The organism is Curtobacterium sp. BH-2-1-1 (assembly GCF_001806325.1).
GTDB lineage: Bacteria > Actinomycetota > Actinomycetes > Actinomycetales > Microbacteriaceae > Curtobacterium.
Genome location: NZ_CP017580.1, coordinates 3,224,253 through 3,339,595 on the forward strand (window position 1 = coordinate 3,224,253; position 115,343 = coordinate 3,339,595).

The 115,343-nt window shown below is 71.7% G+C and carries 104 protein-coding genes, 1 pseudogene and 1 riboswitch (2 of these 106 cut by a window edge); of the genes and pseudogenes, 78 read left to right on the forward strand and 27 right to left on the reverse strand.

Annotated features, from left to right (window positions below; translation table 11 throughout):
- The 3 genes from BJK06_RS15295 to BJK06_RS15305 form a co-directional block, all read right to left on the reverse strand.
- Nucleotides 1-598, reverse strand: the beginning of a protein-coding gene (locus BJK06_RS15295) for an alpha/beta fold hydrolase (protein ID WP_070418607.1). The gene continues 1,514 nt to the left of window position 1, outside the view; only the first 598 of its 2,112 coding nucleotides appear in the window; its start codon is at nt 596-598; its stop codon lies beyond the left edge, outside the window.
- Nucleotides 599-658: 60 nt separating this feature from the next.
- On the reverse strand, nt 659-1,531 hold the full coding sequence (locus tag BJK06_RS15300) for a patatin-like phospholipase family protein (protein ID WP_070418608.1): 873 nt from the start codon (nt 1,529-1,531) through the stop codon (nt 659-661).
- A gap of 152 nt (nt 1,532-1,683) precedes the next feature.
- The gene (locus BJK06_RS15305; protein ID WP_070418609.1) at nt 1,684-2,433 is read right to left on the reverse strand and encodes a S1 family peptidase; all 750 of its coding nucleotides are present in this window, start codon (nt 2,431-2,433) and stop codon (nt 1,684-1,686) included.
- Nucleotides 2,434-2,546: 113 nt separating this feature from the next.
- Between BJK06_RS15305 and BJK06_RS15310 the strand changes: the two genes are divergently transcribed.
- Both BJK06_RS15310 and BJK06_RS15315 read left to right on the forward strand, forming a co-directional pair.
- Nucleotides 2,547-3,374, forward strand: coding sequence for a GAF domain-containing protein (locus BJK06_RS15310; RefSeq protein ID WP_070418610.1), 828 nt, complete (start codon nt 2,547-2,549; stop codon nt 3,372-3,374).
- Nucleotides 3,375-3,415: 41 nt separating this feature from the next.
- Nucleotides 3,416-3,601, forward strand: a complete 186-nt coding sequence (locus BJK06_RS15315) for a hypothetical protein (RefSeq protein ID WP_022907754.1) — start codon at nt 3,416-3,418, stop codon at nt 3,599-3,601.
- 66 nt (nt 3,602-3,667) lie between these two features.
- Here BJK06_RS15315 and BJK06_RS15320 read toward each other — a convergent pair whose 3' ends face one another.
- Together BJK06_RS15320 and BJK06_RS15325 are read right to left on the reverse strand one after the other, a co-directional pair.
- Nucleotides 3,668-4,696: an NADPH:quinone reductase gene (locus tag BJK06_RS15320; RefSeq protein ID WP_070418611.1), complete on the reverse strand. Its 1,029-nt coding sequence runs from the start codon at nt 4,694-4,696 to the stop codon at nt 3,668-3,670.
- Nucleotides 4,697-4,740: 44 nt separating this feature from the next.
- A complete protein-coding gene (locus BJK06_RS15325) occupies nt 4,741-5,109 on the reverse strand; it encodes a helix-turn-helix domain-containing protein (protein WP_070418612.1) in 369 nt (122 codons plus the stop codon).
- A 93-nt stretch (nt 5,110-5,202) separates the two neighbouring features.
- Between BJK06_RS15325 and BJK06_RS15330 the strand changes: the two genes are divergently transcribed.
- Entirely contained in the window at nt 5,203-5,850 is a 648-nt protein-coding gene (locus BJK06_RS15330) for an NAD(P)-dependent oxidoreductase (RefSeq protein ID WP_070418613.1), read from the forward strand.
- Between the two features lie 360 nt (nt 5,851-6,210).
- On the opposite strand, the gene BJK06_RS15335 is transcribed toward BJK06_RS15330, so the two are convergent.
- On the reverse strand, nt 6,211-7,536 hold the full coding sequence (locus tag BJK06_RS15335; RefSeq protein WP_083403507.1) for an MFS transporter: 1,326 nt from the start codon (nt 7,534-7,536) through the stop codon (nt 6,211-6,213).
- A gap of 143 nt (nt 7,537-7,679) precedes the next feature.
- Between BJK06_RS15335 and BJK06_RS15340 the strand changes: the two genes are divergently transcribed.
- On the forward strand, nt 7,680-8,537 hold the full coding sequence (locus BJK06_RS15340) for a LysR substrate-binding domain-containing protein (RefSeq protein WP_070418614.1): 858 nt from the start codon (nt 7,680-7,682) through the stop codon (nt 8,535-8,537).
- A 105-nt stretch (nt 8,538-8,642) separates the two neighbouring features.
- Here the strand turns inward: BJK06_RS15340 and BJK06_RS15345 are convergent, their stop codons facing one another.
- Nucleotides 8,643-9,911 carry a hypothetical protein gene (locus BJK06_RS15345; protein WP_156794884.1) on the reverse strand — a complete coding sequence of 423 codons (1,269 nt, stop codon included), beginning with the start codon at nt 9,909-9,911 and terminating at the stop codon, nt 8,643-8,645.
- Nucleotides 9,912-10,009: 98 nt separating this feature from the next.
- On the opposite strand from BJK06_RS15345, the gene BJK06_RS15350 reads away from it, so the two are divergent.
- The gene (locus tag BJK06_RS15350) at nt 10,010-10,978 is read left to right on the forward strand and encodes an aldo/keto reductase (protein ID WP_070418616.1); all 969 of its coding nucleotides are present in this window, start codon (nt 10,010-10,012) and stop codon (nt 10,976-10,978) included.
- Nucleotides 10,979-11,163: 185 nt separating this feature from the next.
- On the opposite strand, the gene BJK06_RS15355 is transcribed toward BJK06_RS15350, so the two are convergent.
- Nucleotides 11,164-11,811, reverse strand: coding sequence for an NADPH-dependent F420 reductase (locus tag BJK06_RS15355; protein WP_070418617.1), 648 nt, complete (start codon nt 11,809-11,811; stop codon nt 11,164-11,166).
- A gap of 92 nt (nt 11,812-11,903) precedes the next feature.
- On the opposite strand from BJK06_RS15355, the gene BJK06_RS15360 reads away from it, so the two are divergent.
- From BJK06_RS15360 to BJK06_RS15375, 4 genes are all read left to right on the forward strand, one after another.
- Nucleotides 11,904-12,200 carry a GNAT family N-acetyltransferase gene (locus BJK06_RS15360; protein ID WP_070418618.1) on the forward strand — a complete coding sequence of 99 codons (297 nt, stop codon included), beginning with the start codon at nt 11,904-11,906 and terminating at the stop codon, nt 12,198-12,200.
- A 22-nt stretch (nt 12,201-12,222) separates the two neighbouring features.
- On the forward strand, nt 12,223-12,684 hold the full coding sequence (locus tag BJK06_RS15365; RefSeq protein WP_070418619.1) for a VOC family protein: 462 nt from the start codon (nt 12,223-12,225) through the stop codon (nt 12,682-12,684).
- 85 nt (nt 12,685-12,769) lie between these two features.
- Nucleotides 12,770-13,240: a MarR family winged helix-turn-helix transcriptional regulator gene (locus BJK06_RS15370; RefSeq protein WP_070418620.1), complete on the forward strand. Its 471-nt coding sequence runs from the start codon at nt 12,770-12,772 to the stop codon at nt 13,238-13,240.
- Nucleotides 13,237-13,746 (forward strand): metallophosphoesterase, encoded by a 510-nt coding sequence (locus BJK06_RS15375; protein ID WP_070418621.1) that lies wholly within the window; start codon nt 13,237-13,239, stop codon nt 13,744-13,746. The genes BJK06_RS15370 and BJK06_RS15375 overlap by 4 nt, the downstream gene beginning before the upstream one ends.
- Nucleotides 13,747-13,975: 229 nt before the next feature.
- Here the strand turns inward: BJK06_RS15375 and thiD are convergent, their stop codons facing one another.
- The 3 genes from thiD to thiM form a co-directional block, all read right to left on the reverse strand.
- A complete protein-coding gene (thiD, locus tag BJK06_RS15380; protein WP_070418622.1) occupies nt 13,976-15,481 on the reverse strand; it encodes a bifunctional hydroxymethylpyrimidine kinase/phosphomethylpyrimidine kinase in 1,506 nt (501 codons plus the stop codon).
- The gene (gene thiE / locus BJK06_RS15385) at nt 15,478-16,218 is read right to left on the reverse strand and encodes a thiamine phosphate synthase (protein ID WP_070418623.1); all 741 of its coding nucleotides are present in this window, start codon (nt 16,216-16,218) and stop codon (nt 15,478-15,480) included. Before thiE ends, thiD begins: the two co-directional genes overlap by 4 nt.
- A complete protein-coding gene (thiM, locus tag BJK06_RS15390) occupies nt 16,215-17,063 on the reverse strand; it encodes a hydroxyethylthiazole kinase (protein ID WP_070419529.1) in 849 nt (282 codons plus the stop codon). Before thiM ends, thiE begins: the two co-directional genes overlap by 4 nt.
- Nucleotides 17,052-17,147: riboswitch (TPP riboswitch) on the reverse strand. Its footprint overlaps the gene before it by 12 nt.
- A gap of 67 nt (nt 17,148-17,214) precedes the next feature.
- On the opposite strand from thiM, the gene BJK06_RS15395 reads away from it, so the two are divergent.
- Complete coding sequence (locus BJK06_RS15395; RefSeq protein ID WP_070418624.1) at nt 17,215-18,105, forward strand: NUDIX domain-containing protein; 891 nt, start codon at nt 17,215-17,217, stop codon at nt 18,103-18,105.
- A gap of 13 nt (nt 18,106-18,118) precedes the next feature.
- Here the strand turns inward: BJK06_RS15395 and BJK06_RS15400 are convergent, their stop codons facing one another.
- Together BJK06_RS15400 and BJK06_RS15405 are read right to left on the reverse strand one after the other, a co-directional pair.
- Nucleotides 18,119-19,363, reverse strand: a complete 1,245-nt coding sequence (locus tag BJK06_RS15400) for an MFS transporter (protein WP_070418625.1) — start codon at nt 19,361-19,363, stop codon at nt 18,119-18,121.
- The gene (locus tag BJK06_RS15405; RefSeq protein WP_217637344.1) at nt 19,360-20,010 is read right to left on the reverse strand and encodes a GntR family transcriptional regulator; all 651 of its coding nucleotides are present in this window, start codon (nt 20,008-20,010) and stop codon (nt 19,360-19,362) included. The genes BJK06_RS15400 and BJK06_RS15405 overlap by 4 nt, the downstream gene beginning before the upstream one ends.
- A gap of 139 nt (nt 20,011-20,149) precedes the next feature.
- Between BJK06_RS15405 and BJK06_RS15410 the strand changes: the two genes are divergently transcribed.
- The 3 genes from BJK06_RS15410 to BJK06_RS15420 all read left to right on the forward strand — a co-directional run bounded on the left by BJK06_RS15410 (nt 20,150) and on the right by BJK06_RS15420 (nt 23,165).
- On the forward strand, nt 20,150-20,896 hold the full coding sequence (locus BJK06_RS15410; RefSeq protein WP_070418627.1) for a phosphotransferase enzyme family protein: 747 nt from the start codon (nt 20,150-20,152) through the stop codon (nt 20,894-20,896).
- 22 nt (nt 20,897-20,918) lie between these two features.
- The gene (locus BJK06_RS15415; protein WP_070418628.1) at nt 20,919-21,995 is read left to right on the forward strand and encodes a winged helix DNA-binding domain-containing protein; all 1,077 of its coding nucleotides are present in this window, start codon (nt 20,919-20,921) and stop codon (nt 21,993-21,995) included.
- Nucleotides 21,996-22,217: 222 nt separating this feature from the next.
- Nucleotides 22,218-23,165 (forward strand): DnaJ domain-containing protein, encoded by a 948-nt coding sequence (locus tag BJK06_RS15420; protein ID WP_070418629.1) that lies wholly within the window; start codon nt 22,218-22,220, stop codon nt 23,163-23,165.
- A gap of 16 nt (nt 23,166-23,181) precedes the next feature.
- Here BJK06_RS15420 and BJK06_RS15425 read toward each other — a convergent pair whose 3' ends face one another.
- Complete coding sequence (locus BJK06_RS15425; RefSeq protein WP_070418630.1) at nt 23,182-23,544, reverse strand: RNA-binding S4 domain-containing protein; 363 nt, start codon at nt 23,542-23,544, stop codon at nt 23,182-23,184.
- 33 nt (nt 23,545-23,577) lie between these two features.
- Between BJK06_RS15425 and BJK06_RS15430 the strand changes: the two genes are divergently transcribed.
- Both BJK06_RS15430 and BJK06_RS15435 read left to right on the forward strand, forming a co-directional pair.
- Nucleotides 23,578-23,835 carry a ferrous iron transport protein A gene (locus BJK06_RS15430; RefSeq protein WP_156794885.1) on the forward strand — a complete coding sequence of 86 codons (258 nt, stop codon included), beginning with the start codon at nt 23,578-23,580 and terminating at the stop codon, nt 23,833-23,835.
- 90 nt (nt 23,836-23,925) lie between these two features.
- The gene (locus BJK06_RS15435) at nt 23,926-25,083 is read left to right on the forward strand and encodes a hypothetical protein (protein WP_070418631.1); all 1,158 of its coding nucleotides are present in this window, start codon (nt 23,926-23,928) and stop codon (nt 25,081-25,083) included.
- A gap of 11 nt (nt 25,084-25,094) precedes the next feature.
- On the opposite strand, the gene BJK06_RS15440 is transcribed toward BJK06_RS15435, so the two are convergent.
- Nucleotides 25,095-26,561, reverse strand: a complete 1,467-nt coding sequence (locus BJK06_RS15440) for a S1C family serine protease (protein ID WP_258027647.1) — start codon at nt 26,559-26,561, stop codon at nt 25,095-25,097.
- Between the two features lie 198 nt (nt 26,562-26,759).
- On the opposite strand from BJK06_RS15440, the gene BJK06_RS15445 reads away from it, so the two are divergent.
- The 5 genes from BJK06_RS15445 to BJK06_RS15465 all read left to right on the forward strand — a co-directional run bounded on the left by BJK06_RS15445 (nt 26,760) and on the right by BJK06_RS15465 (nt 30,793).
- Nucleotides 26,760-27,755 (forward strand): iron ABC transporter permease, encoded by a 996-nt coding sequence (locus BJK06_RS15445; RefSeq protein ID WP_258027648.1) that lies wholly within the window; start codon nt 26,760-26,762, stop codon nt 27,753-27,755.
- Nucleotides 27,752-28,732 carry an iron chelate uptake ABC transporter family permease subunit gene (locus BJK06_RS15450; RefSeq protein WP_070418632.1) on the forward strand — a complete coding sequence of 327 codons (981 nt, stop codon included), beginning with the start codon at nt 27,752-27,754 and terminating at the stop codon, nt 28,730-28,732. Before BJK06_RS15445 ends, BJK06_RS15450 begins: the two co-directional genes overlap by 4 nt.
- Before the next feature lie 123 nt (nt 28,733-28,855).
- The gene (locus BJK06_RS15455; protein WP_070418633.1) at nt 28,856-29,335 is read left to right on the forward strand and encodes an FHA domain-containing protein; all 480 of its coding nucleotides are present in this window, start codon (nt 28,856-28,858) and stop codon (nt 29,333-29,335) included.
- Nucleotides 29,335-30,039 carry a MerR family transcriptional regulator gene (locus BJK06_RS15460; protein ID WP_070418634.1) on the forward strand — a complete coding sequence of 235 codons (705 nt, stop codon included), beginning with the start codon at nt 29,335-29,337 and terminating at the stop codon, nt 30,037-30,039. Before BJK06_RS15455 ends, BJK06_RS15460 begins: the two co-directional genes overlap by 1 nt.
- 193 nt (nt 30,040-30,232) lie before the next feature.
- A complete protein-coding gene (locus tag BJK06_RS15465; protein WP_070418635.1) occupies nt 30,233-30,793 on the forward strand; it encodes a MerR family transcriptional regulator in 561 nt (186 codons plus the stop codon).
- A 522-nt stretch (nt 30,794-31,315) separates the two neighbouring features.
- Here BJK06_RS15465 and BJK06_RS15470 read toward each other — a convergent pair.
- A complete protein-coding gene (locus tag BJK06_RS15470) occupies nt 31,316-32,128 on the reverse strand; it encodes a ParA family protein (RefSeq protein WP_070418636.1) in 813 nt (270 codons plus the stop codon).
- Between the two features lie 60 nt (nt 32,129-32,188).
- On the opposite strand from BJK06_RS15470, the gene BJK06_RS15475 reads away from it, so the two are divergent.
- The 4 genes from BJK06_RS15475 (at nt 32,189) to BJK06_RS19095 (ending at nt 38,324) form a co-directional block, all read left to right on the forward strand.
- Entirely contained in the window at nt 32,189-35,599 is a 3,411-nt protein-coding gene (locus BJK06_RS15475) for a pyruvate carboxylase (protein ID WP_070418637.1), read from the forward strand.
- Between the two features lies 1 nt (nt 35,600).
- A complete protein-coding gene (locus tag BJK06_RS15480) occupies nt 35,601-36,104 on the forward strand; it encodes a peptide deformylase (protein ID WP_070418638.1) in 504 nt (167 codons plus the stop codon).
- Nucleotides 36,105-36,204: 100 nt separating this feature from the next.
- Complete coding sequence (locus tag BJK06_RS15485; RefSeq protein WP_070418639.1) at nt 36,205-38,082, forward strand: hypothetical protein; 1,878 nt, start codon at nt 36,205-36,207, stop codon at nt 38,080-38,082.
- 110 nt (nt 38,083-38,192) lie between these two features.
- A complete protein-coding gene (locus tag BJK06_RS19095) occupies nt 38,193-38,324 on the forward strand; it encodes a hypothetical protein (RefSeq protein ID WP_258027649.1) in 132 nt (43 codons plus the stop codon).
- A 111-nt stretch (nt 38,325-38,435) separates the two neighbouring features.
- On the opposite strand, the gene BJK06_RS15490 is transcribed toward BJK06_RS19095, so the two are convergent.
- Nucleotides 38,436-40,280 (reverse strand): long-chain fatty acid--CoA ligase, encoded by a 1,845-nt coding sequence (locus BJK06_RS15490; protein ID WP_070418640.1) that lies wholly within the window; start codon nt 40,278-40,280, stop codon nt 38,436-38,438.
- Between the two features lie 121 nt (nt 40,281-40,401).
- Here BJK06_RS15490 and BJK06_RS15495 point away from each other — a divergent pair, with 121 nt between their 5' ends.
- The 3 genes from BJK06_RS15495 to BJK06_RS15505 all read left to right on the forward strand — a co-directional run bounded on the left by BJK06_RS15495 (nt 40,402) and on the right by BJK06_RS15505 (nt 43,569).
- Nucleotides 40,402-41,355, forward strand: coding sequence for an ROK family glucokinase (locus BJK06_RS15495; RefSeq protein WP_070418641.1), 954 nt, complete (start codon nt 40,402-40,404; stop codon nt 41,353-41,355).
- 32 nt (nt 41,356-41,387) lie between these two features.
- Nucleotides 41,388-42,128, forward strand: coding sequence for a 1-acyl-sn-glycerol-3-phosphate acyltransferase (locus tag BJK06_RS15500; protein ID WP_070418642.1), 741 nt, complete (start codon nt 41,388-41,390; stop codon nt 42,126-42,128).
- A 97-nt stretch (nt 42,129-42,225) separates the two neighbouring features.
- On the forward strand, nt 42,226-43,569 hold the full coding sequence (locus BJK06_RS15505; RefSeq protein ID WP_092387865.1) for a class II 3-deoxy-7-phosphoheptulonate synthase: 1,344 nt from the start codon (nt 42,226-42,228) through the stop codon (nt 43,567-43,569).
- A 142-nt stretch (nt 43,570-43,711) separates the two neighbouring features.
- On the opposite strand, the gene pknB is transcribed toward BJK06_RS15505, so the two are convergent.
- Entirely contained in the window at nt 43,712-45,736 is a 2,025-nt protein-coding gene (gene pknB, locus BJK06_RS15510; RefSeq protein WP_070419533.1) for a Stk1 family PASTA domain-containing Ser/Thr kinase, read from the reverse strand.
- A gap of 136 nt (nt 45,737-45,872) precedes the next feature.
- Nucleotides 45,873-47,105 carry a LysM peptidoglycan-binding domain-containing protein gene (locus tag BJK06_RS15515; RefSeq protein WP_258027650.1) on the reverse strand — a complete coding sequence of 411 codons (1,233 nt, stop codon included), beginning with the start codon at nt 47,103-47,105 and terminating at the stop codon, nt 45,873-45,875.
- Nucleotides 47,106-47,268: 163 nt separating this feature from the next.
- On the opposite strand from BJK06_RS15515, the gene BJK06_RS15520 reads away from it, so the two are divergent.
- On the forward strand, nt 47,269-47,634 hold the full coding sequence (locus BJK06_RS15520) for an Rv2175c family DNA-binding protein (RefSeq protein ID WP_070418644.1): 366 nt from the start codon (nt 47,269-47,271) through the stop codon (nt 47,632-47,634).
- A gap of 72 nt (nt 47,635-47,706) precedes the next feature.
- On the opposite strand, the gene BJK06_RS15525 is transcribed toward BJK06_RS15520, so the two are convergent.
- On the reverse strand, nt 47,707-48,825 hold the full coding sequence (locus BJK06_RS15525) for a polyprenyl synthetase family protein (protein WP_070418645.1): 1,119 nt from the start codon (nt 48,823-48,825) through the stop codon (nt 47,707-47,709).
- Between the two features lie 83 nt (nt 48,826-48,908).
- Here BJK06_RS15525 and BJK06_RS15530 point away from each other — a divergent pair, with 83 nt between their 5' ends.
- The 26 genes from BJK06_RS15530 (at nt 48,909) to BJK06_RS15655 (ending at nt 78,600) form a co-directional block, all read left to right on the forward strand.
- On the forward strand, nt 48,909-49,304 hold the full coding sequence (locus BJK06_RS15530; RefSeq protein ID WP_070418646.1) for a DUF3040 domain-containing protein: 396 nt from the start codon (nt 48,909-48,911) through the stop codon (nt 49,302-49,304).
- A 782-nt stretch (nt 49,305-50,086) separates the two neighbouring features.
- Nucleotides 50,087-50,518, forward strand: a complete 432-nt coding sequence (gene mraZ, locus BJK06_RS15535; RefSeq protein ID WP_022906684.1) for a division/cell wall cluster transcriptional repressor MraZ — start codon at nt 50,087-50,089, stop codon at nt 50,516-50,518.
- Nucleotides 50,519-50,624: 106 nt separating this feature from the next.
- A complete protein-coding gene (gene rsmH / locus BJK06_RS15540; RefSeq protein WP_175473627.1) occupies nt 50,625-51,590 on the forward strand; it encodes a 16S rRNA (cytosine(1402)-N(4))-methyltransferase RsmH in 966 nt (321 codons plus the stop codon).
- Between the two features lies 1 nt (nt 51,591).
- Complete coding sequence (locus BJK06_RS15545) at nt 51,592-52,245, forward strand: hypothetical protein (protein ID WP_070418648.1); 654 nt, start codon at nt 51,592-51,594, stop codon at nt 52,243-52,245.
- A gap of 57 nt (nt 52,246-52,302) precedes the next feature.
- The gene (locus BJK06_RS15550; protein WP_083295312.1) at nt 52,303-54,072 is read left to right on the forward strand and encodes a penicillin-binding protein 2; all 1,770 of its coding nucleotides are present in this window, start codon (nt 52,303-52,305) and stop codon (nt 54,070-54,072) included.
- A gap of 14 nt (nt 54,073-54,086) precedes the next feature.
- Nucleotides 54,087-55,724 carry a Mur ligase family protein gene (locus BJK06_RS15555; RefSeq protein WP_070419536.1) on the forward strand — a complete coding sequence of 546 codons (1,638 nt, stop codon included), beginning with the start codon at nt 54,087-54,089 and terminating at the stop codon, nt 55,722-55,724.
- Nucleotides 55,721-57,226, forward strand: a complete 1,506-nt coding sequence (murF, locus tag BJK06_RS15560) for a UDP-N-acetylmuramoyl-tripeptide--D-alanyl-D-alanine ligase (RefSeq protein ID WP_070418649.1) — start codon at nt 55,721-55,723, stop codon at nt 57,224-57,226. The genes BJK06_RS15555 and murF overlap by 4 nt, the downstream gene beginning before the upstream one ends.
- Nucleotides 57,223-58,326, forward strand: coding sequence for a phospho-N-acetylmuramoyl-pentapeptide-transferase (mraY, locus tag BJK06_RS15565; protein ID WP_070418650.1), 1,104 nt, complete (start codon nt 57,223-57,225; stop codon nt 58,324-58,326). Before murF ends, mraY begins: the two co-directional genes overlap by 4 nt.
- A 4-nt stretch (nt 58,327-58,330) precedes the next feature.
- Nucleotides 58,331-59,857 carry a UDP-N-acetylmuramoyl-L-alanine--D-glutamate ligase gene (murD, locus tag BJK06_RS15570; RefSeq protein ID WP_181015105.1) on the forward strand — a complete coding sequence of 509 codons (1,527 nt, stop codon included), beginning with the start codon at nt 58,331-58,333 and terminating at the stop codon, nt 59,855-59,857.
- On the forward strand, nt 59,826-61,100 hold the full coding sequence (gene ftsW, locus BJK06_RS15575; protein ID WP_070418652.1) for a putative lipid II flippase FtsW: 1,275 nt from the start codon (nt 59,826-59,828) through the stop codon (nt 61,098-61,100). The genes murD and ftsW overlap by 32 nt, the downstream gene beginning before the upstream one ends.
- On the forward strand, nt 61,097-62,218 hold the full coding sequence (gene murG / locus BJK06_RS15580) for an undecaprenyldiphospho-muramoylpentapeptide beta-N-acetylglucosaminyltransferase (RefSeq protein WP_070418653.1): 1,122 nt from the start codon (nt 61,097-61,099) through the stop codon (nt 62,216-62,218). The genes ftsW and murG overlap by 4 nt, the downstream gene beginning before the upstream one ends.
- Nucleotides 62,215-63,636, forward strand: coding sequence for a UDP-N-acetylmuramate--L-alanine ligase (gene murC, locus BJK06_RS15585; protein ID WP_070418654.1), 1,422 nt, complete (start codon nt 62,215-62,217; stop codon nt 63,634-63,636). The genes murG and murC overlap by 4 nt, the downstream gene beginning before the upstream one ends.
- On the forward strand, nt 63,633-64,880 hold the full coding sequence (locus tag BJK06_RS18345) for an FtsQ-type POTRA domain-containing protein (RefSeq protein WP_083295313.1): 1,248 nt from the start codon (nt 63,633-63,635) through the stop codon (nt 64,878-64,880). The genes murC and BJK06_RS18345 overlap by 4 nt, the downstream gene beginning before the upstream one ends.
- Before the next feature lie 150 nt (nt 64,881-65,030).
- Complete coding sequence (ftsZ, locus tag BJK06_RS15595; RefSeq protein WP_070418655.1) at nt 65,031-66,200, forward strand: cell division protein FtsZ; 1,170 nt, start codon at nt 65,031-65,033, stop codon at nt 66,198-66,200.
- Between the two features lie 6 nt (nt 66,201-66,206).
- Nucleotides 66,207-66,929, forward strand: coding sequence for a YggS family pyridoxal phosphate-dependent enzyme (locus tag BJK06_RS15600; protein WP_083295314.1), 723 nt, complete (start codon nt 66,207-66,209; stop codon nt 66,927-66,929).
- A 44-nt stretch (nt 66,930-66,973) separates the two neighbouring features.
- Nucleotides 66,974-67,540 (forward strand): cell division protein SepF, encoded by a 567-nt coding sequence (locus BJK06_RS15605; RefSeq protein WP_070418656.1) that lies wholly within the window; start codon nt 66,974-66,976, stop codon nt 67,538-67,540.
- A gap of 71 nt (nt 67,541-67,611) precedes the next feature.
- Entirely contained in the window at nt 67,612-67,914 is a 303-nt protein-coding gene (locus tag BJK06_RS15610) for a YggT family protein (protein WP_083295315.1), read from the forward strand.
- A 178-nt stretch (nt 67,915-68,092) separates the two neighbouring features.
- Nucleotides 68,093-68,776 (forward strand): DivIVA domain-containing protein, encoded by a 684-nt coding sequence (locus BJK06_RS15615; protein WP_070418658.1) that lies wholly within the window; start codon nt 68,093-68,095, stop codon nt 68,774-68,776.
- 2 nt (nt 68,777-68,778) lie between these two features.
- A complete protein-coding gene (lspA, locus tag BJK06_RS15620) occupies nt 68,779-69,441 on the forward strand; it encodes a signal peptidase II (protein WP_258027651.1) in 663 nt (220 codons plus the stop codon).
- Nucleotides 69,438-70,361: an RluA family pseudouridine synthase gene (locus tag BJK06_RS15625; protein WP_070418659.1), complete on the forward strand. Its 924-nt coding sequence runs from the start codon at nt 69,438-69,440 to the stop codon at nt 70,359-70,361. Before lspA ends, BJK06_RS15625 begins: the two co-directional genes overlap by 4 nt.
- A 611-nt stretch (nt 70,362-70,972) precedes the next feature.
- Nucleotides 70,973-74,455, forward strand: coding sequence for a DNA polymerase III subunit alpha (gene dnaE / locus BJK06_RS15630; protein WP_070419540.1), 3,483 nt, complete (start codon nt 70,973-70,975; stop codon nt 74,453-74,455).
- Nucleotides 74,456-74,457: 2 nt separating this feature from the next.
- Nucleotides 74,458-74,808: a DUF2200 domain-containing protein gene (locus BJK06_RS15635; RefSeq protein WP_070418660.1), complete on the forward strand. Its 351-nt coding sequence runs from the start codon at nt 74,458-74,460 to the stop codon at nt 74,806-74,808.
- Nucleotides 74,805-75,614: a phosphotransferase gene (locus tag BJK06_RS15640; protein ID WP_156794887.1), complete on the forward strand. Its 810-nt coding sequence runs from the start codon at nt 74,805-74,807 to the stop codon at nt 75,612-75,614. Before BJK06_RS15635 ends, BJK06_RS15640 begins: the two co-directional genes overlap by 4 nt.
- Before the next feature lie 95 nt (nt 75,615-75,709).
- Complete coding sequence (gene hisD / locus BJK06_RS15645) at nt 75,710-77,017, forward strand: histidinol dehydrogenase (protein WP_083295318.1); 1,308 nt, start codon at nt 75,710-75,712, stop codon at nt 77,015-77,017.
- A 12-nt stretch (nt 77,018-77,029) separates the two neighbouring features.
- Entirely contained in the window at nt 77,030-77,527 is a 498-nt protein-coding gene (gene nrdR / locus BJK06_RS15650; protein WP_070418661.1) for a transcriptional regulator NrdR, read from the forward strand.
- Nucleotides 77,524-78,600 carry a quinone-dependent dihydroorotate dehydrogenase gene (locus BJK06_RS15655; RefSeq protein ID WP_083295319.1) on the forward strand — a complete coding sequence of 359 codons (1,077 nt, stop codon included), beginning with the start codon at nt 77,524-77,526 and terminating at the stop codon, nt 78,598-78,600. The genes nrdR and BJK06_RS15655 overlap by 4 nt, the downstream gene beginning before the upstream one ends.
- Nucleotides 78,601-79,166: 566 nt before the next feature.
- Here the strand turns inward: BJK06_RS15655 and BJK06_RS15660 are convergent.
- A complete protein-coding gene (locus tag BJK06_RS15660; protein ID WP_070418662.1) occupies nt 79,167-79,742 on the reverse strand; it encodes a DUF3043 domain-containing protein in 576 nt (191 codons plus the stop codon).
- Between the two features lie 53 nt (nt 79,743-79,795).
- On the opposite strand from BJK06_RS15660, the gene BJK06_RS15665 reads away from it, so the two are divergent.
- The 6 genes from BJK06_RS15665 (at nt 79,796) to BJK06_RS15690 (ending at nt 86,568) form a co-directional block, all read left to right on the forward strand.
- Nucleotides 79,796-81,223 carry a dipeptidase gene (locus BJK06_RS15665; protein WP_070418663.1) on the forward strand — a complete coding sequence of 476 codons (1,428 nt, stop codon included), beginning with the start codon at nt 79,796-79,798 and terminating at the stop codon, nt 81,221-81,223.
- A 58-nt stretch (nt 81,224-81,281) separates the two neighbouring features.
- On the forward strand, nt 81,282-81,656 hold the full coding sequence (locus BJK06_RS15670) for an iron-sulfur cluster assembly accessory protein (RefSeq protein WP_156794889.1): 375 nt from the start codon (nt 81,282-81,284) through the stop codon (nt 81,654-81,656).
- Between the two features lie 257 nt (nt 81,657-81,913).
- The gene (coxB, locus tag BJK06_RS15675; protein ID WP_070418664.1) at nt 81,914-82,816 is read left to right on the forward strand and encodes a cytochrome c oxidase subunit II; all 903 of its coding nucleotides are present in this window, start codon (nt 81,914-81,916) and stop codon (nt 82,814-82,816) included.
- Nucleotides 82,817-82,828: 12 nt separating this feature from the next.
- Nucleotides 82,829-84,568, forward strand: a complete 1,740-nt coding sequence (gene ctaD / locus BJK06_RS15680; protein ID WP_070418665.1) for a cytochrome c oxidase subunit I — start codon at nt 82,829-82,831, stop codon at nt 84,566-84,568.
- A 4-nt stretch (nt 84,569-84,572) separates the two neighbouring features.
- The gene (locus tag BJK06_RS15685) at nt 84,573-84,989 is read left to right on the forward strand and encodes a cytochrome c oxidase subunit 4 (RefSeq protein WP_070418666.1); all 417 of its coding nucleotides are present in this window, start codon (nt 84,573-84,575) and stop codon (nt 84,987-84,989) included.
- Nucleotides 84,990-85,188: 199 nt separating this feature from the next.
- Nucleotides 85,189-86,568 (forward strand): glucose-6-phosphate dehydrogenase, encoded by a 1,380-nt coding sequence (locus tag BJK06_RS15690; protein WP_070418667.1) that lies wholly within the window; start codon nt 85,189-85,191, stop codon nt 86,566-86,568.
- Nucleotides 86,569-86,670: 102 nt separating this feature from the next.
- Here the strand turns inward: BJK06_RS15690 and BJK06_RS15695 are convergent, their stop codons facing one another.
- Nucleotides 86,671-88,560, reverse strand: a complete 1,890-nt coding sequence (locus BJK06_RS15695; RefSeq protein WP_070418668.1) for a glycoside hydrolase family 15 protein — start codon at nt 88,558-88,560, stop codon at nt 86,671-86,673.
- A 55-nt stretch (nt 88,561-88,615) separates the two neighbouring features.
- Nucleotides 88,616-89,680, reverse strand: coding sequence for an App1 family protein (locus BJK06_RS15700; protein WP_070418669.1), 1,065 nt, complete (start codon nt 89,678-89,680; stop codon nt 88,616-88,618).
- Nucleotides 89,681-89,792: 112 nt separating this feature from the next.
- Between BJK06_RS15700 and BJK06_RS18720 the strand changes: the two genes are divergently transcribed.
- The 13 genes and pseudogenes from BJK06_RS18720 (at nt 89,793) to holA (ending at nt 106,961) form a co-directional block, all read left to right on the forward strand.
- On the forward strand, nt 89,793-90,473 hold the full coding sequence (locus BJK06_RS18720; RefSeq protein ID WP_070418670.1) for a TetR/AcrR family transcriptional regulator: 681 nt from the start codon (nt 89,793-89,795) through the stop codon (nt 90,471-90,473).
- Nucleotides 90,474-90,652: 179 nt separating this feature from the next.
- Nucleotides 90,653-91,522 (forward strand): ABC transporter ATP-binding protein, encoded by an 870-nt coding sequence (locus tag BJK06_RS15710; RefSeq protein WP_070418671.1) that lies wholly within the window; start codon nt 90,653-90,655, stop codon nt 91,520-91,522.
- The gene (locus BJK06_RS15715) at nt 91,519-92,241 is read left to right on the forward strand and encodes an ABC transporter permease (RefSeq protein WP_070418672.1); all 723 of its coding nucleotides are present in this window, start codon (nt 91,519-91,521) and stop codon (nt 92,239-92,241) included. The genes BJK06_RS15710 and BJK06_RS15715 overlap by 4 nt, the downstream gene beginning before the upstream one ends.
- On the forward strand, nt 92,238-92,978 hold the full coding sequence (locus tag BJK06_RS15720; protein ID WP_070418673.1) for an ABC transporter permease: 741 nt from the start codon (nt 92,238-92,240) through the stop codon (nt 92,976-92,978). Before BJK06_RS15715 ends, BJK06_RS15720 begins: the two co-directional genes overlap by 4 nt.
- Nucleotides 92,975-93,910 (forward strand): ABC transporter substrate-binding protein, encoded by a 936-nt coding sequence (locus BJK06_RS15725; protein ID WP_070418674.1) that lies wholly within the window; start codon nt 92,975-92,977, stop codon nt 93,908-93,910. Before BJK06_RS15720 ends, BJK06_RS15725 begins: the two co-directional genes overlap by 4 nt.
- A 268-nt stretch (nt 93,911-94,178) precedes the next feature.
- Nucleotides 94,179-95,591, forward strand: coding sequence for a cytochrome ubiquinol oxidase subunit I (locus BJK06_RS15730; RefSeq protein WP_070418675.1), 1,413 nt, complete (start codon nt 94,179-94,181; stop codon nt 95,589-95,591).
- On the forward strand, nt 95,591-96,595 hold the full coding sequence (cydB, locus tag BJK06_RS15735) for a cytochrome d ubiquinol oxidase subunit II (protein WP_070418676.1): 1,005 nt from the start codon (nt 95,591-95,593) through the stop codon (nt 96,593-96,595). Before BJK06_RS15730 ends, cydB begins: the two co-directional genes overlap by 1 nt.
- A gap of 9 nt (nt 96,596-96,604) precedes the next feature.
- Nucleotides 96,605-98,293 (forward strand): thiol reductant ABC exporter subunit CydD, encoded by a 1,689-nt coding sequence (cydD, locus tag BJK06_RS15740; protein WP_070418677.1) that lies wholly within the window; start codon nt 96,605-96,607, stop codon nt 98,291-98,293.
- Nucleotides 98,290-100,038, forward strand: a complete 1,749-nt coding sequence (gene cydC, locus BJK06_RS15745; protein ID WP_083295322.1) for a thiol reductant ABC exporter subunit CydC — start codon at nt 98,290-98,292, stop codon at nt 100,036-100,038. The genes cydD and cydC overlap by 4 nt, the downstream gene beginning before the upstream one ends.
- 67 nt (nt 100,039-100,105) lie before the next feature.
- Complete coding sequence (leuS, locus tag BJK06_RS15750; RefSeq protein ID WP_374930684.1) at nt 100,106-102,718, forward strand: leucine--tRNA ligase; 2,613 nt, start codon at nt 100,106-100,108, stop codon at nt 102,716-102,718.
- A gap of 98 nt (nt 102,719-102,816) precedes the next feature.
- Nucleotides 102,817-103,572 (forward strand): ComEA family DNA-binding protein, encoded by a 756-nt coding sequence (locus BJK06_RS15755; RefSeq protein WP_083295323.1) that lies wholly within the window; start codon nt 102,817-102,819, stop codon nt 103,570-103,572.
- A gap of 702 nt (nt 103,573-104,274) precedes the next feature.
- A pseudogene (locus tag BJK06_RS19175) lies at nt 104,275-105,510 on the forward strand (ComEC/Rec2 family competence protein); the annotation flags it as partial.
- Between the two features lie 431 nt (nt 105,511-105,941).
- The gene (gene holA / locus BJK06_RS15770) at nt 105,942-106,961 is read left to right on the forward strand and encodes a DNA polymerase III subunit delta (RefSeq protein ID WP_070418681.1); all 1,020 of its coding nucleotides are present in this window, start codon (nt 105,942-105,944) and stop codon (nt 106,959-106,961) included.
- A 219-nt stretch (nt 106,962-107,180) separates the two neighbouring features.
- On the opposite strand, the gene rpsT is transcribed toward holA, so the two are convergent.
- A complete protein-coding gene (rpsT, locus tag BJK06_RS15775) occupies nt 107,181-107,441 on the reverse strand; it encodes a 30S ribosomal protein S20 (RefSeq protein WP_070418682.1) in 261 nt (86 codons plus the stop codon).
- Between the two features lie 191 nt (nt 107,442-107,632).
- Here rpsT and BJK06_RS15780 point away from each other — a divergent pair, with 191 nt between their 5' ends.
- Nucleotides 107,633-108,817, forward strand: a complete 1,185-nt coding sequence (locus tag BJK06_RS15780) for a pyridoxal phosphate-dependent aminotransferase (RefSeq protein WP_070419547.1) — start codon at nt 107,633-107,635, stop codon at nt 108,815-108,817.
- Between the two features lie 70 nt (nt 108,818-108,887).
- Entirely contained in the window at nt 108,888-110,735 is a 1,848-nt protein-coding gene (gene lepA, locus BJK06_RS15785) for a translation elongation factor 4 (protein ID WP_070418683.1), read from the forward strand.
- A 9-nt stretch (nt 110,736-110,744) separates the two neighbouring features.
- Here lepA and BJK06_RS15790 read toward each other — a convergent pair whose 3' ends face one another.
- Nucleotides 110,745-111,233 (reverse strand): hypothetical protein, encoded by a 489-nt coding sequence (locus BJK06_RS15790; protein ID WP_070418684.1) that lies wholly within the window; start codon nt 111,231-111,233, stop codon nt 110,745-110,747.
- 132 nt (nt 111,234-111,365) lie between these two features.
- Here BJK06_RS15790 and BJK06_RS15795 point away from each other — a divergent pair, with 132 nt between their 5' ends.
- Nucleotides 111,366-112,013, forward strand: a complete 648-nt coding sequence (locus BJK06_RS15795; RefSeq protein ID WP_070418685.1) for a DUF1990 family protein — start codon at nt 111,366-111,368, stop codon at nt 112,011-112,013.
- Between the two features lie 10 nt (nt 112,014-112,023).
- On the opposite strand, the gene BJK06_RS15800 is transcribed toward BJK06_RS15795, so the two are convergent.
- Complete coding sequence (locus BJK06_RS15800; RefSeq protein WP_070418686.1) at nt 112,024-112,734, reverse strand: HAD family hydrolase; 711 nt, start codon at nt 112,732-112,734, stop codon at nt 112,024-112,026.
- A gap of 28 nt (nt 112,735-112,762) precedes the next feature.
- Between BJK06_RS15800 and hemW the strand changes: the two genes are divergently transcribed.
- The gene (gene hemW / locus BJK06_RS15805; RefSeq protein WP_070419548.1) at nt 112,763-113,980 is read left to right on the forward strand and encodes a radical SAM family heme chaperone HemW; all 1,218 of its coding nucleotides are present in this window, start codon (nt 112,763-112,765) and stop codon (nt 113,978-113,980) included.
- A gap of 1 nt (nt 113,981) precedes the next feature.
- Here the strand turns inward: hemW and BJK06_RS15810 are convergent, their stop codons facing one another.
- Complete coding sequence (locus tag BJK06_RS15810; protein ID WP_070418687.1) at nt 113,982-114,371, reverse strand: DUF4870 domain-containing protein; 390 nt, start codon at nt 114,369-114,371, stop codon at nt 113,982-113,984.
- A 108-nt stretch (nt 114,372-114,479) separates the two neighbouring features.
- Between BJK06_RS15810 and hrcA the strand changes: the two genes are divergently transcribed.
- Nucleotides 114,480-115,343, forward strand: the 5' portion of a protein-coding gene (gene hrcA, locus BJK06_RS15815) for a heat-inducible transcriptional repressor HrcA (protein ID WP_070418688.1). Its footprint extends 153 nt past the window's final position; only the first 864 of its 1,017 coding nucleotides appear in the window; its start codon is at nt 114,480-114,482; the stop codon falls past the right edge of the window.

Below are 115,343 nucleotides of genomic sequence, written 5' to 3' on the forward strand. Positions count from 1 at the left end.
GCAGCGTCCCGAGGTCGAGCGTCAGCACGTGCGTCTCGTCGGGGCCGAGGTCGTGGTCCCAGAACCGGACCGGGTACGTCTCGTGCAGGATCGCCTGCACCTTCCGGTCCTTCCGGCGTCCGCGCAGCTCAGCGTCGGCGGCGACCACGCCGGTCCGGTCCGTGCCGGCACCCGGCAGCAGCCCGGCCGTGACCGCGACCGTGTCCGTGTGCGATGCGGCGCCGAGGACCCCACCGACCCCGCCCGCGAGCTTCGTGACCGGACGTGCCTCACCACCGGCGGCGGGCAGGACCCAGAGCTGCGCGGCGTCGCTGTCCTTGTCGCCGTCGCCGTCTGGGCGGCCGGAGACGAACAGCAGGTCACCGGTGCGCGTGAACGAGACGCCGCCTTCGCCCTTGGCCGAGCGCGTCAAGCGCACCGGAGCGGCCGCAGCGTCGGAGGTTCCGGGGACCGCCCAGACCGACCGCCGGTAGCCCGTGCCGTCGGCGTCGAGCACGCTGACGGTCAGCGCGACCCGGGAGCCGTCCGGACTCACCGCGATCCCGTCCACGCGGGGGAGGGCTGTGTACTGGTCGAGGTCCGAGAACGGCGTCGTCATGCATCCACGGTAGCGGCGCTCCCGGGACCCGACACGGTCACTCGGCGGTCTGTGGAGAACTCACGCCCAGAACGCGGCGATGCCCTCGGCCACGGCAGCGCCCTGCGTCCGTCCGGCATCGGCGGCGGGTGCCTGAGTCGACAGCGAGAGCGAGTTCGTGCCGAAGGCCTGCTGCGAGGTGCTGTCCGCGACGACGACCTCGACCGAGCTGCCGGCCGCCCGGAGCCCCTCGACCGCGACGTCGAGCCACGGCCCGAGCGGCGACGGCCCCTCGGGACCGCACGCGATCACGAGGACGCGTTCGTACCCGGCGGCGACGTCGGCGTTCGTGGCGGAGCGCATGCCCCCGTCGACGTAGGGACGGCCCTCGATCCCGACCGGCGACCAGACGAGCGGCACCGAGCAGCTCGCGGCGACGGCGCGGGGGAGCGGCACGGCGTCGGTCGCGGTGAGCACGCGGAAGGTGCCGTCGGTCGCGTCGATCGCGGTGAGGGCGAGCGGCTTCGCCGGCCACTCCGTCGACGGGAGGGTCTCGGTGAAGGTGGCCGTGCGCTCGTCGTCGGTCTGCCCGTCCGTGGTGCGCTGGGCGAGGAGGCCCAGCCGGGCGCGGGCGTCCTGGTCGGACGAGGCTCCCTCGAGCACGGCGCCGATGCGCTGCTGGAAGTCCTCGCCGTCGATGGGGACGGGCTCCTCGTAGGTCGTCGGGACGGCTGCGTGCTGCTGGTCGTACGCCTGCTGCACCGCGCCGTACCGGACGAAGGTGCCGACGACGCTGCCGGCGCTGGACCCGACGACGAGGTCCGCGGCGTCGAGGTCCACCCCGGCGTCCTGCAGGGCGGACAGCACCCCGAGTTCCCAGGCGATGCCGGCGACGCCACCACCGCCGAGGACGAGTGCTCTGGTTCCGGGCGCAGGCGTGGAGACGTCGGTCATGCGCCTTGCTTACCAGGTGCAGACGACGCGCAGGGGCGCGCAACGCGACCTGTGGAGAGCGACCGGGCGCGGCACCGGTCGTGCGCACGGGAGGACGGGAGGCGCGGTGCGGGCCCGCACCGCGCCTCCCGACCCGTGGTGGGTGCGCTGGGTCAGACGCCCGCGGTCGAGCGGATCCAGCTGGCGGACTGGGTGAGGACGGCGTAGTTCGAACCGGCGTGGATGTCCGACCCGGGGTCGGCGACGTCGCCGGTCGAGCAGACGCCGACGACCTTGCCGTTCACGACGAGCGCGCCGCCGGAGTCGCCGTGGTTCGACGCGCCGGTCACACCCGTGACGTGCTGCGCGCGGCCGCCGTACGCGTCCGTCGAGCTCCCCGTGAGGTTGACGGTCGCCTGGTAGAGCCCCGTCGTCGGCACGCTGTTGGCGCGGTTGCCGTAGCCGAGCACGGTGCCGGTCCCGGAGCTCTTCGTGGTGTACGCGAGGTCGAGCGGGGCGTACGAGGAGAGGGCCTTCGGCGTGCTGAGGTGCACGAGCGCGATGTCCCCGGACGGCGCGGAGTAGAGCCGGTCCGCCGCGGTCGCCGCGCCCCGGTTCGTCGTGCTGTTCGAGTGGTAGACGTTCATCGCGGTGGTGCCGTCGACGCAGTGCTCGGCGGTGAGCACCCACGAGGCGTTGAGCTGTTCGCCGGTGCACCCGTACGTGCCGGTGCCGCCCTGCTGGAAGACGAGCTGCACCTCCCACGGGGTGCTCGGTGCCTGCTCGCCGCCGATGACCTGCGGTGAGACGGTGGCGGCGCTCGCTGCGGTCGCGCCGAGGCCACCGCCGAGCAGGGTCATGGCCGCGGCTGCTGCGGCGGCTCCGGTGAGGGCGAGGCCTCTGAGGTTCGTTCGCTGCTTCATGGCCCGATCGTGCTCGCCCCCCGTTCGGGGGTCAAGTCCGCGTTGCAGGGGACAACAACGTCACCCTGTGGACAACTCCGTCAGCGTCGGTGGGGTGTCCTAGCGTCGTCGACATGACAGGGGACCAGGCCACGACGGGTCGTGGGCGACGCCGGGCCGGAGCGGTCGTCTGGCCGATCGTGGTCGCGACGGCGCCGACCGCTGCCTTCCAGCTGCCGAACCTCGTCGTGGCTCCGGGGGTGAAGGTCTCGCTCGTCGTGTTCGGGCTGGTCGTGCTGGCCGCCGCGGTGGTCGTGCAGGTCGTCCGCGCCCGACGGGCCGAGGCGTCGGTCACGGCTGCGGCGGCGGTGGCGCGGTCGACCGAGCTCGAGCAGGGGACGGCCGTCCGGTACGCGTTCGGGCAGCTCGCCACGCGGCTCGCCCGGTTCGCCGAGCTGCGTCGGCGGGACCGCCGGCAGGAGTTGCCGGCGTTCGCGGACCGGGTCGCCGTGGCCCTCGCGTTCTACCTGCTCCCCGGTGTGCCCGACGTCCGTGCGAACGTCTACCAGCTGTCGGAGGACCTGCGGGGCCTCGAACCGATCGGGCACGGCGGTGCCGAGGACACCGCCGGTGTGTTCCGGGCGGGAACCCCGTACGGCGACCGGAACCTCGACTGGGTGTTGGTCGGCGGCGGCCCGCGGGTGGTCGGCGACCGTGCCACGGACGTCGACGCCGACGAGGACCTGCCCGGGTTCGAACCCCGCTACCGCTCGTACGTCTCGGTCGTGATCCGGTCGGAGGAGTACTCGTTCGGCATGCTCACCGTGGACTCGCCGGTGCCGGACGCGTTCACCGACCTCGACGCCAAGTACGTCGCGCTGATGGCCTCGTTCATGGCCATCGCGTTCTCGCTCGCGACCCCGTTCCCGGACCGCGACCGCAACCGCAGGAAAGGCCCGTGATGCGCACACGATTTGTCGGACGCTCGACGTACCATCCCCACATGACCATCGTGACCCCCGAACCGAAGCCCTTCGGTCGGTCCCGGGTGTACACCCCGAACTGGACCGACGACACGACCGACGCCGACTACGAAGACCTCGAGGTCATCGCCGCGAACATCGAGCGAGAGCGGGTCGCTGCCCGCCGCCGCTTCGAGGCACGCCTCGCCGCTGCGCTCGCCCGCTGAACCAGCCCCGCGGCGCCGACGACCGGAGCGCTGCGTCCACCCGACCCGGGCGGACGCAGCGCTTCGTCACTCCGCGCTGACGTCGATCAGCACCTTGCCGACGGTGTCCTGCTCGACGGCGTCGTGCGCTGCCGCGGTGTCCTCCAGGGCGAACCGCACGAGCGGCAGGCCCGCGTCCTCGCCGACGGGGAGCACACCGTCGCGCAGCGCCGCGGTGACGTCCTCGGCCGCTGCCGCGAGGGCCTCGTCGCCGATCGTGTACAGCAGCAGGAACTGGTAGCGGGCGTTGACGCTCATGTTCGGGCGGATCGGCAGGGTGGCTTCGTCGCCGCCGTTGTTCGCGTAGATCGACACGACGCCGTGGTTCGCCAGGACCTCGGCGACGAGCCCGGCGTTCTGCGGGATCGAGACCTCGACGACGATGTCGACACCGTCGGGGGCGATCTCGCGGATCCGCGCGCCGGCGTCCTCGTCGCGGTAGTTCACCGTGTGGTGCGCACCGGCGGCGGTGGCGAGCGCGGCCTTCGCGTCCGAGCTGATGGTGGTGAGCACGGTCGCGCCGGCCCAGCGTGCGAGCTGGATCGCCGCGTGTCCGACGGCTCCCGCGCCGCCGGCGACGAGCACCGTCTTGCCGTCGAGGGCTCCCGGAGCGAGCCGGTCCGGACCGTGCTCGTGCGTCGTGAGGGCACGGTGCGCGGTCATCGCCGGGACCCCGAGCGAGGCGCCGACGTCGAAGCTCGTGCCCTCCGGCAGCGGGACGGCACGGGCGGCGGGCAAGACGGTGTACTCCTGGGCGGTGCCGGTCGGGCGACTCGCAGCCGCCATGTACAGCCAGACGTGGTCACCGACGGACAGTCCGTCGACACCCTCGCCGACCGCGTCCACGACTCCGGCGCCGTCCTGGTTCGGCGTGATCTCGGGGAACGGCAGGCCGTCGCCGTAGGTGCCGCCGGCGCGGGCCTTCCAGTCGGTGGGGTTGACACCAGAGACGACGACACGGACACGGACCTCGCCAGGACCGGGATCCGGGATCGGACGCTCCTCGAGGGTCAGGACGGACGAGTCACCGGGCTTCGAGTAGACGACTGATCGCATGTCCCCAGGCAACCACGGCGGTCGCGCGGGGATTCCGGGGGCGCTCAGCGAGGCCGGGTGTCGTACTGCTCGCGGGAGACCGCGACGTCGTCCATGTGCGAGGTCGCCCAGTCCTCGAGCGGCTTCAGCACCTCGCGCAGGGACCGGCCGCGATCGGTCAGCTCGTACTCGACGTGCGGCGGGATCTCCGGGAAGACCGTGCGGGTGACGAGTCCGTCGCGCTCGAGCGCCCGGAGCGTCTGCGTGAGCATCTTCTGCGAGACGCCCTGCACGCGGGTGGCGATCGCCGAGTAGCGTGCCGGACCGTCGGCGAGGGTGCCGATCGTCAGGACGCTCCACCGGTCGCCGATGCGGTCGAGCAGCTGTCGCGAGGGACACTCGGCGGCGTAGGGGCTGTACTCGAGTGCTGACACGACGACCTCCGTTACGCACCGTGAGGTGCCTACTTACTCAAAGAGAGTAACGCTTGTACGGTGAGTGTCAACGTTCCACGAAAGGACTGCTCCATGACCAGCATCGTCGTCTTCGGTGGCACCGGCTACGCCGGCTCCGCCATCACCCGCGAGGCCCTCTCCCGCGGCATCGCCGTCACCGCCGTCGCCCGCGACACCTCGAAGCTCGAGCCGGCCGAGGGGCTCACCCTCGCGCAGGGTGACGCCTTCGACACCGACTTCGTCGCCGAGGTCACGAAGGGTGCGGACGTCATCGTCGTCGCGCTCCACGCGGTGCAGGCGGACGGCAGCGAGCTGAAGGACGCGTTCCAGCCGTTCGTCGACGCAGCCGCTGCTGCCGGTGCGCGCCTCGGCATCGTCGGCGGAGCCGGTTCGCTGCTCGTCGCCGAGGGCGGCCCGGCGCTGTACGACACGGCCGAGTTCCCCGACGCGTTCAAGGGCGAGGCGAAGAGCCACGGTCAGGTCCTCGAGGCCCTCCGCGCGTCGGACACCGACGTCGACTGGTTCTACGTGAGCCCGGCGGCTGCGTTCGGCGGCTACAACCCCGGCGAGCGTCGTGGCACCTACCGCACCACCGACGACGTCCTGCTCACCGACGCCGACGGCAACTCGGACATCTCCGGCGAGGACTTCGCGATCGCCTTCGTCGACGAGATCGCTTCGCCGGCACACCACCAGGCGCGCTTCGGGGTCGCCTACTAGGCGGTTCGGTTCGCCTCCGCACAACGGAAGTCACCCGGAACTGCGCCATCGCGCGGTTCCGGGTGACTTTGCTTGTGCGGGGCGGCGCGGCGCGGGGCGGCGCGGGGCGGTGTGCGTGCGGGCGCGCAGCGCGCGCTCGGTGCGGAACCACGAAACCGACATGGAACCAGGCGGTGCGCCTGGTTCCACGTCGGTTTCGTGGTTCGACGCCACGCGGCAGTGCAGCCACGCGGCGGCGCGAAGGCGCGGCGGGGGCGCGGCGGCGCCGACGACGGGAGCAGCGAGCGCGCGCGCCCAGCGCGACCACGCGTCGGACGGGAGGCGCGGCGCCCGCCCGCACCGCTCCTCCCGTCCGACGCGTCAGCGGTGCCCGACGATCGACGGCACCGGCATGTGGTGCCGCATCCGCACCGCCAGGTGGAGCCCGCCGCGGCGGGCGAGCACGAGCCCGACGACGGCTGCGGCCGCGGCCGGCACGCCTCCGGCGACGACCATCCCGACGTGGGCCCCGAAGTGGTCGACCACCTGACCCATGAGCGGGCCGCCGATCGCCTGCCCTCCGAGCAGCACGAGGACGTAGAGCGACATCACGCGGCCGCGGATCGCCACGTTCGAGGACAGCTGCACGAGCGAGTTCGACGCGGTCTGGAAGAGCAGCTGCGACATCCCGACGGCGACGAGCGCGACGGTGAACGGCGCGATGACGGGGATCGAGCCGGAGACCACGAGCAGGATCCCCGTCCAGAACACCCCGCCGACGATGGTGCGGAGCCGGACGGTGGCGCGCCGCGTCGAGAGCAGTGCGCCGGCCAGCGCGCCGATCGCGACGGCGGAGTTGAACACGCCGTAGCCACCGGCGCCGACGTCGTACACCTCGGACGCGAAGGCCGACAGCAGCACCGGCATCGTCAGCGCGAAGACCGAGAAGAACGCCACGAGGATGACCGGCACGATGATGGTCGGCTTCCGGACGGCGTAGCGGAGGCCCTCGACGAGCTGCCCCTTCCCGCGTGGCGCCGGGGGTGTGCGGTGGAGCTCCGAGACCTTCAGGAACCCGAGCGTCACGACCACGGCGACGCAGGCGATCGCGTTGACGCCGAACGACCAGCCGGCGCCGACCGCGACGAGCAGCGCTCCGGAGAGGGCCGGGCCGATCATGCCGCCGAGCTGGAAGACCGACGAGTTCACGCTGATCGCGTTGCGCAGGTGCTCGTGGCCGACGATCTCGGTGACGAACACCTGGCGCGCGGGGTTGTCGATGACGGTGACCATGCCGACGACGAACGCGATCGCCCAGATGTGCCACGCCTGCACCACCCCGGACAGCGTCAGGACGGCGAGCAGGGCCGACAGCACGGCGAACGAGCCCTGCGTGATCATCATCAGCGCGCGCTTGGAGAACCGGTCGACGAGCACTCCGCCGAGGAGCCCGAACAGCAGCATCGGCGCGAACTGGCACGCGACCGTGATGCCGACCTGCGCGACCGACCCGGTGAGCTGCAGGACGAGCCAGTCCTGCGCGATGCGCTGCATCCAGCCGGCGGTCATCGCGACGAGGTTCGTGGCGGTGAAGAGCCGGAAGTTCGGCACCGACAGGGCGATGAGGGTGTGGCGCCACGGCGGTCTGGTGGCCTGGATCGGCAGCGGTTCGGTGGGCGGGGGGAGGGTCGTCGATGACGCACTCACGAGTGGGGGTCTCCGAAGGTCGAGGTGGAGCAGGCGGGACTGTACCCACTCGAAACTAACTGCGCGCGGCCCATTCGATACCCCTATGGTGGCTATCACTCCATTGCGAAGTCGAATGGGGTCGTCACGACGAAGGGTGTCCGGTGCTGGATCCGGTTCTGCTGCAGACATTCCTCGCGGTCGCCGAGACCGGGAGCTTCACCCAGGCAGGCGCCCGACTCGGGATCAGCCAGCCCACGGTGTCGCAGCACGTGCGGCGGCTCGAGACGGCCGTCTCCCGGACCCTCGTCGCGCGGGACACCCGGGGCGTGGCGCTCACCGACAACGGGGACGCGATGGCCGGGTTCGCGCGGACGATCCTCGCGGCGCACGCCACCGCCGACGCGTACTTCTCGGGAGCCGCGACCCGCGGGCGGCTCCGGTTCGGGGCGGCCGACGACCTGGCGATCACGCAGTTGCCCCGGATCCTGCGGGACTTCCGACGGCTGCACCCGCAGGTGAACCTCGAGCTGACGGTGAACCAGTCGTCACCACTGCTCCGCCGGGTGCACGCGGGGCAGCTCGACCTCGTGTTCATCAAGCAGACCGCGGGGGAGTCCGCCGAGGGCACCCGCGTCGCGACCGACCAGATGGTCTGGATGGCGCAGGACGGCATCGCGCTGGAGCCGGGGGAGCCCGTGCCGCTCATCGCGTACCAGGCGCCGAGCATCAGTCGACAGATGGCGATCGACGCGCTCGAATCCGCCGGACGCACGTGGCGGATCACCTGCAACACGCGCGACGTGAACGGGGTGCTCGCGGCCGTCCGGGCGGGGATCGGGGTCGCGGTTTTCCCGCACTCGCTCATCCCCGCGGACCTCGTGAAGGTGTCGCAGCGGTTGGCGTTGCCGGACCTCCCGGCGGTCGACTACGTGCTCATCGCGAACCCGACGGTGCAGCGGGAACCGATCGACGCCCTGACGAACGCGATCCTGTCGCGCGGGGTGGTCCGCGCGGTGTGAGCGGGGCGGCCGTGGTCGTTTCGTGAGCAGGAATGGTCGGGTCGGTGGCGCGCACCCGACCATTTCTGCTCACGAAGTGCGCCGGGCGCGGGGCGCGGGGGCGCGCTACGGCGCGAGCGTCGGGACCGTCCCCGTCCCGGTGAGGTCCGGCAGCGTCACCCCGACGAGCGGCAGCACCGCCGAGGCCACGGCCCACAGCAGCACGAGCGTCCCGACCCCGCCGAGCACGGCACCGAGGAGCGCGAGCGGCCGCTGCCACGTCGCCTCGGGCCGCCGCACCGTCACGATCGAGAGCAGGAGCGCGAGCACGCCGAGCACCAGCCCGACACCGTGCACCGTCGCGGGGGCGGTGAACCACCACGCGCCGAGTCCGAGGGTGGCGAGTCCGGCGAGGGCGCCGAGGACGGCCCCGGGAGTCGTCCCCACCCGCTGCGTGGTCCCGGCGGCCTGGAGGCGCGGCCCGCCCCCGCCACGCACCGTCGCGGCAGCCGGGGTGGTCGCGTCCACCGCCGGGGTCGGGTCGGTCGCGGTCCTCGCGGTCGGCTTCCTCGTGCGCGCCGGCCGGGCGGGCCTCGCGGCCTTCGAGGGCTTCGTGCCCTTCGGCGTTCGTGGGCTCGTCGACCGGCCGCGTCCCGTGTCCGAGCCGCGGGCCGGCAGGTCGATCAGGGGAAGTGCTTCGGTCGGCGGCAGCGCCTCCGCACGCGGAGCCGGTGTCGATCCCGGGCCCCCGGGCGCCGGCGGAGCGATGACGGCGTCGAAGGCCGGCGCCGTAGCCGGAGCGGCGGTCGCCGGAGCCGCGGCGGCCGGAGCGGCGGGGCGCTGGTGGGCGAACCGGGCGGGGGTGCGGTAGCCGATCGGTCCCGAGGGAGCCGGTTCCGACCCCTCGACGACGACGTGCTCGAGGCCCGGCACGGAGAACCGGGGCTGACCGACGACCGGGACGCTGGGGCCCGCCGGGACGACCGGCGCGGCGGGAGCGGGTGCGGCCCCCGGAGTGACGGACGCGGCACCGACGGCACCGACGGCACCGACGGCACCGACGGCACCGACGGCGTCGATCGGCGAGACCGGGGCGGGGCCGATCGAGGCCGTGTCGAACGGGACCGTGTGCACCGCGGGCGAGGTCGGAGCCGGGGGCAGGAGGTGCTCCTCCGGCGGGAAGTCGGGCACCACGATGTCGTCGTCGACGAGTGCCGGTGTGGCGGGCGGTGCGGGGAGCGTGCTGCCGGGGCCGGTCGTCTCCGGAGCGGGGGCGGGTGCGACGGGGGCGGGGCGCGCCTCCAGGCCGTCTGCCGCGCCCTCGGGGGGAGCCGTGACCCAGTCGGGGACGGCGCGACGCGGCCGGTCCTCGTCCGGCATGCGATGCGATGCCACTGCGGTGCTCCCTCCGTAGGCTGATCCATCGTCAGTTCTAACGGCAACCCGTACGGCTGGCGCAGCCCCAGTTCCGGGGTCGCCGGTACGGTCGGGGCATGACCGGAATCGAACACCGTCCACTCGGGCCGTCGGGGCTCGTCGTCTCCACCGTCGGCATCGGCTGCAACAACTTCGGCCGACCCGGCACGCTGACCGAGACGCAGGAGGGCACGGACGCCGTCGTCCACGCGGCCCTCGACGCCGGCGTCACCCTGTTCGACACCGCGGACGTCTACGGCGGCCGGCGCGGGCTGTCCGAGGAGCTCCTCGGCAGGTCCATCGCGGGACGTCGCGACGAGATCGTCCTCGCCACGAAGTTCGGCATGGACATGCAGGGGGTGAACGGGCCGGACTGGGGCGTGCGCGGCTCCCGGCGGTACGTGCGGCTGGCGGTCGAGTCGTCGCTCAAGCGCCTCGGGACGGACTGGATCGACCTCTACCAGATGCACGGCCCGGACGACGTGACCTCGATCGAGGAGACGCTGTCCGTGCTCGACGACCTCGTCCGCGAGGGCAAGATCCGATACATCGGCCACTCGAACTTCGCGGGGTGGCAGATCGCCGAGGCCGAGCTCACCGCCTCCATCGCCGGCACCACGGCGTTCGTGTCCGCGCAGAACGAGTACAGCCCGCTCGCCCGGGGCGTCGAGGACGAGGTGCTGCCGGCCGTCCGTGCGTACGCGCTCGGGTTCCTGCCGTACTTCCCGCTGTACAACGGCCTGCTGACGGGCAAGTACACGAAGGCCGGCGGGCCCTCGGACGGGCGGCTCACCACGGCGAAGCCGCAGCTGTTGCAGGACGCGCCGTGGGAGATCCTCGAGGAGTTCCAGCGGTTCTGCGACGAGCGCGGCGTCACGATGCTGCAGGCGACCTTCGCGTGGTTGCTGGCGCAGCCCGGGCTGTCGAGCGTCATCGCGGGGGCGACGAAGCCGGAGCAGATCCGGCAGAACGCCGAGGCCGGGACGGCGTGGGAGCCGTCCGAGGACGACCTCGCCGAGATGACGCTCGTCTTCGACGGCGCCTGAGCCAGCACCGCCGGCGCGCCGCGGACGCCGAGTCTCGGCTCGGCGGACAGTTTCGTGGCCGATCGGCCGCGGAACTGTCCGTGGGGCCGAGTCTCGCCTCGCAGCTGCGGGCGGGCGGGCGCCTGCGGGACGGGAGGCGCGGTGCCAGACCGACCCGCGCCTCCCGTCCCGCAGGGGGTCGCGACCTACATGTCGCGGTACCGCTCCGCGGACGCGAGCGCCTCGCGCAGCTCCGCCGCGGTCAGCCGCGGGCCGTACCCGGGGGTGTCGCGCTGGATGCGCCAGCCCTCGGCGAGGGGCCCGGCGTCCACGACGTCGAACCCGAACTGGTCGATGAGGTCCGACACGACCCGCTTGGCCTCGGCGTCGTCCCCGGCCACCACGAGCGCGCGACGGTCCGGGGTGCCCGCAGCGGAGGCGTGGCCGGTGAGGTCCGCGGCGCCGATGTGGTTGAACGCCTTCACGACCCGGGCGCCGGGCAGGTGGTCCTGCAGGAGCTCCGCGGTCGTGGTGGTCTCGGAGTCGAGCGCCTCGACGTGGCCGTCGCGCTGCGGGTAGTAGTTGTTCGTGTCGATCACGACCTTGCCCTCGAGGGGGCCGGCCGGGATGGTCTCGATCGCGGCGAGCGGGGTCGTGACGACGACGATCTCGCCAGCGGCGGCCGCCTCGTCGCGGGTCGCGGCCCGGGCACCCGCGCCGAGCTCCGTGACCAGGTCCGTGAGGGTCTCGGGGCCGCGGGAGTTCGCGATCACCACCTCGTGTCCGTTCCGCACCGCCAGCCGTGCGAGCTGGGATCCGATGTTGCCTGCGCCGATGATGCCGATTGTCGTCATGGTGTCCGAGCAACGCCCGACCCCGACCCGCCCATTCCCGACGGCCTGACCGCCTGCCGCCCTCGATGCCGCCGAGGGTGCATGATGGCGGCATGGACCACGAGTTCCGCGACGAAGCCGACCAGGACCGCTACGCGATGTACGTCGGCGGCGAACTCGTGAGCGTCCTCGACTACCGCGAGAACGGCGACGCGATCGCGTTCCCGCACACGTACACGGTGCCGAAGCACCGCGGGCACGGGTACGCCGCCGAGCTCGTCGACTTCGCGGTCGCCGACGTCGAGGCGAACTCCACCCGGCGCATCGTCCCGATGTGCTGGTTCGTCGGCAAGTGGTTCGACGAGCACCCCGAGAAGGCAGACCTGCTCAGCCGCGGCGCTGCGGACTGAGCCGAACCGGAAGGCCCCGCCCATGCCGACGATCACCCCGTTCCTCTGGTACGACGACCAGGCCGAGCAGGCGGCGGAGCACTACGTGTCGCTCTTCCCCGACAGCAGCATCGACAGCGTGAGCAAGACCCCGGACGGGCAGACCCTCGTCGTCGAGTTCACGCTCCTCGGCAAGCCCTACCGTGCGATGAACGGCGGTCCGGGGCACGAGCACACCGACGCGGTCTCGTTCCAGGTCGACGTCGACGACCAGGAGGAACTCGACCGCATCTGGGACGCCCTGCTCGCCGACGGTGGCCGTCCGAGCCGGTGCGGATGGCTCTTCGACCGCTGGGGTGTGGCGTGGCAGGTCACCCCGTCGATGATGGGCGACCTGATGACCGGCTCGGGCGACCCCGAGGCCAACGCCCGCGTCTTCGAGGCCATGATGCAGATGGTCAAGCTCGACATCCCCGCCCTGCGGGCCGCCGCGGCGGGTCACTGAGCCGGCGCGATCCGTACCCGCCGGTATGGTGGCGGGACCGAACACCGCCGGCAGGTCCCGGCGCAGACAGGCTGGAGTCCGTCCGATGAGCGAACCGAGGCCCGATGTCCGCAACAGCGACATCGGACGCGCGTACACGGAACTCGCCCGCATCACCCGCCGCGCGAGCATCCGGGCACGCGGCTCGGAGGCGATCCTCAGCGTCGTCGACCAGTCCCTCGTCGACTTCGTCGTCCAGCACGAGGGCTGCATGGCGATCGACATCGCCCGGTACCTGCGGCTGAACCGCTCCACGATCTCGCGGCAGCTGTCCGGGCTGCTGGCGGCCGGGCTCATCCGGACGGTCGACGGCGGGACCGGCAACGCCAAGCCCCTCGTGGCCACCGATGCCGGCCGTGCTGCACTCGAACGCTCCGTGCAGCTGCACCGCGACGCGCTCGACGAACGGCTCGCGAGCTGGTCGGACGACGACATCGCGCTCCTCGCGGGGCTCCTCGAACGGCTCGGCGCCGCGGACGAGGCGGGGCTGCCGATGCCCGGACGCACCACGCCGTGACGACCTCGTTCGTCCTGCTCTCGGACACCCACCTGCCGAAGCGGGCGAAGGACCTGCCGGCCGGGCTCTGGGCGGACATCGACGCCGCGGACCTCGTGGTGCACGCCGGCGACTGGGTGGACCTCGCGACGCTCGACGCCGTCCAGGCCCGGTCGGCGCGGTTCGAGGGCGTCCGCGGCAACAACGACGGCCCCGAGTTCGACGACCGCCTGCCGCTCGAGGCGCGCTTCGCCGTCGAGGACCTGCGCGTCGCCCTGGTGCACGAGACCGGTGCCGCGACGGGCCGTGAGCGTCGCATGACGGCCGCGTACCCGGACGTCGACGTGCTCGTCTTCGGCCACTCGCACATCCCGTGGGACACGGTCGCGCCGTCGGGGCTGCGGCTGCTCAACCCGGGTTCGCCGACGGACCGGCGCCGCCAGCCGGACCACACGTGGATGCGCGGTGCGGTCGACGGCCGCGACCTGTCGGTCGAGCTGGTGCGGCTGCCTCCCGCGACCCGCTGACGGCCTGGAGGCGCGGGTCGGCCCCGCACCGCGCCTCCCGTCCGCGACGCCCCGCGTCCCTGGCCGCGCTGCCGCCCGCCCCGCCCGCGCGCCCCGCCCGACGCGTCCGCGCGCCGCGCCCGACCCGTCGGCCCGTCCGCGCGCCCCGCCCGCCCCCGCCCGCGAAAGCGACAGGGTGCCGTCGAACCGTGACGGCACCCTGTCGCTTCCGCGCCAGGGACCGCGGCGCTCAGCGGGAGCGTGTCGTTCCGGCGGCACAGTCCGGGCCCGCCTCCGAGCCCGCCCCCGGGCCCGTCCCCGCGGTCGGCATCCGGAAGAACGCGAGCTCCCACGCGGTCGACGCGCGGAAGGCGCGCGTCATGGTGCCGCGCTCGGCCGGCGTCGCCGCCGCGGCGAGCCGCTCGACCCGGGCCGTCGCGTCCGCGGAGGCCTCGGCGAACCCCGGGTCGCCGTACGCGCCGATCCAGTCCGCGAACGGGTGGTCCGACCCGACCGTGCCGATCTGCGTCCCGACCCACGCGTACACGCGGAAGCACGGCAGCACCGCCGCGGCGAGGACCCCGACGGACCCGGAGTCCGCAGCGGCCTGCAGGTGGGCGAGGTAGCCGGCGCAGACCGGGTGGACGGGGTCCTCGGCGTGCGTGCCGGCGAGGCGTCGGTGGTGCAGTTCGCGGGCCTCGTCGGCGCAGCCCTGGGCCGATGCCTGCCAGAACGCGGCCTCGGCCCCGGTGGTCCACGAGCCGAGCAGCGCCAGGTGCCGCTCGTACGCGCGGAGGTAGTGGACGTCCTGCGCCAGGTACGCGGCGAACACCTCGGGGTCGAGCGTCCCGGCGCGCATCCCGGCGAGGAAGTCGCACGCGATCGTCTCGTGCAGGACCTCGGCGACGTCGTCCCACCAGCGGTCGGTCCACCTCGGCTCCGGCCGCTCCGCACGCACGAGCGCGCCGTGGTCGACCGGACCGTTCCCGGTGCCGACGTGCAGGGCGTCGGCGCCGCGGAGGGCCGCGGTCAGCCAGCGCTTCGCCGTGCCGACGGCCAGTTCCCAGTCGCCGTCGCGGGCCGCGAGCGTCGCGATCGCACTCGACAGCGAGCACCCGGTGCCGTGCGTGTTCGTCGTCCGGACGCGTGGCGCGCTGAACGTCCGGAGCACCCCGTCGGGCCCGACGAGCACGTCGTCCGAGGTGTCGCCGCCGTCGTGGCCGCCCTTCGCGAGCACGAGCACGTCCCAGGTGCGGGCGATCGTGAGCGCCCGGTCCTCGGCGCTGTCCGGGGCCCGTCCGTGCAGGGTGGCCAGCTCGGCGAGCACCGCGAGTTCCGCCCGGTTCGGCGTCACGAGGTCGGCGAGCCCGAGCAGCGTGGCCATCGCCCGCGAGGCGTCCTCGTCGAGCAACCGGTCCCCGCTCGTCGCGACCATCACGGGGTCGACCACCACGACCGGTGGGCGGTGCTCGCGGAGCCACTCGGTCACGACCCGTACGACCTCGGCGGTGCCGAGCATCCCGACCTTCACGGCGTCGACCACGACGTCGTCCGACACCGCGTCGAGCTGTTCGCGCAGGAACGCGACGTCCGGCACGTGCACCGAACGCACCCCGTGCGTGTTCTGCGCGACGAGCGCGGTCACGACGCCCATGCCGTAGCCGTCGTGCGCGGCGATGGCCTTGAGGTCCGCCTGCATCCCCGCCCCACCCGTCGGGTCGGTCCCGGCGATGCTCAGGACGCGCGGGACGCTCATGCGTCCGCCCCGTGGTGCGTCGCGTCGGCCAGGAGGAACGGATCGCCACCACCCGACGGCCCCGGCTCCGCCCCGTGGTCGGGTCCAGTGCCCCACGCGGACACGAACGCCGCCGCGGCGGACCCGGGGTCGGCCGCGGCACAGATGCCCGACACGACCGCCACGCCCGCAGCACCGGCTGCCCGGAGCGGCCCGACGTCGTCGAGCGTCACCCCGCCGATCGCCACGCACGGCACGTCCGTCGCGCGTGCGAGCCGGCCGAACCCGTCGTGGCCCAGGGCCGGCGGGTGGTCCGCCTTCGTCGCGGTCGGGTGCACCACGCCGACCCCGAGCAGGTCGACCGTGCCGCGGGGGAGTGCGGCGACGGCGGCGAGGTGCTCCGGGGTGTTCGCGGTCAGCCCGACGTGTGCGTCCGTTCCGAGCAGGGCGCGAGCGGCGGTGACGGGGACGTCGGACTGGCCGAGGTGCACGCCCGCGACCCGGTGTCCGGCGTGCCGAGCGGCCAGGGCGACGTCCAACCGGTCGTCGACCACCACGGTCGCGCGGTCGCCCACGGCGTCGGCCACCGCGGCGGTCAGTGCCAGCAGGTCACGGGCCGAGGCGTCCTTGTCGCGCACCTGCACGATCCGCACCCCGCCGTGCACCGCGGCACGGACGACCCCGAGCACACCGATGCCGTGCCGGTCCGACAGCGCCGGGTCCGTCACGAGGTACACGCCGAACCCACCGGCGCTCACGCGGACACCGCCGGGGACTCCACGGTGATGCGCGCCGAGCGCACGACCTCGTCCGGCGAGAGCGACGCCAGGCGGTCGAGGAACAGCGGCTGGAACGTGCCCGGTCCGCCGGCCTCGCGCGCGGCGAACTCGGCCGCGATCGTGTGCACCGCGGTCGCGGCGACGGCGGCCGCGCCCGGGTCCTCGGGGGAGACGGCGGTGAACGCGGCGACGACGGCACCGAGCGCGCAGCCGCCGCCGGTGATCCGCGTGAGCAGCTCCGTGCCGTTCGCGACCCGCACCACGCCGATGCCGGGCGCGACCAGCAGGTCGACCGGACCCGACACGGCGACCGCGGCCACGCGCCTGGCGGCCACCGCGTCGACCGCAGCCACGCGCGCGTCCTCGGTGCCGACCGTGCTGTCGACGCCACGACCACCGGCCGAGGCGCCGAGCACCGCGAGCACCTCGGAGGCGTTGCCCCGCAGCACCGTCGGACCGAGCGCCAGCAGGTCCCGGGCCAGGGCCGTCCGCACCGGCAGGGAGCCGACGGCGACCGGGTCGAGCACCCAGGGCGTGCCGGCGTCGACCGCTGCCGAGGCGGCTTCGAGCGACGCGGCCCGGGGTTCGGCGTGCGGCGTGCCGGTGTTCACCAGCAGGGCGTCGGCGACCCGGGCGAACGGCCCGGCCTCGGTCACGACGTCGACCATCGCGGCCGAGGCGCCGAGCGCGAGCAGCACGTTCGCGGTGACGTTCTGCACCACGGTGTTCGTGATGCAGTGCACCAGGGGACTCCGGGCGCGGACGGCCTCGAGGAGTTCGGCGGTCCGACGGGCCCAGTCGGGGGCGGGCGCAGCAGTGTGCATGGACGATCCCTTCGCGAGTACGAGCTCGAGCAGGTTCGACGGGTGTGATCTCAGCCGCTGGTTGCGGCACCCCGTGTCTCGACCGACACCGTACACGAGCGGCTGCGACGTCTCCGGTCACATGACGGGTCCCGTGTGACAGGGTTGACGGGTGCCAGACACCACGCCTCCCGGGCCGCCTCCCGGCCCCCGCGACCCCGGCGACGCCTGGGCGGTCGGCCCCGACGGCACCAAGGCCTGGGGGCGGTTCGGCGCGGCCGGACTCCTCGTCGACGACGGCTCCGGGCGCGTGCTCCTGCAGCACCGCGTCGAGTGGAGCCACCACGGCGGCACCTGGGGGATCCCGGGCGGAGCCCGCCACCTCGGCGAGGACGCCGTGACCGGGGCGCTCCGCGAGTCGGCGGAGGAAGCCGGCGTGCCCGAGGACGGCGTGGACCTCCGGCACACCGCCGTGCTGGACCTCGGGTTCTGGACGTACACGACGGTGGTGGGGCGCGCCTCCAGGGCCTTCGAACCGGTGATCGCCGACCGCGAGAGCCTCGAACTGGCCTGGGTGCCCGTCGGCGACGTCGAGGACCTGCCCCTGCACCCCGGGTTCGGGGCGTCGTGGCCGGCGCTGCGGGCACGGATCGAGACGACACCGCACGTCGTGGTGGACGCGGCGAACGTGGTCGGCAGTGTGCCGGACGGGTGGTGGAAGGACCGGGCGGGGGCTGCGTCGCGGCTGCTCGGGTCGGTGGGGGCGCTCGCCGCGGCGGGTGTGTCGGCCGAGGTGCTCGCACTGCCGTTCGACCGGTGGTGGCCGCGGTGGACCGTGGTGCTCGAGGGAGCGGCGCGGGACGCCGTGGGCGCGGACGAGCCGGTGTCCGTCGTGCGCGCGCCGGGGTCGGGTGACGACGCGATCGTCGAGGCTGCCCGGGCCGCGGTGGACGCCGGCCACACCCCGGTCGTCGTGGTGACCGCCGACCGCGAGCTCCGGGCCCGCGTCGAGGAGCTCGGCGCCTCGGTGCACGGGCCGGCCTGGCTGCGCGACCAGTTCTGACCGCGCGGTCCAGCTACGCGGGGATGTGCTTCCGCGACGACACCAGGATCGCCACCCACGACAGCACCCCGAGCCCGACGACCACCCACAGGATCGTCGGCACCGCCACGACGTTCGCCACCGCGGCGATGACCGCCGGCGCCAGGAACCCGGCGTACGCCGCCGCGTAGAACACCCCGGTGAGCCCGGCCAGGTCGCGTGTCCCCGCGATCCGCTGGACCTCGAGCAGGCTCGACACGAGCGCCAGCCCGATGCCGAGGCCGATCACGACGTTCGCCACGAGCCCGATCGCCACGGACTGCAGCTGGACCGCCACGACGACCACGGCGACGCCCGCGGTCATGAGCGCCACGGCCGTCAGCAGTCCGCGTGCCGACAGGAGCGAGGTGACCCGCCCGGCGAGGGGCTGCACGGCACTCGACACCCCGAGGGCGACGACGGTGGCGGCGGTGGCGAACACGAGCCCCCACGTACCGGTCGCCCCGGCCAGCTTGGTCGGCAGGTACCCGTACCCGATCGCGGCTGACCCGAAGATCCACGGCGCGGCGACGAGCACGACCCGGGTGAACCGGCGGTGCCCGGCGCTCGGCACGGCGAGCTGCTTCCACCAGGGACCGGGCAGCCCGCCGGAGCGGCTCGTCTCCGGCGTTCGCCAGACGATCACGGCGAAGGGGACGGCGACGCAGATGTGCACGAGGAAGGGCAGGACCTCGGGGATCGGCCCCCACTGGGCGATGAGCCCTGCGACGAGGGCACCCGACGCCGACCCGAGGGTGAACGCCAGTGACGCCCGGCGTGCACCGGAACCGGCGTCGGCCGACGGGTCGAAGCGTCCCTGCGAGAGCTCCTTCACCCAGCTGTTGCCGACCGCCATCGCGATCCCGACGGTGACCCCGGAGAACAGGCGTCCGGCCATGAGGAACCCCGCGCCGAGCGGGCCGAACGCCAGCAGTCCGCTGCCGACGACGGCCGAGACGATCCCGGCGAGCATCAGCGGGCGGCGGCCGTGCCGGTCGGACAGGGACCCGGCGACGAGGAGCGCCGGCGCGAGCCCGAGCACGTACACGCCCAGGAAGACGTTCACGAGCAGCGACGAGTAGTGCGCGCGCTCCTCGTACATGAGCAGCAGGGGTGAGAACTGGTTCCCGCCCCACGAGCACACGAACACCGCGCCCCAGACGGCGACCCACGGCAGGACGCGTGCGTTCGGGACCGCGAGCGAGCCGGTGGTCGGGACGCTGCCGGTGGTGGCGCTCACAGGGCGCCCCGGTGCGACGCGACGTGGGCGCGGAGGACCTCGGCGTAGCGGAGGGCGTCGCCGGCCTCGAGCGCGGCGGCCAGTGCCCGGTGGTCCTCGAGGGACGCCTGCAACTGGGACGGCTGGAGCCGCATCAGGTGGTGCCGCAGCCGCTGCTGCCGGTCGCGCAGGGTCCGGGCGAACATGACGGCGATGGCGTTCCGCGACGCCCCGATGACGGCGCCGTGGAACTCCGCGTCGACCTCGATGAACCGGTCGACGTCGCCGGTCGCGACCGCCTGCTCCTGTTCCGCGAGCATCGCCTGGAGGAACGGGGTGACGTCCGCCACACGCCCGTCGGTGACGACGCGGGTCGCCGCGGTCGACTCGATCGCCTCCCGCATCTCGAGCACGTCGGCCGCCTCGCTCGGGGACATCGGCCGGACGACGGCGCCCTTCCGGGACTCGAGGGTGAGCAGGTCCTCGGCGGCGAGACGCAGGAACGCCTCGTGCACGGGCGTCCGCGACACGCCGATCTCCTGGCAGAGCGCGTTCTCGCTGATCGCCGTGCCGCCGGGCAGGTCGCCGCGGATGATCGCGCGCTTCACGTGGTCGTAGGCCCGGTCGGACGCTGCCTGGGCGGTGGTGTTCGTGCTCGGGGTGCTCACGGTCGACGATCCTACCCCTTGCATGCAACGGTGCATGCGGTCGTGTCACGCGCTGTTCACACGTGGACCGCGACACCGGGGCGCACGGGCGGATACGCTGGGCCACCACGTCAACGGAGACGTACAACAGGAGGTTCCGATGGAGCGGATCACCAGGGCCGACGATCGCGTGCACCGCCCGGCAGGGCCGTGGACGCCGACCGTGCACCGGCTGCTCGCCCACCTGCACGAACAGGGGTTCGTCGCAGCACCGGAACCGATCGAGCTCGGGCACACGCTCGAGACCGTCTCGTTCGTCCCCGGCGAAGCGGGGGAGTACCCGTGGACGGCCGACGTCGCGAGCGAGGCCGCCCTCGTCACGACCGCCCGGCTGCTGCGGCACTACCACGACGCCGCCGCCACCTTCACGCGCGACGACGACCGCGACGTCTGGTCCCAGGCGGAGCGGTACCCCGCCGAGACGATCGTGCACGGCGACTTCGCACCGTACAACTGCGTCTACGACGGCATCGCCGCGGTCGGGCTCATCGACTTCGACACCGCGCACCCCGGGCCACGGGTCTGGGACGTGGCCAGTGCCGTGTACCGGTTCGCACCGTTCACCACCGGCGTCGTCGAGGGGTCGACCGCGCCGTCGCTCGACGAACGGCTCGACCGCGCCGCCGAGTTCTGCCGCGCCTACGAGCTGGACGCCCGGTCGCGCGAGGTCCTCGCCGAGACGATCCTCGGCTCCCTCGTCGCGTTGGTCACGACCATGGAGACCGAGGCCGCGGCCGGGAACCCGAAGTTCGTCAGCGACCTGCAGCACGGGCACGCCGACCTCTACCGGGCCGACGTGGCGTACATCGAGCAGCACGCCGACGAGATCACCGCAGCCGTCGCCTGACCGCGACGGCGATGCTGGTGCCATGACGACCACACCGGCCCAGCTGCGCGCGATGCGCCTCGCCGCCCAGGGGATCGCCGTGCCCGGGCTCGGGCCGACCCAGGTGGTGGAACGCATGCTCGCCGTCCAGGGGCAGGACCTCGGGCAGGTCACCTGGGCCATCGGCGTCCGCGCGCCCGGGTCCACGCGCGACGACGTCCGCGCCGCGTTCGACCGCGGCGAGGTCGTCCGTTCGTGGCCGATGCGCGGCACCCTGCACGCGATGCGCCCCGACGACCTCCGACTGCTGCTCTCCCTCACCGCCGATCGGACGATCCGCTCCATCGCCCGGCGTGCGACCGAGCTCGGCATCGACGACGACGTCCTCCGCACCGCCCGGGACGCCACGGCCGACGCGCTGTCCGGCGGTCGGTCGCTCGTGCGCGACGACCTGTTCGACGTCTACCGAGGCACCGGCATCGACCCGACGCGAGGGCTGGGGTACCACGTGCTGCTCCGCCTCGCGCTCGAGGGGATGGTCGCCTGGGGGCCCACCGCCCGCGTCGGCCAGGGGCTCGTGCTCCTCGACGAGTGGGCACCGGCGACGGCCGACCTGCCCGACCGCGACGAGGCTCTGCGGCGGGTGCTGATCGGTCACCTGCGCGGGAGGGGCCCGGTGACCGAGGCCGACACCGCCTCCTGGACGAAGCTGCCGCTCGGCGACCTCCGGCGTGCCCGAGCGGTGGCCGGTGACGCCGTGGAGGACCTCGGCGACGGACTCCTCGCCCTCGCCGACCGACCCGACCCCGGGGGTGTGCCGACCGGGCACCTCCTGCCCGGGTTCGACGAGTACCTCCTCGGGTACGCCGACCGCTCCGTCCAGCTCGACCCCGTGCACGCCGACCGGGTCGTCCCCGGCGCCAACGGCATGTTCCTGCCGATGGCCGTCGTGCGGGGTCGGGTCGTCGGGACCTGGAGCCGCACCGAGCGCACCCGCGACGTCCGGGTCGCCGTCACGCCCTTCGAGCCGCTCGACGCCGGTGCGGTCCGCGCCCTCGAGGCCGCCGCCGACCGGTACGGATCGTTCCTCGCGGCCCCCGTCTCCTTCGCCGTCGCCTGACCATCCCGGTCCCGCACGCCGTCCGCGACACCGCACCGGTCGATCGACAGGTGCCTCGTCGCAGACCCGGTGCCGGCGTACCGGACCCGACCCGTTCCTCTCCCCACCGGCACGGCCGGTCCGCCGCTGGCGCGTCGCCCCGGAACCGGCGGCGTGGGCCCAGGCAGCACCCAGCAGCCACGCGGCGGACTCCGACGCTCCCTCGGGTAATGTCGCAGGGCCATGACCGACAGCCCGGCCGACGCCACCCCGTACGAAGTCCTCGGCGTCCGAGCGACCGCCGACGACGACGAACTCCGCCGCGCCTACCGCCGCGCCGCCCGCGAGTCCCACCCCGACCTCGGCGGCGACGCCCGCCGCTTCCGCCAGGTCCAGATCGCCTGGGAACGCATCGGCACCCCCGCCGCACGCCGCGCCTACGACGCGGGATCCCAGCGCGGCAGCCAGCAGAGCGCGTCCGGCCCGTCCGGTTCCTCGGCCTGGAGGAGCGACACCGGCCGCGACGCCTACGCACCCCCGGCAGCGCGTCGCGATGCACGTCCGCGCGCCCGGTCCCACGGACACCCCGGCGGGCGATCGCGCGAGGTCTTCCTGCAGGCCGAGCGCGAGTGGGTCGGCCTCGGGGACCCCATCGAGGACCCCTACGACCCCACGCTCATCCGCTCCGCTCCCCGGCACATCCGACGGCTGCTGGCCGAGGCGCTCGCCGAGGAAGCGACCGCGTCGATCGTCTCCGAGATGGGCATCGGCGTGACCGTGTGGCACGACCTCGACGCGGGGGCCGAGGGCAAGCTCGACCACGCGGTCCTCACCCCGAGCGGCCTGTGGGCCGTCGAGTCGATCGACTGGGGCGCCCCGGTCCGCGTCGAGCACGGCGAGATCACGGGGGAGACCCTGGCGCCAGGGGAGCGCCCCGTGAAGGAGCTCGTCCGGGCCGCCCGCGCCGTGCAGAAGCAGACCCGGGTGCGGTTCACCGGCCGGCTGCTCGTCGTGCCGGACTCCGCGGTGGACGAGGACGTGCAGGTCGTCGGCTCGCCCCGGAAGCCCACGGCGCTCGTCGTCCGCCGGAGTGCGCTCGGGCAGGTACTGGGCGGCGTGTGGTCGCCCGAGGGGAGCGTCGACGTGTTCGAGGTCCGCGACCGCCTGCAGCAGACCGTCCGCTTCGTCTGATGCCCGGACGGCGGGGTCAGTAGCCGCGGAGCTTCTCGAGGTCGCGGCGCTCCCGCTTGCTCGGACGTCCGGCGCCGCGGTCGCGCATCGGGACGAAGCCGGCCTCCTCCTTGGGGAGCCGCGGCGGGGTCTTGTCCTCGAAGTGCTTCGCGGCCTCGGGTGCGCTCGTCCGCTTGAGGATGATCCCCGTGACGACGACGATCCGGTCGAACCCGTTCTGCCGGACCCGGACCTCGTCCCCGGGGCCGATCGGCTGCGCGGGCTTCGCACGCTCCCCGTTCACCCGGACGTGGCCGGCCTTGCACGCGGCGGTCGCGGCGGAGCGGGTCTTCGTGATCCGCACCGCCCAGATCCAGCTGTCCACGCGTGCCTTGGCCATCCCCACACTCTAGGCGCGCCCTACGCTGGGGGCGTGGAGGGCACCGGTCAGGACGCGATCGCCCGGGCGCTGGCGCTCGGGGTCCTCCGGGACGCCGCGGTCGGGGACCGCGTGGTCGTGCGGGCGCACCACGGCGGGGGAGCGCAGGACGCGCTCGGCGTCCTCGTCGCCCGGACCGCGTCGTCCGTGACGATCGACACCCGCCGGGGCCCCGTCGAGGTGGCGCTCGCCGACGTCGTCGCCGCGAAGCCGGTCCCGCCGCCGCCCGCGCCACGCCCGCGCCGCCCCTGAGTCCGCCGGTCCGACTCCGCGTGCACCCGAAGCGCGCGCCCCCGGCGAGCCGCCACCGCCCCCGCACCGGCCCCGACGTAGCCTCGTGCCATGGCCGTCCCCGTCCCACTCGGCACCGAGGACCGCACCGCCCGCCTGACCCTCCGCCGCCCCGACGCGTGGCGCCGTGAGGACTCGGCCCAGGCGGACCTGCGCGTCACCGGCGACGACGTCGTGCTCACCGTCCGATCCCGTCCGAGCGACCGGACGGTCGCGGAGGAGCACACGAGTCTGCTCGAACGCCTCCCCGGTTCGGTCGAGGGGCTCCGACTCATCGGCTCGGACCCGTGGACGACCGCGGGAGCGCCGGCGCGCCTCGTCGAGTACGTCCGGCCCGACGAGGGCGGCGACGTCGCGGGAGCGCATCTGCTCTTCGTCACCGGACGGCACCGCGTCGACCTCACCATCGAGCGGCCGCTCGCCCGGATGCTCGCCACCGACGACCTCGTGTTCGCCGTGCTCGACAGCGTCCGCGCCACCGAACCCGCACCGTCGCGGGTGCAGCGCGACCTCGAGGCACTGCCCGAGCCCGCACCGGCCGCCGACCTCGAGGGCACCCACCTCCACTCCGAGGCCCTCGCCACCCTGCGCTCGCTCGCCGGCCGTCGCTGGAACCCCACGCTCCTCCGCACGCCCGCCGGACGCGAGCTCATCGAGTCCGGCCTGGTCGGCCGGCTCGGCACCCTGCCCGAATCGACACAGGCGCTCCTCGCACCGTGGGAGGGCGATGACCAGCCCGTCACCCTGGAACAGCGGCTGCCCGACGGGCGCACCACGCGCCTCCAGGCCTGGTCGGAGACCGTCGTGGACGGGACGGACGAGACGGGCGCGGTGATCGCGCAGCTGCCGGTCGAGCGCGTGGTCGCGCTCGTGGCCGGGAGGCTCGGCATCGGTCCGGCATGGACCTTCCCGTTCCGCACGGGGTCGCTCCGGGCGGACCTGCTCGGGCGCCGGACCTCCGGGGCGGACGCGGCCCCCGACCTGCCGACGGCGATCGCCGAGGCGGACCCGCGGCTCGCGCGCTTCTGGGCGGCTCCGTGGACGGTGTCGTCACTGCGTCGTCCGGGGAAGCCGAACCCGATCGTCGTCGTGCACGCGGCGGGGCAGGGCTTCGCGCGTGTCGGACGCACGGAAGCCGGGGAGACCGTCTTCACGACGGACTCCCCGGCGAACGTGTACCGGTCGGTGGTGCGGGCGCTGCTCGGCTGAGCCGTTCTCTGCTAGGCCGCGGGGCCGGCGGTCAGGGTGACCGTGACGGTCTTCGCGGCACCGGTGCTGTCGGTGTACCCGACCGTCACCTTGTCCCCGACCGAGTGCGACTGGATCGCCGAGGTCAGCGCGTCCGAGCTCGCCACGGCCGTGCCGTCGATGCTCGTGATCGTGTCGCCGGCGGCGAGACCGGCCGACGCGGCGCCGGAGCCCTCGACCGTGCCCGCGACCGCGACGCCGCCCGTCGATGCCGTCCCGCTGACCTCGACCCCGAGGAACGCCGGCAGTCCGATGGTGATCGTCGACGACGACTCGCCCGCGAGGATCTTGTCCGCGATCGACTTCGCCGTGGTGATCGGGATCGCGTACCCGGTGACGTCCGCCGTGCCCGATGACGCCGCGGTGGCCATGCCGACGACCTCGCCCTCGCTGTCGAGCACCGGACCGCCCGAGTCGCCCGAGACGATGTCCGCCGCGACCTCGATGAGTCCCTGCAGCGACTCGGTGCCCGTGCCCGACTCGCTCTGCACCTGGATGTCCTGGTCGGTCGCGGTCACGGTGCCCTCGGCGGCGACGAGGTTGCCGGTGCCCTCGGCGTTGCCGACGTCGGTCACGGTGTCGCCCGTGCTCGGCTCGCCGTCGTCGTCGAGCGTCACCGTGGACAGGCCCGACGCGCCTTCGAGCTTGAGGACCGCGACGTCGTGGGTGGCATCCGTCCCGACGACGTCCGCCTTGTACTCCTTGCCGGTCGTCTCGTCGGTGACCGTGATGCTCGTCGCGCCCTGGATGACGTGGTTGTTCGTGAGGATCGTGCCGTTCGAGGTGAGGATCATGCCCGTGCCGGCCGCCTGCGACGACTCGTCGTAGTTGAGGACCGTGTTGATCGTCACGACGCCCTTCTTCTGGGCGCTCGTCGCCGCGGTCGCCGCGGACTCGGTGCTCGTGCCGCTGCCGCCGTCGCTCGACCCGCTGCCGGTGCCGTCGCCCGGCACCGTGAAGCCGTTCGTGCCGCTGCCGTCGGAGCCGGTGCCGGAACCCGATCCGGTGTCCGGCAGCGTCGTGCCCTGCGACTGGCTCGAGGTGGTGGTCGTGTGCTGCGAGGACAGTCCGAGCGCGGTCCCGCCCGCCGCACCGACGATCGCCAGGGCCGCGATCCCGGACCCGATCATCAGGCCCAGCCGGCGGGGGTGCTTCGTGGCGTGGTTCGCTGCGGCGGCGCCGTGCACCCAGCCGTGCTGGAACCCGGGGAGCGACGGGCTGCCGATCAGGAACGGGCCGCGGCCGTCCGGGGTGTAGCCGTAGGGGCCGGAGCCGTCGGGCCCGTAGAGGAACGGGCCGCTGCCGTCGAACGCGTAGGCCGAGCGGAGGGCCGACGGGTCGGCGTGCGGTGCCTCCCACGTCGCCCCGGCCTGCGGCTGCGCGGCGTCGGTGCGGGCGGTGCCGTTCTCGTCGGCGGCGGGGTTCGGGGTCTCGTTCATCAGTGCTCTCCGGTCGTCCCTCGGCTGCCCGGTCGGGCGTCGATGGGTACGAGTACAGGCCCGGTTCCCATGACGAGCCTATGAACGGACCCTGCGGCTGCTCACGGCTTGCTCGGGGGTCGCCGTACGACGTCGTCCGTTAGGGTTGCCTTACTTCCCATGCGTTCGCCGTCGCCCACCCCTCCTGCGCCCAGCTCCGTGTCCCGCCTCGTCGGCGCCACCGTGCTGGCGGTGGTCGTCCTCGTCGTGGCAGTGGCGCTCTCGGTGGCCTTCGGCTCCCGTCCGATCCCGCTCGGCACCGTGCTCGACACCGTCCTGCACCCCGGACGGAACGACGAGATCGGCCTGATCGTGCTCGGCAACCGCGTGCCCCGCACCGTCGTCGGACTCCTCGCCGGGTCCGCGCTCGGGGTCACCGGCGCCGTCATGCAGGGCGTCACCCGGAACCCGCTCGCCGATCCGAGCGTCCTCGGCATCAACTCCGGGGCCGCGCTCGCGGTCGTCGCCGGGATCGCGCTGTTCGGCGTCAGCGGCACCGCCGCGTACCTGCCGTTCGCCTTCCTCGGGGCCGCCCTCGCCGCGCTCCTCGTGTACGGCATCGCCGCCGTGGCCCGTCGGGGGCTGTCGCCCGTCGGACTCGCCCTGTCCGGTGCCGTCGTCGCCGCTGCACTGTCCTCGATCACCACGGCGGTGCTCGTGACGAGCCAGAGCCTCCTCGACCAGCTGCGCTTCTGGCAGGTCGGAGCGCTGGCCGGCAAGGACCTCGGCACCGCCGGGGTGATCACGGTCCCGGTGCTCGTCGGACTCGTCATCGCCTTCGCCCTCGGCCGGTCGCTCAACACGCTCGCGCTCGGTGACGAGCTCGCCGCGTCGCTCGGGCAGCGCGTCGTGCTCGTGCGCGCCGTCGGGGGAGTCGTCACCGTGCTCCTCGCCGGGTCGGCCGTCGCGGCGGCCGGGCCGATCGCGTTCATCGGGCTCGCCGTGCCGCACGCCGTCCGTCGGTTGAGCGGGCCGGACCACCGGTGGACGATCCTGCTGTCGGCCATCGTCGCGCCGGCGCTGCTGCTCGTCGCCGACGTGATCGGCCGCGTCGTGGCGTACCCGGGGGAGCTGCAGGTCGGGATCGTCACGGCACTCATCGGCGCGCCGGTGTTCATCTGGCTCGTGCGGTCGCGGGCGGTGAAGGGGCTGTGACGGCCGTGCGCCGCGAGTGGCTCGTGCTCGGCGCCGTCCTCGTCCTGCTCCTCGCCCTCGTGCTCGTCGGGCTCGGCGTCGGCGAGATCCCGCTCTCGCCCGTGCAGGTCGCGAGCGCGCTCGTCGGGCACGGCGACACCGTCTCGGACTTCGTGATCGGGCAGCTCCGTGGCCCTCGTGTCGCCGGGGCGATCCTCGTGGGGGCGTCGCTCGGCGTGGCCGGGGGCATCGTGCAGAGCGTCGTCCGGAACCCCATCGCGAGTCCGGACGTCATCGGCATCACCTCGGGCGCGAGCGCCTCGGGCCTGACCGCCATCGTCCTTTTCGGCGCGAGCGGCGGGACCCTGTTCTCGGTGGTGCTCGTCGGTGCCGTCCTCGTCTCCCTCGTCATCGCCGGACTCGCGTGGCGTCGGGGGATCACCGGCAACCGGGTCGTCCTCGTGGGCATCGGCGTCGCGGCGATCTGCCTGAGCATCACCGGGTGGATGCTCACGAGCGGCACGGTCACCCAGGCCGGCACCGCGCTGCTCTGGCTCTCCGGCAGCCTGAACGCCGTCGACCGGAACCTCGTCGGGGTCCTCGCCGTCGTCTTCGTCGTGTTCACGGCACTCGCCCTCCTGCAGTCCTCGCGGCTCACCGTGCTGACCCTCGGCGACGAGGTGGCCTCGGCGCTCGGGCTCCGGCCGAACCGCGCGAAGGTGCTGCTCCTGCTGACCGCCGTGTGCCTGACCGCCGCCGCCGTGGCCACCGCGGGACCGGTGTCGTTCGTCGCGCTGATGGCGGCCCCCATCGCCCGGAGGCTCGTCGGGGGCGGACGGGTCGCCCTCGGGTCGACTGCCGCCGTCGGTGCCGCGATCACGCTGGCGAGCGACCTCATCGCGCAGTTCGCGATCCCGGGGAACGCGCTGCCGGTCGGTGTGGTGACGGGGGTCATCGGGGCGCCCTACCTGCTGTGGCTGCTCGCACGCGGGCGCTGACGCATCCGTGTTCCCGGTACGTTCGCTGTACGCGTTCTGCCGAGTTGTCCCCAGCCCCGTTCGGGGCTCCCGTTCGGCCGCTCGTTTCCGATACGCTGGTGCGCCAAGAGGAGGAGGTCCACGATGCCAGAACCAGTGGTCCCGCAGCCGGACGGTCAGAAGACCCCTGAGCAGCGGCTGGTCGACACCACACTGACCTTCAGCATGGACATGGGGGCGGCGCTCACTGCCGAGTCCGGTGTGTCCGCCGAAGAACGTGAAGCGATCAACGCGCTGCCCTCCGGGTCGGCGCTGCTCGTGGTCCGTCGCGGGCCGAACGTCGGTGCTCGGTTCCTCCTCGACTCGGACGTCACCACGGCGGGGCGCCACCCCGACGCCGACATCTTCCTCGACGACGTCACCGTGTCGCGCAGGCACGCGCAGTTCCTCCGTCACGGCACGAGCTTCAGCGTGAAGGACAACGGGTCGCTCAACGGCACGTACTTCGACGGCGTCCGCATCGACGAAGCACTCCTCACCGACGGGTCCGAAGTGCAGGTCGGCAAGTTCCGCCTGACCTTCTACGCCTCCCGGGTCGACCTGGCGCGCCTGGCGACCGCGTAGTGGCCGCACGGTCCGCCGCGGCCCGGGCGGGGTCCGCGGTCCCGGACCTGCTCACGATCGGGCAGGTCCTCGCTCGCCTCAAGCCGGAGTTCCCGGACCTGTCGAGCTCGAAGCTCCGGTTCCTCGAAGAGCGCGAGCTGGTCACCCCGATCCGCACCGCGAGCGGCTACCGGAAGTTCTCGGCGGCCGACGTCGAGCGGCTCCGGATCGTCCTCGGGCTGCAGCGCGACCACTACCTCCCGCTCAAGGTCATCAAGGACTACCTGGCCGACCTCGACGCCGGGCGCGAACCCGTCCTCCCCGGGGGCGGCGACGCGCCGAAGCCGTCCATCCTCGGGCGTGAGCGGCGCTACACCCGCGACGAGACGGTCCGGGCTGCCGGTGCCTCGCCGATGCTCCTCGCCGACGCGGTCTCGGCGTCGCTGCTGCCCGCTGCCGACACGTACGGCGACGACGGGGTCTCGGTGCTCAAGGCCCTCGTCGAACTCCAGCGCACCGGGATCGAACCGCGACACCTCCGCACGATGCGCAGCGTCGCCGAGCGCGAGGTCGGGCTCATCGAGTCCGCGCTCATGCCGGTGTCCCGCCGCGGTGACGCCACGTCCCGGGCGAAGGCGACCGAGCTCGCGCGCGAGATCGCCGGCCACCTCGAGGTGATCCGGTCGAACCTCATCCGGACGGCGATCGGGCGTCTCGACGCATGACGCGCGTCGTGGCTCGTCCCTCCTCGACCGCTGGTGCGCGTCGGTGGGTGGGGCGTATCCTCGACACGCCGGACGCGCCGAGTCGGATGTCCCGCGCCGGAGCGGTCCGAGTCGCTACCGTGGACCTCGGAACAACTCTCAACCCGTCATTGAACGTTCAGTTGGGAGCTCGATCGTCGTGGAAGGCAGCCTGATGAGTGGGAACGACACCCCCGGCACCGAGTCGGAGATGACCCGGTACGACCTCGGGCTGCTCTTCACCGACGGCCTGCCCGAGCACGACGAGCAGAACGGGTACCGCGGTACCGTCGCTGCTCGTGCTGCCGGCATCTCCTACCGCCAGCTCGACTACTGGGCCCGCACCGAGCTCGTCGAGCCGACGATCCGCGGGGCCGCGGGCTCCGGGTCGCAGCGGCTGTACGGCTTCCGCGACATCCTCGTGCTCAAGCTCGTGAAGCGCCTGCTCGACACGGGCATCTCCCTCCAGCAGATCCGCACCGCCGTGAACCAGCTGCGCGAGTCCGGCGTCTCGGACCTGGCGCAGACGACGCTCATGTCGGACGGCGCCTCGGTGTACCTCTGCACCTCCGACGACGAGGTCATCGACCTGGTGTCGCGGGGTCAGGGCGTGTTCGGCATCGCGGTGGGCAAGGTCCTGCGCGAGGTCGAGTCCTCGCTGGTCGAACTCGACGCGACGCCGGCGGCCGACCCCGACGACGAGCTCGCCGCCCGCCGGGCTTCCCGCGCGTCCTAGTCCCGCGCGGCCGGGGCCTGCCCGGGCCCGAGCCCGCGTCCGCTCGAGTCGCGAGGTCGCACGGTCTGCCGTGCGCGCCCATTCCGTGCGACACGTTGTGCGACCTCGGCACGGACGCCGTGACGTGTCGTACGACCTCGGCGCGCGCCGGGCGTCGTGCGACCGCGAGCGAGCCTCCGCGGGCGTCACACCGCCCCGACCACGAGGTCGCACGATCTGCCGCGCGAGTCCGTTTCCGGCGGCCGTTCGTGCGACCTCGTCGGACGTGAGCCGCATGTCGAGCGACCTCGCGGGGTGAACCCGCGCGTGGTGCCCGGCGGCGGTGTGACGGAGGCGAGGCGCGCCTCCCGGTCGATGTCGTGCGCCGTGCCGGAGGCGAGGTCGCACGTTCTGCCGTTCGGGCCAGCTCCCGGCGGCGTTTCGCGCGACCTCGGCGAAGGCGAGCGGCGTGTTGCGCGACCTCGGCGAAGCCGAACGGGCCCACGCGCCAGGAGCGCCACGCGCCAGCGGGCGCGACGCGCCCTAGGCCGCGCCGCCCTCGGCGTACGGGCCGATCTTGCCCGTGCGCATGATGCGCTCGAGCAGCTGGTCGAAGTTCTTCGCCATCTCCTGCGCCGACTCACCCGGCCACACGTGCAGGGGCTTCGCCGCACCCTGCGCCTGCTGCAGCGAGGTCCGCTCGGGCAGCTGCGGTGAGAGCACGAGCGGGCCGAACATGTCCCGGAGCTCCTTGATGCGGAACTGGTGCTCGAGCGACTGCACGCGGGCACGGTTCACGATGATGCCGAGCGGCTGCAGGCGGGGGGAGAGCCCGCGGCGGATCTCCTCGATCGCGCGGAGGGCCCGGTCGGCAGCGGCCACCGAGAAGAGTCCGGGCTCGGTGACGACGGTCACACGGTCGGACGCAGCCCAGGCGGTGCGGGTGAGGGCGTTCAGCGACGGCGCGCAGTCGATGAGGACGAGGTCGTAGTCCTGCTCGACGTTGGCGAGGGCCTCTTCGAGCTTCCAGATGTCGCGGATGGACGGGTGCGGCCCGTCGAAGTTGATGGCCGAGGGCGATCCGACCATGACGTCGATCTTGCCCTGGGAGCCCTTCGTCCACCCCGAGGGGGCGATCGCCTGACGGACGATCTTCTCCTTCGGGTTCTCGAGGACGTCCGCCACGTTGAGGTGGCCGGAGATGTTGATGTCGAGGCCGGTCGAGACGTCCGACTGCGGGTCGAGATCCACCACCAGCGTGCGCAGTCCCTTGGCGAACGCGGCCGAAGTCAGGCCGAGCGTCACCGTCGTCTTGCCGACACCACCCTTGAGGGAGCTCACGCTGAGTACATGCACGGTGAGCAACGTTACCGCCAGTAGGGTTGTGTCACCTCAACCCGGGCTGAAAGGGACCTCGTGTTCAGCAAGATCCTGGTCGCCAATCGTGGCGAGATCGCCATCCGTGCCTTCCGGGCCGCGTACGAGCTGGGGGCGAAGACCGTCGCCGTCTACCCGTACGAGGACCGCAACTCCCTGCACCGCCTCAAGGCGGACGAGGCCTACCTGATCGGGGAGCGCGGACATCCCGTCCGCGCCTACCTGGACGTCTCCGAGATCGTGCGTGTCGCACGCGAGTCGGGTGCCGACGCGATCTACCCGGGCTACGGCTTCCTGTCCGAGAACCCGGAGCTCGCCGCCGCTGCCGCCGCCGCGGGCATCACGTTCATCGGCCCGGGCGAGCACGTGCTCGAGATGGCGGGCAACAAGGTCACCGCGAAGGAACACGCGGTCGCGGCCGGTGTCCCGGTCCTCGCGAGCACCCCAGCGAGCCGCGACATCGAGGAACTCCTCGCCGGCGCGGACGCCATCGGCTTCCCGGTGTTCGCGAAGGCCGTCGCCGGTGGCGGTGGCCGTGGCATGCGCCGGGTGGAGACGAAGCCCGAGCTGCGTGCGGCCCTCGAAGAGGCGATGCGCGAGGCCGACAGCGCCTTCGGCGACCCGACGATGTTCCTCGAGCAGGCCGTCATCCGTCCGCGGCACATCGAGGTGCAGATCCTCGCCGACGCCACCGGCACCGACGCCGGCACGATCCACCTCTTCGAGCGCGACTGCTCGGTCCAGCGCCGGAACCAGAAGGTCGTCGAGATCGCACCGGCGCCGAACCTCGACCCGGCGATCGCGCAGGCGCTGCACCGCGACGCCGTCGCCTTCGCCCGGTCGATCGGGTACGTGAACGCCGGCACGGTGGAGTTCCTGCTCGACACCGAGGGCGAGCGTGCGGGCCAGCACGTCTTCATCGAGATGAACCCGCGCATCCAGGTCGAGCACACCGTCACCGAAGAGGTCACGGACGTCGACCTCGTCCAGTCGCAGATGCGCATCGCCGCCGGGCAGACCCTCGGCGACCTCGGCCTGTCGCAGGGCAGCGTCCGCGTGCACGGCGCCGCCCTGCAGACACGCATCACCACCGAGGACCCGACGCAGGGCTTCCGCCCGGACACCGGTCGCATCACGACCTACCGCAGCCCGGGTGGCGCGGGCGTCCGCCTCGACGGCGGCACGGTCGCCACCGGCGCGCAGATCAGCCCGCACTTCGACTCGATGCTCGCGAAGATGACCTGCCGCGGGCGGGACTTCCCGGCGGCGGTGGCCCGGGCGAAGCGCGCCCTCGCGGAGTTCCGCATCCGGGGCGTCTCCACGAACATCCCGTTCCTGCAGGCCGTGCTCGAGGACCCCGACTTCGATCGCGGGGACATCTCGACGAAGTTCATCGAGGAGCGCCCGCAGCTGTTCGGCGGCCACGTCTCGAAGGACCGCGGCACGAAGGTGCTGAACTGGCTCGCCGACGTCACGGTGAACAAGCCGAACGGCGAGCGTCGCCCGCAGACCGTCGAGCCGAGCGAGAAGCTGCCGACGATCGACCTCGGCGCCCCGGTCCCCGAGGGGCAGCGCGACCGCCTCCGCCTGCTGGGTCCGGCCGAGTGGGCGAAGGCGCTCCGCGGCCAGACCGAGCTCGCCGTCACCGAGACGACGATGCGCGACGCCCACCAGTCGCTCCTCGCGACCCGTGTCCGCACGAAGGACCTCGTCGCGGTCGCCCCGTACGTCGCCCGACTCACGCCGCAGCTGCTCAGCGTCGAGGCCTGGGGCGGTGCCACCTACGACGTGGCGCTCCGCTTCCTCGGCGAGGACCCGTGGGAGCGGCTCGCCTCGCTGCGCGAGGCGATGCCGAACATCCCGATCCAGATGCTGCTCCGCGGGCGCAACACCGTCGGCTACACGCCGTACCCGACCGAGGTGACGGACGCGTTCGTGGCCGAGGCGGCCGCGACGGGTGTCGACGTGTTCCGCGTGTTCGACGCGCTCAACGACGTCAGCCAGTTGCGTCCGGCCCTGGAGGCGGTGCTCGCCACCGACACGGCCGTCGCCGAAGCGGCGCTCTGCTACACCGCCGACCTCCTCGACCCGTCCGAGGACCTCTACACGCTCGACTACTACCTCCGCCTCGCCGAGCAGATGGTCGAGGCCGGTGCGCACGTCATCGGCATCAAGGACATGGCCGGCCTGCTCCGCGCCGGCGCGGCCGAGCAGCTCGTCACCGCCCTGCGGGAGCGCTTCGACCAGCCGGTGCACGTGCACACGCACGACACCGCGGGCGGACAGCTCGCGACGCTCCTCGCCGCGGCCCGCGCCGGCGCCGACGCGGTGGACGTCGCCGCCGCGCCGATGGCCGGCACCACCAGCCAGCCGAGCATGTCCGCGCTCGTCGCCGCCCTGGCGCACACCGAGCGCGACACGGGGCTCTCCCTCGACGCCGTCGGCGACCTCGAGCCGTACTGGGAAGCGGTGCGGCGTGCGTACGCGCCGTTCGAGTCGGGCCTGCCGGGTCCGACGGGCCGCGTGTACAAGCACGAGATCCCCGGCGGTCAGCTGTCGAACCTCCGCCAGCAGGCCATCGCGCTCGGGCTCGGCGACCGCTTCGAGCAGGTCGAGGACTGGTACGCCGAGGCGAACCGGATCCTCGGCCGCCCCACGAAGGTCACGCCGTCGTCGAAGGTCGTCGGCGATCTCGCGCTGCAGCTGGCGGCGGTGGACGCCGACCCGGTCGACTTCGAGCAGAACCCGCAGAAGTACGACATCCCGGACTCCGTCGTCGGCTTCATGGCCGGCGAACTCGGCGACCTGCCCGGTGGCTGGCCCGAGCCCTTCCGGTCGAAGGTCCTCGCGGGCCGCGACGTCCGGCTCGAGATCACGCCCGTGCCGGACGCCGAGCGCGCACACCTGGACACCCCCGGGCCCGAACGGCGACAGGCCCTCAACCGCCTGCTCTTCCCGCAGCCGACGCAGCAGTTCGAGCGCGTCCGCGAGCAGTACGGCGACCTGTCCGTGGTCCCGACCGTCGACTACCTGTACGGCCTGCGCCCCGAGCAGGAGCACGTCGTGCCGCTCGGCAAGGGCGTGGACCTGTTCGTCGGGCTCGAGGCGATCGGCGAGGCCGACGCGCGCGGTGTCCGCACGGTCATGGCGACGATGAACGGCCAGCTCCGCCCGGTGTACGTCCGCGACCGCTCGATCGAGGTCGAGACCAAGGCAGCCGAGCAGGCGGACAAGACCGACCCGAAGCACGTCGCGGCACCGTTCTCCGGTGTCGTGACGCTCAAGGTCGCCGTCGGTGACGTCGTCGAGGCCGGACAGGCCGTGGCGAGCATCGAGGCGATGAAGATGGAAGCGGCCATCACGGCACCCGTCGCGGGGACCGTCGGCCGACTCGCGATCCCGGTGACCCAGCAGGTGGACGCCGGCGACCTCCTGGTGGTGCTGCAGTAAATTGACCGTCCGTCCCATCCGCCTGTTCGGCGACCCCGTCCTCCGGTCCCCGGCCGACCCGATCCGTCCAGACGCGCTCGGCAGCGCGGGCATCCGCGACCTCGTGCAGGACCTCGTCGACACCGTCAAGGAGCCCGGCCGCGCCGGCGTCGCCGCTCCCCAGATCGGTGTCGGTCTGCGCGCCTTCTCGTACAACGTCGACGGCGAGGTCGGCTACGTGCTCAACCCCGAGATCGTCGAGGTGTCGGGGGAGCCGGAGCTCATGGACGAGGGCTGTCTCTCCGTCCCCGGCCTGTCGTACCCCACGCGCCGGTACCCGTACGCGAAGGTCCGCGGGGTCGACGTCGACGGGGCCGAGGTCGTGCTCGAGGGCACCGGGCTCATGGCCGAGGCGCTCCAGCACGAGGTGGACCACCTCGACGGCACCGTGTACGTGATGACGCTCGACCCGGAGATCCGCCGCCAGGCGCTCCGCGACATCCGCGCGCAGGACTGGTTCCACTAGTCCTCCGAAGTGCCCACCCTCGGTCGGGCGGCACCCTGACTCGGGGGTGAGGCGCGTGCGCACTCCTGGGTACGGTGACCGCGTCGACCAGGGGAGCACCATGACACAGGGACCAGCCCGCCGCGCCGTCGTCGCCGTCCTCGGCGTCCTCGCCGTCGCCGCGGCCACCGCCGTCGGCCCGGCCACCACCGCGAGCAGCGCGGCCGCCGCCACGGCCGCGACCGTGCCGACCTACACCGAGTCGCCCGACTACGCCACCGAGACCTTCGGCGACCCCTGGGACTACAGCAACACCGCCGACCAGAACACCGACCGCGTCGGCTACGGCCGCTACTCGATCAGCAAGGGCCACCTGATCGGCACCCTCGAGCGCTCCACCTACTTCTCCCCGGTCGAGACCATGCCCGGCACGCTGCCCTACGGCCGCGACGGCGCCCTCCACCCGATCGACACGAAGCGCTACACGCACCTCTCCGTCTCGATGGACCAGCCGTACGCCGGCCGGCAGATCGCGATCAGCTGGTTCACCTGCGCAGCACGATCGCTCAGCTGCATGGGCGGCGTGACGGCGAAGGTCGAGAAGGGGAACCACGTCATCGACGTCGACCTCACCGGCAAGTCCGTCATGGGCGGGCACGTCCCCTGGACCGGTTCGAAGCCGACGCTGCTCCGCGTGCAGCCGATCGTCGTCCACACCGGCGAGAGCCCGAGCGGGAAGGTCAGCATCGACTGGACCCGGCTCCACGGCGGCTCCGCCCCGCAGGACGCCCTGCCGGCGGGCGACTACGGCACCTTCCGGGTCGTCGCCCGACCGATCGCGGTCATGGACAGCCCGAACCCCGACCAGGGCAAGGACCTCGCGGCCGTCCAGCGCGGGCGCTCCTGGGTCCTGACGAACGGCGTCGCCGGGCGCGGCGTCACGCTGAAGAACGCCCGGTTCCGCAGCTGGAGCTCCGTCGGCCTCACCGCGCAGAACGCCGGCCCGATCGTGCGCGACCCCGAGGTCGTGTTCCCGGTGTCGGCCTTCGACGGCAAGCAGTACCACTGGCTGTCCTGGTCGATGTCGTACGACGGCGCCTACGACCTGAGGAACGCCCCCGGCGGCGGGAAGATGGCGCGCCTGGTGTGGTCGGTCCGCGGCGCGAAGGGCCTGCAGGTCAGCAACGACGTCCTGACCTTCTCCGGCGCCAACGCCACCCCGGTCGGCCCGAACGAGTCGGGCGAGAACCGCATCGACCTCGCGGCGACGAACCCCCTCGACGAGACGATGCCGAAGGGCAGCCCCGGGTGGAAGCAGGTCGTCACGAGCCTCCGCTGGGACCCGAACGAGGACCGCGGCGCCGCCGTCTGGCACCTCAAGTCGTTCCACCTCCGCGCGGACCCGGCAGCCAACGGGTGGACGCGCATCGGCTTCCACGACGCCGCCTGGACCGCCGGGACGACCGCGAAGGTCACCGTGACGCGCGACGGCACGACGACGAAGCGCGTGCTGGTGGACGGCGTGGCCGTGACGAAGGGTGCGAACAGCGTGCCGTTCGTCCTCGGCTCACTGCCGGCGGGCAGCTACCACGCGACCGTCACGCTCCGGCACCCGGACGGCTCGACCGCGACGAGCACCTCCGCGGCGCCCGTCCGGATGTCGGCGGCCCCGGTGGGCGCCCACGACCCGCGCGGGCACGACCAGGCACCGGCGGCCACCGCGACGGGGGTCACGGTCGCGGGCTGGGCCTACGACCCGGACACGACCCGGCCGCTGACGATCCGCGTCGCCGAGGCCGGGCGGGTCCTCGCGACCGGCACGACCGGCCTCACCCGGAACGACGTCCGGAAGGTGCATCCGGACGCACCGATCGGCTCCGGCTACCGCTTCGCGGTCCCGCTGGCGAGCGGGTCGCACACCCTCTGCACGACCGCCGGCGGCGCCGGCTCGGGCATGCCCGAGACCGACCTCGGATGCCGGACCGTCCGCGTTCCGTGAACGCCGTGGTGACACCCCAACGTGGGATTGTCGCTTTGTCCTGACGAAGAGGTACCGTATCGCCGTCGGCTTCCCACCGACACCGTTTCCCACACCCCCAGGACATCCCCATGACCGCACAGAACGACGAGCTCAGCTCGCACCGCACCCGCACCAACCGTCGCCCCACCGAGGTCCAGGTCACGACCTCCTCGACGGCCGTCCTCGACGCTCCGGAGACGCAGCAACCGCAGGAGCGCTGAGCGCGCGGGCGGACGCGACCACGGGTCGCGCCCCGCGCGCAGGGTGACGCACAGGAGGCGCGGTGCCGGTCCACGAGACCGGCACCGCGCCTCCTGGCACGCGTCGCGGAGCTAGCCCCGGCGGCGGCGACCCTCGACGACGGGCGTCGCGGTGGTCTGCACCTTCGACCCCGAGTAGATGTGCTCGACGTCGGCGGCGAAGTCCTTCAGGACGACCGCGCGCTTGATCGTCAGCTTCGGCGTGAGGTGCCCCGATGCCTCGGTGAGGTCGGTGTCGAGCACCGTGAACGACCGGACCGACTCGGCACGTGACACGCGCTGGTTGGCGGCGTCGATCGCTTCCTGCACGGCCTGGTGGACCCGCTCGTCGTAGGCGGCCTCGTGCGCGGTGAGCGCCGGGGTGATCCCGCGCGTCTCGCACCAGCCGGCGAGCATGTCCCGGTCGAGCGTGACGAGGGCGGCGACGAAGGGCTTGCCCTCGCCGACGACGACGACCTGTCCGATGAGCGGGTGCTCGCGGATGCCGTCCTCGAGCGGTGCCGGTGCGACGTTCTTGCCGCTGGCTGTGACGATGAGCTCCTTGGCGCGGCCGGTCACGGTGAGGACGCCCCCGGTGTCGAGCCGGCCGAGGTCGCCGGTCCGGAACCAGCCGTCGACGAGGGCCTTCGCGGTGGCCTCGTCGTTCCGCCAGTAGCGGTCGAAGACGTCGACGCCGCGGATGAGGATCTCGTCGTCCTCGGCGATCCGGATCTCGACGCCCGGGAGCGCGCGGCCGACACTGCCGATCCGGAGCTCCCCGGCTCGGTTCACGGTCGCGGGGGCGGTCGTCTCGGTGAGGCCGTACCCCTCGAGGATGAGCACCCCGATCGACCGGAAGAAGTGCGACAGCCGCGGGGAGAGCGGTGCCGAACCGCTCACGGCGTAGCGGACGCGGCCGCCCATCGCGTCGCGGAGCTTGGCGTAGACGAGCCGGTCGAAGAGCTTGAACCGGAGGGCGAGTCCGAGCGGGACCTTCCCGCTCGCGAGTGCCTCGGAGTGCGCGACCGCGGTCTTCGCGGCGGCGCGGAAGATCCGCCCCTTGCCCCCGAGGTCGGCCTTCTGCTCGGCGGAGTTGTAGATCTTCTCGAACACGCGCGGGACGGCGAGCAGGAACGACGGCTTGAACGTCGACACCGCGTGCATGAGGTCCTTCGTGTCCGGCTCGTGGCCGACGAGGACGCCCGCGGAGACGGACATCACCGCGATGAACCGGGCGAAGACGTGGGCCATCGGGATGAACAGCAGCGTCGAGGCGTCGTCGGCGACGACCTCGGGCATCGCCTCCGACGCGCCCTCCACGGTCGCGGTGAAGTTGTCGTGCCGGAGCACGCAGCCCTTCGGCCGGCCCGTCGTCCCCGAGGTGTAGATGATCGTGGCGTCGTCGTGGCCGTGCACGTCGACGGTGCGGGCGTCGAGCTCGGCGTCGGTGACGTCCTCGCCGAGGCGGACGAGGTCGTCGAGCCCGCCGCCGTCGATCGTCCAGTGCTGGCCGAGGTGCGGCAGGTCCGGTGCGATCGACGCGACACGGCGGGCGTGCTCCTCCTGCTCGACGACGATCGCGACGGCCTCGGAGTCGGAGAGGATCCAGCGCACCTGGTCGGGGGAGCTGGTCTCGTAGACCGGGATCGACACGAGGCCTGCGGTCCACACGGCGAAGTCGACGAGCGTCCACTCGAGGCGGGTGCGCGACAGGATCGCCACGTGCGCGCCGGGCTCGAGGCCCGCAGCGACGAAGCCCTTCGCGATCCCGCGGACCCGACGTTCGACGTCGGCCGCGCTGATCGGGGTCCAGGTGTCGCCGCGGCGCTCGGCGAGGATCGGACGGTCCGGTGTCGCCCGCGCCCGCTCGGAGAGCAGTCGGGCAGCCGAGCCGTGGTCGGGTGCGGTGATCGGTGTTGGGTGCCGCTGATCGTTCACGGTGACTCCCTTGTCGGCCGGTTCGATTCGAGTGCGCCTCATCGTCGAGGCGACACCGCCAGCATAGGGCGCGGTGTCGAGCGTTCCGTGTGGACGCAGGGAACCGGTAGGCTCGTTCCTCGTGCACGCCATCGGAATCGACATCGGGGGCACCAAGATCGCGGGAGCGGTCGTCACGGAACTGGGCGAGATCGTCGCCGAGGACCGGGTGGCCACCAACGCTGCGGACCCGGACGCCATGCTCGACGACGTGGTCGCGATGGTCTCGCGACTGCGCGCCGCGAACGAGGTCAGCGCGGTGGGCGTCGCCGCGCCGGGCTTCATCGACGCCTCGCAGTCGATCGTCTACTACACGCCGAACATCCGGTGGCGGAACGAGCCGCTGCGCCAGAAGCTGCAGCAGCGCATCGGTGACCTGCACATCACCGTCGACAACGACGCCAACGCGGCGGGCTGGGCGGAGTTCCGCTTCGGTGCCGGTCGGCTCGTGTCCGACATGACCATGCTCACGATCGGGACCGGCGTCGGCGGTGCGATCGTCACCGAGGACCGCCTCTTCCGCGGGGGCTTCGGCACCGGTGGCGAGATCGGCCACCTCCGGATCGTGCCGAACGGCCTCCCGTGCGGCTGCGGCGCCCGCGGCTGCATCGAGCAGTACGGCTCTGGTCGTGCACTGCAGCGCATGGCGAACGACGTCGCGGACGCCGGCGGCATCGGTTCCGCGCTCGCCGACGCCCGTGCGGCCAACGGCGGGGAGCTCGACGGGCACATCGTCGGCGACCTGATCCTGGCCGACGACCCGGGTGCCCTCGCGGCCCTGCGGCGGCTCGGTCGGCACCTCGGCGAGGCCTGCGCCTCGCTGTCCGCCGTGCTCGACCCGCAGCTCTTCGTCTTCGGCGGCGGCGTCGCGAGTGCGGGGGACCGGCTGCTCGACCCGATCAAGCAGGCCTACCTCAACAACCTGCCGGCCCGGGGCTACCACCCGGAGCCGGACTTCGTGATCGCCGAGCTCGTCAACGACGCCGGTGTCGTCGGCGCGGCCGACCTCGCTCGGATCCACGCCCGCACGGCGTAGGGTCGCACCACCCCACCGTCTCGGAGTCGACGATGACCTACTGGCTGCTGAAGAACTTCCTGCTCGGGCCGCTCATCCTCACGCTCTTCCGGCCGTGGGTCGTCGGCCGTGAGCACGTCCCCGCGAAGGGACCGGTGATCTTCGCGTCCAACCACATCTCGTTCATCGACTCGGTGATCCTGCCTGCGGTGCTCGACCGCCGGCTGTCGTTCCTGGCGAAGAGCGACTACTTCACGGGTCGCGGGCTCAAGGGCTGGGCGACGAAGACGTTCTTCAACGCCATCGGCCAGCTCCCCATCGACCGCTCCGGCGGCAAGGCGTCCGAGGCGTCGCTCCGGACCGGCCTGCAGGTCCTCGCCCGGGGTGAGCAGCTCGGCATCTACCCCGAGGGCACCCGCAGCCCGGACGGCAAGCTCTACCGGGGCCGGACCGGCATCGCCCGCATGATCCTCGAGGGGCGCGTCACCGTCGTCCCGGTCGCCATGGTCGGCACGCGCGAGGTGCAGCAGATCGGGCAGCGCTTCCCGAAGTTCAAGCGCGTGGGCGTCGTCTTCGGCAAGCCCCTCGACTTCTCCCGCTTCGAGGGCTTCGAAACCGACCGCTTCATCCTCCGCAGCGTCACCGACGAGGTCATGCACGAGCTCGCCGGGCTGAGCCGCCAGGAGTACGTCGACGTCTACGCGACGAGTGTCAAGGAGCGTGCGAGCACGGCGCGCGAGCAGGTCCTCCGCGGCAAGGTCACGCGGAATGGGCGGGGCACCTCGGCACGTTAGGATTCGATGGTTCCGGCATCCGCCCGGACGGCCATCCCTTCGAGAGGTACCACCCTTGTTCGAGTCGACCGACTTCGTCGCCCTGCAGGATCCGGACGTGATCGAGGGCCTCGACTACTGGCGGACGCTCCCGATCAAGCAGCAGCCCACGTGGCCGGACGCCAGCGCGGCCGAGGCCGCCTCGGCCGAGATCGCCACGCTGCCCCCGCTCGTCTTCGCGGGCGAGGTCGACAAGCTGCGTGAACGGCTCGCGTCGGCGGCCCAGGGCAAGGCGTTCCTGTTGCAGGGCGGCGACTGCGCCGAGACCTTCGCCGGTGCCACGGCGGACTCGATCCGCGACCGTGTGAAGACCATCCTCCAGATGGCCGTCGTGCTCACCTACGGTGCGTCGATGCCCGTCATCAAGATGGGCCGCATGGCCGGGCAGTTCGCCAAGCCGCGCTCGAGCGACTTCGAGACCCGCGGCGACGTCACGCTGCCCGCCTACCGCGGCGACATCGTGAACGGCTACGACTTCACGCCGGAGAGCCGCCAGGCCGACCCCCGTCGCCTCGTGCAGGGCTACCACACCGCTGCGTCGACCCTGAACCTCGTCCGCGCCTTCACGCAGGGCGGCTTCGCCGACCTGCGCCAGGTGCACTCGTGGAACAAGGGCTTCGCGTCGAACCCGGCGAACGCCCGGTACGAGCACCTCGCGAAGGAGATCGACCGCGCGATCCGATTCATGGACGCCTGCGGTGCGGACTTCGACGAGCTGAAGCACGTCGAGTTCTACGCCTCGCACGAGGGGCTGCTCATGGACTACGAGCGCCCGATGACCCGGATCGACTCGCGGTCCGGGCTCGCCTACGACACCTCCGGACACTTCATCTGGATCGGTGAGCGCACCCGCGACCTCGACGGCGCCCACGTGGACTTCCTGTCCCGCGTGCGGAACCCGATCGGCGTCAAGCTCGGCCCGACGACCTCGGTCGACGACATGAAGGCCCTGGTCGACAAGCTCGACCCGAACCGCGAGCCGGGGCGCCTGACGTTCATCACCCGCATGGGCGCCGGCAAGATCCGCGACGAGCTGCCGAAGCTGCTCGAGGCGATCAAGGGCATGGACGCCAACCCGCTGTGGGTGACGGACCCGATGCACGGCAACGGCCTGACGACGCCGACCGGGTACAAGACCCGCCGGTTCGACGACGTCGTGGACGAGGTGCTCGGCTTCTTCGAGGCCCACCGCGAGGTCGGCACGTACCCGGGCGGCATGCACGTCGAGCTCACCGGTGACGACGTCACGGAGTGCCTGGGCGGCTCGGAGCAGATCGACGAGGCCACCCTCGCGACCCGCTACGAGTCCCTGTGCGACCCGCGGCTGAACCACATGCAGTCGCTCGAGCTGGCGTTCCTGGTCGCCGAGGAGCTCGGCGCCCACCCGCACGTGCGCGCGTAGCGCGCCGAGCTCACGCGCTGGGCGACACGTCACGGGCCGCTGCGCGCGTGAGATGTCGGCCAGCGCGTGGGATCGCGGCCAGGCGACGGACGGGAGGCGCGGTGCCAGCTGGCACCGCGCCTCCCGTCCGTCGGCGGTGCGCCTACTGCTTGTAGGCGAGCGTGATCGTGTCGCCGCGGTGCACCGTCGTGCCCGCCGCCGGGTCCGTGGACTGGACGGGGAGCGAGGCCTTCCAGTCGTAGAAGCCGCACAGGATGTTCGTGCAGTCCGGCACCGAGACCTTGAGCCCGAGCGCGTCGAGCGTCGAGGTGGCGTCGTTGATCGTCTTCCCGTGCACATCGGGCAGCGTGATGGGCGCCGGACCCTTGGACACGACGACGTCGATCGCGGAGCCGCGTACGACGGGGTCGTCCTGGGCCTTCGCGGACATGATCTGCCCCTCGGGCACGTCGTCGCTGAACTGGCCGTCCTGCGAGCCGAGGGTGAGCCCCACCGTGTCGAGCGTCGCCGTGGCGTCGCTCACGGACTTGCCGACCACGTCCGGGACCGCGCCGAGGGAGACGGTGAGCGTCACCGGGCCGCGTTCGCCGTAGGTCTCGACCGTCGAGAGGTCGATCGTCTGGCCGTCGGTGCCGAGACCCGTCGCGGCGATGACGGTGTCCTTCGGGGCGTCGGCGGAGAACTGGTACTGGTCGTCCTGCAGCTGGAAGTCGTCGTCGAGCGCCGCGGTGACGGTGGAGAGCGGCTGCCCGACGATGGCCGGCAGGGCGATCATCTTCGGGCCGTTCGACACGACGATCTGCACCAAGGTGCCCTTGCGGACCTCGCGCTCGGCGGCGGGCTTGGTCGTGGACACCTGGCCCTTCGCGACGACGGCGTCGAACCGGGTCGCGGTCGACGACGCCGTGTGGAGGCCCTGCGCCTCGAGGAGTTGTCGTGCCTGCGAGACGGACTTGCCCGTGACCTCGGGGATGCGGACGTTGCCCCACGGTCCGGGTCCGAGCGCCCAGCCGATCGAGCCGCCGATCGCCATGAGCACGAGGACGACGACGAGGATGATCCACCCGCGCTTGCGACGCTTGGTCGACTTGTCGGCGAGCCGCTGTCCGGCGGGGGAGAGGGCTCCTGGCTGCGACCCGGTCCGGCGGGGACCCGGCGCGTTCCGGCCACCGCGGCCGCCGGGCTGCTGGGCCGACGAGCGCTGGGCTGGTTCGAGGATGGTGGTGGCGTCGCCCGAGTCTGCCGAGGTCGGCGTCGCGGCCCCGGCGGGGAGGATCGCGGTCGCGTTCTCGGGGCGCAGCACGGCGGTGCGGTACTGACCGGTGGCACGCTGCTGGTCGCCCGACATGTGGTCGAGCATCTCGCGGGCGTCGCGCGGCCGGTCGTCCGGGTTGCGGGCGGTGGACCAGGCGACGAGGTCGTCGAGCTCCGGCGGGACCCCGGCGACCGCGGCGCTCGGCGCGGGGACCGAGTCGTTGGCGTGCTGGTAGGCGATCTGCATCGGCTGCTCGCCCTTGTAGGGCTGCTCGCCGGTGAGCATCTCGTAGAGCATGATGCCGAGCGCGTAGATGTCGCTGCGGGAGTCGGCGGCACCGCGCGTGACGAGCTCGGGGGAGAGGTACGCGATCGTCCCGAGCAGGGCCGCCCCCGTCGCGGTGTTCGCCGTGGTCGCACGGGCGAGACCGAAGTCGCCGAGCTTGATGCGGCCGTCGTCGGCGAGCAGGACGTTCTCGGGCTTGAGGTCGCGGTGCACGATGCCGGCGCGGTGGGCCGAGGCGAGCCCGGCGAGGACGGCCCGGAGGATGTCGGTCGCCTGCTCCGGCGTCAGCGCGTGGTGTTCCTGCAGGAGGTCGCGGAGCGTGATGCCCGGGATGTACTCCATGACGATGTACGCCGTGTCGTCCTCGGCGCCCTGGTCGTACACGCCGACGAGGTTCGGGTGGGAGAGCCGGGCGGCCGACCGGGCCTCTTGGATGAAGCGCTCCCGGAAGGCCTGGTCGTCCGCCAGGTGGCCGTGCATGATCTTGATCGCGACGCGCCGCTCGAGCCGCACGTCGGTCGCCAGGTACACGGTCGCCATGCCCCCGCGCGCGATGCGGGAGCGTACGCGGTACCGGTGATCGATCATGCGACCGATCATCGGATCCGTGGCGGCGTTGGTGGTCATCGGCGGCATTCTACGAATCGGGACTGCACGGACCCGCACTGACGCTCCGGTCGTGACCGAATCTCGATCTTGCGGATGACTCGGTTCCGCCGAGCGGCCAGGCGTGCGAGCGCGCGCGACGGCCCGGCGGCCGGGCTCAGAGCGACGCCAGCAGGCTCTGCGCGGTCTTCTCCCACTGCGCGTACGCCTTCGGGTACGCCGACACCTGCACGGCCTGCGCCGCGGTCGTGACGTTCATCGACGACCACCCGGCGATGTCGAGCAGCCCGCGGGTGTGCCCGGGGTTGCCCGTGAAGAACCGCTTCGCCGCCGTCGCCGGGTCCTGCAGGGCCGCAGCCGACCCCCAGCCCTGGCTCGGCCGCTGCTGGAACAGCCCGACCGAGTCGCGGTCCCCGTGGGAGAGGTTGCGCAGGCTCGACTCCTGCATCGCCGCGGCGAGGGCGATGACGATCCCGTGGTCGGACACCCCGAGGGAACGGCCGACCGCCACGATCGTCGCCGCGTTGCCCCGCTGCTCGGCGGAGAGCGAGGGGCCCGACGACGGCAGGACGAGCGTCTTGCCGGCGTAGATCGTGCTCGTGTAGGTGAGTCCGTTCGCCGAGAGGAGCGCCGAGACCGTCACGCCGTGCGAGGCCGCGATCGAGGCGATGGTGTCACCCGTCCCGATCTTCACGCTGCCGGCCCGGGCCGACGACGCACTGCCGGAGGTGGAGGCCGGAGCGGACGTGACCGCCGCCACCGGCGCTGCCGTCGCACCCGCGGTCGGCACCCGCAGCGTCTGCCCGGGGTAGATCACCGAGCGCTGGGAGAGCTTGTTCGCGCTGAGGAGCGCCGTGGTCGACACACCGACGCGCGAGGCGATGCCGGACACCGTGTCGCCCTGCTTGACGTGGTAGCTGCCCGTGGCCGAGGTCGTCGCCGACGCCGTGCTGACCGCCGGCGTCGAGGAGAGGTGCAGCGTCTGCCCGGGGTGGATGATCGTGTTCCAGCCGAGGCCGTTGCGCACGAGGACCTCCTGCGCGGAGAGGCCGTAGCGGGCGGCGATGCCCGACACGGTGTCGCCCTGACGGACGGTGTAGTTCGTGGGCACAGCCGTGGTGGGCGCCTTCGTCGAGACGGCGGCGACCGTGGTCACGGTGGTCTGCGACGGACGGGCGACCGCGGTCTCGAAGACCGGTCGATCGGTCACCGTGCGGTCCTCGTCGACGTGCCGCTTGTTGCGGTTGTCGTCGTCGTGGCGCGGTTCGGCGTGGGCGACCGGGCCGGTGAGTCCGGCGGTCACCGCGATCGTCCCCGCGAGGACGATGGGCATGGTCGCGAACCGGGCGGATCGTGCGCGCCGGGCGTCTTCGTCTGCAGCGTTGTCCACGGTGTCTCCTGTTCGAGCGGTGAGCCGGTGCACGTGCGTGCGCACTCACAGGTGTTCCCACGCTGGCATGGCGTGATTCCCAAGTCAACCAGAGAGTCGGATGTTGCGTGTGTGACGAATGTGACGAACGAGTCGGTGTGACGCCCCGTCGCACTCTGGCAACATGGGGCCTGTGAGTGCTGCACCCATCGACGACACGACCCTTTCCGAGCGATGGCTGACCGTCCCCGACCTGGTGGACCTGCTCGGGGTGAGCCCCGGACGCGTCCACCGGCTCTTCGAGCAGAAGGCGCTGCTGGCCGCGCGCATCGACGGTGTCCTCCGCGTGCCGAGCGAGTTCCTCGACGACACCGAGCCCCTGCCGGAACTGCGCGGGACGCTCATCGTCCTGTCCGACAACGGCTTCACCGACGACGAGGCCGTCCGCTGGATGCTCTCCGTCGACGACGCGATGGGCACCTCGCCGATCGCCGCGCTGCGCGCCGGCCGCAAGGCCGAGGTGCGTCGCGTCGCCCAGTCGCTGCTCTAGCGGTTCCCACGTCGGGTCCAGGAGGCGCGGTGCCAGCCCGCACTGTCCCTCCTGGCATGCAGGTGGGGGCGTCTACGCGGAGCGGCGGCTGACCGTGTCGGCAAGCGCGACGAGCTGCTCGCGCGCCGACGGCGTCAGCGGTGCCGCCTCGATGGCGGCCTTCGCGCGCTGCACGTGCCGCTCGATCGACCGCTCGACGGCGGCGACCGCACCGGACTCGGTGAGCGTCGCGCGGAGCATCTGCACCTGCGCCTCGTCGAGGTCCGGGTCGCCCAGGAGCTCGTCGAGCAACTGCCGGGGACCACTCGGCAACGCCTTGCGGGCCGAGGCGATGAGGACGGTGCGCTTGCCCTCGCGCAGGTCGTCGCCGGCGGGCTTGCCGGTGACCTCGGGGTCGCCGAAGACGCCGAGCATGTCGTCGCGGAGTTGGTACGCCACGCCGAGGGGGAGGCCGAACGCCCGGAGCCCCTCGAGCTGCGCGTCCGATGCCCCGGCCACGAGGGCACCGATCACGAGCGGGGCCTCGATCGAGTACTTCGCGGACTTGAAGACGATGACGCGCTGGGCCCGGACGAGGTGCTCGTCCTCGTCGATGGTCGGCCAGGCGGTCTCCTCGTGCACGTCGAGGTACTGCCCCGCCGTGACGTCGAGGCGCATGGTGTGGAACTCCTGGCGGACGATGCGACCCCGCGCGGGGTCGAGCAGGGCGAGCCCCTCGTCGAAGACCGAGTCGCTCAGGGAGAGCAGGAGGTCGCCGAGCAGCAGGGCCGAGTTCGTGCCGTACAGCGCCCGGTCGCCGACCCAGCCCGACTCCTCGTGCAGGGACTCGAACCGGCGGTGCGCTGCCGGACGCCCGCGACGGGTGTCCGAGCGGTCCATGATGTCGTCGTGGACGAGCGCCGCGGCGTGGAAGATCTCGAGCGCGGCCGCGACCGTGACGATCGCCTCGGCCGTGGTCTGCCGGGACCCCTCGCCGAGCGGGTCGAACGAGCCCGACCGCCCCGCGACGGACTGCCAGCCCCAGTAGCAGAACAGTGCCCGGAACCGCTTGCCCCCGGAGAGCAGATCCCGCGCGTACTGGTCGAACGGAGCCAGGTCCGGACTGATCGCGGCGAGCCGTTCCCGTTGGTCGTCCAGCGCTCGATCGATCCGCGCCGACACGAGGTCCACTAATCGCGTACTCTCAGCCACACTCCCTACCCTAGTGGAGCGGTCGAGTCGTAGACTCGGTCCACCTCAACCACGCGTCGATCCCAGGAACAGAGGGAACAAAGATGCCACTCTCGGAGCAAGAGCAGCGCCTCCTCGAAGAGATGGAGCGCAGCCTCTACCAGAATGACTCCGACTTCGTCGCGCGTGTCACGCGTCGCCAGGGTCGTCCGACGTACACGTCGATCACGCTCGGGGTGCTCGGAGCACTCGCCGGCGTCGCCATCGTCATCGTCGGGTTGGTCATGCGCCAGCCGCTCATCGGGATCCTCGGCTTCGTCGTGATGCTGGCCGGAGTCCTCTTCGCGCTGCGTCCCGGTATGCGAGCCCCCAAGGCGAAGGCGCCTCGGGCCGGCAAGCCGTCGACGGGCGGAGCTTCGCGGCCGAGTCAGGGCGGCGGCGGGTCCTTCATGGATCGGATGAACGACCGCTGGGACAAGCGGAACGACAACCAGGGCTAGCAGCCCTCCACCCTCCTCCACGGGGTCGGTCCTTCGGGGCCGGCCCCGTTTCGTGCGTCTGGGGGGGGGCGGGGTGGCCTGGGTGGGCGGGCACCAGGGCGGTCGCGGCTGGCGAGGTTCCACGATCGTGGCATCTCGGCCGCCCGGAGCGGCAGTTCCCGGGACCTCGGCGTCGACCGTTCGGCGAGTCGTGGAACCTCGCCCGGTGCTCGCGATCCGGAACAGCCGTCCGGAGGTGCCGAGCGGGCGAAACACGTCCCGCTCGAGCCCGCGCGCCGGCCGATCCCGCCCGCTCGGCGGTCCGCGCGCGGCGGGTCGTGACCGCTGGGGCGAGGCGGTGCGTGCCATCGGTCGGGAGGCGCGGGTCGGCGCCGCACCGCGCCTCCCGTCACGCAGGTGCCCGCTGAACGGGCGCAACACGCCGCCGGTCCGTCGTCGAGCGAGCGCGAAACGGCCCGCTCGGCGCCGCCGAGCGACCGATTCCGCCCGCTCGACGAGCGGCACGAGCGGCACGAGCGGCGGGAGCCGCCGCCGCGCCGCGGGAGGGCGCCCCGAGGCTGTGGAAGTCCTCCACTTCCCTCCACGTGCTCCACATCCCTCCACCGGGTCCTCGATCGCCGTAGAACCGGGCCTCTCCGCGCCCAGGGACGCCGGAACTGAGCCTCCATCGACCCCAAAACAGGGCACGACGGCGATTCCGGGAATGATTTCCGCACTCTGGGGAGGGGAGTGGAGTAAAGTGGGGGACACAACGGTCCGGTGGAGCGGAGGGGAGGCCCGACGTGCTGCTCGGTACCCATGCCCCGAAGCTCGACGAGAAGGGTCGCGTGATCCTCCCCGCCAAGTTCCGGGACGAACTGTCCGGGGGCCTCGTGATGACCCGCGGGCAGGAGCGCTGCGTCGTCGTCTTCAGCGCGGACACGTTCGAGCAACTGCACGAGCGCATCCGCACCGCACCGATGACCTCGAAGCGCACCCGGGACTACATGCGCCTGTTCCTCTCCGGAGCGAGCGCGGAACAGCCCGACAAGCAGAACCGCGTCACCATCCCGCAGAACCTCCGCGAGTACGCGGGGCTCGAGCGGGACCTGACGGTCATCGGCTCCGGTGACCGTGCCGAGATCTGGTCGACCCCCGCGTGGGAGGCCTACTACGCAGAAGTCGAAGAGGGCTTCGCCGACAACGACGAGGAGGTGATCCCGGGGATCTTCTGATCCGTGGATCGGGACTCCCAGCCGTGCATCCCTGACACCCCTTCCCCGGTGTCAGGTCGCATGGATGGGGATCCGGACCCGCGGCCCGGAGGACGAGGGGCTGCACATGGCCGAGAACGAGACGGGCGCACAGCGCTTCCCCCACACCCCGGTGATGCTCGAACGCATCGTCGACCTCTTCACGCCCACCCTCGAGGGGCCGGGCAAGGTCGTGGTCGACGCGACGCTCGGCATGGGCGGTCACTCCGAGGGGCTGCTCGAGCGCTTCCCGGAGCTGACGCTCATCGGCCTCGACCGCGACACCGACGCGCTCGGCATCGCGGGGGAGCGGCTCGCCCGCTTCGGTGACCGCGTCCGCCTGGTGCACACGGTCTACGACGGCATCGTCGACGCGATCGAGGGCGAGGGGTTCGACGAGGTCGACGGCGTCCTGTTCGACCTCGGCGTCAGCTCCCTGCAGCTCGACCGGGCCGAGCGCGGCTTCGCGTACAGCCAGGACGCACCGCTCGACATGCGGATGGACCGGACCGAGGGGCAGACCGCCGCCGACGTCCTCGCCACCTACGACGAGGGCGAGCTCCGCCGGATCTTCCAGCGCTACGGCGAGGAGAAGCTCGCCGGACGCTACGCCCGGGCGATCGTCGAGCGACGGGCGACCGCCCCGTTCGAGATGTCCGGCGACCTCGTCCAGGTCCTGCACGACGCGACCCCGGTGGCCATCCAGCGCCAGGGACACCCCGCGAAGCGCGTGTTCCAGGCGCTGCGCATCGAGGTGAACGCCGAACTGAGCGTCCTCGAACGGGCGATCCCGGCAGCGCTCGACGCCATCGCGGTCGGTGGCCGCATCGTCGTCGAGTCGTACCAGTCGCTCGAGGACCGCATCGTCAAGCGGGCGCTGACCGCACGGACGAAGTCGAGCGCACCCGCTGGCCTGCCGGTCGAACTGCCCGAGCACCGGCCGACGTACGAACTGGTCGTCAAGGGCGCCGAGCTGGCCGACGAGGCCGAACGCGCCGCCAACCCACGAGCAACCCCCGTGCGCCTGCGCGCGGCCGAGCGGATCCGGAAGTGACATGAGCACGAACCTCGCACTCGTCGACCCCGCCGTCGTCCCGTCCCGCGCCCCGCGTCCGACGCGGCAGAACCGGCCGGAGCTCGTCGAGGTCACCCCGACGAAGGCCCAGCGCCGTGCCCGCCCACGCATCGCGTACGCCGTGGTGGCGGTGGCCGCCCTCGGCATCCTGCTCCTCGCGCAGCTCGGCATCAGCATGGTCCTCAGCCAGGGCGCGTACACGCTGAACTCCCTCAGCGCGGAGCAGACGAACCTCTCCCGCACGCAGCAGTCGCTGTCCGAGGAGCTGCGGGTCCTCGACTCGCCGCAGAACCTGGCCCGCAACGCGCAGGCACTCGGCATGATCGCGAACTCGACGCCGGTGTACCTCGACCCGAAGACCGGCCGCGTGTACGGCACGCCGACCCCGGCGGTCGCGGACCAGGCCACGGCGGCGACCTCGAACCAGGTCCCGAACTCGCTGCTGGACGAAGTGCCGCTCGCCGCGAAGCAAGGCGACACCTCCACCAGCAAGGAGAGCGGGCCCACGGCGGGCAGTGACGCCGCCGCGGCGGACGCTGGGAAGACCGCAGGCGCCAGCGCGTCGGCCGGGGCTTCCTCGACGGCCGACGTAGAGTCCGACCCGAACCAGCTCCAGGCCCCGTCCACCCGGTGACCTGCGGGCCGGGGGCCCTGCCGCACGACCGCTCCACCCCGGGAAGGACCGCACCGCGTGACGAAGACGATCCGCAGCCGACGACTCCGCTACAGCGTCGTGATGATCGCCGTGATCGCCCTCGTGGCGGTCTTCGTGATCCGCCTCGTCGACATCCAGGTGGTCCAGGCCGCCGCGCTCAACGAGCTGTCGAAGGAGAAGCGGAGCATCCCCGTCACGATCTACGGCACCCGAGGGTCGATCGTGGACCGCAACGGGACCGAGCTCGCCGACAGCGTCACCCGGTACAACATCACGACCGCGCCACGCCTGGTCAAGAAGTTCGAGGGCAAGCTCGGCGGCACCCGGGTGAAGGACGTCTCGGTCGACCAGGCGCTGACGGCACTGGCGAAGGCGTCGGGCGGTGACGTCGCCACCATGCAGAAGAACATCGCGGCCAACCCGCGGTCCGACTTCGCCTACCTCGTCAAGGGCCTCGACGTGAAGCACTACGAGGCGGTGACCGCGCTCGACATCCCCTGGATCTACAAGGAGCAGCAGGCGTCACGGGTGTACCCGACGGGTGCGACGGCCGGCAACATCACCGGCTTCATGGGCACCGACGGCGCCCAGGCCGGCCTCGAGTACGCCTACGACAAGTGCCTGGCCGGGTCGAACGGATCCGAGACGTACGAGCGCGGGTCCGACGGTGTCCAGCTCCCGGGCAGCACCGTGACCACGAAGGAAGCCAAGGACGGCGGGACCGTCGAGACCACGATCGACAGCGACCTGCAGTACATGGCCGAGCAGACGATCGCGTCCGCCGCGAAGTCCCTGCAGGCCGAGTCGGCGACGGCGACCGTCACGAGCGTGAAGACCGGCGAACTCCTGGCCGTCGCGGACTACCCGACGGTCGACCCGAACAACGTCGACGGCACGACCGACAAGGGTGCATTCGGCTCCCGGGCCCTCACGGCCACGTACGAGCCCGGGTCAACGATCAAGGCCGCCATCGCCGCCGCCCTCATCGACCAGGGCAAGTCGAGTCCGACCGACCAGGCCGTCGTGCCGTACACGCGCTCGTTCCCGTGGGGCGGGTCGATCCACGACTCCGAGTTCCACGACACCGAGAACCTCACGCTCACGGGGATCCTGCAGAACTCCTCGAACGTCGGGATCACCGAGCTCGGGGAACGCCTGACCGCCCAGCAGCGGTACGACTACATGCAGAAGTTCGGCCTGTTCGAGCCCGAGTCGGCGATCGACTACCCGGGCCAGCCGTCGATGGACTACGGCACGAGCCCGAACTGGGACCAGCAGACGAACATCAACTCGATGTTCGGCCAGGGCATCTCGACGACCGCGATCCAGGTGGCCAGCATCTTCCAGACCCTGGCGAACGACGGCGTCCGGATCCCGCTGCACCTCGTCAAGGGCTGCGAGACCGCCGACGGCAAGACGATCGACGCGCCCGACGTGCAGCCGACGCGCGTCGTGTCCGCGAACGCCGCGACGCAGGTGACGGACATGCTGCAGAGCGTGGTCACCGGCGGCACCCTCGTGGGGATGAAGCCGATCTCCGGCTACAACATCGCCGCGAAGACCGGCACCGCCGAGGTCGCCGAGGGGTCGAAGGGCTACGGCGGCCAGCGCATCACCTCGGTGGCCGGAATGGCACCCGCCGAGGACCCCCAGTATGTTGTCACGGTGACGTTCACGAAGCCGCAGGCCAACAAGTGGTCCAGCGGAGCGGCTCCGGCGTTCCGAACTCTCATGTCCCAGGTGCTCGAGAAGTACCGAGTAGCCCCCTCCACGACGCCGGCGAAGACCTACCCGACCACGTGGTGAGGAAGAAGGAGCACTTGTCCGCACGGATCCCCCCGGTCCTCCGACCCGAACACCCGACCCCGAGGGCCGTGGCCGAACTCGCGAACGCGTTCGGCCTGCGAGTCGTCGGCTCGGTCGACGCCGTCGAGACGACCGGCGTCACCCTCAGCGCCGCCGAGGTGCAGCCGGGTGACCTCTTCGTCGGCGTGCACGGTGCGAACCGGCACGGCGCGGAGTTCTCCGCCGAGGCCGCCGAGCGCGGCGCGGTCGCGGTGCTGACCGACGACGCCGGCGTGGAGCACGCCCAGGCGGCCGGTCTGCCGGTGCTCGTCGTCGACGACCCCCGTGCGGCCCTCGGCGACGTGTCGGCGTGGGTGTACCGCACCCACCCGGACGAGGCCACCGACCTGCCGCAGCTGTTCGCCGTCACCGGCACGAACGGCAAGACGAGCACGTCCTACATCCTCGAGGGGATCCTCAAGCAGCTCGGCCTCGTCACGGGCCTCAGCTCCACCGCCGAGCGGCACATCGGCGCGCTCAGCGTCACGAGCCGCCTCACCACGCCCGAGGCGAGCGAGATGCACGCCCTGCTCGCCCGGATGCGCGAGAGCGAGGTCCGCGCGGTCGCCGTCGAGGTGAGCGCCCAGGCCCTCAGCCGCCACCGCGTCGACGGCATCGTCTTCGACGTCGCGGCGTTCACGAACCTGTCGCACGACCACCTCGACGACTACGCCGACATGGAGGAGTACTACCAGGCGAAGCTCCCGCTGTTCCAGCCCGAACACGCCCGTCGCGGTGTCGTCTCGCTGGACACGGACTGGGGCCACCGCGTGGTGCAGGACTCCCGGATCCCGGTCACGACCATCACGGTCCACCCCGGCGTCGAGGCCGAGTGGCACGTCGACATCGTCGAGGCGCACGCCGCCTACACGGAGTTCCGCCTGACCGGTCCCGAGGGCCGTGCGCTCACCACCCGTGTGCCGCTGATCGGCTGGCACATGGCCGCGAACGCCGCGCTGGCGATCGTGATGCTGGTCGAGGGCGGGTTCGAGCTCGGCGCCATCGCGCACGCGCTCGAGACGAACCACCGCCGCTACCCGGACGAGGACGAGCGCGAGCAGCGCGGCGAGCGGACGAGCGCCATCGAGTGCTACCTGCCCGGTCGGACCGAGCGCGTCTCGGGCGACCGGGGCCCGAGCGTCTACGTCGACTTCGGCCACAGCGCCGACGCCTTCGAGAACACCCTCGCGGCCGTCCGGCAGTTCACCCCCGGCAAGGTCCTCATGCTCTTCGGCGCCGACGGCGACCGCGACAAGACCAAGCGCGGCGACATGGCCCGCGTGGCCGCGGCGGGGAGCGACATCCTCGTCGTCACCGACCACCACCCGCGCTTCGAGGACGCCGCGTCGATCCGGAAGACCCTCGTCGACGCCGCGCGCGAGGCTTTCCCCGAGCACGAGCTCCACGAGGTCAGCCCGCCCGAGGCCGCGATCCGCACCGCGGTGGGCCTCGTCGGCGAGGGGGACTCGATCCTCTGGGCCGGCCCCGGCCACCAGGACTACCGCGACATCCAGGGCGTCCGCACGCCGTACTCGGCACGCGACGAAGCCCGCCAGGCCCTCCGCGAGGCCGGTTGGGAACCGAACTCCGGCCCCACCGAGGAACTCCGATGATCGCCATGACCCTCGCCGAGATCGCGACAGCGGTCGACGGCGAGCTGATCCCGGGTGCCCAGGCGACCGACGTCGCCGACCAGGGCGACCTGGTCGTCGACGGCACCGTCGAGACCGACTCCCGCCTCGTGACGCCGGGCAGCGTGTTCTTCGCGCTCCCGGGCGAGGTCACCGACGGGCGACGCTTCGTCCCCGCGGCGACCGAGGCCGGCGCCGCGCTCGTCATCACGCCCGAGCGCGTCGAGACCACGGCACCGCAGATCGTCGTGGCGGACGGCTACGACGCCCTCGCCGCGCTCGCGCACGAGGTCGTCACGCGCGTCCGGATGGCGACCGCCGACCGCGTCGACGCCGACGGACGCCCGGCGCCGCTCAAGGTCGTCGGGATCACCGGCTCGAACGGCAAGACGAGCACGAAGAACATGCTCCGCACGATCCTCGAGCAGCACGGCGAGACCGTCGCGCCCCAGGGGTCGTTCAACAACCACGTCGGTGCGCCGATCTCGATGCTCCGCATCACCGAGGACACCCGGTACCTGGTCGTCGAGATGGGCGCGAGCGGCATCGGCCACATCGCCAAGCTCGTCGCGATCGCCGAGCCGGACGTCGGCGTCGTCCTCAAGGTCGGCCTCGCGCACGCCGGCGAGTTCGGCGGGATCGAGGCGACCCAGCGCGCCAAGTCCGAGATGGTCACCGACCTGCCCGGGAGCGCGACCGCGCTCCTCAACGTCGACGACGACCGTGTCGCGTCGATGCGCGACCTGACGGCCGCCCACGTCGTCGGCTTCGGCACGTCCGACGACGCCGACTACCGCATCACCGGCATCGAGACGGACCGCAACGGCACCCGTTTCACGCTCACCGCGCCTCCCGTCCGCCAGGAAGGCGACCCGTCTGCGGACGGACGGCCAGGAGGCACGGATCGCGTCGACGTGCAGCTCGCGATCCTGGGTGAGCACCACGCCATGAACGCGTCCGCCGCGCTCACGGTCGCCCACCTGTGGGGCGTCCCGCTCGCCGCCGGCGCCGCCGCGCTCGCGTCGATGACGCGCGCCGAGCGCTGGCGCATGGAGCTCCTCCCCGGCGGCCCCGACGGCGTCACCGTGATCAACGACGCCTACAACGCGTCGCCCGACTCGACCGCAGCGGCGCTGCGGACCCTGGCGCAGATCGTGCGCCCGGGGGAGCGGACCGTCGCCGTGCTCGGCGAGATGGCCGAGCTCGGCGAGTTCTCGACGGAGGAGCACGACCGCATCGGTCGGCTCGTCGTCCGTCTCGGCATCGGACAGCTCGTGGTCGTCGGCCGCGGCGCGATGCCCATCCACCAGGCCGCCACCCTCGAGGGATCGTGGGACGGCGAGTCCGTGTTCATCGAGGACGTCGACGACGCCGTCCACTCACTGCAGGACATGCTCCGCCCCGGCGACGTCGTCCTCGTCAAGTCCTCGAAGTCCGCCGAACTGCGATTCCTCGGCGACCGCCTCGGAGGTGTCACCGAATGATCGCCCTCCTGATCGCCGGCGCCGTGTCGCTGGTGTTCACACTGCTGCTCACGCCGCTGTTCATCAAGCTGTTCCACCGCCTCGGCTGGGGACAGTTCATCCGCGACGACGGCCCGCAGTCGCACCACACGAAGCGCGGCACGGCGACGATGGGCGGCATCGTCCTCATCATCGGCGCGGTGCTCGGCTACTTCGTCGGACACCTGGTCGGCCGAGACTCGGTCACGCTGTCCGGCCTGCTCGTCCTGTTCCTCATGGTCGGCCTCGGGTTCGTCGGGTTCATCGACGACTTCCTCAAGGTCCGTCGTCAGCGCAGTCTCGGGCTCGGCGGCTGGGCGAAGGTCCTCGGGCAGGTCATCGTCGGCGTCATCTTCGCGACCGTGGCGCTCGTCGTCCCGTCCGGCAACGGCAAGCCGCCGGCGTCGACGATGGTTTCGGCCATCCGGGACATCCCGTGGCTCGACTTCATGGCGCTCGGCACCGTGATCGGCACCGTGCTGTTCCTGGCGTGGATCGTCCTGCTGACGGTCTCGACGTCGAACGGCGTGAACGTGGCGGACGGGCTCGACGGTCTCGCGACCGGCTCGAGCATCCTGGCCATCGGCTCGTACGTGATCATCGGCTTCTGGCAGTCGAACCAGATCTGCGGCGGTGCCCGGCTCGACGCGAACACCGAGCACGCCTGCTACACCGTGACCAACCCGCTGGACCTCGCGGTGGTGGCGGCGGCGGTCTGCGGTGGCCTGATCGGCTTCCTCTGGTACAACACGTCGCCGGCGCAGATCTTCCTCGGCGACACCGGTTCGCTCGGGCTCGGCGGCGCACTGGCCGGCCTCGCGATCCTCAGCCGCACGGAGCTCCTGCTCATCCTCATCGGTGGCCTGTTCTTCATCGTCACCGGTTCGGTCATCCTGCAGCGGGCGTACTTCAAGATCACGCACGGCAAGCGCATCTTCCGGATGAGTCCGCTGCACCACCACTTCGAGTTGAAGGGGTGGGCCGAGGTGACCGTCGTCGTCCGGTTCTGGATCATCGCGGGACTCTGCGTCGCCGCGGGTGTCGGACTCTTCTACCTCGAATGGATCGCACGAGTTGGTTGACGCCGTGTCCTCGTCCCGCCTGGAGTCCCTGGACAGCTGGTACGCCGAGGGCTGGAAGGGGCTGAACGTCGCCGTGCTCGGCCTCGGGGCCACCGGGTTCTCGGTCGCCGACACCCTGGTCGAGCTCGGCAGCGCGGTGACGGTCTACTCGACCGACGCCCCGTCGGACAGCGTGGAGCTGCTCGACGTGATCGGTGCGCACTTCGTGCAGGTGCCCCTCGACTCGGTGCCCGCCGCCCTCGAGACCCAGGCGCCGGACGTCGTGATCGTGTCGCCGGGCCTGCCGCCGCACAACGCGACCGTGCAGTGGGCCGTGGCGAACAGCGTCGTGTGGGGGGACATCGAGCTCGCCTGGCGTGTCCGCGACAAGGTCGTGCGCGGCCCCATCGCTGCGCCCTGGGTGACCATCACGGGCACGAACGGGAAGACCACCACGACGCAGCTCGCGACCGCGATGTTCGAGGCCGGCGGGCTCCGCGCGGTGGCGTGCGGCAACATCGGCGTGCCCGTCCTCGACGTCGTGCGCGACCCGGACGGCTACGATGTCCTCGTCGTCGAGCTCTCCAGCCACCAGCTGCACTACATGCCGACGACCGGCGACGGTGCCGTGGTGCCCCTCGCCAGCGCCTGCCTGAACATCGCCGACGACCACCTCGAGTGGCACGGCTCCGCCGAGGCCTACCGGGCCGCGAAGGCCAAGGTCTACGAGCGCACGGTCCTCGCCTGCGTGTACAACACCACGGACGACGTCACCCGGCACATGGTCGAGGACGCCGACGTCGTCGAGGGGTGCCGTGCCGTGGGCTTCGGCCCGGGGATCCCCGCGCCCGGCGACGTCGGGATGGTCGAGGACGTCCTCTGCGACCGGGCCTTCACCGACGACCGACGGAACAGCGCGCTCGAGCTCGCGACCGTCGCCGACCTCGAGGCCGCCGGGCTCGCCAGCCCGCACATGACGATGAACGTCCTCGCCGCGGCCGCACTCGCCCGTGCGGCCTCCGTGCAGCCGAGCGCGATCCGCACCGCCGTGCAGGGCTTCCGCGCCGACCACCACCGCACCGAGCTGGTGGCCTCCGCCGAGGGCGTCAGCTGGGTGGACGACTCGAAGGCGACGAACCCGCACGCGGCCACGGCGTCGCTCGCGGCGTTCGACAAGGTGGTCTGGATCGTCGGGGGCCTGTTCAAGGGCGTCGACATCGACGGACTCGTCGAGCGCTTCGGGCCGGACGTCCGCGGCGTCGTCGTGATCGGGACCGATCGTGGCCCTGTACTCGAGGCATTCGCGCGACACGCGCCCGGGGTGCCGGTGCTGCAGGTCGAGGCAGCGGACACTGATCAGGTCATGCCCGAGGCGGTCCGGCATGCCGCATCGGTCGCGAGGCCGGGCGACACGGTCCTCCTCGCCCCGGCTGCGGCGTCGTTCGACCAGTTCGGCTCCTACGCGGACCGGGGGCGTCGATTCGCGGCGGCGGTCCACGAGCACCTGGGAGGAAACGCCGATGGCGACGACGGATCTCCCGAGCGGCCGTAGCGGCGGAGCGGCCCCCGGCCGACCGCACGCACCCGCACGCCGCCACAACGGGGCGGTCGTCGCCGTCAAGAACGTCTTCGTCGCCGAGTCGAGCACCTTCTACACGATCCTGGGCGTCACGCTCTTCCTCGTCGTCTTCGGCGTCGTCATGGTGCTGTCCTCGTCGAGCGTGGAGCAGTACGCCGCGACGCACGACTTCTTCGGCGCGGCCTCCCGCCAGGGCCTCTACGCCGTGCTCGGCGTCCCGCTCATGCTCATCGCCTCCCGCCTGCCCGCACGGTTCTGGCGGAAGTGGGCGATGTGGATCGTCGGCGTCGGCCTCGTCGTGCAGGCGCTCGTCGTCCTGACCCCGCTCGGCTACTCGATCCAGGGCAACCGGAACTGGATCCGCCTCGGCTCGTTCACCGCGCAGCCGTCCGAGATCCTCAAGCTCGCGCTCGTGCTGGGCATCGGCGCGATCATGTACGTCAAGCGGGAGAAGCTCGACGACTGGAAAGAGGTCTTCATCCCGATCGGCATCGCGTCGCTCGGGTCGATCGGCCTCGTCCTCGTCGGCGGCGACCAGGGCACCGCGATGATCATGCTCATCCTGGTGTTCGGCGCGCTCTACGTCGGCGGCGCCCGGGCGAAGCACCTGCTCGTCGGGGTGCTCGGCCTCGCCGTGCTGCTGCCGTTCGTCACGATGGCGTCGAGCTCCCGGTCGCACCGCATCAGCGCCTGGCTCTCCGGCTGCACCGACACGAGCCAGTACCAGGACCTCTGCTGGCAGCCGACCCACGGCATGTGGGCGCTGGCCTCCGGCGGCGTCTTCGGGGTGGGTCTCGGCAACTCCAAGGCGAAGTGGTCGTGGCTCCCCGAGGCTGACAACGACTACATCTTCGCGATCATCGGCGAGGAGCTCGGGCTCGTCGGCGCCGTCGTCGTGCTCGCCCTGTTCGTGGTCCTCGCGGTCGGCATGATCAAGATCATCCGGCAGTCGAACGACCCCTTCGTGAAGACCGTCACCGGTGGCGTGCTCGCGTGGATCATCGGCCAGGCGCTCGTCAACATCGCCGTGGTCCTCGGCCTGCTGCCGGTCCTCGGCGTCCCTCTCCCACTCATCTCGGCCGGTGGCTCCGCGCTGATCATGACCCTCGTCGCCATCGGCGTCGTCCTGTCCTTCGCCCGCGACCTCCCGGGCAAGAGCGACCTCCCGGGCAGGAACAGCGTCGGCCGCACCACCACGAACGGAACCCTCCGGTGAACACCTACCTCTTCGCGGGCGGCGGCACCGCCGGCCACGTGAACCCGCTGCTCGCGGTCGCCGACCGGCTGACCGAGCGCGAGCCCGACGCCGAGGTCCTCGTCCTCGGCACCGCAGAGGGCCTCGAGTCCCGGCTCGTCCCGATGCGCGGCTACGAGCTGCTGACGATCCCGCGCCTGCCGTTCCCGCGCAAGCCGAACGCCGCTGCCCTCCGCTTCCCCGGCGGGTTCCTCGGCGCCGTCCGTCGGATCGAGCAGATCATCCGCGAGCGCGAGGTCGACGTCGTCCTCGGTGTCGGGGGCTACGCGGCCGCACCGGCGTACATCGCCGCACGCCATACCGGCACCCCGATCGTCGTGCACGAGCAGAACGCCAAGCCCGGCCTGGCGAACCGCCTGGCAGCGTTCCTCACCGACCACGTGGGCGTGACCTTCTCGAACACGCGGCTCCGCCACGGCCGGGTCGTCGGCATGCCGCTCCGGCGCGAGATCGAGTCGCTCGACCGTCGTGCGAGCCGCGCAGAGGGCCTCGCCGAGTTCGGGCTCGACCCCGCGCGACCGGTCCTGCTCGTCACGGGCGGGTCCTCCGGCGCGCGGAGCATCAACCGCACCGTGAACCGGAGCGCCGCGACGATCGTCGGTGCCGGCTGGCAGGTCCTGCACGTCGTCGGCGGGAAGTCCGACATCGGCCCGAGCGACCTCGACGGGTACCACGTGCTGCCGTACTGCGACCGGATGGACCTGGCGTACGCCGCGAGCGACTTCGTGGTCTCGCGCGCCGGCGCCGGCATGGTCTGCGAGCTGACCGCCGTCGGGCTGCCGAGCGTCCTCGTGCCGTACCCTGTCGGCAACGGCGAGCAGCGGCACAACGCGAAGGACGTCGTCGACGCCGGGGGAGCGGTCCTCGTGGCCGACGCGGAATTCGACGAGGACTGGGTGACGTTCCAGCTGCTGAACACCCTGCAGGACCGGGCCCGCATCGCCGACATGACCGTCCGTGCCGGCAGCGTCGGACACCGCGACGGCGCCGACCGCATGACGGACCTCGTCCTCGACGCCGCGAAGCGCGCGACCGATGCGACGCGCGACGCGCACGACAGCACCACGGAGGAACGATGACCATCAAGCCGGACCTGACGCAGCCGATCCCCGACGAACTCGGCACAGTCCACTTCGTCGGCATCGGCGGCTCCGGCATGAGCGGCATCGCCCGACTCTTCCTCGCCGCCGGCCACCGCGTGACCGGCAGCGACTCGCGCGAGACCGCCACCACCGGCACCATGCGTGACCTCGGTGCCGAGGTGCACATCGGCCACGACGCCGCGAACGTCGGCGACGCGGACACCATCGTCGTCACGAGCGCGCTCTGGCCGGACAACCCGGAGCTCCTCGAGGCCCAGCGCCGTGGCCTGCCGGTCCTGCACCGGTCGCAGGCCCTCGCCGCCCTCATCGCCGAGCACCGCCTCGTCGCGGTCGCCGGCGCGCACGGCAAGACCACCTCGACCGGCATGATCGTCACCGCGCTCGTCGAGCTCGGGCTGGACCCGAGCTTCGTGAACGGTGGGGTCATCCAGTCCCTCGGCACGAGCTCGGCGCCCGGCTCGAGCGACCTGTTCGTCGTCGAGGCCGACGAGTCCGACGGCTCCTTCCTGCTCTACGACGTCGCGGTCGCCCTCATCACGAACGTCGACGCCGACCACCTCGACCACTACGGCAGCGAGGAGGCCTTCACCGAGGCCTTCGTCGAGTTCGCCGCGAAGGCGAGCGAGCGCGTCGTGATCTCGAGCGACGACGCCGGCGCGAAGGCGGTCACGGCCGGGATCCGCGCCCGCGAGGACGCGCCCGAGATCGTCACCTTCGGCGAGGCCGTCGACGCCGACGTCCGGATCGAGGGGATCACCGAGTCCGCCGGGGTCGAGGTCGACTTCCGCGCCGCGGGCGAGGCGCACCACCTGACGCTCCGGGTCCCCGGCCGCCACAACGCGATCAACGCCGTCGGCGCCTTCGCCGTCCTGACCGGACTCGGCGTCGCCGCCGAGGACGCGATCCGTGGCATCGAGGCCTTCGGCGGGACCCAGCGACGCTTCGAGCTGCACGGCGTCGAGCGCGGCGTCTCGGTCTACGACGACTACGCGCACCACCCGACCGAGGTGGCGGCGGCGCTCAAGGCCGCGCGGAACGTCGTGGGCGACGGCCGGATCATCGCGATCCACCAGCCGCATCTGTACTCGCGGACGCGCCTGATGGCCGGTGACTTCGCCAAGGTCTACGAGGAGCTCGCCGACCACACCGTCGTCCTCGACGTCTACGGCGCCCGCGAGGACCCGGAGCCCGGCGTCACCGGCGCCCTCGTGCAGGAGCGCTTCGCCGACCAGTCCCGCGTCGAGTTCCTGCCCGACTGGGACGAGGCCTCGGCGCGCGCGGCCGCGGTCGCGCGCGACGGCGACATCATCATGACCCTGAGCTGCGGCGACGTGTACCGCATCATCCCGCAGGTGCTCAGCGCCCTCCACGACGACGGGGCGCTGTCCCGGTGAAGCGTCCCGAGGGGTTCGACGAGCGGCCGGCCCGTCCGGACGCACCTGCCGACGGCGCGGGCGCGCCCCGGCAGCGTCGTGCCCCGCTGATCCCGCGGCGTCCGTCCCGCGAGCCCGAGCCGGAAGTCCAGGAGGCGCGGCTCGAGCCCGCCACCGAGGAACCGGTCGTCGAGACGGCAGACCCCACCGCCGCCGACACGTCGAACGGGTCGGCGCGCGACCGCGCCGGTGCCCTCGCCGGCGCCGCCGGCCGTCGCCTCGGCGCCGGACTGTCGTCCGTCGCCGGCCGGCTGCGCGAGTACACGCCCGACGAGGACCACCACGATCCCGAGGCCGAGCGCCTCGCCCGGGAGCGGCAGGAGACCGAGCGCCGCGACGCCGCGCGGCTCGCCCACCTGACCGACCTGCACGGCCCGGACGAGGACGGCCACGAGCGCCCGATCGGTGCCGGCGTCCGCGCTGCCGAGACCGCCCGGGAGGCCCGGGTGGCCAAGCGCCGTCGTCGCCTCCTCGAGCGCGCCGAGGTCCGCCGCTTCACCCGTCGCAGCCGGCACCGCCGCGCCGCCTGGATCACCGCAGCGAGCATCGTCCTCGTCTTCGGGATCTCGATCCTCGTCGCGGTGTTCTCGCCGTTGATGGCGCTCCAGACCATCGAGGTCAAGGGGACGAACCGCGTCGACGAGACCCAGCTCCGCCAGGCGCTCTCCGACCAGATCGGCACCCCGCTGGCCCGGCTCGACTTCGACGCCATCAAGAAGGACATCGCCGGCTTCCCGCTCATCGAGAGCTACGTGACGGAGGAAGCCCCGCCGCACACCCTCGTGGTCACCGTGACCGAGCGCACCCCGGTCGTCGCGGTGCGGTCGGGGAAGTCCTTCGACCTGGTCGACCCTGCAGGCATCGTCGTGCAGTCGTCGCCGAAGCAGCCCGCGAACATGCCCGTCGCCGACATCGGCAACGCGAAGCTCGGCTCGTCGGAGTTCCGCACGATGACCGAGGTCGTGCTCGCGCTCCCGTCGACCGTCCGTCAGCAGGTGACGAGCGTGAAGGGCTCGACCGCCGACGACGTGACCCTCACCCTCAAGGACGGCTCGAGCGTCGTCTGGGGGAACCCGGAGCAGTCCGACGCGAAGGCGGCCCTCCTCGCGGCCCTCGTGAAGGACCACGCGGCGCGGAACCCCGGCGTCGTCGTCGAGTACGACGTCAGCGCTCCGGACAACGGCATCATCCGCGCGAAGAAGTAGCGGAAGTCGTCGCGGAATCGCGCGACACGCGGCGTGGCGGGGCGACAGTGCCCGGAGCGCACCCGTAGCGTCGAAGCCAGCACCACATCTACCAGCAATGCCCCTGAACTTCAAGTAGAGGTTGAGGGTTCGACCGGAGGCCTGACTGACGTGACCACGAACCACAACTACCTCGCCGTCATCAAGGTCGTCGGCGTCGGCGGCGGCGGCGTGAACGCCGTCAACCGGATGATCGAGCTCGGCCTCCGCGGGGTGGAGTTCATCGCGATCAACACCGACGCGCAGGCGCTGCTCCTGAGCGACGCCGACGTCAAGCTCGACGTGGGCCGCGAGATCACCCGCGGCCTCGGCGCCGGAGCGGACCCCGAGGTCGGCCGTCGTGCCGCCGAGGACCACGCGGAGGAGATCGAAGAGGCCCTCGCCGGTGCCGACATGGTCTTCGTCACCGCCGGTGAGGGCGGTGGGACCGGCACGGGTGGTGCGCCCGTGGTCGCCCGCATCGCGAAGTCGATCGGCGCGCTCACCATCGGCGTCGTCACGAAGCCGTTCAGCTTCGAGGGCAAGCGTCGTCAGTCGCAGGCCGAGAACGGTGTCGCCGGCCTCAAGGACGAGGTCGACACGCTCATCGTCGTGCCGAACGACCGCCTGCTCGAGATCAGCGACCGCGGCATCTCGATGGTCGAGGCGTTCGCCACGGCCGACCAGGTGCTCCTCGCCGGTGTCCAGGGCATCACCGACCTGATCACCACCCCCGGCCTGATCAACCTCGACTTCGCCGACGTGAAGTCCGTCATGCAGGGTGCGGGTTCCGCGCTCATGGGCATCGGTTCCTCGCGGGGTGCCGACCGGGCGATCAAGGCGGCCGAACTGGCCGTCGCGAGCCCGCTGCTCGAGGCCTCGATCGACGGTGCGCACGGCGTGCTGCTCTCGATCCAGGGCGGTTCGAACCTCGGCATCTTCGAGATCAACGACGCGGCCCGTCTGGTGCAGGAGGCAGTCCACCCCGAGGCGAACATCATCTTCGGTGCCGTCATCGACGACACGCTCGGCGACGAGGTCCGCGTGACCGTCATCGCCGCGGGCTTCGACGGCGGCGAGCCCACCTCGCAGCAGAAGGAGCGCCGCTCCAGCTGGGTCGACCCCGAGGCCGGCGCGACCGTCCCCGTGGCGTCCGCCGGTGCGACCGGCGCGATCGAGGACTCGTCCTCGTCCGCCCCGTCGTGGGCGTCGCAGGAGCACGAGGCGCCCGCGCAGCGTGCCGCCGACCCGGCGTTCGACGACGATGACGACGAGCTCGACGTCCCCGACTTCCTGAAGTAACGAGCGTTGTCAGACGACCCGCGCCTCCCGTCCCCGTCAGCAGACGACGGACTGGAGGCGCGTCTCGCGTCCGTCAGGAGCGGCATCTCCGACGCGGCGCGCGCCGCAGGGCGCTCGGCCGACGAACTCACGCTCGTCGTCGTCACGAAGTTCCACCCGGCGTCGCTCGTCCGCGACCTCGCCGCGCTCGGCGTGACCGACGTGGGGGAGAACCGGCACCAGGAGGCGCAGGCGAAGGCCGCCGAGCTCACCGACCTCCCGCTGACCTGGCACTTCGTCGGACAGCTGCAGTCGAAGAAGGCCCGGCAGGTCCGGCGGTACGCACACGTCGTGCAGTCGCTCGACCGCGAGTCCGTGGTGGACGCGTTCGCGCCGACCGAGGCCGAACCCGAACCGCCGGTGATCGACGGCTTCGTGCAGGTCAACCTGACCGACGACCCCGACCGCGGTGGCGTCCGACCCGACGCCGTCGAGGCCATGGTGTCGCGGGTGCTCGCGACCGGCACGATCCGGCTCCGCGGGGTGATGGCCGTCGCGCCGCTCGACGAGGAGCCGCGCGCGGCCTTCGCCCGGCTCCGTGGGGTCTCCGAGCGCGTGGTGTCCCTCGCCCCCGCCGCGACGGACATCTCGGCCGGGATGAGCGGCGACTACGCCGACGCCGTGCTCGAGGGCGCGACACACCTGCGGATCGGGACCGCAATCACGGGAAATCGGCCGGTCGCGCCCTAGCCTCGTTGCAAGGGCATCCACGAGCACCGACCTCCGGAGGAACCATGGCCAACCCGCTGAAGAAGACGATGGTCTACCTGGGCCTCGCCGACGAGGAACTCGAGTACGAGGACGAGCAGCCGCAGCAGCAGCCCGCGCGGCAGCAGTCCGCTCCGGCCCCTGCCCCCGCGCCCGCTCCGGTCGCCGACGAGACCCCCGCGCCCGCCGCGGCACCGGTGGCGCCCGTCGCCGCCGAGCCCAAGGCGCACACCCACCAGCGCGGCGCCCAGGTCACCCCGCTCCGCCGCTCGCACACGTCCGCACAGAAGGCAGCACCGGTCCAGGAAATGAACGAGATCCTCACCGTCCACCCCCGCGAGTACAAGGACGCCCAGTCCATCGCCGAGAGCTTCCGCGACGGCATCCCCGTCATCATCAACCTCTCGCAGATGACCGAGGCCGACGCCCGCCGCATGATCGACTTCGCCTCCGGGCTGTCGCTCGGCCTCTACGGCAAGATCGAGCGCGTCACCAACAAGGTGTTCCTGCTGTCGCCGGCACACGTCGCGGTGAGCGGTGAGGCGCCTGAGGTAGAGTCCGACATCGAGGCGTCCTTCTTCGCCCAGTCCTGAGTCCCTCAGGCCCACCCGCCCCGTGCGGCTCGTCGCATGACGGTCCGCACCCGAGCTGAGCGAGCCCCATCGTGACCGCGATCCTCACGATCCTGTACTACCTCCTCCTGCTGTACATCCTCGTGCTGTGGGGGCGGTTCGTCCTCGACATCGTCCAGCAGTTCAACCGGTCCTGGCGGCCGCGCGGAGCACTCCTCGTCGTCGCCGACGTGGTGTACACCGTGACGGACCCGCCGATCCGGGCGGTCCGCCGGGTCCTCCCGCCGATGCGCATGGGCCCCGTGGCGCTCGACTTCGGCTGGACGATCGTGCTCCTCCTGGCGATCATCATCCGGTTCGTGATCGCCCTGCTCATCCCCGTGTTCGCCAACTAAGAGGACACGACACGCGCCACGCCCAGTGCGTGGTCACGGTTCACGGCCACCATCGGTGTACGGTGGTCGGGATCCGATGCTCGCCCCGGCGTGGCATCCGCACCGTTCGGCGCGACTGGTAGATTCGGTCGCACCGAGACGGTTCCACACGTTCAGCAGTTCTATTGAGGTGACGGCAATGGCTTTGACGCCGGAAGACGTAGTCAACAAGCGGTTCCAGCCGACGAAGTTCCGCGAGGGCTACGACCAGGACGAGGTCGACGACTTCCTCGACGAGGTCGTCGTCGAGCTCCGTCGCCTGACGGCCGAGAACGACGAGCTCCGCCAGCGCCTGCAGACGGCCGAGTCCGCGCCGAAGCCGGCCGAGGCCGAGCAGTCCGCTCCGACCCCCGAGCCCGAGCCGGAGCCCGCCCCCGTGGCAGCCGCGCCGGAGCCCGCTCCGGTCGCCGCCGCCGCGCCGGCCACCACGGTCCCGGCCGACGAGGACACCGAGGGCACCACGAACCTCCTGACGCTCGCCCGTCGTCTCCACGAGGAGCACGTCCGCGAAGGCGTCGAGAAGCGCGACGCGCTCATCGCCGAGGGCACCGCGCAGGCCGCCCGTCTCGTCTCCGAGGCCGAGGCCAAGCAGCGCCAGATCATCGCCGACACCGAGAACACGAACCGTCAGCGTGTCGCGGTGCTCGAGCAGGAGCAGCGCCAGCTCGAGGGCAAGATCGACGAGCTCCGCACGTTCGAGCGCGACTACCGTGCACAGCTCAAGAGCTACATCCAGGGTCAGCTCAACGAGCTGGACGGCTCGGGCACCGAGCAGTCCGGGCTCACCCCGGCGCCGGCATCGGCGCAGGGCTTCGGCAACTGACGTTGTCGCGACCAGCATCACGAGCGAAGGTCAGTGTCCGCGCGATCGCGGCACTGGCCTTCGCCGCTGCCGTCGTGGTGGCGCTCGACCAGGGCGTGAAGGCGCTCGTCGTCGCCAACCTGCCGTACGGCACCGTCGTCCCGGTCCTCGGGAACGCCCTGCAGCTGCTCTACGTCCGGAACCCCGGTGCCGCGTTCTCGTTCGCGGTGAACATGACGTGGGTGTTCTCGATCGTCTCGACCGCCGTCGTGGTCGCGATCATCGTGTTCGCCCGGCGGATCCGCTCGATGTGGTGGGCGCTCGTGCTCGGCATGCTCCTCGGCGGGGCGCTCGGCAACCTGCTCGACCGGCTCTTCCGTGAGCCCGGCTTCGGTCGCGGCCACGTGGTGGACTTCATCTCGACCCCGTGGATGATGCCCGCGATCTACAACATCGCCGACTCGTTCATCTGCATCAGCATGGTGGTCTTCGTCCTGCTGGTGATCCTCGGGGTGAACCTCGACGGCACCCGCGCGCTCTCCGCGAAGCAGCAGCGCGCGGTGGACGCGGTCCGCGCGCAGTCGGACGCCTCCGAGGCGGACGAGCACCGCGCCTCCCGGCCCCTGGTCGAGGACCCGCGCGCGCCGCGTGACGGGCGGGACACCCTCGGACACGACGCGACGTGACCGAGAGCCGTTCCCTGCCGGTCCCGGACGGGCTCGCCGGTGAGCGTGTCGACGCCGCCATCGCGAAGCTCCTCGGGTTCAGTCGTTCCTTCGCGGCCGAGGTCGTCTCGGCCGGCGGCGTGACCGTCGACGGGGTCACGGTGGACAAGTCCGACCGGTTGCACGCCGACTCCTGGCTGCAGGTCGAGTGGACGCCGAAGGAAGCCCCCCGGATCATCCCGGTCGAGGTCCCCGGCATGACGGTCGTGCACGACGACGACGACATCGTCGTGGTGGACAAGCCGATCGGCGTCGCCGCACACCCCTCGCCCGGCTGGGACGGCCCCACGGTCCCCGGTGGCCTCGCCGCCGCGGGCTTCACCATCGCGACCTCCGGCGCCGCCGAACGCGCGGGCATCGTGCACCGGCTCGACGTCGGCACCTCGGGACTGATGGTCGTGGCGAAGACCGAGCTGGCGTACACGCACCTCAAGCGCGCGTTCAAGGAGCGCACGGTCGAGAAGGTCTACCACGCCCTCGCGCAGGGGCACCCCGACCCCACTTCCGGCACGATCGACGCGCCCATCGGTCGACACCCCTCGAGCGACTGGAAGTTCGCGGTCACGGCCGACGGCAAGCCGAGCGTGACGCACTACGAGACCCTCGAGGCGTTCCGCTCCGCGACCCTGCTCGAGGTGCACCTCGAGACCGGTCGGACGCACCAGATCCGGGTGCACATGGCGGCGACCCGGCACCCGCTCGTGGGTGACACGATGTACGGGGCCGACCCGGTGCTCGCCGAGGAGCTCGGGCTCACGCGGCAGTGGCTCGACGCCGTCCGGCTCGGGTTCGAGCACCCGCGCACGGGGTCGTGGGTGTCGTACTCGGCGGAGTACCCCGACGACCTGCAGCGGGCGCTGGACCGCATCCGCGCCGCGTAGGCCGCGCGCCGGGCGCGCGCCGGGCCCGCGAGCGGGCACGTTCCGTCCCGCTCGGCGCGCCCAGGCGGCCGGTCCCGCCCGGTCGGCGCCGCGCGCGCGGCGTGTCGCGCCCGCTGGGCGTGGGCGGCGGGCTCGGCCGACCGAGGTCGCACGAAGTGCCGCTCTCGGCGCCGCGGAGCGGCACTTCGTGCGCTCTCGGCGGGACGCGCGCGGCGTGTTGCGCGCCCGCGACGGCGCGACGCCCTGACGGACGGGAGGCGCGGGTCGGCCCCGCGCCGCGCCTCCCATCCGCCTCGACGCGCCCGGCCGCGCCCGCCGAGGTCGCGAAATAGGTCGCTGTCGGCGCTGCGGAGCGGCACTTCGTGCGCTCTCGGCGGGACGCGCGCGGCGTGTTGCGCGCCCTCGGCGTCGCGCCCCGCCGTGCCGCGACCCCCTGACGGACGGGAGGCGCGGGTCGGGCCCGCACCGCGCCTCCCGTCCGTCTCGACGCGCCCGGGTTTGTCCCCGGTCGCGGTTAGGCTGTTGCCAGACCGCAGCAGCTCCCGCGAACCGGAGGTTCCGTGTCGGATTCCGACTCCTTCGTCCACCTGCACGTGCACAGTGAGTACTCGATGCTCGACGGCGCCGCCAGGCTCGGCGACCTCGTAGCCGAGACCGCTGCGCAGGGCATGCCCGCCGTGGCCGTGACCGACCACGGCAACATGTTCGGCGCGTTCGAGTTCTGGAAGGCCGCCAAGGCCGGCGGCGTCAAGCCGATCATCGGGACCGAGGCGTACATCACGCCGCGCACCCACCGGACCGACAAGACCCGTGTGCGCTGGGGCGACGGCGGCGGCGACGACGTGTCCGGCTCCGGCGCGTACACGCACATGACGATGTTCGCCGAGAACACGACGGGCATGCACAACCTGTTCCGGCTCTCGAGCAAGGCGTCGATCGAGGGGTACTACTTCAAGCCCCGCATGGACATCGAGCTGCTCGAGGAGTACCACGAGGGCATCATCGCCACGACGGGCTGCCCCTCGGGGGAGATCCAGACCCGGCTGCGGCTCGGCCAGTACGACGAAGCCGTCAAGGCCGCGGCGGACTACCGCGACATCTTCGGCAAGGAGAACTACTTCGCCGAGGTCATGGACCACGGGCTCGAGATCGAACGTCGGATCATGAGCGACCTGATCCGGCTGGCGAAGGACCTCGACATCCCGCTGGTCGGCACGAACGACCTGCACTACACGCACTCGCACGACGCCAAGTCGCACGCGGCGCTGCTCTGCGTCCAGTCCGGCTCGACCCTGAACGACCCGAACCGCTTCAAGTTCGACGCCGACGAGTTCTACCTGAAGACCCCGCAGCAGATGCGGCACCTCTTCCGCGACAACCCCGAGGCTTGCGACAACACGCTGCTCATCGCCGAGCGGTGCAACGTCGAGTTCGACACCGCGGCCAACTACATGCCGAAGTTCCCCGTGCCCGAGGGGGAGACCGAGCACTCGTGGTTCGAGAAAGAGGTGGCGAAGGGCCTCGAGTACCGGTACCCCGACGGCATCACGCGCGAGGTCCAGGAACGCGCCGACTACGAGGTCGGCATCATCAACCAGATGGGCTTCCCGGGGTACTTCCTCGTCGTCGCCGACTTCATCAACTGGTCGAAGAACAACGGCATCCGCGTCGGTCCCGGCCGTGGTTCCGGTGCCGGCTCGATGGTGGCGTACGCGATGCGCATCACCGACCTCGACCCGATCCGGCACGGCCTGATCTTCGAGCGCTTCCTCAACCCGGACCGCGTCTCGATGCCCGACTTCGACGTCGACTTCGACGACCGGCGCCGCGGTGAGGCGATCAAGTACGTCACCGAGAAGTACGGGTCGGCGCGTGTCGCGCAGATCGTCACGTACGGCACGATCAAGGCGAAGCAGGCGCTCAAGGACTCCTCGCGCGTCCTGGGCTTCCCGTTCGGCATGGGCGAGAAGCTCACCAAGGCGATGCCGCCGCCCGTGATGGGCAAGGACATCCCGCTCACCGGGATCTTCGACAAGGACCACCCGCGCTACAAGGAAGCAGTCGACGTCCGCACGGTCGTCGAGACCGATCCCGAGGCGAAGACGGTGTTCGACACCGCGCTCGGGCTCGAGGGGCTGAAGCGCCAATGGGGCGTGCACGCCGCCGGCGTCATCATGTCGAGCGACCCGCTGATCGACATCATCCCCGTGATGAAGCGCGAGCAGGACGGCCAGATCGTCACGCAGTTCGACTACCCGGCAGCGGAGTCGCTCGGCCTGATCAAGATGGACTTCCTGGGGCTCCGCAACCTCACGATCATCAGTGACGCCCTCGACAACATCAAGACGAACCGTGGGATCGAGCTCGACCTCGAGAACATGGGGCTCGAGGACCCCGAGGCGTACGCGCTCCTGCAGCGTGGCGACACCCTCGGTGTGTTCCAGCTCGACGGCGGACCGATGCGTGGGCTGCTGCGCCTGATGAAGCCCGACAACTTCGAGGACATCTCGGCGCTCATCGCCCTGTACCGTCCGGGCCCCATGGGTGCGAACTCGCACACGAACTACGCGCTCCGCAAGAACGGCGAGCAGCCGATCACGCCGATCCACCCGGAGCTCGAAGAGCCCCTGCAGGACATCATCGGCACGACCTACGGCCTGATCATCTACCAGGAGCAGGTCATGGCCATCGCGCAGAAGGTGGCCGGGTTCTCCCTCGGCCAAGCGGACATCCTCCGCCGCGCGATGGGCAAGAAGAAGAAGTCCGAGCTGGACAAGCAGTACGCCGGCTTCGAGAAGGGCATGCAGGACAACGGCTACTCGGCCGCTGCCATCAAGACCCTCTGGGACATCCTGCTGCCGTTCTCTGACTACGCGTTCAACAAGGCGCACTCGGCGGCGTACGGCGTGGTGTCCTTCTGGACCGCGTACCTCAAGGCGCACTACCCGGCCGAGTACATGGCTGCCCTGCTGACGAGCGTCGGCGACGCCCGCGACAAGCTCGCGCTGTACCTCAACGAGTGCCGCCGGATGGGCATCAAGGTCATGCCGCCGGACGTCAACGAGTCGATCGGCTTCTTCGCCGCCGTCGGTGAGGACATCCGTTTCGGCATGGGCGCGATCCGCAACGTCGGCTTCAACGTCGTCGACGACATCGTCCAGGCCCGCACCGAGAAGGGCGCGTTCGAGTCCTTCCACGACTTCCTCCGCAAGATCCCCATCTCGTCGGCGAACAAGCGCACGGTCGAGTCGCTCATCAAGGCCGGTGCGTTCGACGAGTTCGGCGATTCCCGCCGTGCACTCGTCGAGATCCACGAGGGCGCCGTCGAGGGTGCGGTGAAGGTCAAGCGCGACGAGGCCCACGGCAACGTCGGGTTCGACTTCGACTCGCTCTTCGCCGAGGTCGCCGAGGAACAGCCGTCGGCAGCCGTCGTGTCCCAGGTGCCCGACCGTCCGGAGTGGTCCAAGCGCGACAAGCTCGCGTTCGAACGGGACATGCTCGGCTTGTACGTCTCCGACCACCCGCTCGCCGGGCTCGAGATCGAGCTGGCGAAGCACCAATCGATCACCATCGCCGACCTCATCGCGGCCGACGACTCGGTCGAGGGTGAGACGGTCACCGTCGCGGGGCTCCTGACGAGCGTGCAGCACCGGGTGGCGAAGTCCAGCGGCAACCCGTACGGCATCGTCGACATCGAGGACTTCGGCGGCCAGATCGGCGTCATGTTCCTGGGCAAGACCTACCAGGAGTTCGGGCCGTCGCTCGTCGCCGACTCGATCGTGGTCCTGCGCGGTCGTGTCAACGTGCGCGACGACGGCAAGGCCCTGCACGCGGTGAGCATGTTCCAGCCGAACGTCGGTGACGCCATGGGGTCCGGCCCGCTCACGCTGAGCCTGCCCGAGCGGCAGGCGACGACGACGACGGTGACCGAACTCGCCGCCGTCCTCGGTCGGCACAGCGGCGAGACCGAGGTCCGGTTGAAGCTCATCAAGGACGACGTCGCGCGCACGTTCGAGCTGCCGTTCCCGGTGAACCTGACGCCCGACCTCTTCGGCGAGCTGAAGAGCCTGCTCGGGCCGCGCTGCCTGGTCTGACGATGGCCGGGCACCGCATCTTCGGCACGCCGTTCGCGGCGGTGTACCCGCACTACCTCGCGAAGGTGGAGCGCAAGGGGCACACCAAGGCCGAGCTCGACGCGGTGATCGAGTGGCTCACGGGGTTCGACGACGCCGCGCTCGAGAAGCACCTCGCCGATGAGAGCACGTTCGAGGACTTCTTCGCGGCCGCGCACCTCCATCCGAACGCACCGCTCATCACCGGCGTGATCTGCGGCGTCCGGATCGAGGAACTCGACGACCCGCTCATGCGGCAGATCCGGTACCTGGACAAGCTCGTCGACGAGGTCGCGAATGGCCGTCCGATGTCGAAGGTGCTCCGGACCGCGTGAACACCGTGGCGGGCGGTCCGGACGCCGGCACTCTGCGTGCCTTCGGCGTGGGCGACCAGCGGCTCGAACGGCTCGCGGGCGGGCGCGGGCTGACCTGGCGCGCCGGCGACGTCGTCCTCCGACCGCACGACGGCGCGACGGTGACGGACTGGCGGGCGGGCGTCCTCGCCGAGCTGGCGCACACCTCGACGTTCCGCACACCTCGACCCGTCCGAGCAGTCGACGGCCCCTGGCGCGCCGGCGCGTGGGAGGCGTGGGAGTGGCTACCCGGCCGCGCCGACGAGACCCGGGTCGCCGACGTCATCCGCGTCGGGAACGCCTTCCACCGAGCGATCGCACACCTCGATCGCCCCGCGTTCCTCGCCCCGTCCGCGCCGTGCCCCGCCGACGCGTGGGGCCGCGCCGACCGGATGGCCTGGGGAGCAGCGCGCCTGCCGGACGACTCCACGCTCGACCGCCTCGCCGCAGCCTTCCGGCCCGTCCGAGCGCCGTCACAGCTCGTCCACGGCGATCTGCTCGGCAACGTCCTCTTCGCCGATGCCGCCGTCCCCGCCGTCCCCGCCGTCATCGACTGGCCGCCGTCCTGGCGACCCGCCGGGTTCGGCGCGGCCGTCGCCGCGGTGGACGCGGTGTGCTGGCACGGCGTCCCGGTCACGCAGCTCGGCGCCCTCGGTGCCGACGTCGCGGAGTGGGACCAACTGCTGGTCCGCGCGCTCGCGTTCCGCATCGCGACGCTCCACCTGCTCGGCGCCTGGGACGCGGCAGCCGCCGCCCGACACCGCCCCGTCGTCGACGCGCTGGCCTGACGACGCGGGCCGCGGGCCTCGTCACCGCGGGCCAGGAGGCGCGGTGCCGGTCCGCCACCGACCTCCCGTCCGCGCTCGGTAGGCTTGACCACCTGATGATGCAGCGAATCGACCTCCGTGGCGGCCTCCCCGCCCGTGCCGAACTCCTCCGACTCATGCCGCGCGCCGCCGGTGACGTCTCGCACGCGGTGGACGCCGCCCGCGAGCTCGTCGACGCCGTCCGCGAGCACGGGGCGTCGGCGCTGTACGACCAGGCCGAACGGTTCGACGGGGGAGCGCCCGAGCACGTGCGGGTCCCGGCTGCCGAGATCGCCGCGGCCGTCGCCGGCCTCACGCCCGAGCTCCGGGAAGCGCTCGACGAGGCCATCCGCCGGGTCCGGGCAGCGAGTGCGGCGCAGGTGCCCGCCGCGTCCGTGACCACCCTGGCCGACGGCGCCGAGGTGCACCAGCGCTGGCAGCCGATGCGCCGCGTGGGCCTCTACGTGCCCGGTGGCAAGGCGGTGTACCCGTCGAGCGTCGTCATGAACGTCGTCCCCGCCCAGGTCGCCGGAGTGCGGTCGATCGCGCTCGTGTCGCCCCCGCAGCGCGACCACGGGGGAGCGGTGCACCCGACGATCCTCGCGGCCGCCGGCCTGCTCGGCATCGACGAGGTCTACGCCATGGGCGGCGCCGGAGCCGTCGGTGCACTGGCGTACGGCGTCCCGTCGATCGGCCTCGAGCCCGTCGACCTCGTCACGGGCCCCGGCAACAACTACGTCGCAGCGGCCAAGCGCCTCGTGCGCGGTGTCGTCGGCATCGACGCCGAGGCCGGCGCGACGGAGATCCTCGTGATCGCCGACGACACCGCGGACCCCGGGTACGTGGCCGCCGACCTCATCAGCCAGGCCGAGCACGACGAGCAGGCCGGCAGCGTGCTGGTGACGACGTCGGCGGCGTTCGCCGACGCGGTGGAGGCGGCCATCCCGGAACGTGCTGCGCGTGTCGGGACCGCGTCGCGCCTCCAGGTCGCCCTGGACGGACCGCAGTCCGCGATCGTGCTCGTGGACTCGCTCGCCGACGCGGCGACCGTGAGCAACGCCTACGGACCGGAGCACCTCGAGATCCAGACCGTCGACGACGACGCGGTCCTCGCTGACATCGACGCCGCGGGCGCCGTGTTCGTCGGGCCGAGCACGCCGGTCAGCCTCGGCGACTACCTGGCCGGGTCCAACCACGTGCTGCCGACCGGCGGGCAGGCGCGCTTCGGCTCCGGACTGTCCGCGTCGACGTTCCTCCGCCCGCAGCAGGTCATCCGCTACTCGCCCGAGGCCCTCGCCGAGGTCGCGCCGCACATCGTCGCCCTCGCGACCGAGGAGCAGCTCCCCGCGCACGGCGCCGCCGTGACGGAGCGCACGAACCGGTAGCCTGGGGTCGACATGTTCTGCCCCTTCTGCCGCCACCCGGACTCCCGCGTCGTCGACTCCCGGACGAGCGACGACGGAACCTCCATCCGTCGCCGTCGTCAGTGCCCGAACTGCGGCCGCCGTTTCTCGACCACCGAGACCGCTTCGCTCAACGTGGTGAAGCGCAACGGGGTGACCGAGCCGTTCAGCCGCGACAAGATCGTGTCCGGCGTGCGCAAGGCCTGCCAGGGACGCCCGGTGACCGACGGCGACCTGGCGATCCTCGCGCAGCGCGTCGAGGAGACCGTGCGGTCCTCGGGGTCGAGCCAGATCGACGCGAACGACATCGGGCTCGCGATCCTCGCGCCGCTCCGCGAACTCGACGAGGTCGCGTACCTCCGGTTCGCGAGCGTCTACCAGGCCTTCGACTCGCTCGAGGACTTCGAGGACGCCATCGGCCAGCTCCGCCGCGACCACCACGGCGCGGCCGACCCGGTCGCCGGTTCGTCCCCGGCCGGGGCCGGCGCGTGAGCGGCATCGCGGAACGGATCGTCCGCGGCGGGTACTCCGTCGTGTTCCGCTCGGTGTTCGCCAACATGGACCCCGAGCGCGCGCACCACATCGCGTTCGCGGTGATCAAGTGGCTGCCGCACCTGCCCGTCGTCGGACGACTCGTCGAGCGCTACTCGCGGCCCTCCGCCGCCGACGGCGTGACGACCATGGGGATCCACTTCCCGTCCCGCTTCGGCCTGGCCGCCGGGTTCGACAAGGACGCCCGGGGGATCGCCGGACTCGGTGTCCTCGGGTTCGGGCACGTCGAGGTCGGCACCATCACCGCCAAGCCGCAGCCCGGCAACGAGCGCCCGCGGCTCTTCCGGCTCATCCCCGACCGCGCCCTCATCAACCGCATGGGCTTCAACAACCACGGTGCCGCCGCAGCAGCACGTCGGTTGGAGCGTGCCCGCCGCAACCCCGGACGACCCGTCATCGGCGTGAACATCGGCAAGAGCCGGGTCGTCGCCGTCGAGGACGCCGTCGACGACTACCTCGAGTCGACGCGCAGGCTCGCGCCGTTCGCGGACTACCTCGCGGTCAACGTCAGCTCGCCGAACACGCCTGGGCTGCGCGGTCTGCAGGAGCTCGACCAGCTCCGCCCGCTGCTCACTGCCGTGCGCGACGCCGCCGGCAAGGTGCCCGTGCTGGTGAAGATCGCGCCGGATCTCACCGACGAGCAGATCGACGCGATCGCCGGACTGGCCGTCTCCCTCGGGTTGGCCGGCGTCATCGCGAACAACACCACGATCTCCCGCTCGGGACTCCGCACGCCGGCGGCGGACGTCGAGGCGATGGGTGCCGGGGGACTGTCCGGCGCACCGGTCGCGGCTCGGTCGCTCGAGGTCCTGCGGCGGGTCCGGGCCGCGGTGCCGTCGGACTTCTGCGTGATCGCGGTCGGCGGCGTCACGACCGAGCAGGACGTGCAGGACCGCATCGACGCCGGGGCGACCCTGGTGCAGGGCTACACGGCGTTCCTCTACGAGGGGCCGACCTGGGCGACGCGGATCAACCGGCTCCGGCGGCGGCGGTTGGGGCGCGCGGCGCGCTGACGTCGCGTGCGCGTCGCCGAGCGGGCGAAATACGTCACGCTCGACGCGTCGTGGCGGTGCGTTCTGCCCGCTCGGCGAGTCGTACGCGGCGAGTCGTGACCGGTCGGGGTCGCGGGTCTGGGGCCGGGTCTGCGTGTCCGTCGTCGGGTCCGGGTGTCCGTCGTCGAGGTCGCACGACACGCCGCGTGTGCTGTGGCGAGGTCGCGCAATGCGCCGTCGCGCGCGCCGCGGAGCGGCACTTCCCGCGACCTCGCCGATGCGTACCGGGTGGATCGCATGGCCGCGTCGAGCACCTGACGGAGGGGAGGCGCGGGTCGGGGCCGCACCGCGCCTCCCGTCCGGTGGGCGGTCGGCGCGTGCCCCGGCAGGTGGCCGGCAGGCCGGCGAGTGGGCGGAATGTGCCGTCCGGCGCCCGCGAGCGTGACGGATACTGCCCGCTCGGCGGGGGCCGGCGGGGGCCGGCGGGTCCGGCGGGGCCGGCGGGGGCGGCGGGGCCGGCGGGGGCCGCGCGCCGGGAACGACGCAGCGCCGCCCGGCGGACCGGACGGCGCTGCGATGGGGAGCGATCAGACGGTGGGGTACTGCCCGCGCTTGACCTGCGGCTTCGGCAGGCGCAGGAAGCGCAGCTGCCACGCCCGCGTGAGGATGTAGAGGAACGTCCCGCGCTGCATCGAGCCGAACTTGGCCGTCAGCTTCTTGCGGAACGACAGCCAGAGCACGATGCAGTCGAGCACGAAGAGCGCCACGAACGCCCACACGAGCAGCAGCGAGTACGACGCGATCACGGTCTGCGACGCGGCAAACCCGACGATGAGGAACAGCACGAGCACCGGCATCATGATCTCGCCGACGTTCCAGCGGGCGTCGATCCAGTCGCGCACGAACTTGCGCTGCTCGCCCTTGTCCTTCGCGGGGAGGTAGCGCTCCTCGCCGTTGGCCATGCCGACGCGGGCCTTCTCGCGCTCGTTCGTGAGCCGGGCACGAGCCGCCTTCTTGTCCTCGGCGGAGCCGCCGACGATGGGACGGCGGTTCGCCGCCTCGCGCTCGCGACGGGTCGGCGTCGGACGGCCCTTCCCCTGTTCGAGGAGCTCGGCCTCGGACGGGTTGACGGTCGTGTTGGTCTTGGGGGCTGCCTTCGCCACGATGCGTTCCTGACTGCGGTCTGCGTGCTGGATCGTCCTCTAGATTACGGGACATGACCGACACCGACCAGCACGCCGCCGCCACCGACCCCGCACTCCTCGACGCCCTCCGCGAACACGTGCAGGGATCGCTGCCCTCGACGATCGCCGACCTGTCCGACCTGGTGCGGATCCCGTCGGTGTCGTGGTCGGCGTACGACGAGTCGAACGTGCTCGCGAGCGCCCGTGCCGTGGCGGACCTGGCCCGGAGCACCGGCGTCTTCGCGGACGACCAGGTCGAGATCATCCGGTCGGCGATCAGTGACGACGACCCGCACGAGCTCGGTCAGCCCGCGGTCCTCGCGGTCCGCCCGGCCCGCAACGGCAAGCCGACCGTGATGCTCTACGCCCACCACGACGTCCAGCCGCAGGGCGACGACGCGCTCTGGGAGACCCCGCCGTTCGAGCCGACGCTGCGTGGCGACCGCCTGTACGGCCGCGGTGCCTCGGACGACAAGGCCGGCGTGATGACCCACATCGCGTCGCTCCGGGCGCTGCACGCGCAGTTCGGGGACGACCTGGAGCTCGGCGTCGTCCTGTTCATCGAGGGCGAGGAGGAGTTCGGCTCGCGGTCGTTCCGCACGTTCCTCCGCGAGCAGCAGGAGCACCTCGCCGCCGACGTCATCGTCGTCGCGGACAGCGACAACTGGTCGACCGAGGTCCCGTCGATCACCGTCTCCCTGCGCGGCAACGTCACCTTCAAGCTGACCCTGACGACCCTCGAGCACGCGAGCCACAGCGGCATGTTCGGGGGAGCGGCGCCGGACGCCATGATCCCGATGGTCCGTCTGCTCGCCTCGCTGCACGACGACGACGGCGCCGTCGCGGTCGAGGGCCTCTCCTCGTACGACGCCGACGTGCCCGAGCGCACCGAGGAGCAGCTCGCCGCCGACGCGGCACTGCTCCCGGGGGTCCGTCCGGTCGGCCGTGGCGACGTGCTCTCGCGGATGTGGTTCCAGCCGTCGATCACCGTGACGGGCATGGACGTACCGAGCGTCGCGAACGCGTCGAACACCCTGCTGCCGACGGTCTCCGCCCGGGTCTCGGTGCGGGTCGCGCCGGGACAGGCCGCGACGGACGCGTACGCCGCGGTCGAGCGGCACCTGCGGGCGCACGTGCCGTTCGGCGCCCGGATGGAGATCAGCGAGCCGGACGCCGGAGACGGGTTCCTCGTGGACACCGCCGGGTGGGCGGTCCAGGAAGCGCGGACCGCGATGGCCGAGGGCTGGGGCGAGTCGCCCGTCGAGCAGGGCATCGGCGGCTCGATCCCGTTCGTCTCGGACCTCGCCGCCCAGTTCCCGGAGGCGCAGATCCTCGTGACCGGCGTCGAGGACCCGGACACCCGCGCGCACAGCCCGAACGAGTCGCAGCACCTCGGCGTCCTGCACCGCGCCATCGCATCGGAGACGATCCTGCTCGCGCGTCTCGCGACTCGCGGCTGACGGTGCTTACAATCGGTCCAAGCGCGGTGAACGACACCGCACGGAGGGAGACGCGCGGATGAGCGACACCATCACCGACCACGCACCGACGACCGAGGCGCCGTCGCACGGCGTCCTGCTCAGCGACGCGGCCGCGGCGAAGGTGGCGAGCCTCCTCGAACAGGAAGGCCGCGACGACCTCCGCCTGCGCCTCGCCGTCCAGCCCGGCGGGTGCTCCGGCCTGATCTACCAGCTCTACTTCGACGAGCGCCTGCTCGACGGCGACTCCACGGCCGAGTTCGGCGACGGCGTCGAGGTCGTCGTCGACAAGATGAGCGTCCCGTACCTCGACGGCGCCTCGATCGACTTCGAGGACACCATCCAGAAGCAGGGCTTCACGATCGACAACCCCAACGCGCAGGGCAGCTGCGCGTGCGGTGACAGCTTCCACTGATCTCCGTCGACCCGACACGAGCGGGGAGTGACCGACACGGTCGCTCCCCGCTCGTTCGTTCCCGGGCGTGGCATCCCGCACGACCAGGGAAAACCCGCCCGGACGGAGTGCGGATCGCGGCCCGAGGTGTGTCGCGTGTGCGCGAGCGGTCCCGAGCTGCGAGTAAGCTAGGAGTGTTCCAACCAAGCTGGGAGCGAGCCATGCGCGACCTTCGCGTCGCGGCCTGCTCCGGTTTCACGTTCTTCCGAGAGGTAACAGTGCGTTCGAATCGCCGTATACGTTGGGCGGCCGTCCCGGTGGCCGTCGGTCTGGTCATCGCACTGGCTGGTTGCACGCAGCAGCAGCTGAACGGATGGCTCCCCGGCACGGAGGAGACGAAGGACGTCACCAACCACACGAGCCGTATCGTCGGCCTGTGGACCACCAGCTGGGTCGTGCTGCTCGCGGTCGGTCTGATCGTGTGGGGCCTCATCATCTGGGCAGCGATCGTCTACCGCCGCCGCAAGGGCCAGACCGGCCTGCCGGTGCAGATGCGCTACAACATGCCGCTCGAGATCTTCTACACGATCGTGCCGCTGATCCTCGTGCTCGGCTTCTTCGCCTTCACCGCCAAGGACCAGGCCGCGATCGAGCAGCCGTTCAAGAACGCCGACGCGACGATCCACGTCTACGGCAAGCGCTGGGCGTGGGACTTCAACTACATCAACGAGGACGACAAGTCCAAGAGCGTCTACTACCAGGGCATCCAGGCCCAGGAAGAAGAGAACGCCAACGGCGCGATCGACGAGTCGCAGCTCCCGACCCTCTACCTGCCCAAGGGCAAGAAGGTCCACATCGAGCTCTCGTCCCGCGACGTCGACCACTCGTTCTGGATCATCGACTTCCTCTACAAGAAGGACATGCTCCCGGGCAAGACGAACGACGAGTACTTCATCCCGCAGAAGCTCGGTACCTACCAGGGCAAGTGCGCGGAGCTGTGCGGTGAGTACCACTCGCTCATGCTCTTCCAGGTGAAGGTCGTCACCCCGGCCGAGTACCAGAAGTACCTCGACTCGCTCGAGGAGCAGGGCAAGGTCGGTCTGCTCGGCAACGAGTACAACACCAACACGAACGAACCCAACGACAAGACGCCCGTCACGGCGTCGAGCGACAACAAGTAGGGGCTCCGTCAGATGACCACGTCACTCGTCGGCCAGCCGGCTGCAGGGACCACGACACTGGACTTCCAGGCGTCGAAGGTCGGCCGGAAGGGCAACATCATCGTCCGGTGGATCACCTCCACGGACCACAAGACCATCGGGTACATGTACCTGATCGCCTCGTTCATCTTCTTCCTGCTCGCGGGTGTGATGGCGCTCGTCATCCGTGCCCAGCTCTTCGAGCCCGGCCTGCACGTGGTCGCGACGAAGGAGCAGTACAACCAGCTCTTCACGATGCACGGCACGATCATGCTGCTGATGTTCGCGACCCCGCTCTTCTCGGGCTTCGCGAACGCGATCATGCCGCTGCAGATCGGTGCGCCGGACGTCGCCTTCCCGCGTCTGAACGGGTTCGCCTTCTGGCTCTACCTGTTCGGCTCGCTCATCGCCGTCGGCGGCTTCCTCACCCCGCAGGGCGCCGCGTCGTTCGGGTGGTTCGCCTACGCGCCACTGAGTGACACGACGTTCACACCAGGGCTCGGCGGCACCCTCTGGGTCTTCGGCCTCGGCATGACCGGCTTCTCGACGATCCTCGGTGCGGTGAACTTCATCACCACGATCATCACGATGCGTGCCCCGGGTCTGACCATGTTCCGCATGTCGATCTTCACGTGGAATACCCTCGTGACCGCGCTGCTCGTGCTGATGGCCTTCCCGGTCCTCGCCGCCGCGCTGTTCGGCCTCGGTCTCGACCGCGTGTTCGACGCGCAGATCTTCAACCCGGCGAACGGCGGAGCCCTGCTCTGGCAGCACCTCTTCTGGTTCTTCGGCCACCCCGAGGTGTACATCATCGCGCTGCCGTTCTTCGGCATCGTCTCCGAGGTCTTCCCGGTGTTCAGCCGCAAGCCGATCTTCGGGTACAAGACCCTCGTCTACGCGACCATCGCCATCGCGGCCCTCTCGGTCACTGTGTGGGCGCACCACATGTACGTCACCGGTGGCGTCCTGCTCCCGTGGTTCTCGCTCATGACGATGCTCATCGCGGTCCCGACCGGCGTGAAGATCTTCAACTGGGTCGGCACGATGTGGCGCGGTTCGGTCACGTTCGAGACGCCACTGCTCTGGGCCGTCGGCTTCCTCATCACCTTCACGTTCGGTGGTCTCACCGGTGTGATCCTGGCGTCGCCGCCGCTCGACTTCCACGTGTCCGACTCGTACTTCGTCGTCGCGCACTTCCACTACGTGGTCTTCGGAACCGTCGTGTTCGCGATGTTCTCCGGCTTCTACTTCTGGTGGCCGAAGTGGACGGGCAAGATGCTCAACGAGCGCCTCGGCAAGATCCACTTCTGGCTCCTGTTCATCGGCTTCCACACGACGTTCCTCATCCAGCACTGGCTGGGCGTCATCGGCATGCCGCGTCGTTACGCGACCTACCTGCCGAACGACGGGTTCACCTGGATGAACCAGCTGTCGACGATCGGCTCGATGATCCTCGCGATCTCGTTCCTGCCGTTCATCTTCAACGTCTACGTGACCGCCCGGAACGCGCCGAAGGTCGCCGTGAACGACCCGTGGGGCTACGGCCGCTCGCTCGAGTGGGCGACCAGCTGCCCGCCGCCGCGGCACAACTTCACGTCGATCCCGCGCATCCGTTCGGAGTCGCCGGCGTTCGACCTCAACCACCCCGAAGCGGGTGTGCCGATCGGTGTGGGTCCGGCCAAGGACGCCCCCGACGCTCCGACCTACGACGCCGCGAAGGGCGAGGTGAAGTAAGGCGATGCGCGCCAACACCAACCTGTTCTGGATCCTCTTCGGGTTCTTCATCCTCGCGGACGCCGCGTACACCATCTGGTCGCTGCTCTACTACGGTCACCCGGAGTGGGTCGGCACGGTGGCCATCGGCCTCACCGGGATCATGTCCGCGTTCATCGCGTTCTACCTCGGCAAGGTCATGTCCTCCCAGGGCGGTGTCCTCCCCGAGGACCGCCCCGACGCCAACATCGAGGACGGCGACGCCGAGCTCGGGCACTTCAGCCCGTGGTCGTGGTGGCCCATCCTGCTCGCGGGTGCCACGGCGCTCTGCTTCCTCGGTGTCGCAGCCGGGCTGTGGATCGTCCCGATCGGGCTCGCCTGCGTGGCGATCACCCTCGTCGGCTGGGTCTACGAGTACTACCGCGGCAACTTCGGTCACTGACCTGGACCTCCAGCGCACCTGACTTCGGGCGGCACCACACCGGTGCCGCCCGAAGTGCGTCCAGCACCACACCGGAACCGCAGCACGACCTCCGGAACGCAGGCACACCAACGAACCTGCTCGTCCGGGAATCAACCGGTCCGCCCACGCCTTGGCCTCAAGCGGACCACCCCCACCACAGCGAAAGGAGTCACCTCCGGTGACCGACAAGCGCACTCTCATCATCTTCGGCGCGACGGGCGACCTCGCCTCCCGCCTGCTGCTGCCGGGCCTTGGCACGTTCCTGCAGAGCGGTCGAGCGGTGCCCGTCCAGCTCATCGGCACGGGCCGCAGCGCCCGCAGCGAGGAGCAGTGGAAGGACGTCGTCACGAAGTCCTTCGCGTCGCAGGACGTGAAGGGCCCGGAGGTCGACGCCACCCTCGCGTCGACGCAGTTCATCCAGGGTGACCCGACCGACCCCGAGCACCTCAAGGCGCTCTTCGCCGCGGCCGACGCCGACGCCGAGCCGATCCTCTACTTCGCGTTGCCGCCGCAGATCGCCTCCGACATCTGCGAGGCGCTCCAGCAGGTCGAGCTGCCCGAGGGCACGACCCTCGCGTTCGAGAAGCCCTTCGGTACGGACGTCGCCAGCGCGAAGGCCCTCAACGAGACGGTCCTCAAGCTCGTCCCCGAGGAGCGCGTGCACCGCACCGACCACTTCCTCGGTCGCACCACGGTCCTGAACATCATCGGTCTGCGCTTCGCGAACCGCCTGTTCGAGCCGATCTGGAACGCCGACAACATCGAGAAGGTCGACATCTTCTACGACGAGACCCTCGGTCTCGAGAACCGCGCCCAGTACTACGACGAGGCCGGCGCGATGGTCGACATGATCCAGTCGCACCTGCTGCAGATCCTCGGCATCGTGACGATGGACGCCCCCGCGGACATCGACGCGGTCGAGTTCCGCTCGTCCCTGGCCCGGGTGCTCCGTTCGACCGAGCTCAAGGGCGGCGACCCGAAGATCGCGTCGCGTCGTGCGGTCTACACGGCCGGCACCATCGACGGCAAGGAGCTGCCCTCGTACCAGGACGAGGACGGCGTCGACAAGTCGCGCGGCACCGAGACGCTCGCCGAGATCTCGGTCGAGGTGGACACCGCCCGCTGGAAGGGCGTGCCGTTCACGCTCCGTTCCGGCAAGGCACTCGGCAACAGCCGCAAGGAGGTGCTGATCACCTTCAAGCCCGTGACGCGCCTGCCCTCCGGCCTGTCCGGTCGGCCGAAGACGGACACGCTCCGCATCGTGCTCAACCCCGACGAGATCGAGCTGACGGTGTCGGCCAACGGCGGCGGCAACCCGTTCGAGATGGGCCAGGTCACCCTGTCGTCCTCCTTCGCGGACGGTGAGCTCACCCCCTACGGCGAGGTCCTCAACGGGATCTTCCACGACGACCCGCTGCTCTCGATCCGCGGTGACGTGGCCGAGCGCTGCTGGGAGATCGTCGAGCCGGTCGTCGACGCCTGGAAGGCGGACGAGGTCCCGCTCGAGGAGTACCGCGCGGGGTCGCGCGGTCCGGCGGACTGGGAGTCCTCGTCCTGACGGACGCGACGGTGACGCCCTGATCGGGCGGTGACGACGGACGGGAGGCACGGTGCCAGCTGGCACCGTGCCTCCCGTCCGTCTGCGGTCACGACCACCGCGTCAGGCGGGTGTGCCGGCCCGCTCGCCCTCTCCGGTCCACGACCGGGTGCCGCCGTCGTGCACGGCGAGTCGCGTCCGGTGGCCGGCCGCCGTGCCGCGCGCCCGCGCGATCGCGTCCGCGGCGGACACGAGCGTGAGGTGCGACAGCGCCTGCGGGGTGTTCCCGATGTGGTGGCCGGTCGCGACGTCGATCTCCTCGGAGAGCATGCCGACGTCGTTCGCGTAGCCGACGAGCACGTCCATCAGCCGCTCGGCGTCCTCGACGCGCCCGGACGCGGCGTACTGCTCGACGAGCCAGAAGGAGCACGCGAGGAACGGGTGCTCGCTGCCGGAGAGCCCGTCGAAGCCGGACGAGGTGCGGTACCGGAGCACGAGGCCGTCGTCGCCGGTCCGGAGGTCCTGCTCGATCGCGGTGACGGTCCCGGTCATCCGCGGGTCACCGGGCTTCACGTAGCCGATCTGCGGCAGGACGAGCAGGCTGGCGTCGACCTCGTCGGTGTCGTAGTGCTGGCGGTAGCTGCCGCGCTCGGCGTTCCACCCGTGCTCCTCGATCTCGGCGCGCACCTCGGCGCGGAGGGTCCGCCAGCGGTCGACGGGGCCCTCGAGGCCGAACTCCTCGACGGCTGCGACGCCGCGGTCGAACGCCGCCCAGATCATCGCGCGCGAGTGCGTGAAGTGTCGACGGGGCCCGCGCATCTCCCAGATGCCGTTGTCGGGCTCCTGCCAGTGCTCCTCGACGTACCCGAGCAGGGCGCGCTGGAGTGCCCACGAGTCGGCGTTCTCCTCGACGCCGAGCTCGCGGGCGTCGTGGAGCGCCGCGAGGACCTCGCCGAAGACGTCCCCCTGGTACTGCGTGTAGGCGCCGTTGCCGATCCGGACGGGCGTGGAGCCCGCGTACCCGGGCAGGTTCGGCAGTTCGCGTTCGGGGAGCTCGCGCTCCCCGGCGATGCCGTACATGATCTGCACGTCGGCGGGGTCGCCGGCGATCGCGCGGAGGAGCCAGCCGCGCCAGTGCATCGCCTCGTCGCGGTACCCGTGCGCGATGAGGGACGCGAGGGCGAGCGAGGCGTCGCGGAGCCAGACGTAGCGGTAGTCCCAGTTGCGTTCGCCGCCGGGGTCCTCGGGGAGGCTGGTCGTCGCGGCCGCCACGACCCCGCCGGTCTCGGCGTGGGTCATCGCACGGAGCAGGAGGAGCGACCGGCGGGCCGCCTCGGCGTACCGGCCCTCGGTCCGGGCGGTGGCCATCCAGTCCCGCCACCAGCGCACGGTGCGGTGCAGGGCCTCGTCGACGTCGAGGGGCTCCGGCGGCTCGCGGTGCGACGGGTACCACGTGAGGACGGTGTCGAGCACGTCGCCGTCGTGCACGGTGGTGGTGGCGGTGTGCCGGTGGTCGTCGGCGCGGAAGCGGACCCCGCGGACGATCACGGACCCGGGTCCCGCCGTGGCCAGCAGTGCCGGGTCCTCGTCGCCGCCGATCTGCCGGACCCAGGGGAGTGCGAGGGCGTAGTCGAACCGGATGCGCAGCGTCTGTCGGAGCTCCACGCTGCCGCGGAGCCCCCGCACCCGCCGGACGATCGTCGCCCGGTGCGCACCGATCGGCATGAACTCGGTGACCTCGACCACGCCGGTGCTCGTCGTCCACACGGTCGCGAGCACGAGCGTGTCGTGGTCGTACCGGCGGGTCGCGGTCGCGTCCGGGTCCGTGGGTCGAAGGGTCCAGTGCCCGTGGTCCTCGGTGCCGAGGATCGAGGCGAAGGTCGACGGGCTGTCGAAGCGGGGCAGGCACGCCCAGTCGACGGTGCCGTCGCGCCCGACGAGCGCGGCGGTGTAGGTGTCGCCGATCAGCGCGTGGTCCTCGATGCGGTTGGTCGGTGTGTCAGCCGGGCTCATGGGCCGATCCAACCACCGCCGCCTCGGGAGGCCGGGGTGGTTGCTGAGGGATGGCTCAGGCCGGGTCGTCCGGGTCGGCGCGGGTGATGCCGACCCGTGCCAGCTCGGACCACATGCCGGCGCCGTCCGGGGCGTAGACCCAGGGCGCCGAGGACTCGCGCGAGCGTTCCTGGGCGCGGGACCGCCCACCGGCGAGGACGGCCTCGCTCGTGGAGAGCTGGCGGATGGCGACGCCCGCGACGCTCTCGGGGTGCGCCCGGGCGAACTCGCCGTAGAGCGACTCGTCGTGCTGCCCGTCGTCGCCGACGAGGAGCCACTGCACGTGCGGGAAGTCCTGGGCGAGTCGTTCGAGGTTCTGCTGCTTGTGGAGCTGGCCGCTGCGGAAGAACCGGTCGTGCGTGGGACCCCAGTCGGTGAGCAGCAGGGTGCCGGAGGGGTAGAGGTTCCGGCTGAGGAAGCGCTGCAGTGTCGGCGCGACGTTCCAGGCGCCGGTGGAGAGGTAGACCGTCGGGGCGCCGGGGTGCTGCGCGAGGACGCGTTCGTACAGCACCGACATGCCCGGGACGGGCCGGCGCCCGTGCTCCGTGAGCACGAAGGAGTTCCAGGCCGCGAGCATCGGGCGGGGGAGCGAGGTCACCATGACGGTGTCGTCGATGTCCGACAGCAGTCCGAACCGCGTGTCCGGGTGCACGATGAAGACGTCGGCCTCGACGTCGCGCATGCCCCCGGCGGACAGCTTGATGGTGCGCCAGCCCGGCTCGAGGTCGATCGGCACGATGGTGTCGACCACGCCGCCGCGGTCGGACTGCACCACGTGCGAGGTCCCGCCGGCGGTGATCGTGACCTCGGCGTCGTCGACCGCGACGCTCGTGAAGCTCCGCCAGCCGCGCACGCCGTAGAAGGAGGCGTCGGATGCGAGGCCCCGACGCGTGAGGAGGACCCGGCAGAGGACGCGGACCCACCCGGGTGCGCCGTAGCCGGTGTACGGGATGACGGTCGGCACCAGCCCCCGGCGGCGCGCCCGGTGCTCGCGGAACTCCTGGACGGCGTCCTCGATGCGGGCCGCCCGGTGGAGGATCGGCTCGGCCAACGACGGCTCGTGGGGCGTCGGGTCGGGCATCGCCCCATCATTCCACGTCCGACCTGGCACACGTACGACCTCACACATGTACTGGGAGAGTCGCAGCGATATTCCAGCCGGTCTCTGCGACAGTTGTGACCGTCACACCCACATGAGTCGCGCTGTCGGCGCAAGAGGAGAACACGTGCTCGTCACCGAGGTATCGAACGCACTGCCGGGGGGATCATCACTGCTCAGGAACGAGCCGGTCCAAGCCCGCAGTTCGGCGCGCCTCGCCGGCCTCCTCGACGCCGCGGCCGCGGTGATCGACGAGATCGGGTTCGAGCGCCTCACCACCGCGATGGTCGCCGAGCGGGCGGGGGCGTCCATCGGTACCGTCTACCGCTACTTCCCGGACCGCATCGCCGTGGTCGAGGCACTCGCGATCCGGAGCACCCAGCGCCTGGCCGAGCGGTTCATCACCGCCCTCGACACCAGCGAGGCGACGACCTGGCAGGCCGCCTGCGACGCGCTCATCGACGTCACCGCCGAGATGTACCGCACCGAGCCGGGCTTCCGGGCGATCCGCTTCGGCGACGCGGCGGACACCGGCACGGGCGACGCCGAGGACCGGATGGCGGCACTGGGGAGCGCCGTCGCCCACATCATGCACGAGCGGTTCGGCGTCCCGACGGGGGAGCGCATCGAGCGGACCTGGGTGGTCCTCGCCGAGTCGTCGCACGCCGTCCTCGCGCGGGCGCACCGTGACCCGGCGAACCCCGAGACCGCACTCATCGAGGAGTACCGGGCGATGAGCCGCGGGCACCTCGAAGCGGTGATCGCGGCCTCCTGACACGCCGAGCGGCAATCCGACGACGCCCGTCCTCCGAACAGGAGAGACGGGCGTCGTCGCGTCCGGACGCTGCGCACGCGCTGTCCGGGACACGACACACGCCGTCACGGCTGAACGGGTGTCACACCCGACGGGTACTCTCACTCGGAGTCGGGCTACCTCCGAACAGAAGGGCACCCATGATCGAGTTCCGCTCGGTGCGCAAGACCTACCCGGACGGCACCAACGCGGTCGACGACTTCAGCCTCGTCATCCCCTCGAGGACCACGACGGTCTTCGTCGGGTCGAGTGGCTGCGGCAAGACCACGCTGCTCCGGATGATCAACCGCATGGTCGACCCCAGCGCAGGTGCCGTCGAGATCGACGGGGAGGACGTCGCGGGCGTCGACCCGGTCAAGCTCCGTCGCAGCATCGGCTACGTGATGCAGAACGCCGGGCTGCTGCCGCACCGCAAGGTCGTCGACAACATCGCCACGGTGCCGCTGCTGACGGGGGTCCCGAAGGCCGACGCGCGCCAGCGTGCCCTCGAACTCATGGACACGGTCGGGCTCGACCGTGCCTTCGCGAACCGGTACCCCTCGCAGCTCTCCGGCGGACAGCAGCAGCGCGTCGGCGTCGCCCGCGGACTCGCGGTCGACCCGAACATCCTGCTCATGGACGAGCCCTTCGGTGCCGTCGACCCGCTCGTGCGGAACGACCTGCAGGACGAGCTCATCAGGCTCCAGCGCGAGCTCGGCAAGACCGTGGTCTTCGTCACGCACGACATCGACGAGGCCTTCAAGCTCGGCGACCAGGTCGTCATCCTCAAGAAGGGCGGCGAGATCGCCCAGCTCGGCACCCCCGCCGAGATCCTCGCCGAGCCCGCCGACGACTTCGTCGCGAACTTCATCGGCGCCGGTCGCGGCCGCCGTGCGCTCCGCGTCGAGCAGACGCCGACGGGGCCGATCGTCGTCGACGGTGAAGGACGTGCCGCCGGTGTGCTCACCGGTCCGGTGCAGGTCGTGGACGCGGCCGAGGCAGTGCCCCAGGAGCAGCGGGGCGACGCGTGAACTGGGTCCTCGGCAACACGGACACGATCAGCGACAACCTGATCGCGCACGTCTGGCTGGCGATCCCGCCGATCGTCATCAGCTTCCTGCTGTCCGTCCCGATCGGCCTGCTCGTGTCGCGCCTGCGGAAGCGCAACGGCGTGGCTCGGGGGACCGCCTCGACGATCGTCGTCGTCGCGAGCCTCTTCTACACGATCCCGGCGCTGCCCCTCTTCCTGGTGCTGCCCGCGATCATCGGCACGAGCACCCTCGACCCGGTGAACGTCGTGATCGCGATGACCATCTTCGGTGTGGCCCTGATGGCCCGGTCCGCCGCCGACGCCATCGACGCGGTCGACCAGGACGTCGTGGGGGCGTCCGAGGCGCTCGGGTACTCGCCCGCGCAGCGGTTCTTCAAGGTGGAGCTGCCGCTCGCCGGTCCGGTCCTCCTCGCGGGCATCCGGGTGGTGTCGGTGTCCACGATCAGCCTCATCACGGTCGGCGCGCTCATCGGCGTGCCGAACCTCGGGTTCCTGCTCACCGACGGCCTCAAGCGCGGCATCAGCGCCGAGATCCTCACGGGCATCGTCCTGACCATCGTGCTCGCGCTCGTGTTCGACGCGCTGCTCGTGGCCGTGGGTCGGCTCGCGATGCCGTGGACACGGGGGAGCGGCCGCAACGCCCGTGCCGTCCGACGCCGCGCCGCTGACGACGTCCGAGCGAACGAGGTCTCCGCATGAACCTCTTCGCCCAGGGCATCGCCTGGATCTTCGACCCGGCGAACAACGTCGGGTCCGACGCCGTCGGCGTCCGGCTCTGGGAGCACGTGTGGATCACGTTGCTCACGGTCGCCATCGCCGTCGCGATCGCCGTGCCGGTCGGCCTGCTGATCGGGCACACCGGTAAGGGACGCTCGATCGCGGTGGGCGTCTCCGGCGGCATCCGCGCGCTGCCGACCCTCGGCGTCCTGACGCTGCTCGCACTCTCGATCGGCCTAGGACTCGGGGCGCCGCTCATCGCACTCGTCATCCTCGCGATCCCGTCGGTGCTCGCCGGCGCGTACTCCGGCGTCGAGGCGATCGACCGCGTCGTGATCGACGCCGCCAAGGCGCAGGGCATGACCGGGTGGCAGATCCTCGGCAAGGTCGAGATCCCGCTCGCCCTGCCGCTCATCGTCGGCGGCATCCGTGCCGCCGTGCTGCAGGTCGTCGCCACCGCGACCCTCGTCGGCTACATCAACGCCGGCGGACTCGGCGGCTACGCCTTCTCCGGCATCGCCAACTCGGACTACGCGGAGGTGCTCGGCGGTTCCCTCCTGGTGATCGCCCTCGCCATCGCGTTCGAGATCGTCTTCGCCGCGCTGCAGCGGCTCGCCGTCCCCGCGGGTGTCTCCGCCGGGTCGGCGCGTCTGTCGCGTCGGAGCACCCGCAGCTCAGCACCACGAGCATCAACCCCTGTGGAAGGAACCCACCCGTGATCACAGCAACGACCCGGCGTCTCGCCGCGACGATCGCCGTCGCGTCCGCGGCCGCCATCGCCCTCGCGGGCTGCTCGTCGAGCGACCCGCTCTCCTCCGGCTCCGGCGGCGGGGACTCCAAGACCATCGTCGTCGGCTCGCAGGCGTACCCGTCGAACGAGATCATCGCCGAGCTCTACGCGCAGGAGCTCGAGCACGAGGGCTTCACCGTCACCAAGAAGCTCAACATCGGTCAGCGCAAGGCGTACTGGCCCGAGGTCGCGAAGGGGAGCATCAACGTCTTCCCGGAGTACAACGGCAACCTGCTCAACTACCTCCTGCAGGAGGACGGTAAGTCCACCACGACCGAGACGACGACGGACGGCATCAACACCGCACTGAAGTCGGCACTGCCGTCGGACGTCAAGGCGCTGCCGTCGGCCGACGCCTCGGACGCCGACACCTACACGGTGACCCAGGCGACGGCGGACAAGTACGGCTTGAAGTCGATCGCCGACCTCTCGAAGATCGGCGGGACGATCTCGATCGCCGCCAACCCGGAGTTCGCCACCGCCGCCTACGGTCCGAAGGGCCTCAAGGAGAAGTACGGCATCACCGGCGAGGTCAACCAGCAGAACGACTCCGGTGGCCCGCTCACGATCAAGGCGATCCAGGACGGTGACTCGCAGGTCGCGGACATCTACTCCGCCAGCGCCTCGATCAAGACCGAGAAGCTCGTCACGCTCGAGGACCCGGAGCACCTCGTGCCGGCGAACAACGTGACCCCGATCGTGTCGAAGGACCTCGACTCGAAGGCCGCGGACGCCATCGAGAAGGTGAACAAGCTCCTCACGACCGACGCGCTCATCGAGCTCAACCGTCAGAACTCGGTGGACCAGAAGTCGGCGGCCTCGGTCGCCAAGGCGTTCCTGCAGGACAACGACCTGCTGTAGCACTCAGTCAGCAAAAAACGACAGGTGTCGGGCAACTGCCCGGCACCTGTCGTCGTTCCGGGATCAGGTACCCGCACCGTTGTTCCGCACGGTTGTGCCGTGCAGTCCCGCTGCACATCCGTGCACTGAGGGTTCTACAACTTGTCGAACCATGTGTCCGCGAGGTAGCGTGTTCGTGTCCCAACGGTTGTGACAGCAGAAGTTCCCCTCCACAGGAAGCAACTGACGTGCACCAACAGCGCGCGGCGAACCGGCTCGGAAACGCCGCATGAACGACATCCTCGATCCGCTCCTCCTGTCGCGGTGGCAGTTCGGTCTGACGACGATCTACCACTTCCTCTTCGTCCCGTTGACGATCGGCATGGCCGTCGTCGTGGCCGTGTTCCAGACGGCCTGGTACCGGACGGGGCGCGCGCACTACCTCCAGCTGACCCGGTTCTTCGGGCGCATCTTCCTCATCAACTTCGCGATGGGCGTCGTGACGGGGATCGTGCAGGAGTTCCAGTTCGGCATGAACTGGTCGAACTACTCCCGGTTCGTCGGTGACGTGTTCGGCGCCCCGCTCGCGCTCGAGGGCATCCTCGCGTTCTTCTTCGAGGCGGCGTTCATCGGCATCTGGATCTTCGGGTGGGACCGCCTGCCGAAGGGCCTGCACCTCGCGAGCATCTGGTGCGTCAGCGCCGGCACGATCATGTCGGCGTACTTCATCATCGCCGCGAACGCGTTCATGCAGCACCCGGTCGGCTTCTCCATGAACGAGGCCAAGGGGCGTGCGGAGCTCACGGACATCTGGGCCGTGCTCGGCAACAAGGTCGCGCTGGCCGCCTTCCCGCACACCCTGTTCGCGTGCTTCATGGTCGCCGCCGCGGTGATCATCTCGGTCGCTGCGTACCACCTGGCGCGCAACCAGAACCTCGAGACGATGATGCCGGCGCTGAAGTTCGGCATGTGGACGATGCTGGCCGCGGGGGCGCTCACGGTGCTCACCGGCGACCAGCTCGGCCTCACGATGGTCGACACCCAGCCGATGAAGATGGCCGCTGCCGAGGCGCTGTACAACACCGCCACCGGCAAGGACGCCTCGTTCTCGATCTTCACGCTCGGCACCCCGGACGGCGTGCACGAGCTGTTCTCGATCCGTGTGCCGTACCTGCTCTCGTTCCTGTCGACGCACACCTTCAACGGCACGGTCGAGGGCATCAACGACCTGCAGGCGCAGTACTCGCAGGTCTACGGCCCAGGCGACTACAAGCCGATCATCTGGGTGACCTACTGGTCGTTCCGCTGGATGATCGCGCTCGGTGTCGGCGCGGTGCTGGTCTCGCTCGTCGGGCTCTGGCTGACCCGCAAGGGCCGGTTCCCGACCCAGCGGTGGGTCTGGCGCATCGCCACCTGGACCGTCCCGCTGCCGATGGCCGCGATGATCGTCGGCTGGATCTTCACGGAGATGGGCCGCCAGCCGTGGCTCGTGTTCGGGTTGCTCAAGACGAGTGACGGCGTCTCGCCGAACGTCACCGGGGTCGAGGTCCTCATCTCGCTCATCGTCTTCACGCTCATCTACGGCTCCCTGGCGGTGGTCGAGTTCCGGCTCATCAAGAAGGTCGCGCAAGAGGGCCCCGCCGCCCCGGCGGAGGTCGACGAGGAGACCGGCGAGGTCAAGCACGAAGTGACGGTCTACTGATGGATCTCCCCGTTCTCTGGTTCGCGATCGTCGGCGTCTTCTTCGTCGGCTACTTCGTCCTCGACGGCTTCGACTTCGGTGTCGGCATGTCCCTGCCGTTCCTCGGCAAGGACGACACCGACCGTCGGGTCCTGATCAACACGATCGGCCCGGTGTGGGACCTCAACGAGACCTGGGTCATCGTCGCGGGCGCCTGCCTGTTCGCGGCGTTCCCCGAGTGGTACGCCACGATGTTCTCCGGGTTCTACCTGGCGCTCCTGCTCATCCTCGCGGCGCTCATCGCCCGCGGCGTCTCGTTCGAGTACCGGCACCAGAACAAGCACCTCGAGTGGAAGCGCCGGTTCGACCTCATGATCATCGTCGGCAGTGCGGTGCCGTCGTTCCTCTGGGGCGTCGCGTTCGGCAACGTGGTCCGGGGCATCCCGATGGACGCCGGCCACAACTACACCGGCACGGTGTTCGACCTGCTCAACCCCTTCGCGCTGCTCACCGGCGTGGCGACGCTGCTGGTGTTCTTCACGCACGGCGTCGTCTTCGTCGCGCTGAAGACCGAGGGTGAGATCCGTGCGCGTGCGAAGCGCCTCGCGACCCGGGCGGGCGTGCTGACGATCGTCGTCGGCGCAGCGTTCCTGGTCTGGATGGCCTTCGTGCGGTCCACCCCGACGTCGATCGTCCTGTCGGTCGTCGCCGCGCTCGCCCTGGTCCTCGCGGTGCTCTGCACCGCCTGGGGCAAGGAGGGCCGGGCGTTCACGCTCATGGCGGTCACCATCGCCGCGATCGTCCTGGCGATGTTCACCGCGATCTTCCCGGACGTCATGCCCGCGACGAACGACCCGGCGAACAGCCTGAACGTCTACAACGCCTCGAGCGGCTCGTACACGCTCACGGTGATGAGCTGGGTGGCACTGATCTTCGTGCCCCTCGTGTTCGCCTACCAGGCGTGGACGTACTGGATCTTCCGCAAGCGCGTGTCCCGGGCCCACGTGACCCAGGCCGCGCACTAGGCGGCGACGGTGAAGCCGCTCGACCCGCGCCTGCTGCGGCTGTCGCGGACGGCCCGTGGCTTCATCGTCGCGGCCGCCGGTACCGGTGTCCTCCGCACGCTCGCGACCATCGCGATCGCGTGGGGGATCGCCGCGGCGGTGACCCTCGGCGTGGACGCCGTCCGTGACGGCAGCGTCCCGGACGCGTTCACCCCGGCGCTCGCGCTCCTCGGCACGGCGTTCGTCGTCCGGGCCGTGGCCGCCTGGGCCACCGACGACCTCGCCGCACGTGCGGCGGCGAAGGTGAAGAGCGAGCTGCGCGCGACCGTCCTGGCCCGGGCGGCCGAGCGCGGACCGTCGTGGCTCGCCGAGCGCTCGAGTGCGGCCTTCGCGACCACGCTCGGGCCCGGGCTCGACGCCCTCGACGCCTACTTCGGCCGGTACCTGCCGCAGCTGGCCCTCACCGCGATCGCCACGCCGATGCTCGTCGTCGCGATCGGGCTCGGCGACCTGACCAGCGGCCTGATCGTGCTCTGCGCCCTGCCGGTGATCCCGGTGTTCATGATCCTCATCGGCCTCGCGACGCAGGCGCTCCAGCGGAAGCAGTCGGACGCGCTCGCGAAGCTCGGCGGTGCCTTCACCGAGGCGGTCGAGGGGCTGGCGACGCTCAAGGTCTTCGGCCGTGCGCGGCGCCAGGTCGGACGCATCGGCACCGTCACCGACGAGTACCGGCGTGGCACCGTCGGGGTCCTGCGGCTGTCGTTCGTGAGCGGGTTCGCGCTCGAGCTCGCCGCGAGCCTGTCCGTCGCGCTCGTCGCGGTGTCGATCGGCATCCGACTCGTCGACGGCTCGCTCGGGCTCGGCGCCGCGATGTTCGTGCTCGTCCTCGCTCCGGAGGCCTTCGCCCCGATCCGCCAGGTCGGCGCCGACTTCCACGCGGCACAGGACGGCGTCGAGGCCTCGACCGCCGTGCTCGACGTCCTCGACGACACCACGGCGCCCGCGGCACGTCCCGGAGCCGTCCCCGCCGCGGACCACCTGGTGCTGGACCGACTCACCGTGCGACGTCCCGACGTCGTGATCGGTCCGCTCGACCTCCGCGCCCGACCGGGCACGATCGTCGTCCTGGCCGGATCGAGCGGCTCCGGCAAGTCCAGTCTCATCGCCGCGGTCCGCGGTGCCCTGCCCCACGACGGCACGGTGACCGTGCCGGGTCCCGACGGCAGCACGGTCGCCGAGCGCACGACCTGGGCCGACCAGCGCCCACGACTCGTCCGCGGCACGATCGCCGAGAACGTCGCGCTCAGCGCGACCCCCGACGAGCCAGCGGTCCGCACCGCCCTGGGCGAGGCGGGGCTGGGACTCGACCCGCGCCTCCAGGTCGGTTCCGGCGGCAGCGGCCTGTCCGGCGGCCAGGCGCAGCGCGTCGCGGTGGCGGGTGCCCTGTACCGCGCGCGGCGGACGGGAACGCAGCTCGTGCTGCTCGACGAGCCGACCTCCGCGCTGGACGCCGACGCCGAGGCGCACGTCGTCCGCACGCTCCGCCGCCTCGCCGACGACGGGGCCGTCGTCGTGGTCGCGAGCCACCGGCCCGCGGTCGTCGCGGCGGCGGACGTCCGCGTCGACGTGCGGCCGGACGGCGCGGTCGCGGTCACCCGTGTCGACGGGCGACCGGGTGGCGCGGTCGCGGTCACCCGGGCGGACGGGGTGCGGGCATGAGCCGGGAGGCGCGAGGGGCCCACGACGCCGGTTCCGGTCCGACGCGCCAGCGGCGGGGCGGCCGTGCCAGCGGGGACGCCTCCGTCCTGCGGCTCGCGATGCCGCACGGGGCCGGTTGGGCCAAGGCGGTCACGGCCGGTGCGCTCAGTGCGGTCTGCGCCGTGGCGCTCCTCGCCGCGAGCGGGTACCTCATCACGCGTGCGGCCGAGCACCCGCCGATCCTCTACCTGACGCTCGTGATGGTGGGCGTCCGCGCGTTCGCGCTCGGCCGTGCGGCGCTCCGGTACGTGGACCGCCTCGCCGGACACGACGCCTCGTTCCGGCAGCTCGCGGTCGTGCGCACCGAGATGTACCGCCGACTGTCGTCGATCGCTCCGGCGGGACTCGGCTCCACCGGTCGCGGCGACCTCCTCACGCGGCTCGTCACCGACACCGACCGGCTGCAGGACCTGCCCATCCGCGTCGTCGGTCCGCTCGTGTCCGCCGGCGTGGCCGCGCTGCTCTCCGTCGTCGCGGTCGCGTTCGTGTCGGTGCCGGCGGCGCTCGTGCTGCTCGTCGCCCTCGCCGTGGCCGCACTGCTCGGGTCGGTCGTCACCCTCTCGATCGCACGGCGCTCCGACGAGCAGACGGCCGCGGAACGCGGGCACGTCGCCGACCTCGTGCTCGACACGGTGCGGACGCTCGACGTCTTCGCCGCCTACGGCACGCTCGACGAACGGCTCGACCACATCGCCCGGCTCGACGCCCGGGTGACCGCGGCCGTGCGGCGCCGGGGGACGGTCGAGTCACTCGTCGGGGCCCTGGTCGGCCTCGTCGGCGGTGGCGCGGTCATCGGGATCCTGGCCGTCGGCGTCCCCGCGGTCGTCACCGGCGCGCTCGACGGACCGCTCTGGGCCCTCGCCGTGTTCGTGCCGCTCGCCCTGTTCGAGGTCGTCGGCGGGGTCCCGCTCGCGGTGCTGACGCTACGCCGGGTCCGAGCCGCGGCCGACCGGGTGGAGCGGGTCGTCCCGGCGGAGGTGCCGGCCGGCATCGTCCCGGAGCCGGACGCGGACGCCGATCCCGCTTCGCTCGTGGTCGACGGGCCCGTCGCCGTCTCGCTGCGCGACGTGACGGTGCGCTGGCCCGGTGCCGCGGCGGCCGCCGTCGACCGGGTGTCGTTGGACCTCCGACCCGGCGAGGTCGTCGTGCTCGAGGGACCGAGCGGCGCGGGCAAGTCGACGCTCGTGGACGCGCTCGTCCGGTTCGTCGACCACGAGGGCTCGTACACGCTCGACGGGGTCGAGGCGAGGGACATGCACCCCGACGCCGTCCGCGCCCGCGTCGGGTTGATCGAGCAGGACCCGTTCGTGTTCGACCAGTCCGTGCGGCAGAACCTGCTGTTCGCCCGCGACACCGCGACCGACGAGGACCTGCTCGCCGTGCTCGACCGGGTCGGGCTCGGGTCGTGGGTGCAGCGACGCGGTGGACTCGACGCGGGCGTGGGGGAGCGCGGTGCCCTCGTGTCCGGCGGGCAGGCGCACCGGCTCGCGCTCGCCCGGGCGCTCCTGCACGCGTTCCCGGTGCTCGTGCTCGACGAGCCGACGGCCGACATCGACCCCGACCTCGGCGACACCGTGCTGCGCGACCTCGTCGGGGCCGCGCGGCAGGACGGCAGGACGGTCGTCATCGTGTCGCACGTGCCGGTGGCGGCGGACCTCGTCGACCGGAAGCTGCGGATGCGCGACGGGCGGCTCGCGGCGGTGTGAGCCGCGCACCTGTCGGCGGTGGGTCGACTCCGGTGCGGTGATCCGTTCCTCCAGGCTTATATCCTTGATGACCGGAGCGCGTCCGACGGACGTGATCCGTGCCTCCAGACTGAATGAGAGTTCCGTGACCACCGAGCCGTACCCCGAGGACCCGAACGCCTACGACTTCCGTCGCCTGCAGGAGAAGTGGCAGCCGCGCTGGGAGGAGCTCGGGCTCTTCACGACCGACCTCGACGACACGCGTCCGCGGAAGTACATCCTCGAGATGTTCCCGTACCCGTCCGGCGACCTGCACATGGGGCACGCCGAGAACTGGGCGCTCGGCGACTTCGTGGCGCGGTACTGGCGGCAGCAGGGCTTCAACGTGCTGCACCCGATCGGTTGGGACTCGTTCGGGCTGCCGGCCGAGAACGCGGCGATCAAGCGCGGGGTCGACCCGAAGGACTGGACCTACGCGAACATCGAGCAGCAGAAGGCGTCGTTCAAGCGCTACGCGCCGTCGTTCGACTGGACCACCGAGATCCACACCTCGGACCCCGAGTACTACAAGTGGAACCAGTGGCTGTTCCTGAAGATGTACGAGAAGGGGCTGGCCTACCGCAAGGACAGCTGGGTCAACTGGGACCCGGTGGACCAGACCGTCCTCGCGAACGAGCAGGTGCTGCCGGACGGCACCTCGGACCGCTCCGGTGCCGTCGTGGTCAAGAAGAAGCTGACGCAGTGGTACTTCAAGATCACCGAGTACGCGGACCGGCTGCTCGACGACCTCAACCAGCTCGAGGGCCGGTGGCCGGCGAAGGTCATCGCGCAGCAACGGAACTGGATCGGGCGCTCGGTCGGCGCGGACGTCGACTTCGTGATCGAAGGCCGCGATGAGCCCGTCACGGTGTTCACCACGCGTCCGGACACGATCCACGGGGTGACGTTCCTCGTGGTGGCGCCGGACTCGGACCTGGCTGCTGCGCTGGTGGCTGACGCATCCGTGTCGGACGACGTCCGGGCTGCGTTCGACGCGTACCTCGTCGCCACGCAGAAGACCTCGGAGATCGACCGGCAGAACGCCGACCGCCCGAAGACCGGTGTGCCGCTCGGTCGCTTCGCGATCCACCCGCTGACGGGGGAGCGCCTGCCGATCTGGGCCGCCGACTACGTGCTGGCCGACTACGGCCACGGTGCGGTCATGGCGGTCCCGGCGCACGACCAGCGCGACCTCGACTTCGCGCGGGCGTTCGACCTGCCGGTGAAGGTCGTCGTCGACACGAACGCCGCGGTGACCGGGGCGATCCCGGTGATCCCCGAGGGTGCCTCGCTCGAGGACCTGCCCGCGCTCGACCCGGTGTCGACGGGTGAGGCCCTGACCGGCACCGGTCGGATGATCAACTCCGGCCCGCTCGACGGCATGTCCAAGCAGCACGCGATCACCGCGGCGATCTCCCTGCTCGAGGAGCGCGGCACCGGCCGTGCAGCCAAGACCTACCGTCTTCGCGACTGGCTCATCTCGCGCCAGCGCTTCTGGGGCACCCCGATCCCGATCATCCACGGCGCCGACGGCACCGAGCACCCGGTGCCGATGGACCAGCTGCCCGTCCGGCTGCCCGACACCGACGGGCTCGACCTCAAGCCGAAGGGCACCTCGCCGCTCGGTGGCGCGACCGACTGGGTGAACGTGCCGAACCCGGTGGACGGCACCCCCGCGCTCCGCGACACCGACACGATGGACACCTTCGTCGACTCGTCGTGGTACTTCCTGCGCTTCCTGGCGGCGAACGACGACACGCAGGCGTTCGACCCCGCCGTCGCACGCAAGTGGGCCCCGGTCGACCAGTACATCGGCGGCATCGAGCACGCGATCCTGCACCTGCTCTACGCGCGCTTCGTGACCAAGGTGCTGTTCGACCTCGGCTACCTCGACTTCACCGAGCCGTTCTCGGCGTTGCTCAACCAGGGCATGGTGCTGTCCGGCGGCTCGAAGATGTCGAAGTCGAAGGGTGGCGTCTCGCTCGGTGACGAGCTCGACGCGAACGGTGTCGACGCGATCCGCCTGGTGATGGGCTTCGCCGGGCCGCCCGAGGACGACATCAACTGGGAGGACGTCTCCCCGTCGGCCTCGGCCCGCTTCCTCGCCCGTGCCTACCGGCTGGCGCTCGACGTCACGTCGTCGCCGGACGTCGTGTGGGCGGACGGCGACCGGGCCCTGCGGCAGGTCACGCACCGGTTCCTGGCCGATGCGCCGGGGCTGATGGAGTCGTTCAAGTTCAACGTCGTGATCGCGCGGCTCATGGACCTGGTGAACGTCACCCGCAAGGCGATCGACAACGGTCCGGGCGCGGCTGACCCCGCCGTCCGCGAGGCCGTCGAGACCATCGCGCTCGGCCTGAGCGTCTTCGCGCCGTACACCGGCGAGGAGATGTGGGAGAAGCTGGGCTACGAGGCCACCGTCGCCACGTACGGCTGGCGGAAGGCCGACCCGACGCTGCTCGTGCAGGAGTCGCTGACCGCGGTCGTGCAGGTCAACGGCAAGGTGCGGGACTCGTTCGAGGTGTCGAAGTCGATCGAGCCGTCGGAGCTGGAGGCGCTCGCACGGGCGTCGGCGAACGTCCAGCGGTACATCGGGGACCGCGAGATCGTGAAGGTGATCGTGCGGGCGCCGAAGCTCGTCAACATCGCGATCAAGGGGTAGCGCGCCGTTCGTCCTCCACAGGTGGGGCTGGAGGACGGTCGTCCACCGATCGTCGTTGCGGGGTCCGGCCGGGTGGTCGGGCTCCGTAGCGTGCGGGCATGTCGTCTGGTGATGGTGGAGCCACGGGACCGTCCGGCGGGGCTGGGGCGGTGTCGGCGGGTGGGTCTGCGCGGTCGTGGGGCGCTGGGCTGGCGTTGTCGCCGCGGACGGCGGTCCTGCTGGCGGGGCTCGTCGTCCTGGTCGCCGGGGTCGTGGTGGCGGTCGGGTCGTGGTCGGGTTCGTCATCGTCGGCGGGCGGTGGGGGCGACGGTCCGCTGTCGGTGGCGGGCGCTCCGTCGGCGGTGCCGTCCCGTTCTCCGGGTGGGGGTCCTCCGTCCTCGTCGGCGGCCCCGCTCGTGGTCGTGCACGTCGTCGGGGCGGTGGCACGTCCGGGCGTCGTGACGCTGCCCGGGGGCAGCCGTGTGTCCGACGCGGTCGAGCGGGCCGGGGGCGCTCGTGACGACGCGGACCTGGCTCGGCTGAACCTCGCGCGAGTGCTGGTGGACGGCGAGCGGTTGTACGTGCCGAAGGTGGGGGAGACGGACATCCCGGCAGCGCTCGACGGTTCGAGCAGTTCGAGCGATTCGGCCGGTGCCGGTGGTGGCGCCGGGTCTGCCGACGATGCCGTTGTCGATCTCAACACGGCCGATCAGACATTGCTCGAGACCCTGCCCGGGATCGGGCCGTCGCTCGCGGGCCGGATCCTCGCGTGGCGCGACGAGCACGGACGGTTCGCCGCCGTCGAGGACCTGCTCGACGTCAGCGGCATCGGTGACGTCCGGTTCGCGGAGCTCCGCGACCGCGTGCGGGTCTGATCGGGGCCGGTGGTGGCGGTCGACCTCGCTCCCGGCGTGCGGGACCTGCGAGTGGCCGGTCCGGCCTCGGCCGCGTGGGTGTGCGCGGCGGTGCTGGTCGGGGTGCCCGGCAGCGCGGGGTGGTCCGGGCTCGTTGGCGCGGCCGTCGCGTGTGGCGGCATCGCATGGCTGGTGGTCGGCTGTCCGCGGCGGGCTCTGGGCGTCGTGGGGCTCGTGGTGGCGTCGGCCGCGTTCTGCACCACGGTGGCGGTCGCCGTGGTGGTGGGTGACGACCGGCGGAGCCCTGCCGTCCTCGACGGTGTCCGGACGGCCGCCGTCGAGGTCGTGCTCGACCGGGACCTCGCGCCGGGTGACCGGTCGGTCGTCGGGACCCTGGTGGCTGCGGAGGACGTCGACGGGCTGCGCGTGCCGGTTCGGGTCGTCCCCACGGCGCGCGGCGCGGGCGGGGCTGTCGCCGCGGGGAGTCGGGTGCACGGGGTGGCGACGCTCGAAGCGGACGAGCCGGGGAGCACGACGTCGTTCGTGGTGTTCCTGCGCGGCGGGGTCCGGACCGACCCGCCGACGGGACTCCTCGCGGCCACCGATCGAGCGCGCCGGGCGTTCGTGTCCGCGAGCGCGACCCTGCCGGAACCCGGAGCCTCGTTGTTGCGCGGTCTGGCGATCGGCGACCGGAGCGGACTCGACCCCGCGACCGAGGCCGCGATGGAGACCTCGGCGCTCACTCACCTGACCGCCGTGTCCGGCGCGAACTGCGCGGTGATCGTGGGACTCGTGGTCGTGCTGGGGCGGGTCGTCGGCCTCCCTCGAGCAGGTCGGGCGGTGGTGGCGATCGCGCTCCTGCTGGCGTTCGTGGTGCTGGTCCGTCCAGACCCCTCGATCGTGCGGGCGACGGTGATGGCGGTGGTCGTGCTAGTGGTGCACCTCGCGGGACGTCCGGTACGTGGGGTCCCGCTGATCGCCCTCGCCGTGGTCGGGATGCTCGTCGTCGACCCCTGGTACGCCCGGTCGTTCGCGTTCGCCCTGTCGGTGCTCGCGACGAGTGGGATCGTGGTGCTCGGTCCGCCGCTGACGGCGCTGTTCGCACGACGGATGTGGACGCCGGTGGCGGCAGCGCTCGCGATCCCCGTCGCGGCGCAGCTCGCCTGCTGGCCGGTCACGATCCCGTTGTCGGCCACGTTCCCGACCTACGCTGTCCCGGCGAACCTGCTGACCGAGCCGCTCGCGCCCATCGTCACGGTGGTCGGGCTCGCCGCGTGCCTGACCGCGCCGCTGTGGCCGTGGGGCGGTTCGGTGCTCGCCGCGGTGGCGTGGGTGCCCGCCAGCGCGATCGGAGGCATCGCGCACGGAGCGGCTGCGCTCCCGTACGCCGCAGCGCCTTGGCCAGCCGGAGTGCTCGGGGTGGTCGGCGCCGCCGTCGTGAGCGGCTCGGTCGCGGTGGCGGTCCTCGCGCCCCGAGCGGTCCGCTTCCGCCTGCTCCTCGCCGCGTGCACGGTCGCAGCGGTCGGGATCGTGTCCGTCGCCGTGCCCCGAATCGTCGTGCGCGCGGGGCTGCCCGGCGACTGGGCCGTCGCCGCGTGCGACGTGGGGCAGGGCGACGCGGTGCTCGTCCGCGGCGGGAGCGGCACCGCACTGGTGGACGTCGGCGACGATCCGGAGCGACTCGGCGCCTGCCTGGACCTCCTCGGCGTCGACCGGGTCGACCTGCTCGTGCTGACGCACTTCGACCGGGACCACGTCGGTGCGGTCGCGTCGGTCGCGGACCGTGTGACGACCGCGCTCGTCGGTCCGACGGGTCGGGCCGAGGACGAGCGCGTCCTCCGGTCGCTCGTCGACGCGGGCATCGACGTCCGGACGGCCGACGACACGACGTCGGGCGCGCTCGGGCCGCTCCGGTGGCGGGTGCTGTGGCCGCGGTCGGGCGCGCGGGACGCCGGGAACGACGCAAGTCTGGTCCTCCGCACGGAACCCGGGCCGGGCTGCACGTCGTGTGTCAGCGGGCTGTTCCTCGGAGACCTGGGGGAGACCGCGCAGCGACGGCTCCGCGGTGTCCTGGCGACCCAGGCCGACACCGGGGCGCAGGCCCTGCCCGGGACCACGATCGAGGTCGTGAAGGTGGCGCACCACGGTTCGGCCGACCAGGACCCGGTGCTCTACCGCGAGACCGCGGCCGCGGTGGGGCTCATCGGCGTCGGTGCGGACAACACGTACGGCCACCCGACCCGCTCGGCGCTGGACGTGCTCGAGGCCGCGGGCACCCGTGCGTACCGGACCGACCAGCAGGGGACCGTGGTCGTCGGACGGGACGGACCCGACGCCCTCCGGGTGTGGACGGAGCGTTCGGCGTCAGCGGTCGCCCGTAGGATCGAGGCATGGCCGCCAAGAAGCCCGTCCGCGCCGCAGCGAGGATCGACCAGGTGCCCTGGTCGGGCATCCGCCCTGCGCCGGTGGTGCTCGTCACGGGGCCCGAGACCTTCCTCGCCGAGCGGGCGAGCAGCGTCCTGCGCGACCTGCTCCTGGGCGAGGACCCCGCGCTCGAGGTGCACGACCTCGAAGCCGACCAGTACGCTCCCGGCCTCCTCGCCACCCTCGCGAGTCCGTCCCTGTTCGGCGAGCCCCGGTTGGTCCGGGTCACCAACGTCGAGAAGTGCACCGACGCGTTCATCACCGAGACGATCTCGTACCTCGGTGCCCCGGCGGACGACGTCACGCTCGTGCTGCGCCACGGCGGGGGAGTGCGCGGCAAGAAGCTGCTCGACACGATCCGCAGCGGTGTCGGCGGGGGCGTCGAGGTGCAGTGCGACGAGCTCAAGCGCGAGACCGACCGGATCGACTTCGTCACGGCGGAGTTCCGCGCTGCCCGACGCAAGATCGCGCCCTCGGCGGTGCGCACCCTCGTCGCGGCGTTCGCGGACGACCTGGCCGAGCTCGCGGCCGCGTGCCGGCAGCTCCTCGCGGACGAAGCCGCTGAGATCACGGACAAGGTCGTCGACAAGTACTACGGCGGTCGCGTCGAGACGAACGCGTTCAAGGTCGCCGACATCGCACTCGCCGGCCGTTCGGCTCCGGCCATCGTCGAGTTGCGGCACGCGCTCTCCACGGGCGAGGCGCCGGTGCCGATCGTGGCGGCGTTCGCGTCGAAGATCCGCACGATGGCGAAGGTCAGTGCCTTCCGCGGGCCGAGCGGTCAGGCCGCCTCGGCACTCGGCATGGCGCCGTGGCAGGTGCAGCGGGCGCAGCGTGACGTCGCGGGGTGGAGCGAGTCCGGGCTCGCGAACGCGATCATCAGCATCGCCGAGGCCGACACCGCGGTGAAGGGTGGCTCGCGCGACGCGCACTACGCGCTCGAGGTCATGGTCCGCACCATCGCCCGGCGCGGCGAGGCGCGCTGAGGCGAGCCGCGCCTCCTGAACTGCGCACGCGACGCGAGTCGGACGGCACCGCACGCGCGTTGCGACGTTCTGCGTGTCGATCGACACGCAGCATGTCGAAACGCGCGTGTCACGCCGCCAGGCGCCCCGCGCCGCGCGCCAGGCGGCCCGCGCGCCGCGCACGCGAACAGGCCCCGCACCGAACGGTGCGGGGCCTGTTCGACCAGAAGGGTCAGTGCGTCAGAGCGACGCGACCTTCTTCGCGATGGCCGACTTGCGGTTCGCGGCCTGGTTCTTGTGGATGACGCCCTTGCTCACGGCCTTGTCGAGCTTCTTCGACGCGAGGGTCAGGGCCGCGACGGCCTTGTCCTTGTCGCCGGCGACGACGGCCTCGTTCGTGTGACGGATGACCGTCTTGAGCTCCGAACGGTAGGCCTTGTTGCGCTCCTGGGCCTTGAGGTTGGTCTTGATGCGCTTCATCTGCGACTTGATGTTCGCCATGCGTGTTGCTCCTTGATCGTCTCTACGGGTGGTCGCGACCGCTGGGTAGAGGGGCCCTTGGTCGCATCGCGTTCCACCCGTGGGCGGGGAACGCGGAAGCCAGCCACCAACATTACCAGGCCGGAGCGTCTGGACCAAAGCACCGAAACGCCGAAACCGTGCCGCAACAACCGTTCGCTACCGTGACGAGCATGCCATCGCTCGCGCCCCGTATCGAGACCGTCCCCGCCTCCGGCATCCGCCGCGTGTTCGAGCAAGCCGCCCGCATGCAGGCCGAGCAGACGGACCAGGCGACCGGGACAGACATCGCGATGCTCGTCATCGGCGAACCCGACGTGCCCGTCGCGGCGCACATCGGCGAGGCCGCCCGGCGCGCCTGGACCGAGGACCGCACCGACTACACCCCGAACGGCGGCATCGCCCCGCTGCGGGAGGCCATCCGCGACAAGCTCCGCCGCGAGAACCGGATCGAGGTCGACGTCGAGCAGATCTGGATGACGATCGGCGCGACGCAAGCGCTCTTCCAGGCGATGACCCTCGTGCTGAGCCCCGGTGACGAGGTCCTCGTGCCGGACCCCGGCTACACGACCTTCACGATGAACGCCCACATCATCGGAGCGACGCCGGTGCCGTACCGGCTCGAGCCGCAGCACGGGTTCGAGCCGGACCTGCAGGCCCTCGAGGCGAGCATCACCGAGCGGACCCGCGCCCTCGTCGTGAACTCGCCCTCGAACCCGCTCGGCTCGGTGTTCGGCGAGCAGACCCTCCGCGACCTGCTCGCCCTGGCGAAGCGGCACGACCTCTGGGTGATCAGCGACGAGGTCTACGAGTACTTCACCTACGGCACCCGCCACGTCAGCCTGGCGAGCCTCGACGAGGACGACCGCGTCTTCACCGCCTTCTCGCTGAGCAAGACCTACGCGATGACGGGCGTCCGTGTCGGGTACCTCGTCACGCCGAAGGGACTCGGCCCGACGATGCGGACGACCCAGGAGGCGATGATCAGCTGCGTCGCCGAACCCGACCAGTGGGCGGCCCTCGCGGCGATCGTGGGGGACCACTCCGCCGTGCAGGACGCCCGCGAGCACTACCGCGCCAACCTCGGCGTCGCGAAGGAGGTGCTCGACGCCGCCGGCATCCACTACCTCGACCCGCGGGGCGCCTTCTACCTGTGGATCGACATGTCCCACGCCTCGCAGGGCGACGTCGCGGAGTGGGCGCTCGGGTTCCTCCAGCGGGAGCGGGTCGCCGTGGCGCCGGGGAGCGCGTTCGGGCGGACCGGCGAGGGCTGGATCCGCGTCTGCCTCGCGGCGACGCCGGCGGACCTGCGCCGCGGACTGGGTGCGCTGCCGGCGCCGGAGCACGCCATCGTCTGACCGGACGTGCGCGCCGCCGCCGCGCGGACGTGGGACAATCGTTCGACCGTCCGACCCACCCCGAGGAACCGTGAGCCCACAAGCATCCGCGCCGCTCGAGCCCGCCTCGACCCCGGCCGACGCGATCCGCAACTTCTGCATCATCGCGCACATCGACCACGGCAAGTCCACGCTGGCCGACCGCATGCTGCAGATCACCGGCATCGTCGAGGACCGCGCCATGCGTGCGCAGTACCTCGACCGCATGGACATCGAGCGCGAGCGCGGCATCACGATCAAGTCCCAGGCGGTGCGCATGCCGTGGGAGCTCGACGGGCAGACGTACGCCCTCAACATGATCGACACGCCCGGTCACGTGGACTTCTCGTACGAGGTGTCCCGGTCGCTCGCGGCGTGCGAGGGAGCGATCCTCCTGGTCGACGCGGCGCAGGGCATCGAGGCGCAGACGCTCGCCAACCTCTACCTGGCGCTCGAGAACGACCTCGAGATCATCCCGGTCCTCAACAAGATCGACCTGCCGGCGGCCGAGCCGGAGAAGTACGCGGCCGAGCTCGCGCAGCTCATCGGCGGCTCGCCGAACGACGTCCTGCGCGTGTCCGGCAAGACCGGCGTGGGCGTCGCCGAGCTGCTCGACCGGGTCGTCGGCTCCGTGCCGGCCCCCGTGGGCGACGTGGACGCTCCGCCCCGCGCGATGATCTTCGACTCGGTCTACGACAGCTACCGCGGCGTCGTGACCTACGTGCGGATGGTGGACGGCACGATCCACCCGCGCGAGAAGGTCCAGATGATGTCGACCAAGTCGACGCACGAGATCCTCGAGATCGGGGTGTCCGCGCCCGAGCCGAAGCCGACGAAGGGCCTCTCCGTCGGCGAGGTCGGGTACCTCATCACCGGGGTGAAGGACGTCCGCCAGTCGAAGGTCGGCGACACGGTCACGACGGCGCAGAAGCCCGCGACCGAGGCGCTGGCCGGGTACACCGACCCGAAGCCGATGGTGTTCTCGGGCCTGTACCCGATCGACGGCTCGGACTACCCCGACCTCCGCGAGGCGCTCGACAAGCTCAAGCTGTCCGACGCCGCCCTCGTGTACGAGCCGGAGACGTCGGTGGCGCTCGGCTTCGGCTTCCGCTGCGGCTTCCTCGGCCTGCTCCACCTCGAGATCATCACCGAGCGCCTCAGCCGCGAGTTCGGGCTCGACCTCATCACCACGGCCCCGAGCGTGATCTACGAGGTCACGAACGAGGACAACACCGTGACCGAGGTCACGAACCCGTCCGAGTTCCCCGGCGGCCGCATCGTCGAGGTCCGCGAGCCGATGGTCCGTGCGGCCATCCTCGCGCCGAAGGACTACGTGGGCGCGATCATGGAGCTGTGCCAGTCGCGCCGCGGATCGCTGCTCGGCATGGAGTACCTCGGCGAGGACCGCGTCGAGATCCGGTACGAGATGCCCCTCGGCGAGATCGTCTTCGACTTCTTCGACCAGCTGAAGAGCAAGACCCAGGGCTACGCGTCGCTCGACTACGAGCCCACGGGGGACCAGGCGGCCGACCTCGTGAAGGTCGACATCCTGCTCCAGGGCGAGCAGGTCGACGCGTTCAGCGCGATCGTGCACCGCGACAAGGCGTACGCCTACGGCACGCTGATGACCGAGCGCCTGCGCAAGCTCATCCCGCGCCAGCAGTTCGAGGTCCCGATCCAGGCCGCCATCGGCGCCCGGATCATCGCCCGCGAGAGCATCCGGGCGATGCGCAAGGACGTCCTCGCGAAGTGCTACGGCGGTGACATCACCCGCAAGCGCAAGCTCCTCGAGAAGCAGAAGGAGGGCAAGAAGCGCATGAAGATGGTGGGTCGTGTCGAGGTCCCGCAGGAAGCCTTCATCGCGGCGCTCTCCGGCGACGTCGAAGAGAAGAAGAAGTAGCGGAGCGCGTCAGACGCGGCGGGCGCGAGCCCGCAACGCTGCCAGGCCCAGTGCCGGGAGGCTCGCCGCGGCCAGTCCCGCGAGTGCGGTCCGCAGGATGACGAGTCCGGCAGCCGTGTCGTAGTCGGCCTGCGCCGCCGCGGCGAACCCGGCCACCACCGACCCGACCACCATCGCCAGCGTGCAGAACCCGAGCACGTAGGGCAGCCGGCGTGCCGAGTGTCGGCGCACCGCGAGCACGAGCGTCACCCCGAACAGGAGCACACCCGCTCCGGCGCTGCACGCCCCGAACGCCGCGATGGCGTTCGCGGTGTCGAACACGTCGACGTCCCCCGGCGGCGTCGTGACGTACCGGGAGGGAGCGCCGAGGCCGGCCGTCGCCCACTCGACCGCGGCCCGTGCCGTCGCCGCGAGCCCGAACGCCGCGAGCGTCAGGACGGCGAACGCGGCCGTCGTGCGGTCGACGGACCGCGAGCGAGCGAGGGGGGAGCGGGGCACGCACCCACGATAGGGGCGTGTCGGACGGGTGTCGGGCCTCCAGTTCGGGGCGCGCGGAAAGCGGACCGCCGGTTGCGCACCCGAGGACGACTCGGTTCGATCCGGGGGACGAGTCCCCAGTACAGTGGCCGCATGAGTACCCGCGGGAGCTACCGGACCGCCCTGACGTACGGAGCCGTGGGTGCGACCCAGGCGCCGGACCTCATGACGTACCCGCCGGAGGGGTTCGCCCCGTCCGAGTCGCGCTCCCGGATCGGCCACGGCGACCAGCGCTTCGAGACCGCGGTGACCCAGGCCCTGACCTGGCAGATCCAGGAGCGCAGCGGGATCCGCGTGCACGTCGAGGAGCAGCCCGACGACGACGAGGTCCGCTACAACCCGGTGACCTTCGACGAGGACGGCGTGCCGATCGCCCCGGCCTCGATCGGGACGCCCCGGGTGGAGAAGTTCGCCCCGGACGGCACGCCGCTCGTGACGGCGGGGACGAGCGCGACGCTGACGATGCACGCGTTCGGCCAGACGGTGCAGGCGCCGGTCCGGGTCGTCTCGATCATCGACGAGACCGACCGCAAGGGCTTCGCGTACGGCACGCTCGAGGGGCACCCGCTCTCGGGCGAGGAGTCCTTCGTCGTCGAGCGGACCCCGGACGGCTCGGTGTGGTTGCAGATCCGGCAGTTCTCGCAGCCGTCGAGCCGGAAGTGGCAGTTCGTGGCCCCGTTGCTCCGTCGGCAGCAGCGCGTGATGGCGCAGAAGTACCTCGAAGCGCTCCGCGGCGACTAGGTCTGCTCGGCTAGGAGCCCTCGCCGACCGGGCGGAGCGGCGGCAGCGCCACGATGGCGTCCTCGATGAGCGACGCGTCGTCGACGCAGTTCCGGGCGATCGTCACAGCTCCCGTGGCGCGGAGCGCGTCGACGTCGAACACACCGGTCGCCACCGCCAGGAACGGGATCCCGACGGCCTCGGCCGCCTCGCCGTCCCGCGGGGTGTCCCCGACGATGACGGCCCGGGTGCCCGCGAGGGCCTCGGCAGCACGCGCGGTCACTCCGCTGCGCTCGACCTCGGCGTCCCCGAAGTACGAGTGCTCCCAGTCGAACGCGTCGACGTCGAACCCGGCGCCCTGCAGCTTCACGCGGGCACGGTAGGGGGAGTTGCCGGTCAGCAGTCCGTTGCGCCAGCCGAGCTCGGCGAACCGTCGGACGAGGGCGATCGCACCCGGAGCCGGGCTCCGGTGGTCGCCGGACACGTGCCGTTCCTCGGTCAGGTCGTGCAGGTGGCGGCTCACGGTGGGGATGAGCGAGTCGTCCAGGTCGTGGGCCCGGACGTGCTCGGCGATGAGCCCGGCGTCGGTGCGGCCGTGCTGGTGTCCGACGCGGAGGACGAGGTCGCGACCCACCGCCCGCTCGAGCGCGAGGTGGTAGAGGTTGCCCGGCGAGGAGGCGTTCATCACGAGGGTGCCGTCGATGTCCCACAGCACCGTGGTGGGGACGGGGTGGTGCTCCATGTCTCCATCATGACGGACAATGGAGTCCATGCCGAGTGCTCTCCCGATCGCCGATCCCGCACCAGCGGACGGGCTGCTCTCGCCCGCGGCGTCCGCGGGTGACGTCCCGTTCGGCGTGTACGTGCACGTGCCGTTCTGCCGCGTGCGGTGCGGCTACTGCGACTTCAACACCTACACGGCGTCCGAGCTCCGCGGGGTCCGGCGGGACGACTACGCCGGGCACGCCGTGCAGGAGATCCGCTTCGCGGCGGACGTCCTCGCCCGCTCCGGCGTCCCGCGGCGCCCGGTGTCGACGGTGTTCTTCGGCGGAGGGACGCCGACGATGCTGCCGGCGTCCGACCTCGTGATGATCCTGCGGGCGATCGACGACACCTGGGGCATCCTGCCCGGGGCCGAGGTCACGACCGAGGCGAACCCGGACTCCGTCGACGAGTCGTCCCTGGCGACGCTGCGCGCCGGTGGGTTCACCCGCGTGAGCTACGGCATGCAGTCCGCGGTGCCGCACGTGCTCGCGACGCTCGACCGGACGCACGACCCCGAGCGCGTGCCGCTCGTCGTGGACGCCGCGAAGCAGCAGGGGCTCGACGTCTCGCTCGACCTCATCTACTCGACGCCGGGCGAGTCCCTCGACGACTGGCGCACCTCGCTCGACGCGGCCCTGGCGTGTGCGCCCGACCACGTCTCGGCGTACTCGCTCATCGTCGAGGACGGCACCGCGATGGGCCGGATGGTCGCACGCGGCGAGCTGCCGGCGCCGGACGACGACCTCGCGGCGGACATGTACGAGCTGGCCGACCAGGTCCTCGGCGACGCCGGGTACTCCTGGTACGAGGTCTCGAACTGGTCCCGCGGCGACCACCACGCGAGCCGGCACAACCTGTCCTACTGGAAGGGCCACGACTGGTGGGGCGTCGGCCCGGGCGCGCACTCCGCGGTCGCCGGCACCCGCTGGTGGAACGTGAAGCACCCGGCCGCGTACGCGAACCGGGTGCTCCAGGGCGAGTCGCCCGCGGCCGGCCGCGAGACCCTCGACGACGAGACCCGGTACGTCGAGCGCGTGCTGCTCGCCGCGCGGGTCCGCGGTGAGCTGGCGACGAGCGAGCTGGGCCAGGAGGCACGGGGCCGGGTCGCCGGCCTCATCGCACGTGGTCTCGTGGACGGGTCGGCCGCGGTGCGGGGACGGATCGAGTTGACCCTGCGGGGTCGCCTGCTCGCGGACGCGGTGGTCCGCGAGCTGCTCGACTGAGCTACTGCTTGATGAACTCGATCGAGAGCGGGTAGCGGTAGAACTGCCCGCGGTTGGCGGCGACGGCGGCCATGATCCCGAAGATGATCGTCAGGATCCCGATCACCGGCAGGAGCACCGCGCCGATCAGCACGATGGTCAAGAGGCCCGCGGCGACGTAGGCGATCGCCATCGTGATGTGGAAGTTCAGTGCCACGCGCGTGTGCTCGCGGATGAAGCCGCCGCGATCGCGCAGGACGAGGTAGGCCACGAGCGGCGCGACGAAGTTGAAGAAGATCCCGCCGATGTGCGTGAGCGTGGCCCAGAGGCGCTGGTCCTCGGGCGACATGGGCTGGGGCGGCTGGTACCCGCCCGGGAACTGGGGGCCACCGGGCTGCTGTCCGTAGGTCATGGCGGAAGCGTACTGGCAGGCGTGTGGAGAAGTCCCGGTCCGTCGGTGGTCGGGCGTAGGATCAGCAGTCGACACGTCCGAGTGCCAGATCGAGTGGAAGGGGTCCGGGTGGTCAGCGAACGCAGCCTCGAGGTCCTCAAGGCCATCGTGCGGGACTACGTCGCGTCACGCGAGCCGGTCGGTTCGAAGACGATCGTCGAGCGACACGCCTTCGGGGTCAGCGCCGCCACGATCCGGAACGACATGGCCCAGCTCGAGGACGAGCAGCTCATCGCGGCACCGCACACCTCGTCCGGTCGCGTCCCCACCGACAAGGGGTACCGCGTCTTCGTCGACCACCTCGCCGGCGCGCGGCCGCTGTCCAGCGCCCAGCGGCACGCGATCGAGACGTTCCTCGGGGCGCCGAACGACCTCGACGAGGTCCTCGGCCGCACGGTCCGGCTGCTCAGCCAGCTCACGAACCAGGTCGCCCTCGTGCAGTACCCCTCGATGGTGCGCGCGCGTGTCCAGCACATCGAGCTCGTCCGCCTCGGCGACAACCGCCTGATGGTCGTGCTCATCACCGACACCGCCCGGGTCGAGCAGCGCGTCGTCGAGACCGACGTGGCGCTCGACGAGGGCTCGCTCACCGAACTCCGCACGGTGGTGAACGGCGCCGGCGTCGGGCTGCTGCTGCAGGACGTCTCGACGGCGCTCCGCGCGGTGCCGCAGCAGATCCGCCCCGACGCCCAACCGCTCGCCGGGGTCGTCGTCGCGACCCTCATCGAGCAGGTCGCCGCCAACCGGCAGGACCGCCTGGTGATGGCCGGTGCGGCGAACCTCGCCAAGAGCGAGCAGGACTTCTCGGGCGGGCTCTTCCCGGTGCTCGAGGCGATCGAGGAACAGGTGACCCTGCTCCGCCTGTTCGGTGAGATGCAGATCGACGACGGCGTCGCGGCGCGCATCGGCGTGGAGAACGCCGAGTACGGGCTC

Bases quoted from the DNA above. Each gene is read 5' to 3' on its own strand.
- BJK06_RS15635 (WP_070418660.1), top strand. From the start codon at position 74,458: ATGGCCGGGCACCGCATCTTCGGCACGCCGTTCGCGGCGGTGTACCCG.
- BJK06_RS15710 (WP_070418671.1), top strand. From the start codon at position 90,653: ATGATCGAGTTCCGCTCGGTGCGCAAGACCTACCCGGACGGCACCAAC.
- BJK06_RS15780 (WP_070419547.1), top strand. From the start codon at position 107,633: ATGCCATCGCTCGCGCCCCGTATCGAGACCGTCCCCGCCTCCGGCATC.
- BJK06_RS15420 (WP_070418629.1), top strand. From the start codon at position 22,218: ATGACCGACAGCCCGGCCGACGCCACCCCGTACGAAGTCCTCGGCGTC.
- cydB (WP_070418676.1), top strand. From the start codon at position 95,591: ATGGATCTCCCCGTTCTCTGGTTCGCGATCGTCGGCGTCTTCTTCGTC.
- hemW (WP_070419548.1), top strand. From the start codon at position 112,763: ATGCCGAGTGCTCTCCCGATCGCCGATCCCGCACCAGCGGACGGGCTG.
- BJK06_RS15355 (WP_070418617.1), bottom strand. From the start codon at position 11,811: ATGACGACAATCGGCATCATCGGCGCAGGCAACATCGGATCCCAGCTC.
- BJK06_RS18720 (WP_070418670.1), top strand. From the start codon at position 89,793: ATGAGTCGCGCTGTCGGCGCAAGAGGAGAACACGTGCTCGTCACCGAG.
- BJK06_RS15755 (WP_083295323.1), top strand. From the start codon at position 102,817: ATGTCGTCTGGTGATGGTGGAGCCACGGGACCGTCCGGCGGGGCTGGG.
- BJK06_RS15800 (WP_070418686.1), bottom strand. From the start codon at position 112,734: ATGGAGCACCACCCCGTCCCCACCACGGTGCTGTGGGACATCGACGGC.
- BJK06_RS15795 (WP_070418685.1), top strand. From the start codon at position 111,366: ATGAGTACCCGCGGGAGCTACCGGACCGCCCTGACGTACGGAGCCGTG.
- BJK06_RS15700 (WP_070418669.1), bottom strand. From the start codon at position 89,680: ATGCCCGACCCGACGCCCCACGAGCCGTCGTTGGCCGAGCCGATCCTC.
- BJK06_RS15500 (WP_070418642.1), top strand. From the start codon at position 41,388: ATGACCTACTGGCTGCTGAAGAACTTCCTGCTCGGGCCGCTCATCCTC.
- dnaE (WP_070419540.1), top strand. From the start codon at position 70,973: ATGCTCGACGGCGCCGCCAGGCTCGGCGACCTCGTAGCCGAGACCGCT.
- hisD (WP_083295318.1), top strand. From the start codon at position 75,710: ATGATGCAGCGAATCGACCTCCGTGGCGGCCTCCCCGCCCGTGCCGAA.
- BJK06_RS15665 (WP_070418663.1), top strand. From the start codon at position 79,796: ATGACCGACACCGACCAGCACGCCGCCGCCACCGACCCCGCACTCCTC.
- BJK06_RS15695 (WP_070418668.1), bottom strand. From the start codon at position 88,560: ATGAGCCCGGCTGACACACCGACCAACCGCATCGAGGACCACGCGCTG.
- BJK06_RS15520 (WP_070418644.1), top strand. From the start codon at position 47,269: ATGGGGCCTGTGAGTGCTGCACCCATCGACGACACGACCCTTTCCGAG.
- BJK06_RS15730 (WP_070418675.1), top strand. From the start codon at position 94,179: ATGAACGACATCCTCGATCCGCTCCTCCTGTCGCGGTGGCAGTTCGGT.
- BJK06_RS15810 (WP_070418687.1), bottom strand. From the start codon at position 114,371: ATGACCTACGGACAGCAGCCCGGTGGCCCCCAGTTCCCGGGCGGGTAC.
- murC (WP_070418654.1), top strand. From the start codon at position 62,215: ATGACCATCAAGCCGGACCTGACGCAGCCGATCCCCGACGAACTCGGC.
- BJK06_RS15670 (WP_156794889.1), top strand. From the start codon at position 81,282: ATGAGCGACACCATCACCGACCACGCACCGACGACCGAGGCGCCGTCG.
- BJK06_RS15425 (WP_070418630.1), bottom strand. From the start codon at position 23,544: ATGGCCAAGGCACGCGTGGACAGCTGGATCTGGGCGGTGCGGATCACG.
- BJK06_RS15330 (WP_070418613.1), top strand. From the start codon at position 5,203: ATGACCAGCATCGTCGTCTTCGGTGGCACCGGCTACGCCGGCTCCGCC.
- thiM (WP_070419529.1), bottom strand. From the start codon at position 17,063: ATGCACACTGCTGCGCCCGCCCCCGACTGGGCCCGTCGGACCGCCGAA.
- BJK06_RS15720 (WP_070418673.1), top strand. From the start codon at position 92,238: ATGAACCTCTTCGCCCAGGGCATCGCCTGGATCTTCGACCCGGCGAAC.
- rsmH (WP_175473627.1), top strand. From the start codon at position 50,625: ATGGCCGAGAACGAGACGGGCGCACAGCGCTTCCCCCACACCCCGGTG.
- murF (WP_070418649.1), top strand. From the start codon at position 55,721: ATGATCGCCATGACCCTCGCCGAGATCGCGACAGCGGTCGACGGCGAG.
- ftsW (WP_070418652.1), top strand. From the start codon at position 59,826: ATGGCGACGACGGATCTCCCGAGCGGCCGTAGCGGCGGAGCGGCCCCC.
- BJK06_RS15530 (WP_070418646.1), top strand. From the start codon at position 48,909: ATGCCACTCTCGGAGCAAGAGCAGCGCCTCCTCGAAGAGATGGAGCGC.
- BJK06_RS15360 (WP_070418618.1), top strand. From the start codon at position 11,904: ATGGACCACGAGTTCCGCGACGAAGCCGACCAGGACCGCTACGCGATG.
- BJK06_RS15370 (WP_070418620.1), top strand. From the start codon at position 12,770: ATGAGCGAACCGAGGCCCGATGTCCGCAACAGCGACATCGGACGCGCG.
- BJK06_RS15440 (WP_258027647.1), bottom strand. From the start codon at position 26,561: ATGAACGAGACCCCGAACCCCGCCGCCGACGAGAACGGCACCGCCCGC.
- cydC (WP_083295322.1), top strand. From the start codon at position 98,290: ATGAGCCGGGAGGCGCGAGGGGCCCACGACGCCGGTTCCGGTCCGACG.
- BJK06_RS15300 (WP_070418608.1), bottom strand. From the start codon at position 1,531: ATGACCGACGTCTCCACGCCTGCGCCCGGAACCAGAGCACTCGTCCTC.
- BJK06_RS15350 (WP_070418616.1), top strand. From the start codon at position 10,010: ATGACCGGAATCGAACACCGTCCACTCGGGCCGTCGGGGCTCGTCGTC.
- thiD (WP_070418622.1), bottom strand. From the start codon at position 15,481: ATGAGCGTCCCGCGCGTCCTGAGCATCGCCGGGACCGACCCGACGGGT.
- pknB (WP_070419533.1), bottom strand. From the start codon at position 45,736: ATGACCACCAACGCCGCCACGGATCCGATGATCGGTCGCATGATCGAT.
- mraY (WP_070418650.1), top strand. From the start codon at position 57,223: ATGATCGCCCTCCTGATCGCCGGCGCCGTGTCGCTGGTGTTCACACTG.
- BJK06_RS15485 (WP_070418639.1), top strand. From the start codon at position 36,205: ATGACACAGGGACCAGCCCGCCGCGCCGTCGTCGCCGTCCTCGGCGTC.
- BJK06_RS15685 (WP_070418666.1), top strand. From the start codon at position 84,573: ATGCGCGCCAACACCAACCTGTTCTGGATCCTCTTCGGGTTCTTCATC.
- BJK06_RS15435 (WP_070418631.1), top strand. From the start codon at position 23,926: ATGGCCGTCCCCGTCCCACTCGGCACCGAGGACCGCACCGCCCGCCTG.
- BJK06_RS15320 (WP_070418611.1), bottom strand. From the start codon at position 4,696: ATGCGATCAGTCGTCTACTCGAAGCCCGGTGACTCGTCCGTCCTGACC.
- rpsT (WP_070418682.1), bottom strand. From the start codon at position 107,441: ATGGCGAACATCAAGTCGCAGATGAAGCGCATCAAGACCAACCTCAAG.
- holA (WP_070418681.1), top strand. From the start codon at position 105,942: ATGGCCGCCAAGAAGCCCGTCCGCGCCGCAGCGAGGATCGACCAGGTG.
- BJK06_RS15615 (WP_070418658.1), top strand. From the start codon at position 68,093: ATGGCTTTGACGCCGGAAGACGTAGTCAACAAGCGGTTCCAGCCGACG.
- BJK06_RS19095 (WP_258027649.1), top strand. From the start codon at position 38,193: ATGACCGCACAGAACGACGAGCTCAGCTCGCACCGCACCCGCACCAAC.
- BJK06_RS15455 (WP_070418633.1), top strand. From the start codon at position 28,856: ATGCCAGAACCAGTGGTCCCGCAGCCGGACGGTCAGAAGACCCCTGAG.
- nrdR (WP_070418661.1), top strand. From the start codon at position 77,030: ATGTTCTGCCCCTTCTGCCGCCACCCGGACTCCCGCGTCGTCGACTCC.
- BJK06_RS15310 (WP_070418610.1), top strand. From the start codon at position 2,547: ATGACAGGGGACCAGGCCACGACGGGTCGTGGGCGACGCCGGGCCGGA.
- BJK06_RS15410 (WP_070418627.1), top strand. From the start codon at position 20,150: ATGGAGCGGATCACCAGGGCCGACGATCGCGTGCACCGCCCGGCAGGG.
- BJK06_RS15315 (WP_022907754.1), top strand. From the start codon at position 3,416: ATGACCATCGTGACCCCCGAACCGAAGCCCTTCGGTCGGTCCCGGGTG.
- BJK06_RS15545 (WP_070418648.1), top strand. From the start codon at position 51,592: ATGAGCACGAACCTCGCACTCGTCGACCCCGCCGTCGTCCCGTCCCGC.
- BJK06_RS15365 (WP_070418619.1), top strand. From the start codon at position 12,223: ATGCCGACGATCACCCCGTTCCTCTGGTACGACGACCAGGCCGAGCAG.
- BJK06_RS15305 (WP_070418609.1), bottom strand. From the start codon at position 2,433: ATGAAGCAGCGAACGAACCTCAGAGGCCTCGCCCTCACCGGAGCCGCC.
- leuS (WP_374930684.1), top strand. From the start codon at position 100,106: ATGACCGGAGCGCGTCCGACGGACGTGATCCGTGCCTCCAGACTGAAT.
- ctaD (WP_070418665.1), top strand. From the start codon at position 82,829: ATGACCACGTCACTCGTCGGCCAGCCGGCTGCAGGGACCACGACACTG.
- BJK06_RS15465 (WP_070418635.1), top strand. From the start codon at position 30,233: ATGAGTGGGAACGACACCCCCGGCACCGAGTCGGAGATGACCCGGTAC.
- BJK06_RS15415 (WP_070418628.1), top strand. From the start codon at position 20,919: ATGACGACCACACCGGCCCAGCTGCGCGCGATGCGCCTCGCCGCCCAG.
- BJK06_RS15605 (WP_070418656.1), top strand. From the start codon at position 66,974: ATGGCCAACCCGCTGAAGAAGACGATGGTCTACCTGGGCCTCGCCGAC.